Below are 113,200 nucleotides of genomic sequence, written 5' to 3'. Positions count from 1 at the left end.
GCCCCGCACGACGTCGCCCCGCACGACGTCGCCCCGCACGACGTCACCCCGCACGACGTCGACCCGGTCGAAGCCCTCGGCCGCGGTGGGCGGGACGAACCGCGCGCGGGCGGCGTGCACGCCGACCAGCGGCACCGGCGACTCGCGGGCCGCGTTGCGGGCCAGGCACTCCTCGAGCGGGGTGTCCACCCACACCGCGCGCACCGGCACGCCGGCCGCGCGGGCCGCGGCGACCAGCGGTGCGCGCTCCTCCGGCGAGGGGCTGGTGTTGTCCACGACGACGCTGCGCCCGGCCGCCAGCAGCCCGGCGACGAGCCGCTGCTGCCGGGCCTCCCGCCGCCGGGCGCGGGGCCAGTGGTCCTTGCTCACCACCTCGTGCGTCGCGGCGAGGGTCCGCTGCACCCAGGTCGACTTGCCCGCGCCCTGCAGGCCGACCATCACCACCAGCTCGGGTGGGGTGCCGGAACGGCCTCCCTGCAGGGTCCCACCGCGAGCCTGCGAGTGGCGGGGGGCAGGGGGTCCTTCGAGGGGGGCAGGGAGGTCCTCCCTCACGCGCTGCGGCGCAGCGGGGTCACCGGCTCGTCGTCGTCCTCGAACACCGGGCGGGCCGCCGGGTGCTCGACCAGCGCGAGCACCCTCCCGGACATGAAGCGTGCGGTGCGCACGGGCGTGCCGCCGCGGGTGGTCTCGGTGACCTCCACGACGCCGCGGCCGTGGGACACGTCCACCCGGCGCCCGGCGCGGGTGGCCTCGATCTCGTAGGTTCGGGTGTCGCCACCGGCGTCGATGACGACCTCGACACGATCGCCCTTCACGGGTCCTCCTCGGGGTCTCGCCGGGACCGTTCCCCGGCTTGTGGACAACGTCCTCCCGACCCCTGACATTCCCCGAACGCCCTGGTCAGTCCCCGGATCCACGCCGCGAGGGCCAGTGCGGGTGCAGCGCCCGGACCGAGGCCAGCGCCGCCCGCCGGGCCTGCGCGCGCTGCCGTGCGCGGCTGGTCCGCGGGGCTCTCGGCTCCTCCCGCAGCAGCGCGTCCAGCCAGTGCCCGCGCGGGTCGACGTCGACCAGCAGCGCCTTCACCAGCAGCGTGAGCGGGATGGCCAGCAGCGCGCCCAGCGCGCCCAGCACCCAGCCCCAGAACAGCAGCGCGAGGAAGGTGACCGTCATCGACAGGCCCACCGAGTCGCCGACGAAGCGCGGCTGGACGAGCGTCTGCACGACGAAGTTGAGCAGCGAGTAGACGACGATGACCACCCAGAACTCGGTCCAGCCGCCGGCGAGCAGCCCGAGCAGCGCCGGCGGGATGACGCCGAGCACGAACCCGATGTTGGGCACGTAGTTGGTGATGAACGACAGCAGGCCCCACAGCACCGGCAGCGGGACCTCGAGGATCGCCAGCGCGACGGTGTCGCCCACCGCCACGATCGCGCCGAACACCGTGCTCACCAGCAGGTAGCTGCGGGTGCCGCGGGCGAACAGGCCGAGCGCGATGGGCAGGTGCGGCCGGTCTACGGCGACCAGCGCCAGCCGGCGGCCGAACCCGCCGGACTCGATGGCGAGGAAGACCATCGCCGACAGCAGCAGCACCAGCGTGCTGGCGGTGTCGGTGACCCGGGCGAGCAGGTCGGTGGCCAGGCCCACGAGCTGGCCGTAGTCGAACCGGTCGACCAGGTCCTGGATCTGCGTCGAGGACAGCCCGGCCTCGTCGAGCCGCTGCACCGTGTCGTCCAGCAGCACCGCGAACTGCGGGGCGTAGTCGGGCAGCAGGACGGCGAACTGGGCGATGGCGACGACCAGCAGCGACCCGAGGCCGAGCAGCACGCCCCACACGAGCAGCAGCAGGACGCCGGCCGCCGCCCAGCGCGGCACGTGGTGGCGCAGCAGCCAGCGCTGCACCGGCATGAGCGCCACGACGACGACCAGCGCCAGGAGCACCGGCGCGACCAGCCAGGCGATCTCGCGCACCCCGGCGACGGCGATCGTCGCGGCCGCGGCGCCGACCAGCAGCACCAGCCAGCGGGGCAGCCCGCCCGGGCCGGTGAGCGGCGCGGCCGGTCCCGGCGCCGGGCCGCCGTCGACGGGTGCGAGCGGGACGTCGGCGGCCAGGGGCAGCCCGTCGGCGAGGTCCCCCGGCAGCTCGGTGGGCTCCGGGGGGACCACCCGGGAGGCCCCGGAGCGCGCCCGCTCCGCACCCGGCTCGGGCAGGTGCGACTGCGCGACCATGGACGTCCTCCCCCCGTGACGGCGCCGTGACGCCCCAGGGTGTCACGGCGGTGCGGCTCCCGCGGGGAGCCTCAGCCGGTGCGGCCCTCGAGCAGCGCAGCCATCTCCGGCAGGTCGAAGAACGCCGCGGTCTCGCGCGCGCTCGGCCCGCCGGCGTCGGGGTCCGCGCCGGCGGCCAGCAGCGTCCGCACGCCGGCCTCCGAGCGGCGGAACACCGCCGCGGCCAGCGCCGTCTGGCCCCGGTCGTTGGCCCGGCCCGGGTCGGCGCCGCGCTCGAGCAGCGCGGCCACCGTCCCCGGGTGGTCGTGGTAGGCGGCGAGGATCAGCAGCGTGTCGCCCTTGTCGTTGGTGAGGTCCACCGGGACGCCGGCGTCGACGTAGGCGACCAGCTCCTCGGTGTGGCCGAAGCGGGCGAGGTCGAAGACCCGCGCGGCGAGCTCGATGACACCGGGGTCGATCGGCTCGCTCACGACCGCACCTCCGCCCCGAGGCCGTCGACGAGGACCAGGATCCGCCGCCAGGCGTCCTGGCAGGCCTCCCCCCACTCGGGCGCGGCGCGGTCGAAGAAGGAGTGCGGGGCGCCGTCGTAGACCGCGGTCTCGACGTCAGCGCCCGCGGCGCGCATCGTCTCCGCGAGGGCGAGCTGGTCCTCGACGGGGGTGGCGGCGTCGGCGCCGGCGATCACCATCAGCGTCGGGCGCGAGGCCCGCGCGGCGGCGTCGCCGACCATGGCCGGCCGGCCGTAGAAGCCCACGCAGGCGGCGACGTCGAGGTCGCCGCCGGACTGCCGCCAGGAGTGGCTGCCGCCGAAGCAGAAGCCGACGGTGACCACCGGCAGGTCGGGCCCCGTGCGCCGGCGCAGCTCGGCGACGGCCGCGGTGAGGTCGGCGTCGACCCCCTCGGGCGTGGTCTGCGGGACGTGCGTCTGCCAGTCGAAGCCGGCGTCGCGCGTGCCGCTCACGGCCGTGCCGGCGGTGCGGCCGAAGTAGTCGAGGGCGACGGCGGGCACGCCGGCCTCGGCGAAGCGCTCGGTCAGCGCGACGTAGTACGGGTGCAGCCCGCGGATGTCCGGGAGGACCACCACGCCGGCGGGCGCGGCCGCGACGTCGGCGGGCAGCGCCCAGGCGGCGGAGACCTCCGTGCCGTCGGCCGCGGTGAGCACGCTGAGGCCGCGGTCGCCGACCTCCCCCGTGCGCGGCGGGGCGGGCGGGCGGCTGGCGGGGTCGTGGCACATGACCCTGTGCTACCAGGCGGCGCGGAGCACCGCGCGAGGGACCCGGGTCAGACGCCGCCGGTGCGCTCGGCGGCCCCCGCGCGGCCGCCAAAGACGGCGGCGGCCACCTCGCGGCGGGCGTCGGTGAGCCACGAGTACTGCCGGTGCGCCTGGTCGATGAGCCGGTCGAGCTCAGCCCGGTCCAGGCGGTCGTCGGCCTCGGCGACGATCCGCAGCGTCTCGAAGCCGCTGCGCTTGGCGCGCACCCCGGAGGCGAGGAACTCGAACTCGACGAGGTCCGACAGCGGCGAGCGGGACAGCAGCCGGCCGTTGAGCTTGGCGCGGGTGATCTTCTCCGCCAGCCAGACGCCGAGCTGCTTGTACTGCCGCACCGGGATGCCGAGCGCCCGGGCCGTGGCCAGCAGCGAGGACTTCTCCTCGCGCAGCTCGCCGAGCAGCTGGGTCAGCGGCGCCTCCCAGCGCGAGCCGCGGTGCACGCCCAGCATCCGGCAGACCAGCTCGATGCCGCCGGTGGCCGAGGCGAGGTGGTCGTTGACGTAGACGCCGAGGAGCTCGGCGTTGCGCGGCGGCTGCACGGGTTCGGACACGGGACCTCCTGCGGGGTGGGACGACCCCATCCTCCGCGACCGGTGATCACCGCGCGCGGCGGCGTCCCTCAACCGGGCGGCCGGCCGGCGGCGCGGGCGAGCAGCCGCGCGGCGGCCGGCCGCAGCTCCAGCTCCAGCTCCCAGGACCCGGCGGCCAGGCGCTGCGCGACCGCCTGCCGGGAGACGCCCAGCTCGGCGGCCGCGGCGGCCCGCGTGGCGCCGGCCGCGACCAGGTCGACGGCGGCCCAGGCCGCGGCGCTGCGGCGGGCGAGCAGGACGGCGAGCGCGGTGAGCACCGCCTGGGCGTCGGCGGCGGCCTCGGCGTCGGACCCGCGCACGGCCAGCCGCGCCGGGCGGCGCCCGGCGGCCTCCAGGGCGCGGCGCGCGGCGAGCACCACCGGGCCGTCACCGGGACCGGCCGGCGCGGCGCCGACGCCGATCCGCCGGCCGCCCTCCCGCACCAGCGCGACGACGGTGTCGACCGCGACCGCGGCGTCGTCGAGGACGGCCGCCCAGCCCTCCCCCACCGCCCGCGCGCCGGCCCCGAGGACCGCCGGGGGCGCGCCGGCGGCGGGGCCCGCGGTCAGCGGGGCGCAGGCGACGGCCAGGGGCACGCGCGCAGCGTCGCCGCCGGCCGGCCCGGGTGCAAGCTCCTGGGCTTGCCCGGCGCGCCGGTCAGTCCTGCGCGAGCTCGGGCGGGAAGCCGCCCGTGGCCACCGGCCCCCAGCGCTCGACCGTGACGCGCAGCAGCGACTTCCCCTGCCGGACCATCGCGGCGCGGTACTCGTCCCAGTCGGGGTGCTCGCCGCTGATCGACCGGAAGTACTCGACCAGCGGCTCCAGCGCCTCCGGCAGGTCCAGCACCTCGGCCCGGCCGTCCACCTGCACCCACGCGCCGTCCCAGTCGTCGGACAGCACGCAGAGGGAGACGGCGGGGTCGCGGCGGGCGTTGCGCACCTTGGCGCGCTGCGGATAGGTGCTGACGACGACCCGCCCCTCGGCGTCGACGCCGTAGGTCACCGGGGACAGCTGCACCCCGCCCTCGCGGCGACGGGTGAGCAGCACCGCGCGGTGCCGCGGGCGGAGGAAGTCGAGCAGCTCGGCGCGCTCGACCCGGTCGGCTCTGGCGGTCCTGGGCACGTCCCCGACGCTAGCCGCGGCCTGCGCCCCTCCCACCGTCGGGCGGTGGGCCGCGGTGATCCGTGGTGCGATGTGACCATGAGGTTCCGCCTGTCCGGACGCCGGGACGACGCCCCGGCCGGTGCCGGCGCGTCCGCCGCCGGTGCTCCCCCGGCCCGGGACCGCGCGGCCGGCGCTGCGCCCGGCGACGTGCCCGGCGGCCGGCCGGTCGGCGACGAGCGCGCCACCCCCACGCTCACCGGCGAGGGCGGCCCGGGCGACCCGCGCGCCGACGACCACGACGCCACGGCGGCCCCCGCCCCGGCCTGGCAGCGCGGCGAGCGGGCGATGTCGGCCACCCGCACGCTCGCCGTCGCCTCCGCGCAACTGCTGCTCATCAGCGCGGCACTGGTGGTGATCGGCTGGGTCCTCGGCAAGCTGTGGGTCATCCTGCTGCCGGTCATCCTCGGCCTGCTGTTCGCCACCGTGCTGTGGCCGCCCACCCGGTTCCTGCGCCGGCACGGCTGGCCCCCCGCCCTGGCCGCGGCGGTCGTGCTGCTGCTGTTCCTGGGCCTCATCGGGGGGCTCATCGCGGTCATCGCGCCGCAGGTCGCCGACCAGGTCACCGAGCTCGCCGACCAGGCCGCCAGCGGCCTGGAGCAGGTCCAGCAGTGGCTGCAGGGACCGCCGCTGAACATCGACGAGGAGCAGATCGGCCAGTACGTCGACCAGGCCATCGACTCGGTGCAGTCGAACGCCTCCAACATCGCCGGCTACGCCGCCACCGGCGCCTCCGCCGTCGGCAACGGCCTGCTCAACCTGCTGCTGGCGCTGGTGCTGGCGTTCTTCTTCATCAAGGACGGGCCGCGCTGGGTGCCGTGGCTGGCCGCGCAGACCGGGCCGAAGGCCGCCCCGCACGTCGCCGCGCTGTCGCAGAAGACCTGGTCGACCCTGTCGGAGTTCATCAAGCAGCAGGCCCTCGTCGGCTTCGTCGACGCCTTCTTCATCGGCCTGGGGTTGTGGATCCTCGACGTGCCGCTGGTCGTCCCGCTGGCCGTGCTGACCTTCTTCGGCGCGTTCGTCCCCATCATCGGCGCGTTCGTCGCCGGCGCCTTCGCGGTGCTGATCGCCCTGGTCGACGAGGGCTTCACGGTGGCGCTGATCGTCTTCGGGATCGTGCTGCTGGTGCAGCAGATCGAGGGCAACGTGCTGCAGCCGATCATCCAGGGCCGCGGGTTCAACCTGCACGCCGCGGTGGTCATCCTCGCCGTCACCGCCGGCGGCAGCCTGGCCGGGATCGTCGGCGCCTTCCTCGGGGTGCCGGTGGCCGCGCTGATCGCCGTCGTCTACCGGTACACCCGCGACGCGCTCGACGGCCGCCATCCCGAGGTCGCCGACGACGGCACCCGCCACGAGGTGTCCGGCGACGACGACGGCGCCGTCCTGACCCGCTCCGCCGCGCCGCCGGCCTGACCGGACGGGAATGCCGGCCGGGCCGCCGTCGCTGTCCCCTGACGACGTCCGATCAGCAGGCGTCCGACCAGCAGGAGGTGCCCCCGTGGCGCAGCGACCGGAGGAGCTCGTCGAGCTCACTCCCGAGGCCGATCCGTTCGTCGCCGCCGAGGAGGCGGTCACCGGGGCCGCGCAGCGGCGGGGCCTGGTGCTCGTGCACGCCCTCGCGGGCGACTTCGACGCCGCCTCGTCCGCCCAGCTCGCCGCCTCGCACCTGCTGGCCTCGCTGCCGCACCGCACCGTCGCGCGCTTCGACGCGGACCTGCTGGTCGACTACCGCGCCCGCCGGCCGCGGATGACGTTCAACGGCGACCACTACGAGGACTTCGCCGCGCCGGAGATCGTGCTCTCGGCGCTGGAGGACGACGCCGGTGAGCCGTTCCTGCTGCTGCACGGCCCCGAGCCGGACTACCGGTGGGAGGGCTTCGCCGCCGCCGTCGTCGGGACGGTCGAGCGGCTCGGGGTGACCTCGGTGGTGGCGCTGCAGGCCATCCCGATGCCGGTGCCGCACACCCGGCCGGTGACGGTCACCGCGCACGCCACGCGCCGGCAGCTCATCGAGACCTACCCCGTCTACTGGGGCGAGCTGCGCGTCCCGGGCAGCGCCTCGGCGCTGCTGGAGCTGCGCCTGGGCGAGGCCGGCGTGGACGCCCTCGGGGTGGCCGCGCACGTGCCGCACTACCTGGCGCAGGCCAGCTACCCGGCCGCCACGCTCACCCTGCTCGAGGAGCTGGGCCGGCTCACCGGGCTGCTGCTCCCCACCGAGACGCTGCGCGAGGCGGCGCAGCAGCACCGCACCGAGGTCGACGAGCAGATCGCCCGCTCGGCCGACAACACCGCCGTCGTGGCGGCGCTGGAGCAGCAGTACGACCAGTTCGCCGCCGCCCGCGAGGGCGAGGACCTGCTCGGCGGGGCCGGTGAGGTGCCCAGCGGCGACGAGATCGGCGCGGAGTTCGAGCGCTTCCTCGCCGAGCAGGACCGTCGCGGTCGAAGCGACTAGCGCGCGGGGCGCCGTGTCCGGGTGACGCTCAGGGCCAGCGCGCCCAGCGCGCCGACGACGGCGAACACGTAGAAGCCCCACGGGAAGGCGATGCCCGCCGTCACCAGCGCGCCGGTGACCACCGGCCCGACGATCGCGCCGATCCGGCCGGCGCCGGCCGACCAGCCCAGCGCGGTGGCGCGCACGGCCGGCGGGTGGTTGGCGCTGGTGAACGCGTAGACGAGCACCTGCGCCGAGAAGACGAAGCAGCCGGTGAGGAAGCACATCAGGTAGAGGCCCGCGGTGGGCAGCTCGACCGACAGCAGCGCCAGGAACAGCGCGCCGGAGGCGAACCAGATCATCCCGGCGGTGCGGGCGCCGATGCGGTCGGCGACCGTGCCGGCCACCAGCAGGCCGACGATGGCGCCGACGTTGAGCACCAGCAGGAACGCCAGCGAGTCGCCGAGGTCGTAGCCGGCCTCGCGCATGATCGTCGGCAGCCAGTTGTTCAGGCCGTAGACCAGCAGCAGCCCCATGAACGAGGTCACCCCGATGGCCACGGTGTTGCGGGCGAACCCGCCGGTGAACAGCGAGCGGACGGTCGAGGCGGCGCCGGCGGTGGCGCCGGCCGGTGCCGGGCCGGGCGCGCTCTCCAGCTCCAGCCCGTAGCGGCGGGCCACCTCCTCGGCCTCCGCCCGCCGGCCGGCGGCCTGCAGGAAGGACGCCGACTCCGGCAGCCGGGCGAGCATGAGCGGGACGAGCACCAGGGCCGGGGCCGCGCCGATGACGAACATCCACCGCCAGCCCAGCGACGGGATGACCGGGATGGCCAGGGCCGCGGTGGCCACGGCGCCGACGTGGTAGCCGGTCATGATCGTCGTGGTGGCCCGGCCGCTGCGCCCGGCGCGGGTGAACTCGTTGACCATGGCGATGGCCGTCGGCAGGCAGCCGCCCAGGCCCAGGCCCGCGAGGAAGCGCAGCAGCCCGAACACGACCTCGTTGGGGGCGAACGCGCACAGCAGGGTGAACAGCGAGAACGACGCCACGGCGCCGATGAGCGCCTTGCGGCGGCCGACCCGGTCGGTGAGCGTGCCGATGGTTAGCGCGCCGATCATCATGCCGACCAGGCCGACGGTGATCACCGCGGTGGCGCCGGTGCCGGTGAGGCCGAACTCCTCCGGCTCCTGCAGCGTGGGGACGACGGTCCCGACGACGACCAGGTCGAAGCCGTCGAGCAGCACCGCGATCCAGCACAGCGGCGCCACCCACCCGGCGGCGCGGGCGGCGGCGCCGGGCGTCGCCGAGCGGACGGGGGTCGAGCTCATCGGTGTCCTCCACGGCGAGGGCGTCGGGGGTCGACCGACGGTAGGAGTGCCCCGCGCCGCGGCCCAAGCGGCTCCCGCCCAGCGGAAGCCGGTCCGCCTGGAACGACAGCGGGCCGCGCCCGGGGATCCCGGACGCGGCCCGCTGCGGTGTGCCCTGCGCTGATCAGGCCTCGACGGTGACGTGCTCGTTGGGCACGCAGTGCGTCATCTGGTGGCCGGTGACGTCGCGCGGACCGTTCTTGCCGAGGTTGGCGGCGCGCTGCAGCTCCTCCTCGGTGAGGGTCTGCGTCTGCAGCGGCTCCAGGCCGCGGACGTCGTCGGCGGTGATGCCCAGGCCGTCGCCGACCCGCTGGCCCCACTCGTCGTCGCACATGAAGAAGTGCCAGACCATCCGCTCCTGGATCTCGCGGCGGCACTGCGAGAGGGCGTCGACCAGGTTCTTCACCAGGTCGTCCTTCTCCCACTGCTCCGAGAGCTGGTAGCGCTCGCCGGCCTGCGCGTAGTCGTTCGTGCGCGGGATCCGCTTGCGGGTGAGCCGGCCGGTGATGACCGGGCCCTGCTCGTCGTGCGTCGGGTACTGCGCCTCCCGCAGGCCGCCGAGGATCGACGGCTCGTAGTTCACGTGCGGGTTGGTGCCCTCGGCCCGGTCCACGCCGTAGGCCATCTGGCCGTCGCGCTGGTTGGTGGCCACCCGGGCCTTCGGCGCGTTCACCGGCAGCTGCAGGTAGTTCGGGCCGACCCGGTAGCGCTGGGTGTCGGAGTAGGAGAACGTCCGGCCGACGAGCATCTTGTCGTCGGAGAAGTCCAGGCCGTCGACCAGCACACCGGTGCCGAACGCGATCTGCTCGTTCTCGGTGAAGTTGTCCACCGGCATCCGGTTGAGCGTCATCGTCCCGACCTTGCGGACCGGGAACAGCTCCTCGGGCCAGACCTTGGTGTCGTCGAGCGGGTCGAAGTCCAGCTCCGGGTGCTCGTCGTCGCTCATGATCTGGACGTAGAGGTCCCACGACGGGTGGTCGCCGGCGGCGATGGCGTCGTGCAGGTCCTTGGTGTGCGTGCCCAGGCTCTTGGCCTGCGCGGCCGAGGCGTCCGCGGCGGTCCAGGACTTCACGCCCTGCTTCGGGTACCAGTGGTACTTGACCAGGACGGTCTCACCCTGGGCGTTGACCCACTTGTAGGTGTTCACGCCGAAGCCCTGCATGTGCCGGTAGCTGGCCGGCGTGCCCCGCGGGCTGAAGACCAGCGAGATCATGTGCATGGCCTCGGGGGTCTGGCTGAAGAAGTCGAACGCCCGCTCGGCGACGCTCGCCTCGAAGGTGACCGGGTCCGGCTTCTGGGAGTGGATGAAGTCGGGGAACTTGATGGCGTCGCGGATGAAGAAGACGCCGAGGTTGTTGCCGACGAGGTCCCAGTTGCCCTCCTCGGTGTAGAACTTCACGGCGAACCCGCGCGGGTCACGCGCGGACTCCGAGGAGTCGCGGCCACCGGCCACGGTGGAGAACCGCAGCGCGACGTCGGTGCGCTTGCCCTTCTCCTGGAACAGCTTGGCGCGCGTGTACCGGCTGATCGGCTCGTCGCCGACGGTGCCGTCGGCCTCGAAGTAGCCGAACGCGGTGATGCCGCGCGCGTGCACGACGCGCTCGGGGATCCGCTCCCGGTCGAAGTGGCTGATCTTCTCGAGGAACTGGTAGTTCTCCAGCGTCGCCGGGCCGCGCGCGCCCACCGTCCGCTGGTTCTGGTTGTCGTAGACCGGGTGGCCCTGACGGTTGGTCAGGACCGGGCGGTCCGCCTCGCTCGGGGCCGGGCCCTGCGATGCGACGTCGGTCATGCTCCTGCCTCTCCTCGGGTGTGGTGCTGTCCGGCCGTGGAACGGCCGCGGACGGACGGGCCGGGGACGCCGGCCGGGTGGCCGGCGCCCCGGCAGTCGGGACACAGGCCCCAGAACACGACCTCGGCCTCGTCGACGACGAAGCCGGCCGTGTCCGACGGGACCAGGCACGGTGCCGCGCCCACGGTGCAGTCGACGTCGGCGACCGCACCGCACGAGCGGCAGACCAGGTGGTGGTGGTTGTCCCCCACGCGGACCTCGTACAGCGCCGGCGCGCCCGCGGGCTCGACCCGGCGGGCCAGCCCGACGGCGACCAGCGCCTTGAGGACGCCGTACACCGCCTGCGGCGAGAGCGTGGGGTGCGCCCGGCGGGCCACCGTGACCAGCGTGTCCGCATCGGCGTGCGGATGGGCGGCGAGGGCGTCGAGGACCGCGAGCCGGGGCCGGGTGACCCGCAGCCCGGCGTCGCGCAGCCGCGGCGCCCACGTCGTCTCCATCGGGTCCCACCCAACCCGCTTTTCTTTAGTCAGTCAAATCAAGGGCGCGTGTCGGGTGGGGCTCCCCGCCGGTCCACCGGTACCCGGGTGGGGAGGAACACACGCCTCAGGCGAAGACGATGGTGCGGTCGCCCTCGACGACGACGCGCTCCTCCACGTGCCAGGTCACCGCCTGGGCGAGCACCTGGCGCTCCACGTACCGGCCGATGCGGCGCATGTCCTCGACGGTGGCGCGGTGGTCGACCCGGGCCACCTCCTGCTCGATGATCGGGCCGGCGTCGAGCTCCGGGGTGACGTAGTGCGCCGTCGCGCCGATCAGCTTCACGCCGCGGTCGTGCGCCGCCTGGTACGGGTTCGCCCCGACGAAGGCCGGCAGGAAGCTGTGGTGGATGTTGATCAGCCGCTCGGGGAAGCGGCTGCAGAAGTCCGCCGAGACGATCTGCATGTAGCGGGCGAGCACCACCAGGTCGACGTCGCCGACCAGCTCCAGCGCCCGCGCCTCGGCCTCGGCCTTGGTCGCCGGCGTGACCGGCACGTGGTGGAAGGGCACCCCGGCCGCCGCGGCCACCGGCTCGAGGTCGGGGTGGTTGGAGACGACGGCGGTGATGTCGGCGCGCAGGTCCCCGGCGCGGACCCGGTAGAGCAGCTCCTGCAGCACGTGGTCGGTCCTCGACACGAACACCGCCAGCCGCGGCCGGCGCGCGGCCTCGGACAGCCGCCAGGTCAGCTGCCACTGCGCGGCGAGCAGCTCCAGCGCGCCCTCCAGCTGGCGGCGGCGGCTGGCCAGCCCGGGCAGCACGAACTCCAGCCGCAGGGTGAACACCCCGCCGGTCGGGTCCGAGGAGTGCTGCTGCGACTCGGTGATGTTCGCGCCGACGTCGGCCAGCAGCCGGGACAGCACCGCGACGATCCCCGGCCGGTCCGGGCAGCGGACGACCAGCCGCCCGACGTCGGCGGTGGCGGGGTCGTGCGCGATCGGGGCAGCGGACACGGTCGGCATGGTGGCAGGGACGCCGGCCTCCGCCGCCCGGCGGGGGTCAGACGGCGGGCAGGCGGGCGCGGGTGCGGGCGGCGACGTCGAACAGGTCGCCGTACTCCTCCACCCGGGCGAGCACCTCCTCGGTGCGGAAGCGCAGCTCGGCGGGGTCGGCGCCGTCGCGGACGGCGTCCACCTCGTCCCACCCGATCGGCGTGGACACCGGGGCGTCGGGGCGGGCGCGCATCGAGTACGGGGCGACCGTCGTCTTGGCGGGGTTGTTCTGGCTCCAGTCGACGAGCACCTTGCCCGGCCGCAGCACCTTCTCCATCCGCCAGACGACGCGGTCGGGCGTCTCGGCCGACAGCTCCTGGGCCAGCGCCTTGGCGTAGCGGGACGGGTGCTCGCGGTCGGTCACCCGGATCGGCGCGTAGACCTGCACCCCCTTCGACCCCGACGTCTTGACCACCGGGTCCAGCCCGTCGTCGACCAGCCGCACCCGCAGCCGCTCGGCGACGTCGCAGCACTCGCGGATGCCGGCGTCCGTGCCGGGGTCGAGGTCCAGCACGAGCAGGTCCGGCAGCGTCGGCTGCAGCTTGCTGCCCACCTGCCACTGCGGCACGTGCAGCTCCAGCGCGGCCAGATTCGCCGCCCAGGCGAGGTCGGCGACGGTCTCCAGGACCACCATCTCCAGCACCTCGCGGTCCCGCGAGCTGCCGGGGCTCGGCACGGTCACCTTCCGCACCCAGTCCGGCGCGTGCCGGGCGCTGTTCTTCTCGTAGAACGCCTGCCCCTCGACGCCGTCGGGCCAGCGGGTGAACGTGACCGGCCGGCCGGACAGGTGCGGCAGCAGCACCGGCGCGATCCGCACGTAGTAGTCGATCACCGCGGCCTTGGTGAACGAGACCTCGGGGAAGAGCACCTTGTCGAGGTTGGACACCGACAGCTGCCGGCCCTCCACCCGCACCCGCTGGCGGTCCATCAGGCTCCCCTCAGGGGGACCACTCCACGACGACGTCGTCGACGTCGAGGTCCTCGCGCAGCCCCCGCCACGCAGGGTGGCGCATCCGGCCGTCCGCGGTCCACGCGGCGAAGGCCACCTCGCCGACCAGCTCCGGCTCCGCCCACCGCGCGTCGCGGGCCACGTCGCGCGGGACCGCGCCGGCGAAGGGCGGGGTCCGGCGCGGGGTGAGCAGCCCGCCGAGCTCGCGCAGCACCGCGTCGGTGAACCCGGTGCCGACGTGCCCGGCGTAGACCAGCCGGCCGTCGTCGTCGTGGACGCCGACCAGCAGCGACCCCACTCCCCCGGCCCGCCGTCCCCTGCCCGGCCGCCACCCGCCGACGACGACGCTCTGCGTGCGGACGTGCTTGACCTTGCGCCACTCCGGCGAGCGCGCGCCCGGCCGGTACGGCGAGTCCAGCCGCTTGGCGACCACGCCCTCCAGCCCGTTGTCCCGGCTGGCCGCGTGCACGTCGGCGCCGCCGCCGCGGAACCACGGGGTCGCCGCCCAGCGGTGCCCCTGCGGGGCGAGCGCGTCCAGGCGCTCCCGCCGCCGCGCGTAGGGCAGCCCGAGCAGGCTGCGGCCGCGCTCGGCCAGCAGGTCGAAGACCAGGTAGGTGACCGGCGCCGCGGCCGCGAGCCGGGCGACCTCCGGGCCGCCGGTGCGGTGCATGCGGTTCTGCAGCAGCCCGAAGTCCGGGCGGCCCAGCCGGTCGAGGGCCACCACCTCGCCGTCCAGGACGGCGTCGACACCGGCGAGGGCGTCCGGCAGTCGGCTGAGTTCGGGATAACGGTCGGTCAGGAGGGTGCCGCTGCGCGCCCACAGGTCCACCCGGCCGTCGCGGACCGCCGCGAGCGCCCGGACGCCGTCCCACTTGAACTCGTAGCCCCACGCGGCGTCGTCGGCCGGCAGCTCGCCGGCGACGGCGAGCATCGGCGCCGGCACCGGCGGCTCGGGTAGGGCGGGACGGACCATCCGCGCGGCTCAGGCGCTGCGGCGGGACGTGCGCTTGGCCGGCTCCTTCTTGGCGGCCGTGACCTTGCGCGCGCGGGTCGTGCGGGCCGGGGCCTCCTCGGCCGCCTCCTCCGCCGGCGCCTTCCTCGCCGCCACCTCCTTCGCCGCCACCTTCTTCGCCGCGGTCCTCTTCGCGGGCTTGCGCGCCGGTGGCGCCTCCGCGGGCGCCTCGTCGTCGGCGGCGCCGCCGCGGGCGCGTTCGACGCTGCGCCGCAGCGCGCTCATCAGGTCGACGACGGCCGCGCCGGGGTCGGCGGTCTCGGGCACCGGCTGCACGTCGCCGCCGGTCTGCTTGGCCTCCAGCAGGGCGGTCATCGCCTCGCGGTAGTCGTCGGTGAACTCGGCGGGGTCGAAGTCGCCGGTCATCGAGGTGATCAGCGCCTCGGCCATCTGCAGCTCCTGCGGCCGGACCGAGACGTCCTCGTCGAGGAAGCCGAAGTCGGGACGGCGGATCTCGTCGGGCCAGCGCATGGTGTGCAGCACCAGGACGCCGTCGCGGACCCGCATGGCCGCCAGCGACTCCCGCTGCCGCAGCGCGATCTTGGTGATCGCGACCCGGCCGGTGTTCTCCAGCGCGTCGCGCAGCAGCACGTAGGGGCGGGTGGCCGGGCCGTCGGGCTCGAGGTAGTAGGTCTTCTCGAACTGGATCGGGTCGATCTCCGCCTGGTCGACGAACTGCAGGACCTCGATCTCCCGCCGGGTGGCCAGCGGCAGCTCGGCGAGGTCGTCGTCGGTCAGGACCACCAGCTGGCCGTCGGGCAGCTCGTAGCCCTTGGCGATGTCGCCGTACTCGACCTCCTCGCCGTCGATCGAGCAGATCCGCTTGTACTTGACCCGCCCGCCGTCGACGGCGTGCACCTGGTGGAAGCGGACGTCCCTGTCCTCGGTCGCGGTGTAGAGCTTCACCCCGATGCTGACCAGGCCGAACGAGACCGCGCCGCGCCAGATCGAGCGCATGTCACTCCCCTTCCCCGGGCTCCGCGACCGCGGGGCGGCGCGGCCCGCAGGATAGGTGCGGGCCGGCGCCCCCAGCAGCGCGATCGCTGGTGATCTCCTCCGCCCGGGGGAAGCGGGCGTCCTCCTCGGCTCTACTCGGCGTGCCGGCCTGTGGGATCGGCGTCGGTGTCAGCATCCACGCCCGCCGCCTCCCGTGGCGACGGCTCGAGCGCGCCGTTCTGGATGGCGTCGTAGACGAACTGCAGGACGTCGCTGCCCGCCACCAGCGTCATGGTGAACGCGGCCAGCCGGGTCGCCCGCGGCGCTGCCGCGTAGCCGAACACCAGCCCCGTGGCCACCCACTGGGCCAGGCAGAACGGGCAGGTCAGCAGCTCGCCGACGGCGTGCTTGACCCCACCGTGCTCACGGACCTCCTCCGCCACCTCCGCGTGCCCGGACGGTCCCTGGAACGCCGTGAAGGGTGCGCGCAGCGGGGCGGTGACGGGGTCCTTGGCGATCCGGCGGGCCAGCCGGAATGTCGCCACCGCGAGGAGCACGGCGTCCCCCGGCGGGATCCGGTCGGGCAGTTCCCTCCCGGACGCCCGCACCGCCGCCGCGCCGGCCGAGACCAGCCCCAGGTACACGCCCATCGCCCCGAGGTCGCCGGCGAGCGGGCGGGGCTCGCCCTGCGTGTACTCGCGCCCCTGGGTCCGCGCCCAGCGGCGGATCGGCGCTCCGATCCGCTGCACCTCGTCTGCGATCGCCATGCCGCCCCGCTACCCGTGCGGCCGGTGCGCCATGCCGCGGTGCGCCTCCCGTCACGGTCCGCGCCCGCCCGCATGGCTTCCGGGGAGGCGGGTAGGCGGCAGGGCAGTCCGCCGCCGGGAGCACCGTCCGGCGGCCCGAGAGAGAGGAACCCTCGATGACCGAGCCGGACGACCGCGGGGCGGTCCACTCCGCGCAGAACGACGCCGAGTTCCCCGACGACGAGCGGGGTCTGACCGGTGTGCGCGAGGGCGGCGCGCCGGGCTCCCAGGGGCAGACCGCCCGCGACGTCTTCCCCGAGGACAACGGCGTGCCGGACGTCTCGCAGGACGACTTCCCCACCGTGCAGCTCTCCGAGGACCCGCAGTTCGCCCCCGAGCCGGGCGACCGGGAGGACGAGCCGGTCGGTTTCGGGACGACGGCGCGCGAGCAGCAGGAGGGCGAGTCGCTGACCGCGCGCCTGGAGGAGGAGATCCCCGACGACGACCCCGGCGTGCGCCCCGCCGAGGACCCGGGCCGCGGCATCGGGCAGCTCGACCAGGACTACGACACCACCCCGGACAGCGACTCCGGGACCAACCGCACCGCCGACGACGTCGAGGCCGCGCTCGATCCGGTGGTCGGCGGCGAGGGGCCCGAGGAGGCGGCGGTCCACGTCGTCGAGAACACCTGACGCCACTCTCCAGCACCGTTGCGTCACCGGCCCGGGTGAGCACCACCACGCGCTCGCCCGGGCTGGTTGGCGGACGGCCACCGGGTTGTCTACGTTGTAAATGCGGTTGAGCAGGCAGCCGCGCGCGCCGGCGGCGGACCGCCTCCGGCGTGTCCACTGCAACGCCGGCCTGCCCGGGGGTGACGACACCCCTGAGGCGCCCGGCGGTAGATTGACCGGTGGCCGCACCGCTCGGCGTGGCCACTGAGAGGAGCTGCGTCCGTGACCGCATCCGACCTGCCCGCCGGGGGGCAGCACGACGTGTCGACCGAGGGCACGGAGGCACCCTTCGACGACGTGATCACGCTCTCGACCTCCACCAGCGAGGACGGCGCGGTCACGGTGACGGTCGTCGGCGAGGTCGACACCTTCACCGCCCCGGTGCTGCGCTCCTCGCTGGACACCCAGCTCGAGCAGCAGCCCCGCGAACTGGTCATCGACCTGTCGGGGGTCCAGTTCCTGGGCTCCGCCGGCCTGGCCGTGCTCGTCGAGACCCAGAAGTCGGCGAAGTCCCGGGACGTCGAGCTGCGCCTGGTCGCCACCACCCGGGCGGTCACCCGCCCGCTGGAGGTCACCGGCCTGATCGACCTGTTCACCATCGTGGACAGCAGCGCCCGCTGACCCCTCCGCACCACCTGCCACGAGGCCCCGCTCCGGCGGGGCCTCGTCGGCTTTCCCGGGCCGACTACGCCGACAGCAGGCGGCACACCGCCTGCTCGAGCACCTTCTGCGCCTCGCGGTCGTCGTCGGCGCCGGCCAGGTCGGCCAGCGCGTCGGCCACCGTCTCCCCGTTCTCGTACCGGTCCACCACCCGCGGGTCCACGTAGCTGGCCTTGCACACCGCCGGGGTGTTGCCGAGGTGCTCGGAGACCCGCACGTAGGCCTCGCGGATCGTCCGGTTCCGCGCCGTCCTGTTCTTCGGCGGCGGCTGCTCGGCCAGCGCGGCGGCCATCATCACCGTGGCGTTCCACGTCCGGAAGTCCTTGGCGGTGATCTCCGCACCGCTGACCTCCTTGAGGTAGGCGTTGATGTCGGCGCTGGTCACGTCGTGCCAGGTGCCGTCGTCGAGCCGGTAGGCCAGCAGCTCCTCGCCGGCGTCGTCGGGCCGCTCGAGCAGCGACCGGACGACGGTCGCCGTCGGCCGGTCGGTGATCTCCACCTCCCGCTCGATGCCCCCCTTCGCGGTGTACCGGAAGAACGTCCGCTCCCCGCGCACGGTCACGTGCTCGCGGCGCAGCGTGGCCAGGCCGTAGGTGCCGTTCTCCTCGGCGTACTCCTCGCTGCCGATGCGGAAGGTCCCGAGGTCCAGCAGCCGCAGCGCGCAGGCGAGCACCCGCTCCCGGCTGGGCCCGCGGGTGCGCAGCGCGTCGGCCACCCGGTCACGGACCTCGGGCAGCTCGGAGGCGATGGCCAGCACCCGCTCGTGCTTCTCCGCGTCCCGCCGCGCCCGCCAGGCGTCGTGGTAGCGGTACTGGCGGCGGCCGGCCGCGTCGAGCCCGGTGGCCTGGATGTGCCCGTTGGGCCACGGGCAGATCCACACGTCCTTCCAGGCCGGCGGGATCGCGATCGACCGGATCCGGTCCAGGCGCTCCGCGTCCTTGATCAGCTGCCCGTTCTCGTCACGGTAGGAGAAGCCGCGACCGGCCCGGCGGCGGGTCCAGCCGCGCCCGTGCACGTCGCTGCGCCGGAGTCTCACGCGCAGTGGATGCGCACCAGGCCGGTCCCGTAAACGGACCGTGCCCCGGCCGGGGTCAGCGCAGCTCGACCAGCCGCTGCAGTCCGCTCACCTCGAGGATGTGCCGGGTGACGCCGCCGTCGGGCGCGTGCACCACCAGCCGCCACCCCTCGGCCTCGGCGATCGCCGCGACGGCGAGCACCACCCGCACCGCCGCGCTGCTGAACAGCGTGACGGCGGTGAGGTCCAGCTCCACCCGGACGGTACCGCCGTGGCTGGCCTCGAGCAGCCGGATGCGCAGCTGCTCGGCGCTGACCAGGTCGACGTCGCCGGCGGCGCGCACGACCGGGTCGGCGCCCTCCCGGTCGACGACGACGGTCGCGCCGCTGCCGCCCACCGGGTGCTCGGGCTCCTGGTCGGGCGTCTGCCGCAGCCGCGTGCGCAGCGTGACCGTCGTGCCGTGCTCGCCGCGCACGACCATCCCGTCGACCAGCTGGCGCATGATCAGCAGCCCGCGGCCGCGGTCGCCGGGGTCGCGGTCCGGCGGGCGCCAGGTGCCCTCGTCGTGCACGGTCACGGTGAGCACGCCGTCGACGTCGACCGCGGCGGTGACCTGCATCGGCCCGGGCTCGGCGTCGCGGTAGGCGTGTTCGGCCGCGTTGGCGCAGGCCTCCCCCACCGCGACCACGACGCCCACCCGGTCCTGCTCGCCCATGCCCAGCGCGGTCAGCCACGCGCTCAGCCGCCGCCGCACGGCGGGCAGCGCCGCGGGCACCGCCAGCAGGTCCAGCCGCAGCGCCTCGACCGACCGCGCGCGGCGGTGCGCCACGAGCACGGCGACGTCGTCGGGGCGGCCGCCTCCGGTGAGCATCCCGGCGGCGATGGTGGCGGCCAGCCCGGCCGCGGCCTCGCCGTCGAGGGTCTCGGGATCGGCCAGCGCCGCCCGGGCGACCGCGGTGAGCCGGTCCAGCCCCGCGGTGGGCGGTGGGCCGGCGGCGGCGACCGCGCCGTCGGAGTAGAGGACCAGGGTGGCGCCCCGCTCGAGCCGGGCCGAGGCGACCGGCGTCGCCGCGCCGCGCACCGTGCCCAGCGGCGGCCGCGCCTCGACCGGCAGCCGGGTCGCGCGCCCGTCGGCCTCCACCAGCAGCGGCGGCGGGTGCCCGGCGGCGGCGTAGGTCAGCGCGCCGGTGGCCGCGTCGAGGACGGCGTAGAACACCGAGGCGCCCTGGACGTCGTCCATCTGGGCGGCGAAGTCGTCGAGGGCGGCGAGCACCGCGGCGGGGGCGGGGTCGCGCAGCGCGCTGGAGCGCATCGCCCCGCGCAGCCGGCTCATCGCGGACGCGGCCGGCACCCCCGAGCCGACGGCGTCGCCGATGACCAGCGCCAGCCGGCCGTGGCCCAGCGACACGGCGTCGTACCAGTCGCCGCCGGCGACGCGCCCGGAGCTGGCCGGGTGGTAGCTGCCCGACAGCCGCACGTCGGGCAGCAGCGGCAGGGACGGCGGCAGCAGCGAGTGCTGCACCTCCTCCACGACGTCCCCGGACGGCCCGCCCCGGGGACTGCCGGGCTCCTCGTCCTCGGCGGTGCTCTCGAGGACCAGGACCGCGGCCGGGTCGGCGCCGGCGGCCAGCGGCCGCACGGCCACGGTGACCTCCGGTCCGTCACCGGCCAGGACACCGGAGAGGGTGACCGGCCGGCCGGTGCGCAGGACGTCGGCGACGACGTCGGCCACCGGGCGGTCCCCCACGACGGGCAGGTCGTGCGGGGTGGGCCCGAGCGTGCGGGCGCGGGCGTTGGCCCAGAGGGTCCGCGGGCCGGGGCCGGCGACGAACCACAGCGCCGAGGGCGCGTCCTCCAGCGCGGCCACCAGCGCGGCCGGGCCCACGTCCTCGGCGGGACGGGGCCCCGGCGGGAGACTGCCCTGGCTGGTGCTCATCCGGGGACCAACAGACCACAGGGCCGGTGCACCGGCAACCGCGCGCGACGCCGTGGGCACACGTTGTTTGCCGACGCGCCGGGGACGGGTAGACGGTCCTGCTGGGACACGGCCCAGTCGCCCCCCGCCCCCGCCCCGCGCGCACCGCGGACCCGCGGCGGGGCAGGATGGGACCGGGCGCCGCGGCCCCGGACACCTGCCGAGCAGACCGGCCGCGGCCGGACGTACTGATGAGGAGCGGACGACGGATGGTGGACTCGAGGGGTGCCCTCGCCCAGGACAGGCGGCGCGCGGAACGGCTGGAGCTGCGCGTGCCGACCACGCCGGGCCAGCTGCCCGCGGTGCGGGCGATGGCCGGTGACCTGGCCATCCGCATGGACTACGACCTGGACTCGGTCGAGGACCTGCGGCTGGCGGTGGACGAGGCGTGCGCGACGCTCGCGGCGATCGCGCTCGGCGACGCGCCCCTGACGGTCGTCTTCGAGACCACCCGGGCCGGGCTGCACATCGACGCGTGGGTGCCCACCGCCGAGGGGACCGACGTCCCCCGCGACGGCTTCGGCTGGGCGGTGCTGCAGACGCTGGCCGACAACGTCGAGGGCCGGCCCGCCTCCCAGCGGGAGGTGCCGGCCGGCGACGGCGGTGAGGGCCCGGTGGCGGTCATCTCCATGGACAAGTACCTCCCCGGGCAGCGGCCGGCGCAGCTGGTCGGCTCCGCGGGCAGCGACGACTCGGTGGCCCCGTGACGCCGGCGACCGCCGGTCCCCGGGCCCCCGTCGAGGAGGACGCCCTGCACGACGATCCGTCGGTGACCGCCCCGGACCCGGCCGAGGACGCCGAGGCCGAGGGCACCGGCACCGGCACCGACAGCGACAGCGAGGACACCGCCGGCGAGGACACCGAGGACGACGCCGGGCCCGTCACCGGCCGGACCGCCGGCGCCCGCGAGGGCGACGGCGCGCCCGTCTCGGACAACCGGCGCCGCGCCGAGCGCACCGCGCCGCTGTTCGCCGAGCTGGCCACCCTGGAGAAGGACGACCCGCGGCGGGAACGGCTGCGCGAGGTCCTGGTCGAGGAGCACCTGCCCCTCGTCCGGCACTTCGCCCGCCGGTTCAGCAACCGCGGCGAGCCGTTCGACGACCTGCTGCAGGTCGGCACGCTGGGCCTGATCGCGGCGATCGACCGGTTCGACCCGACCCGCGGGGTGGAGTTCCTCTCCTTCGCCGTCCCCACCATCACCGGGGAGATCAAGCGGCACTTCCGCGACCAGGGCTGGTCGGTGCGGGTGCCGCGGCGGCTGCAGGAACTCCACCTGTCGCTGAACTCCGCCGTCGGCGAGCTGGCGCAGAAGAACGGCCGCGCGCCGACGCCGTCGGAGCTGGCCGAGCACCTGGGCATCCCGCGCGAGGAGGTCCTCGAGGGCCTCGCGGTGGCCAACGCCTACCGCAGCAGCTCGCTCGACGAGCGGCTCTCCGGCGAGGACGACTCCCCCACGCTCGCGGCCACCCTCGGCGAGGAGGACGCGGCGCTGGAGGGCGTGGAGTACCGCGAGTCGCTGCAGCCGCTGCTGGCCACCATCCCGGCCCGCGAGCGCCGCATCCTCATCCTGCGGTTCTTCGGGAACATGACCCAGTCGCAGATCGCCGCCGACATCGGCATCTCCCAGATGCACGTGTCCCGGCTGCTGAGCCAGACCCTGGCCAAGCTCCGCGAGGGCCTGCTCAAGGACTAGGGACGGCCTCCCCGCAGGGAGGCCGTCCCCGTCGCCGGGTCAGCCCTGCGGCCGCCCGCCGTCGGGGGTCCCGCCGTGGGCGACGTCCTCCTCGGCCGCCCGCGCGAGCGACGTCGTGGGCGGCAGCTCCGGGGCCGCCAGGGCCGGTCCGGCGTCGGCGATGCTGTGGAGCTCGATCCTGGCCTCGGGCTGCTCGGCGGCCGGCGGCAGCTTCGACTCGAACCAGCCGGTGGTGTCGATGCCGCCCCCGTCGCCGGTGGCGCCGCCGGCGGGAGCTCCGTCGGCCGGCGGCGGGACGTCCAGGAACGACCGGCCGTCGCCGTCGGCGCCGCCGAGCTTCGCCAGGCCCTCCAGCGCGCGGCTGAACTCGCTGGGGACGATCCACATCTTGTTCGCGTCGCCCTGCGCGATCCGCGGCAGCGTCTGCAGGTACTGGTAGGCCAGCACCCCCTGGTCGGGCCGGCCCTCGTGGATCGCCCGGAACACCGTCTCGATCGACTTGGCCTGCCCCTGCGCCTGCAGGTACAGCGCCGCCCGGTCGCCCTCGGCCCGCAGGATGCGGCTCTGCCGCTCCGCCTCCGCCTCGAGGATCGCGGCCTGCTTCCTCCCCTCGGCCGACAGGATCGCGGCGGCCTTCTGCCCCTCGGCGGTGGTGATCGCCGACTGCCGGGCGCCCTCGGCCTGCAGGATGATCGCCCGCTTGTCGCGGTCGGCGCGCAGCTGCTTCTCCATGGAGTCGCGGATCGACGGCGGCGGGTCGATCGCCTTGATCTCCACCCGCGCCACCCGCAGCCCCCACGGGCCGGTGGTGCCGTCGAGGACCTCGCGCAGCTGGCTGTTGATGCCGTCGCGGCCGGTCAGGGACTGCTCGAGGTTCAGCCCGCCGACGACGTTGCGCAGCGTCGTCGTGGTGAGCTGCTCCATGCCGGTGATGTAGTTGGCGATGCCGTACACCGCCAGCCGCGGGTCGGTGACCTGGAAGTAGACGACGGTGTCGATGCCGACCTGCAGGTTGTCGGCGGTGATCACCGGCTGCGGCGGGAACGAGACGACCTGCTCGCGCAGGTCGACCGTCGCGCGCACCCGGTCGACGAAGGGCACGAGCAGCGACAGGCCCGGGGAGAGCGTGCGGCTGTAACGACCGAGCCGCTCCACCACCTTGGCCTGGGCCTGCGGGACGATCGTCACGCTCCTCGCGACGACGAACACCACCAGCAGGGCGACGACGAGCAGTGCGATCAGGGCAGGGGTCACGGCGGCGCTCCTCGGGTCGGGTCCCGCTGTGATCATCCTCCCGGGTGGCACCCGGGGTCACCGTCCCGGCGCGCGGGGCTCAGAGCTCGAGCGCCTCGCCGACCACGGCGGTCGCGCCGTCGACCTGGAGGATCCGCACGGTGGCGCCGACGGGGAAGCTCTCCTCGCCGAAGTCGGTGCGGGCGGTCCACTCGTCGGCGCCCACCCGGATGCGGCCACTGGAACGACCGACCTCCCGGGTCACCGTGGCGGTGCGGCCGACGAGGGCCTGCACGCCGTCGACGTGCCTCGGCGTCCGGTTCTCCAGGTGCGCCTTCGCCGCGGGCCGCACGCTCGCCAGCAGGAACACCGAGACGGCGATGAACGCCACGATCTGGAAGGCGAGCGACCCGCCCGCCAGCGCCACCACGGCCCCGCCCAGCGCGCCGCCGGCGAACATCAGCAGGACCAGGTCGAGGCTGGCCACCTCACCCGCGACGAACAGGCCCGAGGCGACCAGCCAGAGCACCCACGCAGCCACGTCCCCAGTCTCCCAGACCACCCGCCGTCCCCGGGCCCCCGGGACGCGGCCGACGTAGCCTCGCTGGGTGCTCCACGACCTCCCCGCCGGGCGGTTCGCCGTCTGGGCGACCGCGTGGCTGTCCGGCCGCGCCTCCTACGACGACGCGCTGGACGCGCTGACCGACGACCGCGCGCACCGCGTCACCGGCCTGCCCGGCACCTCCGGCGCCGTCCCCCTCGGCTGGGCGCTGACCGCGCTGCGCGGCCTGGGCGAGCGGCGGCTGCGGCTGGTGCTGCCGGTGCCCGGCGACGTCCGCGGCGTGCCGTCCGCGCCGGGCCTGGCCGCGCCGGCGCTGGAGGCGGGGCAGGTGGCGGTCGGCGACGCCGTCGCGCTGGTGCCGGAGGACCTCGGCCCGGAGGTCACCGCGTGGACGGCGGTCGACCTGACCGGCGTCCCGCCCGCGCCGCCGCCGGTCGAGGGCTCGCTGCGCGCGGTCTCGGGGGCGCTGGACCTCGCCGTGGGCGACGCCGCCCGCACCCTCGCCGCGCTGGACCTCGCCCGCTGGAACCCCGAGGTGCCGGCGCTGCTGGCCGGCCTGGGCAGCGCCCGCGCCCCGGAGCTGCCGCCGGACACCGACCCGCTGGCCTCCTCGGTGCTCGCCCGCGCGCAGCGGCTGGCGCGGGTGCTGGACCTCGCGCTCACCGACGCCCCCGGCGGCGCGGTCACCCACGGCCAGGCCGCCGCCCGCGACGAGGCGCTGCGCCCGCTGGCCACCGCCGTCCGCGAGGCGACCGTCGCCGCGTACAACGCGGTCCCGCGCCCGTAGCCGTCCTCCCGGCGGGCCCGCCGCCACGGCCGGGGGACGGACCCGTCCGACGCTAGGGCCGGCGGGCCGTCACCAACCAGGCGGCCGAGCCGAGCTCGACGCCGCCGGGACCGGCGTGGGCCTCGAGCCGGCGCCGCAGGTCGGCCACCGCGCGGTCCCGGGTGGCCGGGTCGAGCCCGTCGAGCATCCAGCCGGCGAGGCCGAGCACGAAGGTCAGCGCCTCGTCGGCGTCGGCGCCCCACCACTCCGGCTCGGCCAGACCCTCGACCTCCACCTGACGGTGACCCGCGGCGGTGAGCACCTCGTGGATCCGCGCGGGGTCGGCGAGGGAGAACGGGCCCGGCGCGCCCGGGGGCGGTGCCGGCAGCGGGCGGCCGGCGGCCAGGGCCCCGGTGATCTCGGTGATCCACTCGTTGGCCTCGGCCGCCTGCCACACGAGCAGGACCAGCCGGCCGCCGGGGACGAGCGCCCGGCCGACGTTGGCCAGCGCGGCCACCGGGTCGGCGAAGAACATCGCGCCGGTGCGGCTGATCGCCACGTCGAAGGCGGCCGGCGGGAAGGCGGCCACCTGGGCGTCGGCCTGCTCGAACCGGGCGCCGGTCAGCCCCTCGTCGGCGGCGCGGCGCCGGGCGACCTCGAGCATCGCCGAGGACAGGTCGACGCCGAGCGCGGACCCGGTGCGGCGTGCGGCCTCCCGCGTCGTCCGGCCGGTGCCGCAGCCGACGTCGAGGACCCGGTCCCCCGGCCGCAGGTCGGCCGCGGCGAGGAACGCGGCGTCGTAGCGGGCGACCGACCGGTCGAAGCGGTCGGCCTGCGCGGCCCAGTACGCGCCCTGCGCGCCGTCCCACGCGTCCAGCTGCGCGGCGTTGGCGGGAGCGACCTCGACCACGGCACACCGTCCTCGTCCGGCCCCCCGGTGGACCGACGGTCTACTCGCGGACGGGCGCCCCGTCAACGGCCGGGCGGTGCACCGGTCGCGGAGGCCGGAGGCTCCCCGGCCGGGGCTCGACTCACGCCGGGGACGGCTCCTGGTCGCGGGGTCGCCCGGCAGGGCGACGGACGAAGCAGCACGCCGCGGGGCAGTTCGTGCCCAGCCGCGGCTCGCCGCCCGCGCGCCGCTCCTGCAGCAGCTCGCGGACCATCGCGACGAACGCCGGGTGGGTGCCCGCCGTCGCGGCCCGGACGAACGCCAGCCCGAGCTCCCCGGCGGTCTCCTCGGCCTCGTTGTCGAGGTCCCAGATCACCTCGAGGTGGTCGCTGACGAACCCGATCGGGAACAGCACGACCGCCGTCTCGCCGATCTCGTGCAGCGCGCGCAGGTGGTCGTTGACGTCGGGCTCCAGCCACGGCACCGACGGCGGGCCGCTGCGGGACTGCCAGACCAGGTCGACGTCGCGGCCCGGCTCGACGGCGTCGACGACGGCGCGCGCGGCGGCCAGCAGCTCGGCCTCGTAGGCGTGCCCGTCGGGGCCGGCGACGTCGGCCATCGCGTCGGGGATGGAGTGCGCCGTCGCCACCAGGCGGGCGGTGGCCCGGTGCTGCTCGGGCAGCTGCGCGAGCGCGGCGGCGAGGGCGTCGGCGTTGGCGCGCACGAAGCCGGGGGTGTCGAAGTAGTGCGGCAGCTTCTCCGCCGTCGGGCCGCCGCCGGTGGCGATCCGGGCCCGGGCGACGTCCTCGTGGTACTGCCGGCACCCGGAGTAGGAGGCGTAGGCCGACGTCGCCAGCACGTAGACGTGCTCGATCCCGTCGTCGGTCATCTGCTGCCAGACGTCCTCGACATAGGGGTCCCAGTTGCGGTTGCCCCAGTACACGGGCATGTCGACGCCGTGGGCGGCGAGGTCCTCGCGGACCGCGGCGACCAGCGCCTCGTTCTGCTCGTTGATCGGGCTCACGCCGCCGAAGTGGTGGTAGTGCTCGGCGACGTCGAGCAGCCGCTCGCGCGGGACGCCGCGGCCGCGGGTGACGTTCTCCAGGAACGGCATGACGTCGTCGTGGCCGCGGGGGCCGCCGAAGGACAGGACCAGCAGCGCCTCGCGGCGGCCGGCCGGGGCGGGCGCCGCCGCGGGCGGCGTCCCCCCGTTGTTGCGGACGGCCAGCGAGGGGTCCTCGTCGGGACGCTGGCCGGGGTTGATGTCGACGGTGGCGCGGGGCACGGACGTCCTTCGGTGCTACGGGGCGGATCGGATGCGGTCAGACGCCCACGGCGTGGCTCTGTGACCGTTCACACGCCCACGGCGTGGAACCCGCCGTCGACGTGCACGATCTCGCCGGTGGTGGCGGGGAACCAGTCCGACAGCAGGGCGACGACGGCCTTGCCGGCGGGCTCGGTGTCGGTGACCGACCAGCCCAGCGGGGCGCGGCCCTCCCAGGCCTCCTCGAACTGGGCGCTGCCGGGGATGGACTTCATGGCCATGCTGCGCAGCGGGCCGGCGGCGACGATGTTGGACCGCACGCCCTCGGGCCCGAGCTCGCGGGCGAGGTAGCGGCTGACCGACTCCAGCGCCGCCTTGGCCGCGCCCATCCAGCCGTAGACCGGCCAGGCGACGGAGGCGTCGAAGGTGAGCCCGACGACCGAGGACGGGTCGGCCAGCAGCGGCCGGCAGGCCTGGGTGAGCGAGGCGTAGGACCACGACGACACCTGGAACGCCGTCGCGGCGTGCTCCCAGGCGACCTCGGGGAAGCCCTCCCCCATCGCCTCCTGCGGCGCGAAGCCGATGGAGTGCACGACGCCGTCGAGGGTGTCGAAGCCGGCCTCGCGCAGCCGGTCGGCGAGCGAGGCCAGGTGCTCGGTGTCCGTCACGTCGAGCTCGACGACCGGAGCCTCCTGCGGCAGCCGCTTGGCGATCCGCTGGCACAGCGACAGCGCGCGCCCGAAGTTGGACAGCACGACCGTGGCGCCCTGCTCCTGCGCGATCCGCGCGGTGGCGAAGGCGATCGACGCCTCGGTCAGCACGCCGGTGACGAGGACCTTCTTGCCCTCGAGAATGCCGCTCATCAGTGCCCCATCCCCAGTCCGCCGTCGACCGGGACGACCGCCCCGGTGACGTATCCGGCCGCGTCGCTCGCCAGGAAGCGGACGACGGCGGCGATCTCGTCTGCCTCGGCGTACCGGCCCAGCGGCACCTGCGCGAGGATCTCCTGCTGCCGCTTCTCCGGCAGCTCCGCGGTCATGTCGGTGCGCACGAACCCGGGCGCGACGACGTTCGCGGTCACGTTGCGGCTGCCGAGCTCGCGGGCGATCGAGCGGGCCAGGCCCACCAGGCCCGCCTTGCTCGCCGCGTAGTTGGTCTGGCCGGCCGAGCCGAGCAGCCCGACGACGGAGCTGACGAACACCATGCGGCCGAACCGGGCGCGCACCATCCTCGCCGAGGCGCGCTTGGCCACCCGGTAGGCGGCGGTGAGGTTGGCGTCGAGGACGTCGGCGAAGTCGTCCTCCTTCATCCGCATGAGCAGCCCGTCGCGGGTGATGCCGGCGTTGCTCACCAGCACCTCGACCGGCCCCTGCTGCTCCTCGACCTCGCTGAACGCCCGGTCGACGGCCGCGGCGTCGGTGACGTCGCACTGCACGCCGAACAGCCCGTCGGGGGCGCCGCTGCCGCGGTGGGTGACCGCCACCGAGTCGCCCTGCTCGGCGAAGGAGCGGGCGATCGCCAGCCCGATCCCCCGGTTGCCGCCGGTCACCAGCACCGACCTGCCCACGCTCGACCCCCTGGCCACCGGCGACGTTGTCAGGTGCCGAACCTAGTCGCTGGGCGCAGGTCACACCGGGTCGCGGTCGGACGCCTCCCGCAGCACCGCGGCCACCGCGGGCGTCGCGGCGTGCGCGCCGGCCTGGAAGAACGACTGCTGGAGCACCTCGTGGACGCGCTCGCCGGACATGAGGTCCGCGCCCATGACCTCCTGCTCGGCCGCGCCGGGGGTGAACACGACGGTCCGGATCCCGGCCGCGCGCAGGGCCCGCACCTCCCGGTCGAGCTGCCGCTGGGAGTACCGGCGCATGGCGGCGGTGAAGTCCTGGCGCCAGCCCGGCGAGCCGCTCATCGGCGCCAGCACGACGACGACGTCCACCCCGGCGCGGCGCAGCACGGCGGCGTTGGTCGCGGAGTGCACCCCGCCGTCGACGTAGGCGTGCCGGCCGATCTGCACGGGGGCGAAGTAGCCGGGCACCGCGCAGGACGCGGCGACCGCCAGGTGCACCGGCGCCGGCGGCGCCCCGGGCCGGCCGAAGACGACGCGGCGCCCGTCCCGCCGGCGCACGGCGGTGATCCACAGGTCGCGCTCGGGCCAGGTCGGCCCCTCGACCTCGCGCAGCGCCCCCAGCTGGGACACGATGTCGTGCCGGCCCGCGGCGAGCAGCGTCATGCCGGCGGTCAGCGGGCGGAACCGCCACGGGCGGGCCAGCGCCCGCGCGACCAGGTGCGGGCCGGGCACGCGCATCGGCCGGCGGAGCACGTCGAGCGGGCGGAACGGCGCGAGCTCGGGGACGGCGGTCTCGGCCATGGTGCGCAGCACGTCGTCGTCGCCGGACAGCGGCGCCCTGACCGTCCACGCGGCGAGGTCCTCCGGCGAGACGCCGGCGCGCAGCAGGGTGCCGGTGATCGACCCGGCGGAGGTGCCGACGACGACGTCGGCGGTGCGGGCGTCGAAGCCGACGTCGTGCTGCAGCACCGCCAGCACGCCCGCGTGGTAGGCCTGCCCCACCACGCCGCCGCCACCCAGCACCAGACCGACCCGGACCATCCCTCCACGGTCCCACGGCCGGGTCGGCGCGGCTCCCGCACGCCGAGTCCCACCTACGCTGGCCGGGTGTTCCTCCTCTTCGGGTTCGGCACGCGGCAGCAGGACCTCGGCCCGGGGGAGGTGCGCACCTGCCCGCGGTGCGGCAACACCACCCGGTGGGCGCGGGTGCGGCAGTTCCGCCAGCTGAGCGTGTTCTTCGTGCCGGTCGCCCGCTGGCGGCGCCGGCGACTCGAGGTCTGCGGCGTCTGCGGCACCGCCGTCGAGGTCTGAGCCGCGACGGCGGCGCCGCGGGCCGGGGCGGGTCCTCAGCCGACGCGGAGCGGCAGGGAGCGGGGCCGCGGATCTGGCCGGTGGACCAGCGCACCGCCGCCGGGTCGGCCAGCGAGGACTCGGGCACCCGGTCGAGCCAGACGTCCAGTGCCACCCGCATCTCCATCCGCGCCAGGTGCGAGCCGACGCAGCGGTGGATGTCCAGGCCGAAGGCGGCGTGCCGGTCGACCTGCCGGTCGACGACCACCTCGTCGGCCCGCTCGAACTGCGCGGGGTCGCGGTCGGCCGCCGAGAAGGACGGCAGCACCCAGTCCTCGGCCCTCATCTCCACGCCGCGCCCGGTCACGTCCTCCTCGACCAGGCGCGCCACGGTGACCGGGGCGTAGGCGCGGAGGAACTCCTCGACGGCGGTGCGCCGCAGCCCCGGCTCGGCGACCAGCCGGCGCCGGTCGTCGGGGTGGCCGGCGAGGTGCCACAGCGAGGCGCCGATCGCGCTCCAGGTGGCGTCGATGCCGGCGACGAGCAGCAGCGCCATCGTCCCGGCGACGTGCGCGGGCTCGAGGCGGCGGCCGTACAGCTCGGCCTCGAGCAGGTGGGTGGTGAGGTCCTCGCGCGCGCTCTTGGTGAACGGCGGCAGCAGCAGCCTGCGCGCGTCGTGGTGGAACGGCGGGTCCGAGGAGATCGGCGGGGTGCCGCCGACCGGCGCGAGCGACCGCGGGGGCCGGACGTTGCCCGCGATGACCGCGCGGGAGGAGAAGTGCTCGGTGTCGTGGGCGACGGCGGCGACGTCCTCGTAGCAGGTGGGCAGCCACGCCCCGCCGAACCGCGCGGTGTGCGCGATCGGGCAGCGCTGCCGCAGGTCGTCCCAGATGCCGATCGCGCCCTGCGCCCACTCCTCCTCGGTGTGCGAGAAGTCGGTGGCCCGGTCCTCGACCGGGCCGCTGCGCACCTCGCTGGACGTGCCGAGGGCCGGGTCCGAGCGCAGGGTGCCGGCGTCGGCGGAGGACCGGTCGTCGACGGTCACCGCGCCGGCTCCTGCTCGAGCACGAGGACGGCGGCCTCGGGGCGGTTGTCGGCGGCGAGCCGCGCGTCGTCCTCCAGCCCGGCCGGCACCTCACCGCCGGGGACGAGGAGGGTCGAGCAGCCCTCGTCGTCGGCCCGAACAGGTCCGGCGCGAGGTCGTAGCAGCGGCCGTGCCCCTGGCACAGCGACGGGTCGATCGAGATCCTCACGGGCGGCTCTCCGTTCCCCGGGCGGGCGGTTCCTGCGGTGCGCGTCCGGCGGCGAGGCGGGCGGGGACGTCGGCGGCCGCACGCGGCGGCACCTCGCGCGTGCCCGCCGCGGTGGCGCCCGGACCGCGGTCCACGTTCCGGATCGGACAGCGGTTCGATCCGCGCCGTCGAGGGCCACGGGTCGCGCGGGAGGGGACGGCGCGTCGCCCGCCCGGCCCCCGCCGACCGGCGCGCGGTGTGACCTTGACAACACCCCGGGCCTGCCCGAGGGTCCTCCTCGCGTTCCGGCACGGAGCACTCCCGGGGCGTCCCGCCGCGGCCCGCGGCGGGCACCGACCGGCCTGAGGCGCGCCGGCGACGTCGCGCCGGAGGAGGCGCCGTGCCCCGCTCCCCCGTCCGCCGGCCCGACACGTCCCCGACCGGGCGGAGCCCCGCGGCGGCGTCCCCGGCCGGCCCGGTCCGCCCGCCCGGGGCCGCGCCCGTGACCGGGCCCGGGCGCTGAGGGTCGGCGTCGTGCCGTCCTGGTGGGAGCGGGCGTGGGCGCGCTGGCTGGTGCACCGGCTGGAGGTGGCGAACCGGCGGTCCGCGTGCCCGCACGACGGGCTCTCCCTGCTCTGCCCGACCTGCCTGGCCGTCGCCGCGGCGGGCCTCCTGCTGCCGGCCGCTCCTCCCGTGCCGCGCGACCGCGGCTGACCGGTCAGTCCCCGTCGTCGGCGAGGACCCGCTCGGCCACGTGCTCGCCGATCGCCAGCGAGGAGGTGGCCGCCGGCGAGGGCGCGTTGCGGACGGTGACGACCGGGCCGAGCCGGTGGACGCGGAAGTCGTCGACCAGGCTGCCGTCCCGGTCGACGGCCTGGGCGCGGACGCCGGCGGGGGCGCGCACCACGTCGTCGTCGGTCAGCGCGGGCACGAACTCCCGGGCCGCGGCGAGGAACACCCGGCGGGACAGCGATCCGCGGAACTCGGCCACGCCCGTGCGCCAGTGCTGCCGGGCCAGCGGGCGCATGCCGGGCCAGGTGAGCGTCCGCAGCAGCTCGGCCGGCCGGACGTCGCGGCGCCGGTAGCCCTCGCGGGCGAACGCGAGGACGGCGTTGGGCCCGACGTCGACCCCGCCGCCGACCCGGCGGGTGAAGTGCACGCCGAGGAAGGGGTACCGGGGGTCGGGCACCGGGTAGATCAGCCCGCGGACCAGGTGCTCGCGCTCGGGCACCAGCCGGAAGTACTCGCCGCGGAACGGCACGATCGCCGGCCCCGCGTCGTCCCCGGCCAGCCGGGACACCGTGTCGCTCTGCAGCCCGGCGCAGACCACCAGCCGGTCGACCGCGAAGGCCTCGCGGCCGGAGGACACCACCACTCCCCCGCCGACCTGCGGCAGCACCGCGGTGACCTCGAAGCCGAGCCGGACGTCGTGGCCCTTGTCCCGCAGGTCGCCGGCCATGGCCCGGGCGACGGCGCGGAAGTCGACGATCGCGGTGTGCGGCGAGTGCAGCGCCGCGACGCCGGCCGCCTCCGGCTCGACCTCGCGCAGCCCCTCGGCGGACAGCCGGCGCAGGCCGGGCACCCCGTTCGCGGTGGCCCGCCGCTCGATCTCGTCCAGGGCGGGCAGCTCGTCGTCGCGGCGGGCGACGACGAGCTTGCCGCACTCGTCGTAGGCCAGGCCGTGCTCGGCGCAGAAGTCGCGCAGCAGGCCGCGGCCGCGGGTGCACAGCCGCGCCTTGAGCGAGCCGGGCGCGTAGTACAGCCCGGCGTGCACCACGCCGCTGTTGTGGCCGGTCTGGTGGACGGCGACGTCGTCCTCCTTGTCCACGACCGTGACGTGCAGGTCGGGCCGGAGCTCGGCCAGCCGGCGGGCGACCGCCAGGCCCACGATCCCGGCGCCGACGACGCCGATCCGGTCGACGGTCCCTGCGGTCACCGGCCACCTCCGTCCCCCGGGCAGGACCGCGAGCCCCGCCGTGGGCAGGGATGGTGCCCGCCCGGGGCAGGGACGGCCAGGCCCCTCGGCGCGCGCCCGGTCAGGCGGCGCCGCGGCGGGACCGGACGGCGGCGGCCAGCTCGGCCAGCAGGGCCTCCGTCGTCGCCGGGTCGACGCAGGCGTCGGTGACGCTCACGCCGTACTCCAGCCGCTCGGGGTGCTCGCGGTCGAGGTCCTGCCGGCCCTCGGCGAGGTTGGACTCGATCATCACGCCGCGGATCGCCCGCTCCCCGCCGGCGACCTGCCCGGCCAGGTCGCCCACGACCGCGGGCTGGCGGCGGTGGTCCTTCTGGCTGTTGCCGTGGGAGGCGTCGACGACGACCACCTCCGGCAGCCCGCGCGCGGCGAGCTTCCGCTTCACCTCGGCGACGTGCGCCGCCGAGTAGTTGGGGCCGTCCTTGGTGCCGCGCAGGATGACGTGGCCGGTGTCGTTGCCGGTGGTCGACAGCTGCGCCGAGACCCCGTGGTGGTCGACGCCGAGGAACTCGTGCGGGGCGCGCGCGGTGACGACGGCCTGGATGGCGGAGTCGACGCTCCCCTCGGGCGAGTTCTTGAAGCCCACCACGGACGAGAAGCCCGACACCCGCTCGCGGGCGGTCTGGTCGGTGACGTTGCGCGCGCCGACGCCGTTGTAGGTGACCAGCCCGTTGACGTACTGCGGCGTGAGCGCGTTGAGCGGCTCGGCGGCGACGGGGACGCCCATGCCGGTGATGCGGCACATGAGCATCCGGGTGGCGACCAGGCCGACGCTGATCCGGTTGGACCCGTCGAGGAACGGGTCGTAGGCGAAGCCCTTCCAGTCGACCTCGGTCCGCGGCTTCTCCGTGTAGGTCCGCATGAGGATCTCGAGGTCGTCGCCGTGCCGCGCCCGCATGCGGCCGAGGAAGGCGGCGTACTCCAGCGCGGCGGCGGGGTCGTGCACCGAGCAGGGGCCGGCGATGACGGCGAGGCGGTCGTCGGCGCCGGTGAGGACGTCGGTGACCGCGGCCCGCGCGGCGCGGGTCGTCGCGGCGGACTCCGGCGACAGCGGGACGACGGTGGCCACCGCCGCGGGGGTGACGACGACGCTCAGGCCGGTGATCCGCGCGTTCACCAGGCCGGACAGGTCGGCGCCGTCCGCCGCCGAGACGCCCACCTGCCGCTGGACGCCGGGCAGCAGGTCGGCGAGCGTGGCGTCGATCTGCGCGTTCACCGTCGTCTGGACGTCGAGCAGCAGGTCGGCGATCCGCGTCGCCGCCTCCAGGATCCGGTCAGCGGGGATGGGGGCCTCCTCGGTCGTTCCCGACCGTCGAGCCAACCACAGCGGCGCAACCGCCCGGCGCCCGGTGGCGCACACCCCGCCCGCGAACTCCGGCGTGACGGGTGTGGCGGCCGGGGCGGGTGGGGCGCGGCGGCGCCGCCCGCGGAGACGGCGCGCGCACCATGGGCGCGTGCCCGCCCGACCGGACGCCGTCGCCGTGCTGCCGGCCGCTCCGGGCGTGTACCGCTTCCGGGACGGCGCCGGGCGCGTCCTCTACGTCGGCCGCGCCACGCACCTGCGCTCCCGCGTCGGCTCCTACTGGGGCGACCTGCGCGACCGCCGCCACCTGCGGCGGATGGTGGGCCGGGTCGCGCGGATCGAGGCGCTGGTCTGCGACTCCGTGCACGAGGCCGCGTGGGCCGAGCGCAACCTGCTCGAGCGGTCGCTGCCCCCGTGGAACCGGATCCCCGGGGGCCTGGAGGTCCCCGTGCGGATCCGGCTGGACCCCTCGGCGGACGCGCCGCGCCTCGACGTCGTCTCCGACGCCCGCCCCGCGCCGGGAGTGCGCCACTTCGGCCCCTACCTCGGCCGCCGCAGGGTGCGGTCGGCCGTCTCCGGGCTGTCCCGCGTGTACCCGCTCGCCCACGCCGGCCCCGGCCGGAGCGCCGGCGAGCGGGAGCTGGCGCGGCTGCGGGGCGCGCAGGACGCCTCCCTCCCGGAGCTCGCCGCCGCGCTGACGGCCGTGCTCGACCGCGAGCCGGGACCGGTCGCCGCCGCGCTGGCGGCGCTCGGCGCCCGGCGGGACGCCGCGGCCGCGGCGCAGGCCTACGAGGCCGCGGCCCGGCTGCAGGAGGAGATCGAGGCCGTGCAGTGGGTGGTCGCGCCGCAGCGGGTCACCGCGCCCGGGGAGCAGGCCGACGGCGACGTCACCGGCTGGACGGGCGAGGTGCTCGTGCGGCTGCGCATCCGGGGTGGCCGGGTGCGCGGCTGGGACCAGGAGCCCTGCGCCCACGCCTCGTCGGGGACGCGCGCGCCGGCCGGGTGGACGCCGTTCCTCCGCCGCAACGCCGAGCTGGCCGCCCGTCTGGTCGCGCTGCCCGTCACCTGAACCCGCGCACCGGTCGACCCGCCGGGCGCCACCCGGGCGCGCGGGGGTTGCGCTCGTGCGGGCGGGCCCACGACCCTGTGGCGGCCGGAGGACCTGACCCCGGGGCCCGTGGCAGCGGGGCGACGCCGCGGCCCCGTCGACCACCGAGTTCACCGAACCGCCCCACTGCGGCCGCACGCCGACCACCGACTCCGGCTGGGATGAGGTCGCGCCCGAGCGATTCCCCACCTGCGGACCACCACCCCCGCGAGACCGACGGAGGCACGACATGGGCACGATCACGACCGACGACGGCACCGAGATCTTCTACAAGGACTGGGGCTCCGGTCAGCCGATCGTCTTCAGCCACGGCTGGCCGCTGTCGGCCGACGACTGGGACGCGCAGATGATGTTCTTCCTGGCCCAGGGCTACCGGGTCATCGCGCACGACCGGCGCGGGCACGGCCGCTCGACCCAGACCGGCGACGGCCACGACATGGACCACTACGCCGACGACCTGGCCGCGCTGACGGTGCACCTCGACCTGCACGACGCCGTGCACGTCGGCCACTCGACCGGCGGCGGCGAGGTCGCGCGCTACCTCGGCCGGCACGGTGAGGAGCGCGTCGCCAAGGCCGTGCTGATCAGCGCGGTGCCGCCGCTCATGGTGCGGACCGACGCCAACCCCGGCGGCCTGCCGAAGAGCGTGTTCGACGACATCCAGACCCAGGTCGCCACCAACCGGTCCCGGTTCTACCGCGACCTGCCGTCGGGGCCGTTCTACGGGTTCAACCGGCCGGGCGCCGAACCGTCGGAGGCGATCATCGCCAACTGGTGGCGCCAGGGGATGATGGGCGGCGCGAAGGCCCACCACGACGGCGTCGTCGCCTTCTCCCAGACCGACTTCACCGACGACCTGCGCAAGATCACGGTGCCGGTCCTCGTGATGCACGGCGACGACGACCAGGTCGTGCCGTACGAGAACTCGGGGCCGCGGTCCGCGGAGCTCCTCCAGAACGCGACGCTGAAGACCTACGCCGGCTTCCCGCACGGCATGCCGACGACGCAGGCCGAGACCATCAACGCCGACCTGCTCGAGTTCATCCGCTCCTGACCCCGTCGCCGTTCCGGGCTGGTCTCCCCACCCGCTCCCGGCCACGGGAGCGGGTGGGAAGACCAGCCCCGGTCGCGGTGTTCAGCCTCTCGCCCGACACAGAGGGAGGCACACGTGACCACCGAGACCGCGATCCTCGCCGGCGGCTGCTTCTGGGGTGCGCAGGACCTGCTGCGCAAGCGCCCGGGGGTGCTCTCGAGCCGCGTCGGGTACTCCGGCGGCGACACCCCGAACGCCACGTACCGCGACCACGGCGACCACGCCGAGGCGGTCGAGATCGTCTTCGACCCCGACGTCATCTCGTTCCGGGAGCTCCTGGAGTTCTTCTTCCAGATCCACGACCCGACGACGGTGGACCGGCAGGGCAACGACGTGGGCCGGAGCTACCGCTCGGCGATCTTCTACACGAGCGAGGAGCAGCGCCAGGTCGCCCTCGACACGATCGCCGACGTCGACGCCTCGGGCCTGTGGCCCGGGAAGGTCGTGACGGAGGTGTCGCCGGCCGGCCCGTTCTGGGAGGCCGAGGAGGAGCACCAGGACTACCTGCAGAAGTACCCGTGGGGCTACACCTGCCACTACGTGCGGCCCGACTGGGTGCTCCCGCGCCGGGAGGCGCAGACCGCTCGATGACGTGAGGTCCCGGCCGGCCCGCCTCACCCGGTGCACCGCCCGCGCACCGGGTCAGCGACGCGACCGGCGAGAGGGGTGGACGTCCCGCCGGGGCGTCCACCCCTGCCGGACCGGGCTCCCGATGGTCTGGCGCTCACGAGTCGACGCAGCCGGGTGCCGCTCCTGTGCCGCAGGTCGTCCCGCTCGAGTCATGCGGCAGGTGACGGCGGCTCGGGTAGGTCCCAGACCCCTCCGAACTCATCAGCGATCAACCGCCAGACCAGTCGACGACCGTCCTCGAGCGACTCGAGCCCGTCGGCCTGAGGCCGGAAGACGACGAACTCGTGAGGGATGACCCTGCCGACCCGGTCTCGCCGACCATCAGGATCCGGGAAACGCAGCGCCACCATCTCGGGCTGCGCCGACGTCTCGGCGACGCGGCGCCAGGCCTCTGGTTTGTCCTCGACACCTGAGAAGGCTGCGTCGTAGACCGGAAGGGGATCGACGTACCCCCCACGACGGAGGAATCGAAAACCCCACGTCCGCCCACGAGTGGCCCAGATGAGCCTCATCTACGGCTCCTGAGGAGGATCTGCTCCTCTTCGCCCTTCTCCAGATCCATCCGGAAACCGGTCAGGGTGGCTCTCAGGTAGTCCCGTTCGGCCAGGGCTTCGGCGTTCGCCTCTCGGAGCTTCTCCCCGACCAGTCTGACCAGGTCGTCCACGCCCGGACCGACGATCCTCACCAGATGCCCCAGCGGGCCGGGCAGTTTGCTCATGCGTCCGGTCAGCACGCGCGCCAGCGGCCCGACGCCGCGCAGCAGCGTCTCGACCACCCTGGCGGGGAGCCGCTTGGCCTGGGCCCACCGGACATGTCGCTCGAACGGGAGCATGGCCGCCAGAGGAAGCACCAACTCCAGACCAACCCGCTCGGTCACCTTGATCTCGCCTGCGTCGAACTTCGCCGACGACAGCAGGATGAAGTCCTCCCCCACCGACAACGCGTCACTGGCTTCCACCAGTCCTGCGATCACCTTGCGCAGTTCGTCGATGTCGTCGGACGCCTTCTCGATGAGGAGGTCCCTGAACCCGAACACATCGAGATCCGGCAGCAGATCGGACTTCGACAGCGCCATGATCCAGATGCGCGGGAACTCGACGAGGGGCTTCTCGTCCTCCAGCAGGTCGTCCTTGAGTGACAGGAGTCCGTTGCGGAAGTTGGCCAGCAACGACTTCAGGTACCGCTCCTCCTCGCCGGAGTTGTCCACCAACCGCTGCGCGTCCACCAGCAACAGGGCGACGTCGGAGACCAGCAGCGACCTGAACGTGTCGACCCTGCGCTGGGCCTCCTCCGACCCGCTGACGTCCTGCTCGAACCAGTCCCCCGGGTAGTCGTGCCACACGAGGCGCAGCGCGTCGAAGGGCCTGGCCTTCGACGCCTTGACGTCGGACCCCTCCTTCAGCCTCACCGAGAAGGAGTAGGACGTGGCCGTGAAGCGGGTGGCGAGGGGCAGCCGCGCCGAATCCCTCATGCCGAGGTAGTTCCGATGCAGCCGAGCTCCCTGACCGATGTCGTCCGCCACGACGTGGAAGAGACCGTTCTTCAGGTACTGAGGCTCCTGCGTGGCTCCGTAGAACGAGGAGAGCAGGACGGTCTTGCCACTGCCGCTCTCGCCGAAGACTGCAATGTGTTGCTCCAGCGCTGCGCTCAGTCGCATGCGAGGAGCCTAGGCGTCGCCCGGATGGATCATGTCGCACGGCACCGATCCGACGGTCGGCGTGCGCAGTCGCGGTGGCGGTGGTGAACGCCTCGTCGACCGGAGCCTGCGGCCGATCCCACGGCCGGACACGTCCGCCGCCGCGCGGGCCATAACCTCACCTGCATGCGTGCCGTGCAGATCACCCGCTTCGGCGGCCCCGAGGTCCTCGACGTCGTCGACCTCCCCGACCCCGTCCCCGGCGACGGCCAGCAGCTCTACGAGGTGAGCGCGGCCGGCGTGAACTACGCCGACACCCACCAGACCGAGGACAGCTACCTCGCCCCGCAGACGCTGCCGCTCATCCCGGGCGCGGAGTTCGTCGGCCGGCCGGTCGGCGGCGGCGAGCGCGTCGTCGGCCTGCTCGACGGCGGCGGCTACGCGGAGAAGGTCGTCGCCGACCCGCGGCTCACCTGGCCGGTGCCCGACGCCGTCACCGACGAGCAGGCCCTCGCCCTCGTGCTGCAGGGCACCACCGCCTGGCACCTGCTGCGCACCAGTGCGCACCTTGCCGCGGGCGAGTCGGTCGTCGTCATCGCCGGCGCCGGCGGGGTCGGCTCGCTGGCCGTCCAGCTGGCCAAGCGGTGGGGCGCCGGGCGGGTCGTCGCGACCGCCTCCAGCCCGGAGAAGCGGGCGCTGGCCGAGGAGCTCGGCGCCGACGCCACCGTCGACCCGGCGCTGGCCGACGACGACCCGAAGACGTTCACCGCCGCGCTGCGGGAGGCCAACGGCGGCAAGCGGGTCGACGTCGTCCTGGAGATGACCGGCGGCAACGTCTTCGACGGCTCGTTCTCCGCGCTGGCGCCGTTCGGCCGGCTCGTGGCCTACGGCATGGCCGGCCGCCGCCCGCCGAAGCCGGTGCAGGCGCCGTCGCTCATGGGCACCAGCCGCGCGGTCGTCGGCTTCTGGCTGGCGCACTGCTTCAGCCGCCCGGCCATGCTCGACGACGCCATGACCGAGCTGCTCCAGCTCACCGCCGACGGGGCGCTCAAGCCGGTCGGCGGCGGCCGCTACCCGCTGACCGCCGTCCGCGAGGCGCACCAGGACATCCTGTCCCGCCGCACCGCCGGCAAGCTCGTCCTCGACCCGACCGAGTAGGGCCCCGGGCCGGGGAGGGTGCCCTCCCCGGCCCGGTCCGTCAGAAGAGGCGCTGCAGGCGCCAGGCCGCGAGACCCAGCCCGCAGGCCAGCAGCAGCGTGGCGACGCGGACGAACCAGTACGAGACGTCCCGCGGCTCGGTGGTGTAGCCGATCTGGCTGCCGAGGTCGTCGTAGACCGCCTCGAGCTCGGCGCGGCTGCGCGCCTCGTTGTACTGCCCGCCGGTCTCGTCGGCGATCTGCCGCAGCGCGTCGCGGTCGATCGGCACCGGCGTCACCTCGCCGCCGATCTCGATCGAGCCGTAGTCGGTGCCGAACGCGATCGTCGACACCGGCACCTCGGCCGCCTGCGCCGCCGCGATGGCCTGCGTGTTCTCCCGGCCCACGGTGTTGTAGCCGTCGGACAGCAGCAGGATCCGCGACGGCGGCAGCTGCTCGGGGTCCTCGACGTCGAGCGTCGACTGGAACGTGGTGATCGTGGTCAGCGAGGTGAAGATCGCCTCGCCGATCGCCGTCGCCTCCGACAGCTCCAGGTTCTGGATCGCGCCGCGCACCTGCTCGCGGTCGGTGGTCGGTGCCACCAGCGTCGAGGCGGTGCCGGAGAACGACACCAGCCCCAGGTTGATCCGCTCCGGGAGGATGTCGACGAAGTCGCTGGCGGCGTCCTTCATCGCCTCGAACCTGCTGGGCTCGATGTCCTCGGCCTGCATCGACAGCGAGACGTCCAGCGCGAGGACGACGGTCGCGGTCTCCCGCGGCACCCGGACCTCGGTGCTCGGCTGCGCCAGCGACAGCACCAGCCCCAGCAGCGCGGTCAGCGTCAGGCCGAACGCGACGTGCCGCACCCAGCCGGCCCGCTTCGGCAGCAGGCTCTGCGCCAGCCCGGTCTGGGAGAACCGCGCCGCGTACACCCGGCGGCGCAGCTGGCGGACGACGTAGAGGACCGCCAGCGCGACGACGGGGACGAGCGCGATCAGCCACAGCGGTGACTGGAAACTCACGGGCGGGCCTCTCTCGTGGTGCGGGGGGAGCTCACCGGGACGCCCCGCCGCTGCCGGCGCGCCGCCGGTCGGCGACGAACCGGACGACGTCCATCACCCAGTCGCGGTCGGTGCGCAGCTGCAGGTGCCCGGCCCCGGCGCGGCGCAGCGAGGCGGCGATCGCCCGCCGCTGCTCGGCCGCGGCCTCGGCGAAGCGGGCGCGGAAGCGCGGGTCGCCGGTGGGCACCTCGAGCGTCTGCCCGGTCTCCGGGTCGACGACGGTCAGCGGGCCGACGTCGGGCAGCTCCAGCTCGCGCGGGTCGACCACCTCGATGGCCAGCAGCTCGTGCCGGGCGCCCAGACCCCGCAGCGGGCGCTCCCAGTCCAGGTCGCCGAGGAAGTCGGAGACGACGACCACCAGCCCGCGGCGGCGCGGCGGGCGGCGCAGCGTCTCCAGCGCGGCGGCCAGGTCGCCGCGGCGGCCGGTCGTGGCCCGCGGGGTGGCGACGACGGCGCGCAGCAGCCGGTCGGCGGCCAGCCGCCCCGCCTGCGCCGGGTACCGGTCGACCCGCTCGCCGGTGGTGACGACGGCGCCGAGCCGGTTGCCGCCGCGCACCGTGAGGTGGCTGACCGCGGCGAGCCCGGCGATCGCGAGGTCCCGCTTGTCGCAGTTGCCGGTGCCGAAGTCGAGGCTGGCCGAGAGGTCGACCACCGCCCACGTCTCCAGCTCGCGGTCGGCGACCGTCTCGCGGACGTGCGGCACCTGCGTGCGGGCGGTCACCGGCCAGTCCATGCGCCGGACGTCGTCGCCGGGGTGGTAGGTCCGGGAGTCGCCGGCCTCGCTGCCGGAGCCGGGCACCAGACCGAGGTGGTCGCCCTGCAGCAGCCCGTCCAGGCGCCGGCGGACGGTGAGCTCCAGCCGCTGCAGCAGCACGTCGGCCGGGCCCTCGCCGAAGTGCGGCAGGTCGCCGTCGGGGTCGGCCGTCGCGACGGCAGGGGCGCCGGCGTCGGGCTCGTCGGCGGGCGCGGCCGGGTCCTCCCCGGTCCGCGCCCGGCCGCGCCGCAGTCTCACGCCTGCGGGGTCCCCGGGACGTGCCCGTTGCCGCCGGGAGCCTGGGGCGCCTGGCCGTTGCCGGTCCGGGCCTGCGGGGGCTGGCCGTTGGGGACCGGGCCGCCGGGCTGGGGCTGCGGGGCGGGCGGGAAGCCGGGCCCGTAGGGGCCCTGCGGACCGGCCGGTGGCGGGCCGTACTGCGGCGCCCCCGGCGGCGGCACCTGCGGCCCGCCCGGCGCGGCCGGGCCGAAGCCGCCGGCCCGCTGCCGCGGGGTGACCTGGGGCAGCGGCACCGTCTGCAGGATCCGCTTGACCACGTGGTCGGCGGGCACGCCGTCGGCCAGCGCGTCGTAGGACAGCACCAGCCGGTGGCGCAGCACGTCGGTGGTGACGTCGAGGACGTCCTGCGGCAGCACGTAGTCGCGGCCGCGGACCAGGGCCAGCGCCCGGCTGGCGGCGATCAGGCCGAGCGAGGCGCGCGGGCTCGCGCCGTAGGAGACCCACGAGGCGACGTCGTCCATGCCGTGCTCGCGCGGCTGCCGGGTGGCGACGACGAGCCGGACGACGTAGTCGACCAGCGCGTGGTGCACGAACACCTGCGAGGCGGTGCGCTGCATCCGGCGCAGGTCCTCGGGGCCGAGGACGGTCTCGGGCACCGGCGGGTTCGCGCCCATCCGGTAGATGATCTCGCGCTCCTCCTCCGGCGTCGGGTAGTCGACGAGCACCTTCATGAGGAAGCGGTCGCGCTGGGCCTCGGGCAGCGGGTAGACGCCCTCGGACTCGATCGGGTTCTGCGTGGCCAGCACGAGGAACGGGTCGGGCAGCGGGTGGGTGACGCCGCCGATGGAGACCTGCCGCTCGGCCATGACCTCCAGCAGCGCCGACTGCACCTTCGCCGGCGCGCGGTTGATCTCGTCGGTCAGGACGAAGTTGGCGAACACCGGGCCGAGCTCGGTGTCGAAGGCGTCCTGCCCGGCCTTGTAGATGCGGGTGCCGAGGATGTCGGCCGGCACCAGGTCGGGGGTGAACTGCAGGCGGGCGAACTTCCCGCCGACGACGGTGGCCAGCGTCTCGACGGCGAGGGTCTTCGCGACGCCGGGCACGCCCTCGAGCAGCACGTGGCCGCGGGCGAGCAGGGCCACCAGCATCCGCTCGACCAGCCGGTCCTGGCCGACGATGACCCGCTTGATCTCGAACAGCGCGCGCTCCAGCAGCGCGGCGTCCACCGAGGGCGGGACCGGTGCGCCGGCGGGCTTCTCGAGCGGGGTGCTGGCGGCGGTGGTCACAGGGCTCCCTGTCGTGCCGGTCCGCGGCCTCCGGACGCGTCACGGGAGCGACACGGGGGCCGGTGACGGGGCCTCTCGCCCGTCCCACGAGCCAGTGTCCTACACGCGGCCGGGAGTCCGACCGCCGTGCGCGCTGGCACGCCGGGCGCCCGTCCCGGGGTGCTCCGCGCGACGCGCCGGGCGACGCGCCGATCGGATGACGAAGGCCGCGGCGCGCCGGGTCTTCCCCCTGCCCCGCCGGGGCCCCTGCTGCTAGCGTGGCCCCTGCGTCGGGCAGCTCCCCCCGTGGCTGCCCGACGCCCCGAACTCTCGCCCCGCCCGCTCCCCGTGGCCTCCCCGCAGGGTCCCTCCGCGAGCCTGCGAGCGGCGGGGGCAGCGAGGTCCTCCCTCAGGCGGTCGGCCGCACGGCTCCGAAGTAGTCGCTGCCGTACCACATCGACGACACCCGGACGACGTCCCCGCTCTGCGGCGCCTGCACCACCTTGCCGTCGCCGATGTAGAGCGCCACGTGGTAGATGTCCAGGTACGAGCTGCCGTTGGCCCAGAAGACCAGGTCACCGGCGCGCAGGTCCGCCCGGGCGACGGTCTTGCCGCGGTTGAGCCACCACTGGTCGCGGCTGGTGCCGCCGATCCGGATGCCGGCCTGGGCGTAGGCGTACTCGGTCAGCCCCGAGCAGTCGAAGCCGTAGACCCGGGTGTCCGGCGGGATGCCGTAGGACGGGCCGTTGGCGCCGCCACCGCCCCAGCTGTAGGGCAGGCCGCGCTGCGACAGCGCCGCGTCGACGGCCGTCTGCACCGCCGAGCCGGAGGGCGCGCCGGCCGTCGTGGTGGCCGGTGGCGTCGGGTTGCTGCTCGACGACCCGCCCGACGACCCGCCCGACGACGACCCGCCCGACGGCGGGCGGCCCGAGGACGAGCCCGACGACGACGAGGACGACGACGACGAGGAGGAGGACGAGGAGGAGGACGAGCTGCCGGCCGGGCCGCGCGACGGCGCGGCCTGGCTCGCCGAGGCGGCCGCCGCCTGGCGGGCGGCCTGGGCGGACGCGGCCGCGGCGGCGGCCTCGGCGGCGTCCTGCTCCGCCTGCATGCCGGCGACCTGCTGCCCGGCGGCCTCGGCCTGCGCGGCGACGGCGTCGCGCTGCTCGGCGAGCGCGGCGCTCTGCTCGCGGGAGGCGGTCTCCTGGGCCTGCGCGCCGGCCAGCGCCCGGGCGGCCTGCTCCTGCAGGGTCTCGGCCTGCACGGACGCCGTCTGCGCCTGCTGCTGGGCCTGGGTGGCCTGCTCCTGCAGCACGGTCAGCTCGCCGACGACGTCGACGCGGTGGGTGCCGGCCGCCTCGAGTAGCGCGGCGCGCTCGACCAGCTGGGCGGGGCCGGCGGCGGAGAGCAGCGCGGTGGCGCCGGGCGCGGTGCTGCCCTGCATGTAGACCGTGCGGGCGTGGCGGGCGACCTGCGTGCGGCCCTCGGCGAGGTCGGCGTCGGCCTGCGCGGCGGCGGCCGTGGCGGCGTCGGCGGCCGTGCGGGCGGCCTCGTAGGCGGCCTGCGTCTCCTCGTAGTCCTGCAGCGCGATCTGCGCGGCCTGGTGCGCCTCCGCGGCGGCGGCCTCGGCCTGGGCCAGCTGGGCGCTGAGCACGCCGACCTGCGCGGCGGCCGCGTCGCGGGCGGCCTCGGCGGCGGCGATCTCGGCGTCGCTCGGCGCGGCCGACGCGGTGCCCGGCGTCAGCCCGAGGACGACCAGCCCGGCGACCGCCGTGCCCGCCGCCCGGACCGCCCAGCGGTGATGTCGCGTGCGCGTACCCGTACCCACGTGCCGACCCCTCCCGGTGCGCCGGCGTCGCAGGCCGGGCGCTGGTCTCCGGGCGCCCGTGCGGGCGCCACCCGGACCGGTTGTCGACCGGTCCGGGTGACCTCCGGAGGGGCAGGCGGGCGGATCTCCCCCCTAGGGGGGAGCGCGCTAGTTCACCTGGCGGCCGCCGGTCCCCGACCAGAACGGCTCGCGCAGCTTGAACTTCTGGATCTTGCCGGTGGCGGTGCGGGCCAGCTCGTCGCGGAACTCGACCCGCTTGGGCGCCTTGTAGCCGGCCAGCCGGGACCGGCAGTGGGCGATGATCTCCGCCTCGGTCGCCGTCTCGCCCTCGGCGAGCACCACCAGCGCGGTCACCAGCTCGCCCCACTTGTCGTCCGGGATGCCGATGACGGCGACCTCGGCGACGGCGGGGTGGCTGAAGACGGCGTCCTCGACCTCGATCGAGGAGACGTTCTCACCGCCGGTGATGATCACGTCCTTCTTGCGGTCGGAGATCGTCAGGTAGCCGCCGTCGTCGAGGCTGCCGCCGTCGCCGGTGTGGAACCAGCCGCCCTCCAGTGCCTCGGCGGAGGCGTCGGGGTTCTCCCAGTAGCCGGCGAGCACGGTGTTGCCCTGCGCCAGCACCTCCCCGGACTCGCTCACCGCGATGCGGGTGCCGATCGCCGGCACGCCGGCGCGCGACAGCCGCCTGGCGCGCTCCTCGGGGTCGAGCTCGTCGTACTCGGCGCGCGGCCGGTTGATCGTGAGCAGCGGCGCGGTCTCGGTGAGGCCGTAGATCTGGTTGAACTCCCAGCCGAGCTCGGCCTCGACCCGGGCGATCGTCCGCGACGGCGGCGGCGCCCCGGCGACGACGATGCGCACCCGGTCGCGGCCGGGGACCTCGCCGTCCCACTCGGCGGCGGCGTCGAGGACGGCGTTCCACACCGCCGGCGCGCCGGACATCATCGTGACGCCGTGCCGCTCGACCCGGCGCAGGATCTCCGCGCCGTCCACCTTGCGCAGCACCACCTGGCGGGCGCCGACGCCGGCCATCGTGTACGGCAGGCCCCAGCCGTTGCAGTGGAACATCGGCAGCGTGTGCATGTAGACGTCGCGGTCGCCGACCTGCATGTGCATGCCGAAGGTGACCGCGTTGACCCAGATGTTCCGGTGGGTCATCTGCACGCCCTTGGGCCGCGCCGTCGTCCCGCTCGTGTAGTTGATCGTGGCGGTGGCGTCCTCGTCGGGCTCGCTCCACGGCCGCGGCTCGGCGTCGGAGGCCAGCAGCTGCTCGTACTCCTCGCCGGTGGTGAACCGGTGCTCGGCCTCGACGCCCTTGAGGCTCGCCTCCAGCTCGGGGTCGACCAGCAGCACGCGCGCGCCGCAGTGCCCGACGATGTAGGAGACCTCCTCGGGGTTGAGCCGGAAGTTGACCGGCACCGCCACGCGCCCCGACGACGGGACGGCGAGCAGCACCTCGAGCAGCCGGGCGGCGTTGTGGCTGACGACCGCGATCCGCTCGCCCTCCCCCACGCCGAGCGCGTCGAGGCCGGCCTGCAGCGCGCGGCCGCGGCGGGCCACCTCGCGCCAGCTCACCTCGCCCACCGACGGGGCGGGCTGGTCCGGTTCGTCCACGACGCCGACGCGGTCGCCGTAGACCAGCTCGGCGCGGTCGAGGAAGTCGCGGGTGGTGAGGGGCACGCGCATGCCGGGCTCCCGGTGGCCAGGGCTGCCGGCGCGCCGGTCAGCCGCTCGACGTGGTCGGGGTCACGCTAGCCGCTGACGAGCAGCAGCCACCCGGCCGCGACCGTGCCGAGGGTGGCGGCCACCGCGCGGACGGTGTCCGCCCGCAGCAGCCGGCCGAACGCGCCGGCGTCGAACCCCTCGCCCAGCCGCCGGTGCAGCGGCACGGCGAGCAGCGCGGTGACGCCGAGGACGACGGCCAGGCAGGCGCCGCCCGCGAGCACCGGCAGGAGCGGGACGCCGTCGGGCCGGGCGGCCAGCAGCCACAGCGTGGTGACGCCCTGCCCGGCGAACAGCGGGCCCACGACCCGGGACACCCGCCGCTGGTGCGCCTGCTCGTAGGCCGGGAACGCCGCGGCCGGGACCTGCGCGAACTGCGGGTAGACCAGTGCCCGCACGGTCCACTGGAAGCCGGCGTAGGCCGCCGTCAGCGCCAGGTGGACGACGAGCAGGGTCACCGCGTCCGCAGGACGCGCGCCCGCCGCGGCAGCTCGTCGAGCGCCGGCGCCCGGTGGCGCGCCCGCGGTCGGGCCCGGGTCACGCCGTCCCCAGCAGCCGCGGCAGCGCCGTCGAGATGGGCTCGCGGACGACGAGGTCGGCCAGCCCGTCGTAGGGCGTGGGCTCGGCGTTGACGATGACCACCCGCGCGCCGTGCGCGGCGGCGATCTCGACCAGCCCGGCCACCGGGTACACGACCAGCGAGGTGCCGACGGCGAGGAAGACGTCGCAGTCCGCGGCGGCGGCGGCGGCGGCGTCGAGGACCCGCTCGTCCAGGGCCTGCCCGAAGCTCACCGTCGCGGACTTGAGGATGCCGCCGCAGACGGTGCAGGCCGGGTCGGGGTCGCCGGCGTCGATGCGGGCCAGCGCCTCGTCCATCGACGTCCGGTCCCCGCACGACAGGCACTCGACCGCGTGCACCGTGCCGTGCAGCTCGAGCACCGCCCGCGGCGAGGACCCGGCGGCCTGGTGCAGCCCGTCGACGTTCTGGGTGAGCAGCGCCCGCAGCCGGCCCTGCCGCTCCAGGTCGGCCAGCGCCCGGTGCCCGGCGTTCGGGGCGATGGTGGCCGCCCGCACGTCCGCGCGCATGCGCCACGCCTTGCGCCGGATCTCCGGGTCGGCGACGTAGTAGGACAGCGTCACGAGCTTCTCGGCGTCCGGGTCGCGGGTCCACACGCCGTTGGGGCCGCGGTAGTCGGGGATGCCGCTGTCGGTGGAGATCCCGGCGCCGGTCAGGACGGTCACCCGCCGGGCCTGCGCCAGCCAGGCGGGCATCGGGTCGGGGACGGCGCCGGTCACGCGCCCCACGGTAGGTCGCCGGGGGAGCGACGTCACCGGGGAAGGGAAGGGTCGCCTCACCAGTGCGTCTCCGCAGGCGGCTGGGATGATGGGGGGTGGCATTCAAGCCCGATGGACTCTCGAGGGTGAGGCGCAAGCAGTGGCAGCCAGCAAGGACAGCTTCGGAGCCCGGTCGACGCTCAGCGTCGACGGCACCGACTACGACATCTACCGGCTCGACGCGGTCGAGGGCGCAGACCGGCTCCCCTTCAGCCTGAAGGTCCTCCTCGAGAACCTGCTGCGCACCGAGGACGGCGCGGACATCACCGCCGACCACATCCGGGCGCTGGCGAACTGGGACCCCTCGGCCGAGCCCGACCAGGAGATCCAGTTCACCCCGGCCCGCGTGGTCATGCAGGACTTCACCGGCGTCCCCTGCATCGTCGACCTCGCCACCATGCGCGAGGCCATGGCGGAGCTCGGCGGCGACCCGAACAAGATCAACCCGCTCGCCCCGGCCGAGCTGGTCATCGACCACTCGGTCATCGCCGACGTCTTCGGCACCCCGGACTCGTTCGAGCGCAACGTCGAGATCGAGTACCAGCGCAACGGCGAGCGCTACCAGTTCCTGCGCTGGGGCCAGGGCGCCTTCGACGACTTCAAGGTCGTCCCCCCGGGCATGGGCATCGTCCACCAGGTCAACATCGAGCACCTGGCCCGCGTGGTGTTCCCGCGGCAGGAGGGCGACCGCGTCGTCGCCTACCCCGACACCTGCGTGGGCACCGACTCGCACACCACGATGGTCAACGGCCTGGGCGTGCTGGGCTGGGGCGTCGGCGGCATCGAGGCCGAGGCCGCGATGCTCGGCCAGCCGGTCTCGATGCTCATCCCGCGCGTGGTCGGCTTCAAGCTGACCGGCGAGCTGCCCGAGGGCTCCACCGCCACCGACCTGGTCCTGACGATCACCGAGATGCTGCGCCGGCACGGCGTCGTCGGGAAGTTCGTCGAGTTCTACGGCGAGGGCGTCTCCGCGGTGCCGCTGGCCAACCGCGCCACGATCGGCAACATGAGCCCGGAGTTCGGCTCGACCGCGGCGATGTTCCCCATCGACGAGGAGACCATCGCCTACCTGCGGCTCACCGGCCGCTCGGCCGAGCAGGTCGCCCTGGTCGAGGCCTACGCCAAGGAGCAGGGCCTCTGGCACGACCCGTCGCGCGAGCCGGCCTTCTCCGAGTACCTCGAGCTGGACCTGTCCACGGTCGTCCCCTCGATCGCCGGCCCGAAGCGGCCGCAGGACCGCGTCGCGCTGTCGGACGCCAAGGCCTCCTTCCGCGCCGCGCTGCCGGACTACGTCGCCGACGACCAGACCGGCGGCGACGACCGCAAGCCCGGCGTCCCGCAGAACGAGCAGCCCTACGGCGTGGTGTCCGCGGCCGACGAGGCCTCGGCCGAGTCGTTCCCGGCGTCGGACCCGGTGAGCCCCTTCGCCCACGGCAACGGCGAGGACGGCAAGCCGCACCCGTACCTGCCCGGCGAGTCGCTGCCCGACCGGCCGAACAAGCCGACCAGGGTGGTGCTCGAGGACGGCACCGAGACCTTCGTCGACCACGGCCACGTCGTGATCGCCGCGATCACCTCCTGCACCAACACCTCCAACCCGCAGGTGATGCTCGGGGCGGCGCTGCTGGCGAGGAAGGCCGTCGAGGCGGGCCTGCAGACCAAGCCGTGGGTCAAGACGACGCTGGCGCCCGGCTCGAAGGTCGTCACCGACTACTACGAGAAGTCCGGCCTCACCCCGTACCTGGAGAAGCTCGGCTTCTTCCTGGTCGGCTACGGCTGCACCACCTGCATCGGCAACTCCGGCCCGCTGCCGGAGCCGGTGTCGGCCGCGGTCAACGAGGCCGACCTCGCCGTCGTCTCGGTGCTGTCGGGCAACCGGAACTTCGAGGGCCGGATCAACCCCGACGTCAAGATGAACTACCTGGCCAGCCCGCCGCTGGTCATCGCCTACGCGCTGGCCGGCTCGATGGACGTCGACATCACGTCCGAGCCGCTGGGCAAGGGCAAGGACGGCCAGGACGTGTACCTGCGCGACATCTGGCCCTCGCCGGCCGAGGTGCAGCGGGTCATCGACGAGGCGGTCTCGGCCGAGCAGTTCGGCCGCAGCTACGAGGACGTCTTCGCCGGCACCGAGCAGTGGCAGAACCTGCCCACGCCCACCGGTGACACGTTCTCGTGGGACGCCGGGAGCACCTACGTCCGCAAGCCCCCGTACTTCGAGGGCATGCAGGACCGGCCGGCCCCGGTCCAGGACATCACCGGCGCCCGGACGCTGGCGGTGCTCGGCGACTCGGTGACCACCGACCACATCTCGCCCGCGGGGTCGATCAAGGCCGACAGCCCGGCCGGGAAGTACCTGCGCGAGCACGGCGTGGAGCGGCGCGACTTCAACTCCTACGGCTCCCGCCGCGGGAACCACGAGGTCATGATCCGCGGCACCTTCGCCAACATCCGGCTGCGCAACCAGCTGGTGCCCGGCACCGAGGGCGGCGTGACCAAGAACCACCTGACCGGCGAGACGACGACGATCTACGACGCCTCCGTCGCCTACCAGGAGGCCGGCATCCCGCTGGTCGTGCTGGCCGGCAAGGAGTACGGCTCCGGCTCGTCGCGCGACTGGGCGGCCAAGGGGACGGCGCTGCTCGGCGTCAAGGCGGTCATCGCGGAGAGCTACGAGCGGATCCACCGCTCCAACCTCATCGGCATGGGTGTGCTGCCGCTGCAGTTCCCCGAGGGCGAGGACCGCGAGTCGCTCGGCCTGACCGGCGACGAGGAGTTCACGATCACCGGGATCACCGAGCTGAACGAGGGCCGCACGCCCCGCACCGTGAAGGTGAGGGCGGGCGACGTGGAGTTCGACGCCCGCGTCCGCATCGACACCCCCGGCGAGGCGAACTACTACCGCAACGGCGGGATCATGCAGTACGTCCTCCGCTCGCTGCGCAACGCCTGATCGGAGGCTGATCCCCCGATGGACCTGGGCCTGGGCGGTCGCGGGTACCTGCTCACCGGCGCGAGCCGGGGGCTGGGCCTGGCGACCGCCCGGGCCCTCGTCGCCGACGGGGCCCGGGTCCTCGTCAGCTCCCGCTCCCCCGAGTCGGTCTCCGCGGCCGTGGCGGAGCTGGGCGACGGCGCGTCCGGGGTGGCCGCCGACCTCGCCGACCCGGGCGCCGCCGACCTGCTCGTCGGCCGCGCGCTCGAGGTGCTCGGCCGGGTCGACGGCGTGCTGGTCTCCGTCGGCGGCCCGGCGCCGGGCACGGTGCTGACGACGGCGGAGGACGACTGGCGGGCCGCCGTCGACAGCGTGCTGCTCGGCCCGCTGCGGCTGGTCCGGGCGCTGGAGCCGCACCTGTCCGCCGGGGCGGCGATCGGGTTCGTGCTGTCGACGTCGGTGCGCCAGCCGATCGGGCACCTGGCGATCTCCAACGCGCTGCGCCCGGGCCTGGCCATGACCGCGAAGGCGCTGGCCGACGAGCTCGGCCCGCGCGGGATCCGGGTGGTCGGGCTGATGCCCGGCACGATCGCCACCGACCGGATCACCGACATCGAGGCCGCCTCGGGCGACCCGGCGGCGATGCGGGCGCGCACCGAGGCCGGCATCCCGCTGCGCCGCGTCGGCGAGCCCGACGAGTTCGGCCGGGTGGCGGCCTTCCTGCTCTCCCCCGCCGCCGGCTACGTCACCGGCACGATGGTGGCGGTCGACGGCGGCGTCCTGCGCACCCCGTGAGCGACGCTCCGGTCCTCGTCGCGTGCGCGCACGGCACGCGCAACCCGACCGGGCGCCGGCTGGTCGCCGAGCTGGCCCTGGCCGCGCGCCGGCTGCGCCCGGGGCTGGTGACGACGGCCGCCTTCGTCGACGTGCAGCCGCCCACGGTGGTCGACGTCGTCGCGGGCCTCGCCGCGGAGGGGCGGCCGGCCGTCGTCGTGCCGCTGCTGCTGTCCGGCGGGTACCACGTGCACGTCGACATCGCGGGCGCCGTGGCCGCGCACGAGTCCGCCGTCGCCGCCCGCCCGCTGGGCCCCGACCCGCGGCTGGCCGACGTCCTCTCCGACCGGCTGGTGCAGGCCGGCGCCGACCCGCGCGACCCCCTCACCGCCGTGGTCCTCGCCGCCGCGGGCTCCAGTGACCCGCGGTCGGTGGCCGACGTCGAGGACACCGCCGACCTGCTGCAGCGCGCCTGGGCCGGCCCCGTCACCACCGGCTACGGCTCGGCCGCGCAGCCCCCGGTCGCCGACGCGGTCGCCGCCGCGCGGAAGGCCGGCGCCGAGCGGGTCGTCGTCGCCGCCTACCTGCTCGCGCCCGGCCACTTCCACGGCAGGCTGGCCGAGGCCGGCGCCGACGTCGTCACCGCTCCCCTGCTGCCCGACGAGCGCATCGCCGCCGTCCTGCTCGACCGCTACGACGCCGCGGTCGGGAGCCGTCAGGGCTAGGAGGGTGCCTCAGGGGCCGGTGGCGACCGGGCGGGACGGGTCGGCCGACCACTGGGACCAGGAGCCCGGCCACAGCGCCGCCTCGACGCCCGCCTCGGCGAGCGCCGCCACCTCGTGCGCGGCGGTCACGCCCGAGCCGCAGTAGACGCCGACCGCCGTCCCCGGCCGGACGCCGAGCGCGGCGAACCGCTCGGCCAGGTCGGTCCGGAACCGGCCGTCCGCCCGCAGGTTCTCCCCCGTCGGCGCGCTCACCGCGCCCGGCACGTGCCCGGCCCGCGGGTCCACCGGCTCGCGCTCGCCGCGGTAGCGCTCGCCGGCCCGCGCGTCGAGCAGCACCCCGCCGCGCGCGGGCAGCGCCGCGGCCTCGTCGGCGGTGAGGGTCGGCATGCGGCCGCCGGTCAGCACGACGTCGCCGGGTTCGGGGACGACGTCGCCGGTCTCCAGCTCCCCGCCGGCCGCGACCCAGGCGTCCAGGCCGCCGTCGAGCAGCCGGACGTCGGTCAGCCCGCCCCAGCGCAGCAGCCACCACGCCCGCGCGGCGGCCTGTCCGCCGGTGGCGTCGTAGGCGACGACGGCGTCGCCGGACCGGATGCCCCACCGCCGGGCCGCGGCCTGCAGGGCCGCAGGCGACGGCAGGGGGTGCCGGCCCCCGGCGGCCGACGGCGGTGCGGCGAGCTCGGTCTCCAGGTCGACGAACACCGCGCCCGGGAGGTGGCCGGCCAGGTACCGCTCCCGGCCGTGCGGGTCGCCCAGCGCCCAGCGGACGTCGAGCAGCACCGGCCGCCGCCCCGCCGGGAGGTCCGGCCCCGCCGGGAGGTCCGGCCCCGCCGGGAGGTCACGTCCCGCCAGGAGGTCCGCGGCCGCCACCAGCACGCTCACCGGGCGGTGGCGAGCAGCCCGCGCAGCTCCTGGGTCAGCGCGTCCCGGGCGTCGCGGCGGCCCAGCCACGCGGCCGGCGTCGCCTGGAACAGCGTGGTCTTCCAGCGTCCGCCGCCCTCGTCGACGGCGACCAGCGTGTGGATGCTGTGCAGCCCCGGGTCCACGTCGTCCTCCCCCGGCGGGATCATCCCGGCGTGCGCGTGCAGGACGGCCACGCCGTCAGTGACCGCGCGCACCGAGCGGACCACGGCCACGTAGGTCGCCGTCGGGTGGCTGCCGAACACCCGCCGCAGGTCCGAGGCGATCGACAGCCGGCCGCTCACCGACGTCCCGTCGTAGCCGATCATGTCGCCGTCGTCGGCGAAGACCGCGGCCACCGCCGCGCCGCTGCGCCGGTTCCAGCCGTCGACGAAGTCGGCGTAGAGGGCGCGGATCTGGGCGTCGTACGGGTGCGCGGACGTCACGGAGCTCCTCCTGGTGCAGCTGGGGCAGGAGGAACGCTAGTTGCTACGCCGCGCCGACCGTCCGACGCTCGCCGTCGGCGAACTGGGTCCGGTAGAGGTCGGCGTAGCGGCCCCCGAGCGCCAGCAACTCCTCGTGAGTGCCCGACTCCACGATGCGACCGTCGTCGACCACGAGGATCTGGTCGGCGCTGCGGATCGTGGACAGCCGGTGCGCGATCACCAGCGACGTCCGGCCCGTCAGCGCGGTGTCCAGCGCGTGCTGCACCGCCACCTCGGACTCGCTGTCCAGGTGCGCGGTCGCCTCGTCGAGGATGACGATCCCCGGCGCCTTGAGCAGCACCCGCGCGATGGCCAGCCGCTGCTTCTCCCCGCCCGAGAGCCGGTAGCCGCGGTCGCCGACGACGGTGTCCAGGCCGTCGGGCAGCGCCGCCACGAGCGCGGCGATCCGGGCACCGGTCAGCGCCGCCCACAGCTGCTCCTCGGTGGCGTCCGGGCGGGCGTAGAGCAGGTTGGCGCGGATGGTGTCGTGGAACAGGTGCGCGTCCTGGCTGACGACCCCGATCGCGTCGCGCAGCGACGCCAGCGTCGCCTCCCGGACGTCGAGCCCGCCGACCCGCACCGCGCCCCCGGTCACGTCGTACAGCCGCGGCACCAGGTTGACGATCGTCGACTTGCCGGCACCCGAGTGCCCGACCAGCGCCACCATCTGCCCGGGCTCGACCCGGAACGACACGTCGTGCAGCACCGCCGTCGGGCCGCCGTGCTCGGGCAGCGACACGTCCTCCAGCGAGGCCAGCGACACATCGGTGGCGGCCGGGTAGCTGAAGGAGACGGCGTCGAACTCGATCGACCGGTCGCCGGCCGGCACCGGGACGGCGCCGGGCGCCTCGGCGATCATCGGCGCGAGGTCGAGCACCTCGAAGACCCGGTCGAAGCTGACCATCGCGCTCATGACGTCGACCCGGACGTTCGACAGCGCGGTCAGCGGCCCGTACAGCCGGGACAGCAGCAGCGCCAGCGCGACGACGTCGCCCGGCGACAGCGACCCGTCGAAGGCCAGCCAGCCGCCCAGGCCGTAGACCAGCGCGGTGGCCAGCGCCGCCACCAGGGTCAGCGCGGTGAAGAAGGTGCGGCCGTACATGGCCGACAGGACGCCGATGTCGCGCACCCGCGCCGCGCGGCCGCGGAAGCTCTCGGCCTCGGTGTCGGGCCGGCCGAACAGCTTGACCAGCAGCGCCCCGGCGACGTTGAACCGCTCGGTCATCGTCGCGTTCATCGACGCGTTGAGCCCGTAGGACTCCCGGGTGATCTCCTGCAGCCGCCGGCCGATCCGCCGCGCGGGCAGCACGAACAGCGGCACCATCACCAGCGAGAGCAGGGTGATCTGCCAGGACAGCGTGAACATGACACCGGCGGTGAGCACCAGGCCGATCACGTTGGACACGACGCCGGACAGCGTCGAGGTGAACGCCTGCTGCGCGCCGACGACGTCGTTGTTGAGCCGGCTGACCAGCGCACCGGTCTGGGTGCGGGTGAAGAACGCGACCGGCATCCGCTGCACGTGCTCGAACACCCGGCTGCGCAGGTCGTAGATGACGCCCTCGCCGATCCGGGCGGAGTACCAGCGGGTGGCCACCGAGATGGCGGCGTCGACCACCGCCAGGCCGGCGATGAACAGCGCGATGCGGACGATGCCGCCGGCGGTGCCGTCGAGGCGGGCGATCCGGTTGACGATGTCGCCGGCCAGCAGCGGGGTGAGCACGCCGATGACCGAGGAGCCGACCACCAGCAGCAGGAAGAACGTGAGCTCGCGGCGGTAGGGCCGGGCGACGCCGAGGATGCGGCGCACGGTGCCCTTCGGCAGCGGCCGCGAGGTGACCGACGGGTCCCGGCGGAACGAGCGCATCGCCGCCATGGAGGTCATGGGACCGCTCACGACACGACCTCCTCACGGCCGGACGGGGACCGGCCGCCGGTCCAACAGCGGCCGGTCCCCTCCTGTTCCGGATCCCTCAGCGGCGCGCGAGCCCCGCCAGTTCGGCCAGCCGCCGGGACTGCGCGGCCCGCTCGGCCGCGTCCTGCGCCTCCGGGGGGTTGCGGACGGCCGAGCGCACCAGCGCCGCGGTCTCCCGGACCGCTCCCGCCGGCGGCGCGGTGAGCGCGGCGACCAGCGTCGCCACCGCCCCGTCGAGCTCCGCGGCCGGGACGACGGCGTTCGCGATGCCCCACGCCAGCGCCTCCGCCGCCGGCACCGGCCGGCCGGTCACGCAGACCTCCATCGCCCGCGCGTAGCCCACCAGCTCCGCCAGCGTGCTCGTGCCGGTGAGGTCGGGGACGAGGCCGAGCGTCGCCTCGGGGAGCCGCAGCGACGCGTCGTCGGTCATCACCCGCAGGTCGCAGGCGAGCGCCAGCTGCGCGCCGGCGCCGATCGCGTGCCCCTGCACCGCGGCCACCGAGACGATCCCCGGCGAGCGCAGCCACCGGAAGCCGCCCTGGTACCCGCGGATCCGCTCCTGGGCGAGCTCGGCCGGCATCGTGCCCAGCTCCCCGAGCCCGCCGGGGGTCGACGGGTCGGCGCCGAACAGGCTGCGGTCCAGGCCGGCGGAGAAGGAGCGGCCGCTGCCCCGCACGACGACCACGCGCACGTCGTCGTCGAGCCTGGCGCCCACGGCCGCCAGCGCCGCCCAGGTGGCCGGCGTCTGGGCGTTGAGCTGGTCGGGTCGGTCGAGCGTGACGGTGAGGACGGCGCCGTCCCGGCTGGTGCGGACCCAGCCGTCGGCGTCGGCCGCCGTCACGCGGTCTTCTTGCTGTTCCGGTTCGCCCCGCCACGGCTGCGCAGCGTGGCACCGGACTCCGACAGGAGCCGGTGCACGAACCCGTAGGACCGGTTCGTCGAGGTGGCCAGGGAGCGGATGCTCTCCCCGCCGTCGTACCGCTTCTTCAGCTCGTCCGCCAGGGTGGTGCGGTCCCCACCGGTGATGCGCTTGCCCTTGCCGAGGTCCGTGCTCGAGTCGGCCATGACTCCCCTCCGTCGCAGCCGCCGGGACCGGCGAGGGGTGCCGGCCCGGTCGGGTGCTGGCTCGCGTGGTGCCGCCGTCCCCGTGACGCCGGCCTCCCGCACCGATGATCACCCAGCCCGCCCGGCTCGGCCACGCGAATGACAACTTCCCGGCGAGCCGTCCCGCGGCGGGCGCGGAGGGCCGGCCCGGACGGTCACCCGCCGGGCAGGTGCCCGCGCAGCCGGCGCGGGGCGCGGCTCGGCCACGCCCCGGTGAGCGCCTCCTCGAGGTCCTCGACCGACGCCGCCTCGACGTCCGCGGGCACCACCGGGTGGGTGCCGTGGCCGGCGACGGTGGAGGACGCCCGCGGCTGCGCCGCGACGAGGGCGTCCACCACGCCGGCACCGGGCAGGTCCAGCGCTGCGCCGCACGTCGTCCCGGCCGCCAGAGGCGCTACGCGAGCTCCACGAGGTCGGCGAGGTCCTCGCTCCAGGCGTCCTCGGTGCCGTCGGGCAGCAGGATGACCTTGTCCGGGTCGAGCGCGCGGACCGCGCCCTCGTCGTGCGTGACCAGCACGATGGCGCCGGTGTAGGTGCGCAGCGCGTCGAGCACCTGCTCGCGGCTGGCCGGGTCGAGGTTGTTGGTGGGCTCGTCGAGCAGCAGCACGTTGGCGCCGGAGACGACGAGCGTGGCCATCGCCAGCCGGGTCTTCTCCCCGCCGGACAGCGTGCCGGCGCGCTGGTCGGCGGCGTCGCCGGAGAAGAGGAAGGCGCCGAGGATGCGCCGCAGCTCGGTGTCGGTGCTCTGCGGTGCGGCCGCGCGCATGTTCTCCAGCAGCGAGCGGTCGTGGTCGAGCGTCTCGTGCTCCTGCGCGTAGTAGCCGATCCGCAGCCCGTGGCCCGGCAGCACCTCGCCGGTGTCGGGGACCTCGGTGCCGGCCAGCATCCGCAGCAGCGTCGTCTTCCCCGCCCCGTTCAGCCCGAGGACGACGACCCGCGCGCCCCGGTCGACGGCGAGGTCGACGTCGGTGAACACCTCGAGCGAGCCGTAGCTCTTGGACAGCCCCTCCGCGGTGAGCGGGGTCCGCCCGCACGGCGCCGGCGTCGGGAACCGCAGCTTGGCCACCCGGTCCTGGACGCGGACCTCCTCCAGCCCGGCGGCCAGCCGCGCGGCGCGCTTGTCCATGCTCTGCGCGGCCCTGGCCTTGGTGGCCTTGGCGCGCATCTTGTCCGCCTGCGCGGTCAGCGCGTCGATCTTGCGCTCGGTGTTGGCCCGCTCCTGCTTCCGGCGCCGCTCGTCGGTCTCCCGCTGGGCGAGGTAGGGCTTCCAGCCGAGGTTGTAGACGTCGACGGTGGCCCGGTTGGCGTCCAGGTGCCACACCTTGTTGACGACGGCGTCGAGCAGCTCGACGTCGTGGCTGATGACGATCAGCCCGCCCTTGTGCGCGGCGAGGAACGTCTTGAGCCAGGCGATGGAGTCGGCGTCGAGGTGGTTGGTGGGCTCGTCGAGCAGCAGCGTCTCGGCGTCCGAGAACAGGATGCGGGCGAGCTCCACCCGCCGCCGCTGGCCGCCCGAGAGGGTGCGCAGCGGCTGGCCCATGACCCGGTCGGGCAGGCCGAGGGCGGTGCAGATGCGCGCGGCGTCGCTCTCGGCGGCGTACCCGCCCAGCGCGGCGAACTGGTCCTCGAGCCGCCCGTACCGGCGGACGGCGCGGTCGCGCTCGGCGTCGTCGGCGGGCTCGGCCATGGCGACCTGCGCCTTGACCAGCTGGGCCTTGAGGACGTCGAGACCGCGGCCGGACAGCACGCGGTCGCTGGCGGTGATGTCGAGGTCGCCGCTGCGCGGGTCCTGCGGGAGGTAGCCGATCTCGCCGGTCACCTCGACCTTGCCGGCGTGCGGCAGGCGCTCACCGGCGAGCGTGGTGAGCGTGGTGGTCTTGCCGGCGCCGTTGCGCCCGACCAGACCGATGCGGTCGCCCGGCTGCACGCGCAGGCTGACGTCGCTGAGGAGGATGCGGGCGCCGGCGCGCAGTTCGAGGCCGGTCGTCGTGATCACTGATCCCAGGGTAGGCCCTGTCGTCCCGGAACCGGAGCGGATTGGCGGGTGACGTCCACGGCACCCCCGTCCGTCCACGGTCCGGGCGGGATCGCTACCGCCGGCGCCCGCGGCGCGTCACCATCCGCCCGTGACCGATCCCTCCTGGTCCGGGCCCTCCTGGGGTCCGCCCTGTCCCGTCTGCGGCACGCCGGCCGCGCCCGCCCCGGCGCCCTGCGGGACGTGCGGCCTGCCCGCCGTCGCGCAGGCGGCCACGGTGGTGGCCCGGCTCGGCGCGACCATCGACGAGTTCGCCCGCGAGCGGGACGCCCTGGTGGCCACCCTGCGCGCCGCGTCCCCGGGCCCGGCCCCCGCCCCTGCGCCCGCTCCGGCCCCCACCTGGGCGCCTGCGCCCGCGCCCGCTCCGGCCCCCGCCTGGGCGCCGCCGCCCGCGCCCGTGGCACCGCCCGTCCCGCCACCGCTCCCGCAGCCGCCGTCCCCGCGGCGGCGGCTGAGCCCCCAGCAGGTGCTGCTGGGCCTCGGCGCGCTGCTCGTGGTCGCCGCGGCGATCGCGTTCGTGGCGGTGGCCTGGACCCGGCTGGGCGTGACCTTCCAGGCCGCGGTCATGGCCACGGTCACCGCCGCCGCCTGCGCGGCCTCGGCGTGGAGCGCCCGCCGCGGCCTGCGGGCCACCGAGGAGGCGCTGGCCGGCGCCGGGGCCGCGCTGCTGGCGGTCGACCTCGCCGCCGCGCACGCGCTCGGCCTCTGGGGTGCCGACGCCGTGCCGCCCCGGCTGTGGGGCGGGCTGTCCTGCGTCGCGGTCGCGGCCGTGGCCCTGACCCTCGGCCGCGGCACGCGCAGCACGGTCACCTGGCCGCTGGTCGCCCTGCTCGCCGCCCAGCCGGCCGGCTGGCTGCTGCTGCCCCTCGGGGTGGCCGACGGCGGCGCGGGGGTCGCGGTCCTGCTCGCCACCGCGCTGGTCGACGTCCTGGCGCTGCTCCTGCTGCGCCCGGCCCTGCAGCGGGTCGCGCTCGGCCTGGGCGCCCTGACCGGAGGCGCCGGGGTGCTCCTCGGCGTCCCGCTGGCCTGGGACGGCGGTGCGGTCGACGGGTGGGTCGCCACCGGCGTCCTCGTGGTGGCCGCGGCCGTCGCCGGCGCCCTGCTGCGGGAGCCGCGGCTGGCGCCGTTCCTGCCGGAGCCGCGCGCCGCCGCGGCCGGCGCGGCGGGGGTCGCGGCCCTGGCCCTGGCCGGGTCGCTGAGCGGGCTCGGTGTGGCGGGGACCGTCGCGGCGGGCGGGCTGGGCCTGGTCCTGCTCACCGCCGCCGCGCCGCCGTCGGTCGCCGGGTCCACGCCGGCGGCGCTGCTCGCCGGCGGGGGCGCGCTCACCGCCGCCGGCGCCGGCGTCCTCGCCGACGGCGACCACGCCGCGCCGCTGGCCCTGCTGGTGCTGGCCGCCGCCGTCCCGGCCGTCCTCGCCGCGGTGCTGCGCCCCGGGGTCCGCGCCGCGGCGAGCGGGGCCGCGCTGGCCGCACCCGGCGGTGCCGTCCTGATCGCCTCGGGGGGTGGCCTGCTCTCCCCCGGGGTCGCGGGCCTCCTGCTCGGTCTCGTCGCCGCCGCCGCGTTCGCCGTCGCCACGGCCCGCGCCGCGCGGCCCGAGGAGGTCGCCGCCGCGGGCACCGGCGCGGTCCTCGCCGTGGCCGCCGGGGTCACCGCCGGCAGCGCCGGGGCGTGGGGGCAGGTCGCGGTCGACCTCGCCGTGGCCGGGGCGGCCGCCGGCTGCTACGCCGTCGTCGCCCGGCGCCGCCTCGCCGCCGTGCTCGCGGTGGCCGACCTCGTGCTCGCCGGATGGATCGCCGCGGCGGGTGCGGAGATCCGCACGCCGGAGGTCTACACGCTGCCGGCCGCGGCGGGGCTGCTGCTGCTCGCGCTCCCGGCGCTGCGCACGGGAGCAGCCTCCTGGGCCGCCGAGGGCGCCGCGGTGGCCGTCGCGCTGCTGCCGTCGGCGGTCGTCGCCGTGGCCGACCCGGCGCCGCTGCGGCTGGTCGGGGTGGTCGCCGCGGCGGCCGGGCTGACCGTCGCGGGGGCGCTCACCCACCGGCAGGCGCCGTTCGTCGTCGGGGCCGGTGCCCTGCTGGTGGTGACGCTCGGCCGGCTGGCGCCCTACGCGCCGCTCGTGCCGCGCTGGGTCACGCTGGCCACCGCGGGCCTGCTCCTGCTGGTCGTCGGGGCCACCTACGAGCGGCGCCGGCAGCAGGCACGGGAGGCGGTGGCCTGGGTCGCGCAGATGCGCTGACCGCCCCTAGCGTGAGGCCCGACGGCCGGGCGCGAGGGGGACGGCGATGACGGGCGCGCCGCTGCCGCCCCTGCCCTACGCGGGCCCGCCGGGAGCGGCCCGCGTCGATCCCGGCCCGCCCCTGCCCTCGCTGCCCGCCCGGCTGCGGCCGCCGCAGGTGATCCTCGGCGTCGGCGTGGTCCTGCTGGTGGCCGTGGCGCTGGCCGGGCCGTCGCTGGCCGGCGGGGTCGCCCGGATCGGCGTCCTGCTGCTGGCGCTGGTCGCCGCGTGCGCCGCGGCGTGGGCCGCCCGGGCCCGGCTGCGCAGCACCGAGGAGGCGTGCGCCGCGGCCGCGGTCGCGCTCGCGCTGACCGGAGCCGCCGACGCGGAGCGCACCACCGACGGCGGGCCGCTGCCGGCGCTGGGCCTGGCCGTCCTGCTGCTCGGCCTGCGGGTGCTGCTCCCCCGGCCGCTGAGCTGGCCGCTCGGCGCCTGGCTGGCGCTGCAGGTGGCGGCCCTGCGGTCGCTCGCCCTGGTGCCCGCGGGCCTGCCGCGCACCGCGCTGCTGCTCGGCGTCGCGCTGGCCGGGCTCGCGGTCACCCTGACGGCGCGGCGCCCGCTGGCCCGCGTCGCCCTGGTGACCACCGCGCCCTGGTTCGTCGCCGGGGCAGCGGGCGGGCTGGCCGGCGCCGCCACCGGTGCCGGCGCCGCCCGCTGGGTCGCGGCCGGCCTGACCGTCGCCGCGGCGGCCGGGCTGCTGCTCGTGCGGCTGGAGCGCGCGGTCGAGCCGCTGCTCGGGCCGCCGCGGCTGGTCCCCGGGGTCGCGGGCCTGGCCGCCGGCGGGGCGGTGGGTGCGGCGCTGTCCACCGACGGGCCGCTCCCGCTCCCGCTCGCGGGCTGGCTCGGCGTGCTGCTCGCGAGCGTGGCCGCGGCCACGCTGACCGGCTGGCGCCGGGGGCTGCTGCTGCCCGCCGCGACCGCCGCGGGGCTCGTCCTGGTGGTGCCGGCGGTGGCCCAGCTGGTCGCGGCCGCGCGCTGGCCGGCCCTGGTCGCGCTGCTGGTGCTGATCGCGCTGCCCGCGGCCGGTGTCGCGGCGGCCCGCCGGGACGAGCGGGCCCGGGCGCTGCCCGCGGCCGTCGGCTGCCTCGCGGCCGCGGCGCTGCTCGCGGTGCCGGCGGGGCTGCTCTCCCCCGGCGCGGCCGCCGCGGCGCTCACCGGGCTGTTCGCCGGAACGCTGGCCGCCCGGCCCGCGCTGGCCGCCGACGTCCGCGGTCCGACCGGCACGGTCGGCGCCGTCTGCGCGGGCGCGGCGCTGGTGGCCCTGGCCGTCTCCGCCGCGTGGGGTCCGCTCGCGGCCCACCTGGCCGTGCAGGGCGTGCTGGTCTGCGCCTGGGCGGCGCCGGCGGCCCGAGGGAGCGAGGCCGGGGCGGCCTGGCGCACCGGCGCGCTGGAGCTGGGCGCTGCGGGGTGGACGCTGGCCGCGCTGACCGGCACGGCCGTGGTCGAGGCCTGGAGCCTGCCGGCCGCCGCGGCGCTGCTGGTGGCGGCCGGGCCGCGCCTGTTCGACGGCCCGTCCTGGCCGGTGTGGGGTCCGGGTCTGGTGGCCGCGGCGGCGCCGTCGACGGCGGCCGCCGTGGTGCAGCCCGGCGCGCTGCGCCCGCTGCTGGTGCTCCTCGCCGCCGCCGCGGTCATGGCGCTCGGTGCGCGCGCCGCGGTGCGGGCGCCGCTGGTCGTCGGCGCGGCCACGGCGGTCGCGCTCGGCGTGGGGCTGGCGGTGGAGGCCCTGCCGCTGCCGCTGGCCGGGGTCCTCGTCGCCGGCGCGGGCCTGCTGGCCCTCGGCGCCCGCCGCGAGCTGCGCCCGGTCGCGGGCTTCGGCGCGCGGCTGTCGGACATGCGCTGACCCGCGGCCGGTGGTCAGCCGGGACCGTGGCCCGGCACCCGGGCGACGTCGGCTCCCCCACCGGCGCCGGGGTACCGGCCGGCCGCGGCCAGGTCCGCCAGCTGCAGGGTCCGCGTGACGTCGCTCGGGGACACGACGCCGACCACGCGGCCGCCGTCGAGCACCACGGCCCGCCCGTCGCCGCAGCCCTCCATGCGCCCCAGCAGGTCCAGCAGGGGCTCCTCCGGGCGGGCGGTCGGGACCTCCGACGGCGGGCAGGCGACGTTCCGCAGCCGCGTCGTCGCCCGGGCGGATGCCGGTACCGACCGCAGCCGGTTGAGGGTCACGAGACCGACCAGCGCCCCACCGGGGCCGACCAGCGGGTAGGTGCTGAACCGGTGCGCCAGGGCCACCTCGTCCAGGAATCGGTCGACCGGCTGGTCGGGGTCGGCGGTCAGCACCGGGCCGCTCATCACCCGGCCCACCGGCAGCCCGCCCAGCCGTGCGGACGCGCGGGCCTGCTGCTCCTCGGCGGTCGCGGCGTTGACGAGGAACAGGCCGATCAGACCCAGCCACAGCCCGCCCAGGCCGCGGCCGGTGACCAGCTGCAGGGCGCCGAGGGCGACGAGCGCGAACCCGAAGAAACGCCCCGCCCGGGACGCCGTCACCGCCGAGGACCACGGGTCCCCGCGCCGCCACCACAGCAGCGCCCGCAGCAGCCGCCCGCCGTCGAGCGGGGCCGCCGGGACGAGGTTGAACAGGGCCAGCGAGACGTTGATGACCGCGAGGTAGTCCAGGACGGCCACGGGCAGCCCGCCGGCGCCGGCGGCCCGCGCCAGGACGGCGGCCACCATGGCCAGCCCGCCGAGGACGAGGCTGGTCAGCGGGCCGACGCCGGCGATGCGGAACTCCGCCCCGGGGGTCCGCGCCCCGCCGCGCAGCCGGGCCACCCCGCCGAGCAGCCACAGCGTGATGCCCTCGACCTCCACGCCGTTGCGCCGGGCGACCACCGCGTGGGCCAGCTCGTGCGCGAGGAGCGAGACGAGGAAGGCGGCCGCGGCCACCAGGGCGGCGGCCGCGTACGCGAGGCCGCTGCGGCCCGGCAGCACCAGCGGGAAGCGCCCCAGGGCCAGGCCGGCGGCGATGATCGCCACGATCACCAGGACGCTGGCGTTGACGCCGACCCGGACGCCGGCGATGCGGCCCAGCCGGAAGGTCTCGTTCATGCCGTCCTCCTCGGGCGGAGTGCGCAGCCCGCTGGCGCCCTACCCGATGGCGCGTCACGGACACCCGCGCCTTGCTCAGGAGCCGGACGGCGACTCCGCGCACACCGCCCGGTGGCCCGCGCTCGGGAACGCGCGCAGCGGCGAGAGGAGCGGGCGCCCAGCGGCAGGGCCGGCCGGTCAGCGGCCACCGGCGGGCGACCCGGTCCGGGTCCACGTCGGCGGCGACGACGTGCCGGACGGTCCCCCTGACGACGACTGCCCGCGCCCCGAGGGGCGCGGGCAGTGTCACGACGCTCGCATGGGCCGCCGGGTCGTCCCCGGGGGCCCATCGAGGAGTCCGGTGGGGGGATCGCAGACCCTCGGTCGAGCTGGTCCGGCGCGGCCGCGGGGTCCCGCGGCGCGCGGAGGGTGCCGTGGGGGGCAGACGGGTCCTCGATCAGACCCGGAAGCCGAGGGCGCGCAGCTGCTCGCGCCCGTCGTCGGTGATCTTGTCCGGACCCCACGGCGGCATCCAGACCCAGTTGATCCGCACGTCGTCGACCAGGCCGGGGCCGGGGCCGCCGGTCAGCGCGGCGCGCGCCTGGTCCTCGATGACGTCGGTCAGCGGGCAGGCCGCCGAGGTGAGCGTCATGTCCAGGACGGCGACCTGCGAGTTGCCGTCCTCGGCGACGTCGATGCCGTAGACCAGGCCCAGGTCGACCACGTTGACCCCCAGCTCGGGGTCGACGACGTCGCGCATGGCCTCCTCGACGTCCTCGAGCAGCGCCGACTTGTAGGCCGGGAGCTCGGGGGCGGTGTTCTCGGTGGTCTCGCTCATGCCTGTCCTCCAGTGGGGGTGGCGGCCAGCGCGCGGGCGGAGGCGTCCTTGAGGGCCATCCAGCTCATCAGCGCGCACTTGATGCGGGCGGGGTACTTCGACACCCCGGCGAAGGCGACGGCGTCCTCGAGCTCGTCCTCGAGCTGCGCGGCCACCGCGGAGTCGCCCTTGGACTGCATGAGCGTCATGAACGAGTCGCCGGTGGCCAGCGCGTCGGTGACCGGGCGGCCGACGACGAGGTCGTACATCGCCGAGACCGAGGCCTGGCTGATCGAGCAGCCCATGCCCTCGTAGGACACGTCGGCGATCGTCTCGCCGTCCAGGTGCACCCGCAGGGTCACCTCGTCCCCGCAGGTCGGGTTGACGTGGTGCACCTCGGCGTCGAACGGGTCGCGCAGTCCGCGGCCGTGGGGGTTGCGGTAGTGGTCCAGGATGATGTCCTGGTACATCGACTCGAGCTGCATCAGGCGGTTGCCTCCTCCGGCGTCACACCGAAGAAACGCTGCGCGGCCCGCACGCCTTCCACGAGCGCGTCGACGTCGTCGTACCCGGTGTGCACGTAGAAGGTGGCCCGGGTGGTGGCCGGGACGCCGTAGCGCCGGACCACCGGCCACGCGCAGTGGTGCCCCACCCGGACGGCGATGCCGAGGTCGTCGAGGACCTGGCCGACGTCGTGCGGGTGGATGCCCTCGACGGTGAAGGACACCGCGCCGCCGCGGGCGACGGTGTCCGGCGGGCCGATCACGGTGACGCCGGGGACCGCCTGCAGCTGCTCGAGCGCGTAGGCGGTCAGCGCCTCCTCGTGCGCCTGCACGTTCGCCATGCCGAGCGCCTGCAGGTAGTCGACGGCGGCGCCGAGGCCGATGGCCTGGGCGGTCATCGGCACGCCGGCCTCGAACCGCTGCGGCGGCGGCATGAAGGTGCTGCCCTCCATCCGCACGACCTCGATCATCGACCCGCCGGTGAGGAACGGCGGCAGCGCGTCGAGGACGTCGTAGCGGCCCCACAGCACGCCGATGCCGGTGGGCCCGAGCATCTTGTGGCCGGAGAACACCAGGAAGTCCGCGCCGAGCGCCGCGACGTCGACCGGCTGGTGCGGCACCGACTGCGCGCCGTCGACCAGCACCAGCGCGCCGACCTCCCGCGCCCGCGCCGTGATCGGCCCGAGCGGGTTGATCGTGCCCAGGATGTTCGACTGCTGGGTGACCGCGACGAGCTTGGTCCGCTCGTTGACCACGGTGTCCAGGTCGGACAGGTCCAGCCGGCCGTCGTCGGTGAGCCCGAGCCAGCGCAGGGTCGCCCCGGTGCGCTCGCACAGCTGCTGCCAGGGCACCAGGTTGGCGTGGTGCTCCATCTCGGTCACGACGATCTCGTCGCCCTGGCCGACGGCGTACCGGCGGTGCGCCGGGTCCTTGGCGGTCACCGCGTTGGACAGCGAGTACGCCACGAGGTTGATCGCCTCGGTGGAGTTGCGGGTGAAGACGACCTCCTCGGCGGAGGCGCCGATGAAGGCCGCGATCCGCGCCCGCGCCGACTCGTACGCGCCGGTGGCCTCCTCGGCCAGCTGGTGCGCGCCGCGGTGCGGGGCGGCGTTGATCCGCTCGTAGAAGTCGCGCTCGGCGTCGAGGACGCTGCGGGGCTTCTGCGCGGTGGCGCCGGAGTCGAGGTAGACCAGCCGCTTCCCGTCGCGCACGGTGCGCGACAGGATCGGGAAGTCCGCCCGGATCGCCTCGACGTCCAGGGGCAGCGGGACACGCGTCCCCGTGGGACGCGAGGCGGTCGAGGTCATGCCTTCGCGGTCTCCTTCGAGCCCTTGACGTAGGCGGCGTAGCCCTCTGCCTCGAGCTTGTCGGCGAGCTCCTTGCCGCCCTCGTCGACGACCTTGCCGCCCACGAACACGTGCACGAAGTCGGGTGTGATGTAGCGGAGGATCCGCGTGTAGTGGGTGATCAGCAGGACGCCGACGTCACCCTCCTCGCGGGTGCGGTTGACGCCCTCGGAGACGACCCGCAGCGCGTCGACGTCGAGGCCGGAGTCGGTCTCGTCGAGGATCGCGATCTTCGGCTTGAGCAGCCGCATCTGCAGGATCTCGTGGCGCTTCTTCTCACCGCCGGAGAAGCCCTCGTTGACGTTGCGCTCGGCGAACGCCGGGTCCATCTCCAGCGCCGACATCTCGTCGCGGACGTCCTTGACCCAGGTGCGCAGCTTCGGGGCCTCGCCCTTGACCGCGGTGGCGGCGGTGCGCAGGAAGTTCGACACCGAGACGCCGGGGACCTCGACCGGGTACTGCATGGCGAGGAACAGGCCGGCGCGGGCGCGCTCGTCGACGCTCATCGCGAGCACGTCCTCGCCGTCGAGGGTCACCGTGCCGCCGGTGATCGTGTACTTCGGGTGCCCGGCGATCGAGTACGCCAGGGTCGACTTGCCCGAGCCGTTGGGGCCCATGATCGCGTGCGTCTCGCCCGACCGGACGGTCAGGTCGACGCCGCGGAGGATCTCCTTGGTCTCGTCGCCCTCACCGACCGTGACGTGCAGGTCGCGGATCTCCAGAACCGACACTTCTTCTCTCGCTCCTCAGTTGCCGGCCGCGAGCGGGAGGCGCCCGTCGGACTCGGTGTCGACGTAGACGTCATCCCCCTCCACGCGGACCGGGTAGACGTCGACCGGCTCGGTGGCCGGCAGGTTGGTGGGCTCGCCGGTGCGCAGGTCGAAGCACGACCCGTGCAGCCAGCACTCGATGGTGGGTGCGCCGTCGAACTCCTCGACGTCGCCCTCCGACAGCGGGACCTCGGCGTGCGAGCACACGTCCTGCACCGCGTAGACGTCGCCGTCGTACCGGACGACGGCGACGTCGACGTCGGCGAGCTCCACCCGCAGCGCCCCGTTCTCGGGGACGTCGGAGAGCCCGCAGACCCGCTCGAAGGCCATGGGTCAGGCCACCTCGACCGGCTGCTCGTCGAGGCCGGGCAGGGCGCCCAGGCGCGTCTCGATGGAGCGCATCAGGCGGTCCTGCAGCTCGTCGACCCCGATGTGCTGGACGACGTCGGCGAAGAAGCCGCGCACGACCAGGCGGCGGGCGGTCTCCGCGTCGATGCCGCGCGAGCAGAGGTAGAACAGCTGCTCGTCGTCGAACCGGCCGGTGGCGCTGGCGTGACCGGCGCCGACGATCTCGCCGGTCTCGATCTCCAGGTTGGGCACCGAGTCGGCGCGGGCGCCGTCGGTGAGCACCAGGTTGCGGTTGAGCTCGTAGGTGTCGGTGCCGGTGGCCGCGGGGCGGATGCGGACGTCGCCGATCCACACCGTGCGCGCGCCCTCGCCCTGCAGCGCACCCTTGTAGAGCACGTTGCTGGTGCAGTTGGGCACCGCGTGGTCCACCCAGAGCCGGTGCTCCTGGTGCTGGGTCTCGTCGGAGAAGTAGACGCCGAACAGCTCCGCGGTGCCGCCGGGGCCGGCGTACTGCACGTTGCTGACCAGCCGGACGAGGTCACCGCCGAGGGTGACCACGACCTGCTTGAAGCTGGCGTCCCGGCCGACGACGGCGTCGTACTGCCCGCCGTGCACCGCGCCGGGCGCCCACTCCTGCACCGAGACGACGGTGACCTGCGCGCCGTCACCGACGAGCACGGCCACGCCGCCGGAGTACCGGGCGAGGCCCGCGTGGTCGAGGACGACGGTCACCTCCGCGAACGCGCCGACCTCGACGACGAGCTGGCCCCACACGACGTCGTCCGAGCCGGTGCCCGACAGCCGCAGCGTGACCGGGCGGTCGGGCCGGGCCTCCGCCGGCACGCGGACGACGGCCGCGCCGCCGCTGCGCTGCCGGGTGAGCGCCGCCAGCCGGTCGACCGGCTCGGGCAGGCCCTTGATCAGCGGGTCGTCGGCCTCCACGCGGGTCAGCTCGACGCCCTGGGGCAGGTCGGTGTCCCACTCCAGGTGCGCGTCCGAGGGGGCGCCGTCGAGCAGCGGGCGGATCCGGCGCATCGGGGTGAAGCGCCAGTCCTCCTCGCGGCCGGTGACCGCGCCGAAGGCCTCGGGGTCGGTCGAGGTGAACCGCTCGGCCGGCGAGCCGGTCGGGGTGGTGCCGCCGTGCGAGTGGGCGCCGGGCGCGGCCTGGCCGGCCGTGCCGGTGCCCGCCGCCGGGACGGCCGGCGGGCCCGCCTGGGTGCCCACGCCCTCGCCGAACAGCTCGCCGGCGAGGGTGGCGGACTCCGTGGTGAGGCCGGTGGTGCTGGGGGTGTTCTGGTCCGGCATCAGCCGACGGCACCTTCCATCTGCAGCTCGATGAGCCGGTTGAGCTCGAGGGCGTACTCCATGGGCAGCTCGCGGGCGATCGGCTCGACGAACCCGCGGACCACCATCGCCATGGCCTCGTCCTCGGACAGGCCGCGGCTCATCAGGTAGAAGAGCTGGTCCTCGCTGACCCGGGAGACGGTCGCCTCGTGGCCCATGGCGACGTCGTCCTCGCGGACGTCGACGTAGGGGTAGGTGTCCGACCGGCTGATCGTGTCGACCAGCAGGGCGTCGCACTTGACCGTCGACTTCGAGCCGGACGCGCCCTCGTCGATCTGCACCAGGCCGCGGTAGGAGGTGCGGCCACCGCCGCGGGCCACCGACTTCGACACGATGGTCGAGGAGGTGTTCGGGGCGGCGTGCACCATCTTGGCGCCGGCGTCCTGGTGCTGGCCCTCGCCCGCGAAGGCGATGGACAGGACCTCGCCCTTGGCGTGCTCGCCGGTCATCCAGACCGCCGGGTACTTCATGGTGACCTTGGAGCCGAGGTTGCCGTCGATCCACTCCATGGTCGCGCCCTCGTGGGCGATCGCCCGCTTGGTGACCAGGTTGTAGACGTTGTTCGACCAGTTCTGGATGGTCGTGTACCGGCAGCGCGCGTTCTTCTTGACGATGATCTCGACGACCGCGGAGTGCAGCGAGTCCGACTTGTAGATCGGCGCGGTGCAGCCCTCGACGTAGTGCACGTAGGCGCCCTCGTCGACGATGATCAGCGTCCGCTCGAACTGGCCCATGTTCTCGGTGTTGATCCGGAAGTAGGCCTGCAGCGGGATCTCGACGTGCACGCCCTTCGGCACGTAGATGAACGAGCCGCCCGACCACACCGCGGTGTTCAGCGCGGCGAACTTGTTGTCGCCGGACGGGATCACCGAGCCGAAGTACTCGCGGAACAGGTCCGGGTGCTCCTTGAGGGCGGTGTCGGTGTCGAGGAAGACGACGCCCTGCTCCTCGAGGTCCTCGCGGATCTTGTGGTAGACGACCTCGGACTCGTACTGGGCCGCGACGCCGGCGATCAGCCGCTGCTTCTCCGCCTCGGGGATGCCCAGCTTGTCGTAGGTGTTCTTGATGTCCTCGGGCAGCTCGTCCCACGAGGCGGCCTGGGCCTCGGTCGAGCGCACGAAGTACTTGATGTTCTGGAAGTCGATGCCGGAGAGGTCCGACCCCCAGTCGGGCATCGGCTTGCGCTCGAAGAGCTTGAGCGCCTTGAGGCGGCGCTCGAGCATCCACTCGGGCTCGTCCTTGCGCGCCGAGATGTCCCGGACGACGTCCTCGTCGAGACCGCGTCGGGCGGAGGCCCCGGCGACGTCGGCGTCGGCCCAGCCGTACTGGTAGCGGCCGAGCTGCTCGATCTGCTCGTCCTGCGTCAGCGGCGTGCCGGTCACCGGCTGCTGGGTGCTGGTCATGCGGGCGTCCTCTCCCGGTCGTTCGTGGGGGTGCTGGTGGACGGTGCGGGGCCGGGTCGTGGGGGGACGACCCGCGCTGCTCGCTCACCGGGTACAGGGCGTGCGGGGGTCGTTGTGTTCCCCGCACCGGTGTGAGCCCGGGCGCCTCCGCTGCCGTGAGGCGGCCCGGGGATGTGGGTGGTGCAGACGCCGTCGCCGTGGGCGATCGTGGCCAGCCGCTGGACGTGGGTCCCCACCAGCCGGCCGATGACCGCCGTCTCGACCTCGCACAGCTGCGGGAACTCCGCCGCCACGTGCGCGACCGGGCAGTGGTGCTGGCACAGCTGCCCGCCGCTGGAGATCGCCGAGGCCGTGGCAGCGTAGCCCTCGGCCGTCAGCGCCTCGGCCAGCGCCCGGGCCCGCTCGACCGGCGCACCGGCCGCGCGGGCGACGGCGTCGGAGGCCCGCTGCTCGAGACCGGCCAGCTGCGCCTCGGCGACGGCGCGGACGGCGTCGGGACCACCGGAGGCCGCGACGTACCGCAGCGCGGTCAGCGCCAGGTCGTCGTAGGCGTGGGCGAACCCGGACCGGCCGGCGTCGGTGAGGTGGAAGTGCCGGGCGGGCCGGCCCCTCCCCCGGTGCGCGCCCGCGGCCGCGCGCTCCTCGACCCGGCCCTGGGCGGCCAGGGCGTCGAGGTGGCGCCGGACGGCGGCGGGGCTGACGCCCAGCCGGCCGGCCAGCTCGCTGGCGGTCTGCGGACCGTGCTCGAGCAGCAGCGCGAGCACGCGGTCACGGGTGCGGACGTCGTCGGCCCGCACCGTCCCCACCTGCGTCGCGCTGCTTTCCACAACACGATTGTGTCCTATTTCGGGAGGCCTGCAAGCAAGGTCCCCCTAAGTCGCCCGGCCCCCGACCGTGCAGGTCAGGGGCCGGGTGGCGCAGGTCACGACGGGCTCAGGCCCGGGCGGCCGCCGCCGGCTCGCGGTCCTCGACGCGCAGGTCGAGGGCACCGTCCCGGACGTCGGCGACGACGTGCCGGCCGGCCCCGACGCGGCCGTCGAGCAGCAGCCGGGCCAGCGGGTTGTCGACCTCCCGCCGGATCGCCCGGCGCAGCGGGCGCGCCCCGAACGAGGGCTCGAAGCCCCGCTCGGCGATCCAGGCGACCGCCTCGTCGGTGAAGGTCACCTCGATGCCCTGCGCCGACAGCCGCCGGCGGGTCTCGTCGAGCAGGAGCCGGGTGATCTGCTGCAGCTGCTCGCTCTCCAGCTGCTGGAACACCACGATCTCGTCGATCCGGTTGAGGAACTCCGGCCGGAACGACTCCCGCAGCCGCCGCACGAGCCGGTCCCGCAGGCCGGCGTCGGCCGCGGCGCCGTCACCGGTGCCGAAGCCGAGCGGGGTGTTGCGCCCCTGGATCAGCTCCGACCCCAGGTTGCTGGTCATGATCAGCACGGTGTTGGTGAAGTCGACCGTGCGGCCCTGCGAGTCGGTGAGCCGGCCGTCGTCGAGCACCTGCAGCAGCGTGTTGAAGACGTCGGGGTGCGCCTTCTCGATCTCGTCGAGCAGCACCACCGAGTAGGGCCGGCGGCGGACCGCCTCGGTCAGCTGACCGGCGTCCTCGTAACCGACGTAGCCGGGCGGGGACCCGACCAGGCGGCTGACGGTGTGCCGCTCCTGGAACTCGCTCATGTCCAGCCGGATCATCCGGTCGGAGTCGCCGAACATCGCCTCGGCCAGGGCCCGGGCCAGCTCGGTCTTGCCGACGCCGGTCGGGCCGAGGAACAGGAAGCTGCCGATCGGCCGGTCCGGGTCGCCCAGGCCCACGCGGGACCGGCGGATGGCCTCGGAGACCACGCGGACGGCGTCGTCCTGGCCGACCACCCGCTCGTGCAGGCGCTCCTCGAGCTGCAGCAGCCGCGCCATCTCCTCCTGGGTCAGCTGGGCCACCGGGATGCCGGTCTGCCGCGAGACCACCTCGGCGACGTCCTCGACGCCGACCTCGGGCACGCCCGGCTGGCCGCCGCCGGTGCGGGCCTCCTCCAGGCGGCGCTGCGCCGTGGCGAGCTCGTCGCGCAGCTCGGAGGCGCGCTCGTACTGCTCGGCGGCGACCGCCTGGTCCTTCTCCCGCTGCAGCCGCTCGACCTCCTGCTCGAGGCCGCGCAGGTCCGTCGGCGGGGTCTTCACCCGGCGGCGGACGCGGGCGCCGGCCTGGTCGATGAGGTCGATGGCCTTGTCCGGCAGGTGCCGGTCGGTCACGTAGCGGTCGGAGAGCTCGACGGCGGCGCGGACGGCGTCGTCGGTGAAGCGCACCTGGTGGTGGGCCTCGTAGCGGTCGCGCAGGCCACAGAGGATCTGCACGGTGTCCTCGCCGCTGGGCTCCGACACCAGGATCGGCTGGAACCGGCGCTCGAGAGCGGCGTCCTTCTCGATGTTCCGGCGGTACTCGTCGAGCGTCGTCGCGCCGATGACGTGCAGCTCGCCGCGGGCCAGGGCGGGCTTGAGCATGTTGCCCGCGCCGCCGGACCCCTCGGACGCGCCCGCGCCGACGACGGTGTGCAGCTCGTCGATGAAGACGACCACCTCGTCGGAGTGCTCGCGGATCTCGTCCACGATCTTCTTGAGCCGCTCCTCGAAGTCCCCGCGGTAGCGGGTGCCGGCCACCAGGCCGGTGAGGTCGAGCTCGACCAGGCGCTTGCCGCGCAGCGTCTCCGGGACGTCGCCCTCGACGATCTGGGCGGCGATGCCCTCGACGATCGCGGTCTTGCCGACGCCGGCCTCGCCGATGAGCACCGGGTTGTTCTTGCGGCGCCGCGAGAGGACCTCGACGGTCTGCTCGATCTCGGCCTCGCGGCCGATCACCGGGTCGATCCGGCCGTCGCGGGCCATCTCGGTGAGGTCGCGGCCGAACTCGTCGAGCGTCGGGGTGCTCGAGGCCGGCGGCCCGGGACGGCCGCCGCCGGGCGTGCCGCCGCCGGTGGCCGCCTGCTGCAGCGCCTCGGGGGTGACCCCGTGCTCGCGCAGCACCCGCCCGCCCGGGGACTCGGCGTCGACGGCCAGGGCGAACAGCAGGTGCTCGGGGCCGATGTAGGTGGAGCCCAGGGCCCGCGACACCTGGTGGGCGTCGAGCAGGACCCGCTTGGCGGCCGGGGTGAGGGCCGCCCGCTCGGCCTGCGGCGTCCCCTGCGGCATCCGCTCCTCGAGCTCGGTGCGCAGCCGGTCGGGGTCGGTGCCCGTGCGGGACAGGAAGGCGCGCGCGGTCTCGTCGCCGGTCATCGCCCACAGCAGGTGCTCGGTGTCCAGGTCGACGCTGCCGGTGGCCAGGGCCTGCGCGGCCCCGGCGTTCACCAGCTCGCGGGCCTGCTGGCTGAGGAACTGCACGGGGCTCACCCGCTGGCGCGGCGTGCGCTGCTCGCCGCCCAGGTAGCGGGCGAAGAAGTCGTCGAACGGGCTCCCGTAGGGGCCCGGGAAGAAGGGGTCGGTCATACCTCACGTCCAAGGGGAAGTCGGGGCGTCGGCGGGGCTCGCTCGGAGGGCGCCCGGATGGGGCACCCGTACCCGGGAGGGCGCACCGACACCAGGTCGGCGCGTCGGCCGCCTGTGCCTCCTACAGCGCGGTCGGGCGCCCCGTCCTTCCCCGTCCGTGATCGCCCTGGGCGAACCGGGGAGGTGGCCGGCCGCGACTAGCATCGGGCCGTGCCGGTCCTGCCCACCGCCTTCTCCCCCGCCGTCATCACGCGCCTGGCGCTGGCCAACGTGGTCGCCAACGGCGCCATCGTGGTCACCGGCGGCGTGGTCCGGCTGACCGGCTCGGGCCTGGGCTGCCCCACCTGGCCGCGGTGCACCGCCGACAGCTTCGTGACGACGCCGGAGATGGCCGGGCACGGCCTCATCGAGTTCGGCAACCGGCTGCTCACCTTCGTGCTCACCGCGGTGGCGGTCGCGGTGCTGGTGGCGGTCTGGCGCTCCCCGCGCCGGGACCTGCGGCCGCTGGCGGTGCTGACGTTCCTCGGCATCCCGGTCCAGGCGGCGATCGGCGGCGTCACGGTGCTCACCGGCCTGAACCCGTGGACCGTCGCCGTCCACTTCCTCGTCTCCACGCTGCTGGTCGCCGTCTCGACCGTGCTGTGGCTGCGGTCCCGCGAGCCCGGCGTCGGCCGGCCGGTGGTCCGCCGCCCGATCGCGCTGCTGGCCGGCGGGATCGCCGCGGTCACCGCGGTGGTGCTCGCGCTGGGGACGGTCGTCACCGGCAGCGGCCCGCACAGCGGCGACCTCGACGACGCCGGCGTCCCCACCGGCGACCGCATGGGCTTCGACCCCGAGACGGTGAGCCGGCTGCACGCCGACGCGGTGTTCCTGCTCGTCGGCCTGACGATCGCGCTGCTCGTGGCGCTGTACGCCACCGACGCCCCCGACCGCGTCCGCCGGGCCGCGCGCGACGTGCTCGTCGTCCAGCTCCTCCAGGGCGTCGTCGGCTTCGTCCAGTACTTCACGCACCTGCCGGTCGTGCTGGTGCTGCTGCACATGCTCGGCGCGGTGCTGGTGACCGCGTACACCGCGCGGCTGGTGTGGTCGGTCCGCGGCCCGGCGACCGGGCAGCCCCTCGACGCCGCCACGGCCCGGGTCCCCGCCGCCCGCTGAGGCCGCCGCGGGCGGGTCCCCGAGGCCCCCGCCACCGTCGAGTGGTCGCTCCGCGGGCTCCCCGCGCGTCGACGACCCCCACGGCTGCCCACCCGGCGCCCGTCGTCGCGCGCGGGCACACGCTCCGCGGACGCCACGAGCCCGGGCCCGGGCGGGTCCGGGCTCGCGGCGGAGCGGGGTGGGTCAGACGAGGACGTCGATGGCGATGGCGATCGACAGCAGCGTCATGTGGGTGATCGACACCGAGAACAGCTTCATCGGCCGGTCGGGGACGGCGGCGCGGATGCGGTCCAGCCACTGGTGGGTCTCGGCGACGTACCAGGCGCCGAGCAGGCCCCCGCCGATGGCGAAGGCCCAGTTCAGCACCGGGGTGATCGACCCCATGAGCAGCGTGGCGCCCAGGGTCGCCCACGCCCACGCGACCGACTGGCGGCCGACGCTCTCCGGGCCGGCGACGACGGTCAGCATGGGGACGTTCGCGCGGGCGTAGTCGTCGCGGTAGCGGCTGGCCAGCGCCCAGAAGTGCGGCATCTGCCAGCAGAAGACGACGGCGAAGAAGGCGAGCGCCGGCCAGTCGAGCGAGCCGGTCACCGCCGCCCACCCGATGAGCACCGGCGCCGCGCCGGGGAAGGCCCCGAAGACCGTGTTGTGCCGGGTCCGGCGCTTGAGCACCATCGTGTAGACGACGGAGTAGGCCAGGATCGCGACCGCGGCCAGCGCGGTGGCCAGCGGCGTGGTCTCGAACCACAGGATCGCCAGCGACGCCGTGGCGAGGGCCGCCCCGAAGACCAGGGCCGCCCGCGGCGACACCACCCCGGAGGGGATCGGCCGGTTGCGCGTGCGGGACATCAGCCGGTCGATGTCGCGGTCGTACCAGCAGTTGAACACGTTGGCCGCGCCGGCGGCGAACATCCCGCCGACCATCGTCGCGGCCACCAGCCGCCAGGACGGCCACCCGTCGGCCGCCATCATCATCGCCGGCAGCGTCGTCACCAGCAGCAGCTCGACGAGCTTGGGCTTGGTCAGCGCGACGTAGGCCCCGACCACGCCCGACAGCCGGCGGGCCGGGACGGCCGGCCGCTGGGTGAGCGCCGTCACCGGGCGGCCTCTGCCGCGCGCACGCACGGACGGCAGGGAGCCACCGGGCACGAAGACAGCACGATGGTCCCTTCGAACCGGGGTATGGAACGGGCCCACTGTAGCCCTCGGCCACCCCGCCCACCGGTGCGGATGACTAGGGTCTGATCACGTTGACGCCGCGGGAACTGCGGGTAGGGCCGTCGCCGACGACGGAGGGTCACGGGTCGAGGGAGACCAGGGACACGGCCGATCCGCTGCCCCGCACCCGACGTCGTCCGCCCGGGAGCACGGACCACCGCTCCCCGGACGGCCCCACGCACGGCCGACCTCGAGGAGCTCCGCCCGACATGACCCAGGCTGACGACACGAAGAGCACGGAGTCCGAGGCCCCCGCCGAGGCCGCGACCGACTCCCCCACCGGATCGCCCCGGCAGCCGCACCCCACGCTGCCGGAGGACTTCGGCGACCTCGACCGCCGGGCCATCGACACCGCCCGCGTGCTGGCGATGGACGCCGTCCAGAAGGTCGGCAACGGCCACCCCGGCACCGCGATGAGCATGGCGCCCACGGCCTACCTGCTGTTCCACAAGTGGCTGCGGCACGACCCCACGGACCCGAACTGGGTGGCCCGCGACCGCTTCGTCCTGTCGATGGGCCACTCGAGCCTGACGCTGTACGTCCAGCTCTACCTGTCCGGCTACGGCCTGGAGCTCGAGGACCTGCAGGCCCTGCGCACCTGGGGCTCGAAGACCCCCGGCCACCCCGAGGTCAACCACACGCCCGGCGTGGAGACGACGACCGGCCCGCTCGGCCAGGGCGTCGGCAACGCCGTCGGCATGGCCATGGCCGCCCGCCGGGAGCGCGGCCTGCTCGACCCCGACGCCCCCGAGGGCGAGAGCCTCTTCGACCACACCGTCTGGGTCTTCGCCTCCGACGGCGACCTGGAGGAGGGCGTCAGCGGCGAGGCGTCGTCGCTGGCCGGCACCCAGCAGCTGGGCAACCTGGTCCTGGTCTACGACGACAACCGGATCTCCATCGAGGACGACACGAACGTCGCCTTCACCGAGGACGTCGGCAAGCGCTACGAGGCCTACGGCTGGCACGTGCAGCACGTCGACGACGGCGAGGACCTGGCCGCGGTCGACGCCGCGTTCGCCGCCGCCAAGGCCGAGACCCGCCGCCCGTCGATCGTCGTGCTGCGGACGATCATCGCCTGGCCCGCGCCGAACAAGCAGAACACCGGCGCCGCGCACGGCTCGGCGCTCGGCGACGACGAGGTCCGCGCCACCAAGGAGGTCCTGGGCTTCGACCCGGGGAAGACCTTCGAGGTCGACGACGAGGTGCTCGCGCACGCCCGCTCGGTGGTCGACGCCGGCGAGAAGGCGCACGCCGAGTGGCAGGAGCGCTTCGACGCCTGGGCGCAGGAGAACCCCGAGCGCGCCGCCCTGCTGGAGCGGATGCGCGAGCGCCGGCTGCCCGAGGGCTTCGCCGACGGCCTGCCGACCTTCGACGCCGACCCCAAGGGCGTGGCCACCCGCAAGGCCTCGGGCAAGGTCCTCGCCGCCCTCTACCCGGCGCTGCCCGAGCTGTGGGGCGGGTCGGCCGACCTCGCGGAGAGCAACAACACCGCCGTCGAGGGGGAACCGTCCTTCCTGCCGGCCGACCGCCAGACGAAGATGTGGAGCGGTGGTCCCTACGGCCGCACGCTGCACTTCGGCGTCCGCGAGCACGGCATGGGCGCGGTCATGAACGGCATCGCGCTGCACGGCGGCACCCGCGTCTACGGCGGGACGTTCCTCACGTTCTCCGACTACATGCGCGGGGCGGTCCGCCTGGCCGCGCTCATGCAGCTGCCGGTGACCTACGTGTGGACGCACGACTCGATCGGCCTGGGCGAGGACGGCCCCACGCACCAGCCGATCGAGCACTTCGCCGCGCTGCGGGCCATCCCCGGCCTCGACGTCGTCCGCCCGGCCGACGCCAACGAGGTCACCGTCGCCTGGCGCACGATCCTCGAGAACAACGACCGCCCGGCCGGCCTGCTGCTGTCCCGGCAGAACCTGCCGGTGTTCGACCGCTCGGAGTTCGGCTCCGCCGAGGGCGTCGCGCGCGGCGCCTACGTGCTGGCCGACGCCTCGAACGGGCAGCCCGAGGTGATCCTGCTGGGCACCGGCTCGGAGGTGCAGATCGCCGTCGCCGCCCGCGAGCGGCTGGAGGCCGACGGCGTCCCGACCCGCGTGGTGTCGGTGCCCTGCGTCGAGTGGTTCGCCGACCAGGACCAGGCCTACAAGGACGAGGTGCTGCCGCCCTCGGTCCGCGCGCGGGTGAGCGTCGAGGCCGGCGTGCCCATGGGCTGGCGCGAGTTCGTCGGCGACGCCGGCCGGATCGTGGGGCTCACCCACTACGGCGCGAGCGCCGCCTACTCGGTGCTCTACGAGGAGTTCGGGCTGACCGACGAAGCCGTCGTCGCCGCCGCCCGCGAGTCGATCGAGGCCGCCGCCGCGGGGAACGCCGTCCCGGCCGGCCCGGTTGCAGCCACCGGGGGCCTCCCCCACCCCACCGGCGACCGCTGAACCCACGCGGCCTCACCACGAAGGGCAGAGACATGGCACAGAACGAGAAGCTGGCCGAGCTGTCGCAGGCGGGCGTCGCCGTCTGGCTCGACGACCTGTCGCGGGACCGCATCCGCAGCGGCAACCTGCAGTCGCTGGTCGACGAGCGCTCCGTCGTCGGCGTCACCACCAACCCGACGATCTTCGCCGCCGCGATCAGCGGGTCGGAGTCCTACGACGACCAGCTGCACGCCCTCGCGGTGCGCCAGGTGAGCGTCGAGGAGGCGCTGCGCACCATCACCGCCTCCGACGTGCGCGACGCCTGCGACCTGCTGGCCCCCGTGGCCGAGCGGCAGCCCGGCGACGGCCGGGTGTCGCTGGAGGTCGCGCCGGGCCTGGCGCACGACACCGACGCCACCGCCGCCGAGGCCGCGCACCTGTGGTGGCTGGTGGACCGGCCGAACCTCTACATCAAGATCCCGGCCACCGTGGAGGGCCTGCCGGCCATCACGACGTCGATCGCCCGCGGGATCAGCGTCAACGTCACCCTGATCTTCAGCCTCGAGCGGTACCGCGCCGTCATGGACGCCTACCTGTCCGGGCTGGAGCAGCGCCTCGAGCAGGACCCCGACGCCGACCTCAGCGGGATCGCCTCCGTCGCCTCGTTCTTCGTGTCCCGCGTGGACAGCGAGATCGACAAGCGGCTGGAGAAGGCCGGCGCCGACCAGCTCAAGGGCAAGGCCGCGCTGGCCAACGCGCAGCTGGCCTACCAGGCCTACGAGGAGGTCTTCTCCTCCGACCGCTGGAAGGCGCTGGAGGCCAAGGGCGCGAGGCCGCAGCGGCCGCTGTGGGCCTCGACCGGGGTGAAGAACCCGGAGTACTCCGACACCCTCTACGTCAGCGAGCTCATCGCCCCCGGCACCGTGAACACGATGCCGGAGAAGACGCTGCAGGCCTACGCCGACCACGGCGCGGCGGGCACCCCGGTGCAGAAGACCTACGACGACGCCGCGGCGACGATGAAGGCCATCGCCGACGCCGGCGTCGACCTCGACGACGTGTTCCGCGTCCTCGAGGAGGAGGGCGTGCGGAAGTTCGCCGACTCGTGGGACGAGCTCACCGAGTCCGTGCGCGGCCAGCTCGAGGACAAGGCATGACGCTGGAGTTCTCCTGCTCCGGCCTCGACGTCCCGGAGGTCGTCCGCACCCAGCTCGCCGACGACGGCGTCGCCGCGCGCCTGGTGGCCAAGGACGCCACCCTCTGGGGTCCGGAGGCCGAGAGCGAGGCCTCGATCCGGCTCGGCTGGCTGGACCTGCCCGCGTCCTCGCGCGAGCTGGTGTCCCGGCTGGCCGAGCTGCGGGCCGAGCTCGCCGGCGAGGGGATCGACCGCGTCGTCCTGTGCGGCATGGGCGGTTCCTCGCTGGCGCCGGAGGTCATCTGCCGCACCGCGGGCGCGCCGCTGGTCGTCCTCGACACCACCGACCCCGGGCAGGTCGCCGCGGCGATGACCGACCTCGACCGCACCGTGGTCGTGGTCAGCTCCAAGTCCGGCGGCACGATCGAGACCGACAGCCACCGGCGGGCGTTCGTCGCCGCGTTCGCCGAGGCGGGGCTGGACGAGAAGGAGGTCGGCCGGCGGTTCGTCGTCGTCACCGACCCCGGCTCCCCGCTGGCCGACACCGCCGCCGCCATGGGCGCCCGCGCGGTGTTCCTCGCCGACCCGAACGTCGGCGGCCGCTACAGCGCCCTGTCGGCGTTCGGGCTGGTGCCCGCGGCGCTGGCCGGGGTGGACGTCGGCACGCTGCTGGACGAGGCCGCCGACCTCGCCGAGCACCTCGCCGAGCCGGACAACCCGGCGCTGGAGCTCGGCGTCGCCATGGGCGCGGGCTTCCGCACCGGCCGGGACAAGGTCGCCCTCGCCGAGGGCACCGGCGGCAGCGGCCCGCGCATCGAGGGTTTCGGCGACTGGGCCGAGCAGCTCATCGCCGAGTCCACCGGCAAGGAGGGCCGGGGGCTGCTGCCCGTGGTCCTGGAGTCGGTGGACGCGCCCGGGTCGCAGGCGCCGGACGCGCTGCTGGCCGTCGTCGACGGGGATCCGGTCGACGGCCGGCCCTCGGTCGGCGTCACCGGCCCGCTGGGCGCGCAGTTCCTCGGCTGGGAGTACGCGACGGCGGTGGCCGGGCGGGTGCTGGGGATCAACCCCTTCGACCAGCCCAACGTCACCGAGTCCAAGCAGAACACCTCGCGGATCCTCGAGTCCGGCCTGCCCGAGGAGCGGCCGGCCGCCACGATCGGCGCGGTGGAGCTGTACGCCTCCGGCGGCGTGCTCGACGGCGTCGACCTGACCCAGGCCGACGGGCTGCGGCTGGCGCTGGACGCGCTGCTGGGCGCCGTCCCGCCGCGTGGCTACCTCGCCGTCATGGCGTACCTGGACCGCGAGGCCGACGCCCGGGCCGGCGAGCTGCGCGCGGCGCTGGCCCGCCGCACGGAGCACGCGGTCACCTTCGGGTGGGGTCCGCGCTTCCTGCACTCGACCGGCCAGTACCACAAGGGCGGTCCGCAGGTCGGCGCGTTCCTGCAGCTCACCGGCGCGGTGACGCAGGACCTCCCGGTGCCCGACCGGCCGTACTCCTTCGGCACGCTGCAGGCCGCCCAGGCCGCCGGCGACCGGCAGGCGCTGGCCGACCGGCAGCGCCCGCTGCTGCACCTGCACCTGACCGACCGGTCCGCCGGCATCGACCAGGTCCTCGCTGCCCTCGACTGACCCTGCACCCCCTCGAGGAGGGCACGTGATCCCCAACCCGCTGCGCGACCCGCGGGACCGGCGGCTGCCGCGGGTCCCCGAGCCCTGCGCCCTGGTCGTCTTCGGCATCACCGGCGACCTGGCCCGCAAGAAGCTGCTCCCGGCCGTGTACGACCTGGCCAACCGCGGGCTGCTGCCGACGAACTTCGCGCTGCTGGGCTTCGCCCGGCGGGACTGGGGTGACCAGGACTTCGCCGAGCTGGCCCGGGACGCGGCCCGCAACGCGGCCCGCACGCCGTGGCGGGAGGAGGTGTGGGAGCGGCTGGCCAACAGCGTCCGGTTCGTCCAGGGCTCCTTCGACGACGACAACGCCTTCGACGAGCTCGCCCACGCCCTCGCCGACCTGGAGAGCAGCCACGGCATCGGCGGCAACGCGGCGTTCTACCTGTCGATCCCGCCGGCGATGTTCCCCGTCGTGCTCAAGCAGATGCAGCGCACCGGCATGGCCGAGAGCACGCCGGACCGGTGGCGGCGGGTCGTCGTCGAGAAGCCCTTCGGCACCGACCTCGCCTCCAGCCGGGAGCTCAACGAGCTGGTCGACTCGGTGTTCAGCGCCGAGGACGTCTTCCGCATCGACCACTACCTGGGCAAGGAGACCGTCCAGAACCTCATGGCGCTGCGGTTCGCCAACGAGCTGTTCGAGCCGGTCTGGAACGGCCACCACGTCGACTCGGTGCAGATCACCATGGCCGAGGACGTCGGCATCGGCGGGCGGGCGGGCTTCTACGAGAAGACCGGCGCGGCGCGCGACGTGCTGCAGAACCACCTGCTGCAACTGCTCGCGCTCACCGCGATGGAGGAGCCGGTCGAGTTCTCCGCCGACGAGATCCGCACCGAGAAGCTCAAGGTGCTGCGCGCGATCTCGCTGCCCGAGGACCTGCACACCTTCGCCGTCCGCGGCCAGTACGAGCAGGGCTGGCTGGCCGGTCAGCGGGCCAGGGGCTACCGGCAGGAGGAGGGCGTCGACGCGCACTCGACCACCGAGACCTACGCCGCGGTCCGGCTCGGGGTGGAGACCCGCCGGTGGGCCGGCGTGCCGTTCTACCTGCGCACCGGCAAGCGGCTGCCGCGACGGGTCACCGAGATCGCGCTGGTGTTCAACCGCGCGCCGCACCTGCCCTTCGCCGACACCGACACCGAGGAGCTGGGCAACAACCAGCTGGTGGTGCGCGTGCAGCCCGACGAGGGGGTCACCCTCAAGTTCGGGTCGAAGGTGCCCGGCAGCGTCATGGAGGTCCGGGACGTGTCCATGGACTTCCTCTACGGCGAGCAGTTCACCGAGGCCAGCCCCGAGGCCTACGAGCGGCTGCTGCTGGACGTGCTGCTCGGCGACGCCACGCTGTTCCCGCGCAACGCCGAGGTCGAGGCCTCCTGGGCGGTCATCGACCCGCTCGAGGAGTTCTGGGCCGGCAGCACGCCGCACGCCTACCGGGCCGGCGAGTGGGGGCCGCGCGCGGCCGACGAGATGCTGGCCGCCGAGGGCCGCCGGTGGCGGCGTCCGTGAGGCGCCCCCGCGGAGAGGAGACGCGATGACGACGCTCTGGGACACCACCGGCTCGGCCGTGGTCAAGGAGCTCGCCGCCCAGCGGCGGACCGGCGGTGCGGTGCTGTCGGGGGTGGCGCTGACCCTGGTGGTCGTCGCCGACGAGGGCCGGGTGGCCGAGGCCGAGGAGGCCGCGACGGCGGCCGCCGAGCAGCACCCCTGCCGGATCCTCGTCGTCGTCCGCCGGCAGATCGAGGCCCCGGTGCCGCGGCTGGACGCCGAGGTGTCCATCGGCGGGCGGCTGGGCCCCGGCGAGGCGGTCGTCATGCGCATGTACGGGCGCCTGGCGCTGCACGCGGAGTCGGTCGTGCTGCCGCTGCTGGCCGCCGATGCGCCCGTGGTCACCTGGTGGCACACCGAGCCGCCGCGGCAGCTGAGCACCGACGCGCTGGCGGTCATCGCCGACCGGCGGATCACCGACAGCACGTCGGCGTCGGACCAGCTGGCCTCGCTGCGGACCCGGGCGCACGACTACTCCCCCGGCGACACCGACCTGGCCTGGACCCGCGCCACCGGCTGGCGGGCGACGCTCACCTCCGCGCTGGACTCGGTGTCCGGCCGCCGCGGGGACGCGGTGAAGGTGCTCGGCGCCCGCGTCGAGGGCGACCCCGGGGCGGCCACCGCCCAGCTGCTGCGCGGCTGGCTCGCGTCCCGCACCGGCAGCGCGGTCGAGGTCGTGCAGGCCACCCGGCACCCCGGGCCCAGCGGCATCGACTCGGTGTTCCTGACGCTGGACCAGGACGAGGAGGTGCGCGTGCACGCCGACCGCCGCGGCGGCGCGGTGATCAGCCAGCCCTACCGGCCCGACGCCACGATGGCGCTGCCCGACCGGTCGCTGGGCGACCTGCTCGGCGAGGAGCTGCGCCGGCTGGACCCCGACGAGCCGTACGCCGAGGCGCTGGAGGCCACCACCGGGGTGACCGGCCTGGCCGGCCGGGCGCCGGTGCGCGCGCACGTGTGGGTGGACCCGGCCGAGCACGCGGGCGCGCCGTTCGCGAGGGACGACGTCGGCACCAACAGCCCGCACGGGGAGGCGCCGACGGTGCCGCCGGACTCCGAGGGCACCGACGAGGTGGCCGAGCACGGCGAGCACGACACCCCGGACCCGACGGCGCCCGAGACCCCGTCCGAGGCCGGCTCCGGAGCGGCGCGGTGACGCTGCCTCCCGGGGACCGGATCGCCGAGGCGCTCGCGGAGCGGATCGAGGGCCCCACACCCGGGATCGTCGTCGAGCCCGACGCCGAGCTGCTGGCGCGGGCGGTGGCCTCCGCCCTGGTCGCGCGGCTGGCCGCGGCCCAGGCGGTGCACGGGACGGCGGCGGTGGTGCTCACCGGCGGCGGGATCGGGACGGCGGTGCTGCGGCACGCCGCGGAGCTGGCCGAGGAGCCGGCGCCCGGTCAGGCGGTCGACTGGACCGCCGTCGACGTCTGGTGGGGCGACGAGCGGTTCGTCCCGGCCGACGACGACGAGCGCAACGAGAAGGGCGCCCGCGAGGCGCTGCTGGACCGGGTCGGGGCGCCGCCGGAGCGGGTGCACCCGATCCCGGCGTCCGACGCCGGCTTCGACACCCCGGAGGAGGCCGCGGACTGGTACGCCGGGGCGCTGGCCGACGCCGCCCGCGACGCCGGGACCGACGGCCCGCTCCCCCGGTTCGACGTCCTGCTGCTCGGGATGGGCCCCGAGGGCCACGTGGCGTCGATCTTCCCGGACTCCCCCGCGGTCTCCGACGGACGGACCGTGGTGCCGGTGCGGGACTGCCCGAAGCCGCCGCCGACGCGGGTGAGCCTCGGCTTCGCCGCGATCACCGCCGCCGAGGAGGTCTGGCTGCTGGTGTCCGGGGAGGGCAAGGCCGAGGCCGTGGCACGGGCGCTGGGTGGCGCCGACCGGGCCGAGGTCCCGGCCGCCGGGGCCCGCGGCCGCCGGGCGACCCGCTGGCTGCTCGACGCCGCCGCCGCGAGCCGCCTGCCCGGGGCGGGGTGACCGCCGTCGACGGCTGCCTGCCGTGCGCCGTCGACGGAGGCCGACGCGTCCTGCTCCCGCACGCGGGTGCGGGAGGACGACCCGTGGCGGCTGTCGCTCGTGCTCCGCGGGGTGCTGCCCCGTCGACCCGGCGCCGCACCGCGCGGGCGGCCGCTGGTCGGCGGCCGCGGGCTGCCGGCGCCCGGCACGCCTGATCGCCCCGGCGGCGGCCCACGGGGCCGCTGCGGGGCGATCAGGCGGGAGCTCTAGGCGCCGCGGCGGGCCCGCAGCTTGGCGAGGGCCTCCTCGAGGAGAGCGTCACCGTCGGCGTCGCTGCGCCGCTCACGCACGTAGGCGAGGTGCGTCTTGTACGGCTCGGTCCGTGGCGCCGGCGGCGGCGCCTGCGGGTCCTGACCGGCCGGGAGACCGCAGCGCGGGCAGTCCCAGGTCTCGGGGACCTCCGCGTCGGTGGCGAAGGCCACCCGCGTCTCGTGACCCGAGCTGCACCAGTAGCCGACCCGGTGCCGCGGGGCCGCCTCTCCGCGCTCGGCCTCACCCATCGGACCCGCGCCGACCCGGGTCCCCCGGATCGCGTTGCCACCAGCCACGAGCGCCCCCTCGTCCTGACCTGCCTGCTGGATCGTCACGGCGCGTGATCACGCCGCCCGGGCAGTCTAGGGCCTGAGGGTGTCTCCCCGGTCACGATTTCGCCGCGACCAGGGGCGGGGGGGGGCTACACCTTGAGCAGGATGCCCAGCGCCACGATGCACACGGTCCAGATCAGGCCGGTGAACACGGTGAGCCGGTTGAGGTTCTTCTCGACGACCGAGGAGCCGGACAGCTGGGAGGAGACCGCGCCGCCGAACATCGAGGACAGGCCACCGCCCTTGCCCCGGTGCAGCAGGATCAGCACCACGAGCAGCACGCTGGTGAGGACCAGCAGCACGTTGAGGACGAGCTCGACCATGGCCCCAGCGTAACCGGTGCCCGCGGGCGTCCCGGTCAGCGCACGCCCGCGGTGGCCAGGTCGTGCCCCGCGTAGGGCTCCATGACCAGCCCGTTGTGCAGCCGCTGCCCGGCCAGGAGCTGCACGCGCGTCTCCACCAGCGGCACGTAGGCGCCGGTCCCGCCGGCCGCCGTCGCGACCTCCCGCCAGGCGCCCCGGGCCGCCTCCGGGTCGGCGGCGGCGCGGGCGGCGTCGACCAGCCCCGAGATCGCCGGGTCGGTGAGCCGGGCGTAGTTGGTGTTGCCGACCAGGCTCACCGAGCGGCCGTCGACCAGCGGCACGAGGAACGAGCCCGGCGTCGGGAAGTCGGCGGTCCAGGTGGCCAGCACGATGCCGAAGCCGTTGCGCGCCACGTTGTCGGGGCTGCCGACGTCGGTGGCGTAGAAGCTGGTCGCCGACAGCGGGCGCAGCTCCGCGGTGATCCCCACCTCCGCGAGCTGCGCGACGACCTCCTCGGCCACCGCGACGCTGGCCTGGGCGTCCGGCACGGCGAGGACCGTGCGGAACCCGTCGGGCTGCCCGCAGGCGGCCAGCGCCTCCCGGGCGGCGTCGGGGTCGGGGCCCCGGTCGGGGTCCTCCGGCCCGCCGCCCAGGGACCGCGGCCACAGCCGCGAGGTGCGGACGGCGTTGTCCGCGCCGCCGGCGACCTCCTGGACGGCGCCGCGGTCGACCGCGGCGGCCACCGCGGCCCGGCAGTTCGGGTCGTTCATCGGCGCGACGTCGGTGGGCAGCGCGAGCAGCCGCACCGCGCCGGTGGTCAGGTCGTCGACCCGGTCGGTCAGCGGTACGTCGCCGCCCGCCCCCTCGGCGAGCCGGGCGGCGGTGGCCGCGTGCAGGCCGGCGCCGGAGACGTCCACGTCGGCCGAGCCGGCGAGCAGCTCCTGGTCCCGCTCCAGGGTGGACAGCCCGGTGCGGACGACGACGCGGTCGGGCAGCGCCGTCCGGACCTCGTCGGTGGCCGGGTCCCACTGCGGGTTGCGGTCGAGGACGATGCCGGTCGCGGCGTCGACGGTGGTGACCGCGTAGGGGCCGGAGGAGACCGGGTCGCTGCCGTAGGCGGCCCCGGTGTCGTTCTCGATCGGCACCGGGCTGCTCGAGGGCAGCGCCAGCACGTAGGGGAAGTCGGGCTGGGCCGAGCGCAGCCGGAAGGTGATCGTCGCGTCGTCGGGCGTCTCGATCGCGGCCAGCCCGAGCCTGCCCGGGGTCTCGTCCTGGTACGGCCCGGCGTAGGGGTTCGCGGGGTCGTCGAGCAGGTCCACGACGTAGGTGGGCCCGCCGACGACGACGTCGGAGGCGAAGGACCGCTCGATGCCGTACTTGACGTCGCGCGAGGTGATCGCCCGGCCGTTCTCGAACCGGGCGCCCTGCTTGAGGGTGAACGTCCAGGTCAGGCCGCCGTCGGGGGTGGTGCCGAGGTCGGTGGCGAGGTCGGGCGCCAGCTCGCCGGTGCGGCCGGGCTCGCTGGCGTAGGTCACCAGGGTGCGGGTGTAGAGCCGCATGAGGTTCCACACGCCGGGCCGGTAGGACCGCTGCGGGTCGAGGCTGTCGACCTCGCTGGTGACCACGCGCAGCGTGCCGCCGGTCGCGTCCGAGGGCGCGCGGACGCCGTCGACGCCGGCGTCGGGCCCGTCACCGAGCACCGGGACGCCGCTGTCGCCGTCCCCGCCGCTGCTGCAGCTCACGGCCACCGCGACGACGAGCAGGACGACGAGGGCGAGCCCGAGGACGCGCCCGGGCGTGCCGCGCAGCCACTCGGGCAGGCGGCGACCCCGGGAGCGGGCGGGTCCCTGCAGTGTGCTGTCCACCCACCCGCTCCCGTGCGGCCGCGGGCTAGCTGCCGCCTGCGGCGATCCGACAGATCTGCGCGAACTCGTCGGCGTCCAGGCTCGCGCCACCGACCAGTGCACCGTCGACGTCCGGCCCGGCCAGGATCCCGGCCGTGTTCGCGGCCTTCACCGACCCGCCGTAGAGGATACGGACCGCCGCGGCCGTCTCCGGGCCGAAACGCCCGTCGAGGCGGGACCGGAGTGCGCCGCACACCTCCTGGGCGTCCTCGGGGGTGGCCACCTCGCCGGTGCCGATCGCCCACACCGGCTCGTAGGCCAGGACGACCCCGCGCACCTGGTCGGCCGACAGGCCCTCGAGGGCGGCGTCGAGCTGGTCGGTGCAGTGCGGGACGTGCTGTCCCGAGCGGCGGACGTCGAGGCCCTCGCCCACGCACAGGATCGGCGTGAGCCCGTGCCGCAGCGCGGCCTGCACCTTGGCGGCCACCGTCGCGTCGTCCTCGCCGTGCAGCGCGCGCCGCTCGGAGTGGCCGACGACGACGAAGCCGCAGGCGAGCGCGGCGAGCATCGCGCCGCTGACCTCGCCGGTGTAGGCGCCGGAGTCGTGCGCCGACAGGTCCTGCGCGCCGTAGCCGACCGGGAGCTTGTCGCCGGTGACCAGCGTCTGCACGCTGCGCAGCGCGGTGAACGGCGGGAGCACGACGACCTCGGCGTCGTCGAGCTCCCTCTCCTTGAGGCTGAAGACGAGCTTCTGCACCAGGCCGATGGCCTCCAGGTGCGTCATGTGCATCTTCCAGTTGCCCGCGATCAGCGGGCGGCGGCCCTCGCGCGGGGCGCGCGGCGCGGTGCGTGCCATCTCCGGCCCCCTCAGTCCGCGAGCACCGCGAGGCCCGGCAGCTCGCGGCCCTCGAGGTACTCCAGCGACGCGCCGCCGCCGGTGCTGATGTGCCCGTAGGCCGCCTCGTCGAGGCCGAGCTGCCGGACCGCGGCCGCGGAGTCGCCGCCGCCGACCACCGACAGCCCGTCGACGGCGGCCACGGCCTCGGCCACGCCGCGGGTGCCGGCCTGGAAGGGCGCCAGCTCGAACACGCCCATCGGGCCGTTCCAGAAGACCGTGCGGGCGCCGGCCAGCTCGCGGCCGAACGCCTCGACGGTGCGCGGGCCGACGTCGAGGCCCATCTGCCCGTCGGGGATCTGCTCGGCCGCGACGACGGCGGTCTCCACGTCGGCGCTGAACTCCGGCGCGACGACGACGTCGACCGGCAGCACGATCCGCTCCCCCGCCTCGGCCAGCAGCCGGCGGCAGGTGTCGACCTGGTCGGCCTCCAGCAGGGACGTGCCGACGCCGTGGCCCTGCGCGGCGAGGAAGGTGAAGCACATCCCGCCGCCGACGAGCAGCCGGTCCACCTTGGGCAGCAGCGCCTCGATGACGGCGAGCTTGTCGCTGACCTTCGAGCCGCCGAGCACCACGACGTAGGGCCGGTCGGGGTCGGTGGTCAGCCGCTGCAGCACGTCGAGCTCGGTGGCCACGAGCCGGCCGGCCACGTGCGGCAGCCGCTGCGCGACATCGAACACCGACGCGTGCCTGCGGTGCACGGCGCCGAACGCGTCGTCGACGTAGACGTCGGCCAGCGCGGCGAGCCGGTCGGCGAGCTCGCCGCGCTCGGCGTCGTCCTTGCTGGTCTCGGCGGCCTCGAAGCGGACGTTCTCCAGCAGCAGGACGTCGCCGTCGCCGAGCGCGTCCGCCCGGGCGCGGGCGTCGTCGCCGGCGACGTCGGCGGCCAGCGGGACCTCCGCGCCGAGCAGCTCCCCCAGCCGCGCGGCGACCGGGGCCAGCGAGTACTGCGGGTCGGGCGCGCCCTTGGGCCGGCCCAGGTGCGCCGCGACGACGACGCGGGCGCCGGCGTCGCGCAGCGCCACGATCGTCGGCAGGCTCGCCCGGATCCGGCCGTCGTCGGTGATGGCCCGGGTCTGCTTGTCGAGGGGGACGTTCAGGTCGGCGCGCAGCAGCACGCGCCGACCCGACACCCCCTCGGCGAGCAGGTCGTCGAGGGACCGCATCAGAGCGAGTCGCCGACGAGCTCGACCGAGTCGACCAGCCGGTTGGAGTAGCCCCACTCGTTGTCGTACCAGCCGAGCACCTTGGCCATCGGCCCGAAGACCTTGGTCAGCTTCGCGTCGTAGATGCACGAGGCCGGGTCGGTGACGATGTCGGAGGAGACGATCGGCGCCGAGGTGTACTTGAGGATCCCGGCCAGCGGGCCGGACTCGGCGGCCTCGCGGTAGGCGGCGTCGATGTCGTCGGCCGAGGCCTCGCGGGTCAGCTGGACGGTGAGGTCGGTGGCCGAGCCGGTGGGCACCGGGACGCGGACGGCGTAGCCGTCGAGCTTGCCCTGCAGCTCCGGCAGCACCAGGCCGATCGCCTTCGCGGCGCCGGTCGAGGTGGGGACCATGTTGAGCGCGGCGGCGCGGGCGCGGCGCAGGTCCTTGTGCGGGCCGTCCTGCAGGTTCTGGTCGGCGGTGTAGGCGTGGATCGTCGTCATCAGGCCGCGCTCGATGCCGAAGGCGTCGTTGAGCACCTTGGCCAGCGGGGCCAGGCAGTTCGTGGTGCAGGACGCGTTGCTGATGATCGTCTGGGTGCCGTCGTACTTGTCGTGGTTGACGCCCATGACGATGGTCAGGTCGTCGCCGGTGGCCGGCGCCGAGATGACGACCTTCTTCGCGCCGCCCTTGTCCACGTGCTTGCGGGCGTCGTCGGCCTTGGTGAAGAAGCCGGTGGACTCGACGACCACGTCGACGCCGAGGTCGCCCCACGGCAGCGCCGCCGGGTCGCGCTCGGACAGGACCCTCATGGTCTTGCCGGCGATGTCGATGCCGCCGTCGGAGGCGGCGACGTCCTCGCCCAGCACCCCCAGGATGCTGTCGTACTTGAGCAGGTGGGCCAGGACCTCGGGGCTGGTCAGGTCGTTGACCGCCACGATCTCGATGTCCTTGCCGCTGGCCGCGGCGGCACGCCAGAAGTTGCGCCCGATCCGGCCGAACCCGTTGATGCCCACGCGTACGGTCACGACTGACCTCCATGTGTCCCGGCGACGCCCGTCGCCCCGGTCGGCCGCACGGCGCGCGGCCTCGATCGGCGACGACCCTATCGGCCGGGGCGGGGTCCGTCCGGGTGAGGTCAGGCCCCGGCCACGAGCTCCGGGAGGTCGCCGGGCGGGGCCGGCACGGGCAGCGCCGGACCGGCGGCCGGCGCGGCGGCCGGCGCGGCGGCGACGACGCGGTCGCGGCCGGTCGCCTTGGCGGTGTAGAGCGCGCGGTCGGCCGCCTCGAGCAGGGCGGCCGCCGAGGTGCCGTCGGCCGGGCAGACGGCGACGCCGACGCTCACGGTGACGGCGACGTCCTCGCCGTCGAGCAGGTGGCGGACGGCGGCGACCTCGCGGCGGACCCGCTCGGCGCGGGCCAGCGCCTGCTCCCGCCCGGCGCCGGGCAGGACCACGACGAACTCCTCGCCGCCCAGCCGCGCGGCCGTGTCGCCCTCGCGGACGGCGGCGGCGAGCGTGCCGGCGACACCGAGGAGCACCCGGTCGCCGGAGGCGTGGCCGAAGCGGTCGTTGACGGCCTTGAAGTGGTCGACGTCGACGACGAGCAGCGACAGCTGCCCGGTGCGCGGCCGGCGGGCGAGGTCGGCCTCCAGCACCCGGTCGAGGTGCCGGCGGTTGTGCAGGCCGGTCAGCGGGTCGCGGACGGCCTCCTCGGCGACGACCGCGCGCAGCCGCTCGATGACCTCGACCTGCTCGGCCAGCTGCCGGTTGAGCCGCTCGACGGCGAGCTGCCGCTCCTGCTGCTCGCTCACGTCGCGGACGACGAGGATGCGGCCCAGCGCGCGGCCGCGGGGGTCGGCGACGGCGGAGTCGCGCACGTCGAGCCACACGCCGGGCCGGACCTGCGCGACGCGGTGGCCGTCGCGGCGCTCGGTGCTGAGCAGCACCCCGACCGCCCGGGGCCCGGCGACGTCGTGCAGGGCACGGCCGACGAGGTCGCCGTCGAGGTCGGGGCGCAGCTGCCGCAGCATCCGGGTGGCGGCGGGGTTGCAGTCGATGAGCACGCCGTCGGGGTCGACGACCAGCACGGCGTCGGGGACGGTCTCGACGACCTGCTCGCGGGCGACCGGGACCAGCCGCAGCAGGCCGCCGCGGAAGATGGCCCAGCAGTCGAGGAGCCCGGTGACCAGGAAGAACAGCGGGGTGACGTCGGTGCCGTGCCCGTCGAGCTGGGAGCCGACCGCGACCACGTTGCCGACCGTGGACAGGCACGCCGAGCCGAGCAGGATGCCGATCTGGCGGCGGAAGACGCCGGCGACGCGCAGCCAGCGGCGCGCGAGGACGGCGTAGGCCACGCCGATCAGCGCGTAGGAGTAGGCGGTGTGGGCCAGGAACAGGGGCCCGAACGTCACCCGGGACTCGGCGCCGGCGGTGCCGGTGACCATGTCGGTCATCACCAGGTCGCGGGTCGCGGGCAGCGCCCCGGTCAGGACGAGCAGGACCGGCTCGACCGCCAGCAGCGCCGCGGCGCGCGGCGCGAGCCGCCACGAGGGGTCGGCGACGGTGCGGGCCAGCACCCAGGTGCCCACGACCACCAGACCGACGGCGGCCATGAGCAGGGGGACGTAGACGCGCTGGACCGGCTCGCTGCCGGCCAGGTAGACGACGCCGTCGGCGGCCGACCAGGTGGCGACGCCGGCCATGGTGACCGCGAGCGCGGTGGCCGCGGGGGTGCGTCGCCGCCGGCGCCAGGCCAGGACGCCGGTGCCGACGGCGACCAGCGCGGCACAGCCGAAGACGACGGCCCAGTTCCCCGCGGTCATGCCGCCTCCGCTCCGCACCGGGGCGGGCCCGGACGGCCGCCTCCACCCCGCCCATCGGCGGCAGCGGGTGCGTCCTGCAGCGGCCCGGCCGCGCGCTCACCCGCGGGGGTGACGACGGCGGGGCGCCCCCCGCGTGAGCGGAGGGCGCCCCTCGTGACGTGCTGGAACGGCCGCCCTCCACGGTCCCGCGCCGAGCTCGCGAGGCGTGGGGGGAGGGGTGGTCCTCCTGCTACTGGGCGAGCATGTCCTCGGTGACCACCGACTCGGTGTCGGGGATGCCGAGGTCCTTGGCCCGCTTGTCGGCCATCGCCAGCAGACGCCTTATCCGGCCGGCGACGGCGTCCTTGGTCATCGGCGGGTCGGCGCGCTGGCCGAGCTCCTCCAGCGAGGCCTGGCCGTGCTCCAGGCGCAGCCGGCCGGCGACGAGCAGGTGCTCGGGGGCGTCGCCCGCGAGGATCTCCAGCGCCCGCTCGACGCGCGCGCTGGCCGCGACCGCGGCGCGGGCCGAGCGGCGCAGGTTGGCGTCGTCGAAGTTGGCCAGCCGGTTGGCGGTGGCCCGGACCTCGCGGCGCATCCGCCGCTCCTCCCAGGCCAGGACCGCGTCGTGGGCGCCCATGCGGGTGAGTAGCGCGCTGATCGCGTCGCCGTCGCGGACGACGACCCGGTCGGCGCCGCGGACCTCGCGGGCCTTGGCGGCGATGCCCAGCCGGCGGGCCGCGCCGACCAGGGCCATGGCCGCCTCCGGCCCCGGGCAGGTCACCTCGAGCGACGAGGAGCGGCCGGGCTCGGTGAGCGAGCCGTGCGCGAGGAAGGCGCCCCGCCAGGCGGCCTCGGCGTCGTTGATGCTGCCGGAGACCACCGACGGCGGCAGGCCGCGCACCGGGCGCCCGCGCTGGTCGACCAGCCCGGTCTGGCGGGCCAGGCCCTCGCCGTGCTTGGCGATCCGGACGAGGTACCGCACGCCGCGGCGGATGTTGCCGCCGGCGAGCACGCTGACCCCGCTCGTGTAGCCGTAGACCTCGCTGATGTCCCGGCGCAGCCGGCGTGCGACCGAGCCGGTGTCCAGCTCGGCCTCGATGACCACCCGGCCGCCCACGATGTGCAGGCCGCCGGAGAAGCGCAGCAGCGCCGTCACCTCGGCCTTGCGCTCGGAGGTGCGCGTGCACTCCACCCGCGACAGCTCGTCCTTGACCATGGCCGTCATCGCCACGACGACCACCCCCTGCTCTGCTGCGGCGCCATCCTCGGCGTCACCTCTCCCCCTCGTACCGTCTGGGCACCCCCGCTCCCGGTGCTCCGGCCGGGACCGTTCCCGCTCACCGTGCCCCGACCACCGAGCTCAGCGCGGCCCCCAGGCGCGCGGGGTCGTGGCGCGGTGATCCGTCGGGCGCGGCGACCGGAGCCAGGACCAGCTCGGCGCCACACTCGCGCACCGCTGACAGGAGACCACAGCGGTCAACCACCGATTCCGCATCCGCGACCACGGTGTGCAGCGCCACACCGCCCAGGTGCGCCTGCAGCACCCGCAGGTGCTCCTCCGGCGAGAAGCCGTCGGTCTCCCCCGGCTGCGGCTCCAGGTTGAGGACGACGACCACCCGGGCGCGGGTGGCGGCCAGCGCGGCGCGCAGCCGCGGCACCAGCAGGTGCGGCAGCACCGACGTGTACCAGGAGCCGGGGCCCAGCGACACGACGTCGGCCCTGGCGATCGCCTCGAGCACGTCGGGGTGCACCGGCGGGTCCGGCGGCGACACGAGGATGTCGCGCACCCGCCCCGGGGTGGACGCGATGGCGACCTGCCCGCGGATGGTGCGGGTGCGCGCGGGGTCGTCGGGGTCGACGGTCTCCACGCGGGCGACGAGGTCCAGCGGCACGTCGGCCATCGGCAGCACCCGGCCGCACGCGCCGACCAGCTCGCAGACCGCGTCGAGGGCGCGGACGGTGTCGCCGCCGTGCAGCTCGACCAGCCCGGTGAGCAGCAGGTTGCCCACCGGGTGCCCGGCCAGCACGCCGGTGCCGCCGAGGCGGTGCTGCAGCAGCCGGGCCATCTCCTGCCGGCCGTCGTCCTCGCCGGCCAGCGCGGCCAGCGCCATCCGCAGGTCACCGGGCGGCAGCACCGGCATCTCCCGGCGGATGCGGCCGGACGAGCCGCCGTCGTCGGCGACCGTGACGACGGCGGTGAGGTCGGGCGTGATCCGCCGCCAGGCGCCCAGCGCCGCTGCCAGCCCGTGGCCGCCGCCGAGGGCGACGACCCGGGGGCCGCCGGACCCGGGCGCCGTGTCGTCGCCGCCCACTACTCGCGGCCCAGGTCGCGGTGGCGCGCGACCGCGTCGGTGCCCTCGGCGCGCAGCCGGCGGGCGAACTCCTCGGCGATGGCGACGCTGCGGTGCTTGCCGCCGGTGCAGCCGACCGCGAGCGTCAGGTAGCGCTTGCCCTCCCGCCGGTAGCCGGGGATGAGCAGCCGCAGGACCTCGGTGTAGCGGTCGAGGAACGGCCCGGCGTCGGCCTGGCCGAGCACGTAGTCGCGGACGTCGGCGTCCTGCCCGGTGTGCGGGCGCAGCTCGGGCAGCCAGTGCGGGTTGGGCAGGAACCGGGCGTCGACGACGAGGTCGGCGTCCAGCGGCAGCCCGTACTTGAAGCCGAAGCTGAGCACGGTCGCCGTCAGCGGCGGCGTGCGGCCCTCGCGGGCGAAGGCGTTCTCCAGCGTGGCGCGCAGCTGGTGCACGTTGAGGTCGCTGGTGTCCACCCACAGGTCGGCCTCGCCGGCGATGCCGGTGAGCAGCGTGCGCTCGGCGGTGATGCCGTCGAGGGGGCGCCCGGAGCCCTGCAGCGGGTGCTCGCGCCGGTTGGACTCGTAGCGGCGCACCAGCACCTCGTCGCGGGCGTGCACGAACACCACCCGGGGACGGTGGCCGGCCTCGGCGAGCACCCGGATGGCCTCCTGCAGGTCGCTGGAGAAGGCCCGGCTGCGGACGTCGACGACGGCGGCGAAGCGGCGCACGTCGCCGCGGGCGCCGAGCTCCACCATCGGCAGCAGCAGCGCCGGCGGCAGGTTCTCGACGACGTACCAGCCGAGGTCCTCGAGCACCCGTCCGGCGGTGTTCTTGCCCGCGCCGGACAGCCCGGTGACGACGACGACCTCGACCGGCGGGGTCTCGGTGCCGGCCGGGTCCAGCCCGGCGGGGACGTCGGCGTGCGGCCCGTGCTGGCCTTCCGGGGTCGGCCCCGGTGCCGTCCCCGCGTCCTGCCCGGCGCTCACGAGGCGACCCGGCCGACCTCGGCGGTCTCCCCGGCCCCGGGGCGGGGGGTGCCCCGCTCCGCCGGCCCGCTGGGTGCCGTGGTGCTCTCCACGACGGTCTCCGCACCGGTCTCCGCGCCTGTCTCCGCGCCGGTCGCCGCCGCGTCCTCCTCGGCGGGACGGCCCGCGTCGTCCCCGGCGGCGGGCTCGGCGACGGCGGCCATGACCGCCTCCGCCGTCCGGCGGCCGATGCCGGGGACGGCCGTGAGCTCCTCCACCGTGGCCGCGCGCAGCCGCTTGAGGGACCCGAACTGCTTCATCAGCGCCTTCCGCCGCGTCTCCCCGAGACCGGGGACGTCGTCCAACAGGGAGACCAGCATGCTGACCGAACGCTTCTGCCGGTGGTAGGTGATCGCGAACCGGTGGGCCTCGTCCCGCACCCGCTGCAGCAGGTACAGCGCCTCGGAGGTGCGCGGCAGGATCACCGGGTCGCTCTCCCCGGGCAGCCACACCTCCTCCATGCGCTTGGCCAGCCCGCAGACGGCGACGTCGACGATGCCCAGCTCGTCCAGCGACCGCGCCGCCGCGGCCACCTGCGGCGCGCCGCCGTCGACGACCAGCAGGTTCGGCGGGTAGGCGAACCGGCGCGGCCGGCCCTCCTCCGCGGCGACGCCCTGCTCGTCGCGCCGGTCGGCCTCCTCCTTGAGGTGCCGGGCGAAGCGGCGGCGGACCACCTCGGCCATCGCCGCGGTGTCGTCGGTGCCCTCGTGCACGGCGAAGCGCCGGTAGTCGGACTTCTTCGCCAGCCCGTCCTCGAACACCACCATCGAGGCGACGACGTTCGTCTGCTGCACGTGGCTGATGTCGATGCACTCGATGCGCAGCGGCGCCTCGGGCAGCTCGAGCGCCTCCTGCAGCTCCGCCAGGGCCAGCGAGCGGGCGGTCAGGTCGCTGGAGCGCTTGACCCGGTGCCGGGCGAAGGCCTCCTTCGCGTTGCGCTCGACGGTCTCCAGCAGGCTGCGCTTGTCGCCGCGCTGCGGCACGCGCAGCGACACCTTCGACCCGCGCAGCTCGCTGAGCAGCTCCTCGTAGACGTCGGCGTCGTCGGGGAGCTCGGGGACGAGCACCTCCTTGGGCACCGACTCGCCCGCCTCGAAGGAGCCGGTCTGCTCGTCGACGCCGCCGTAGACCTGCAGGAGGAACTGCTCCACCAGCTCGCCGGTGGTGACCTCCTCGACCTTGTCGATGATCCAGCCGCGCTGGCCGCGCACCCGGCCGCCGCGGACGTGGAAGACCTGGACGGCGGCCTCGAGCTCGTCCTGCGCGAACGCGACGACGTCGGCGTCGGTGCCGTCCCCGAGGACGACGGCCTGCTTCTCCATCGCCCGCCGCAGCGCGCCGAGGTCGTCGCGCAGCCGGGCGGCCTTCTCGTACTCCATCGCCTCGGCGGCCTCGGCCATCTCCCGCTCGAGGCGCTTGACCATGAGGTCGGTGCGGCCCGCCATGAAGTCGCAGAAGTCGTCGACGATCGCCCGGTGCTCCTCGGCGCTGACCCGGCCCACGCAGGGGGCGGCGCACTTGCCGATGTAGCCGAGCAGACAGGGCCGGCCGATCTGCCCGGCGCGCTTGAAGACGCCGTTGGAGCAGGTGCGGGCCGGGAAGACGCGGGTGAGCGTGTCGAGGGTCTCGCGGATGGCCCAGGCGTGCGCGTAGGGGCCGAAGTAGCGGACGCCCTTCTTCTTCGGCCCGCGCATCACCTGCAGCCGCGGGTACTCCTCGTTGAGGGTCACGGCCAGCGACGGGTAGCTCTTGTCGTCGCGGTACCGGACGTTGAACCGCGGGTCGAACTCCTTGATCCAGTTGTACTCGAGCTGGAGGGCCTCGACCTCGGTGCCGACGACGGTCCACTCGACGCTCGCCGCCGTCGTGACCATCTGCCGGGTGCGCGGGTGCAGGCCCGCGACGTCGGCGAAGTAGCTGTTGAGCCGCTGGCGCAGGCTCTTGGCCTTGCCGACGTAGACGACGCGGCCCGTGGGGTCGCGGAACCTGTAGACCCCTGGCGACTCGGGGATGGAGCCGACCGCCGGGCGGTACGTGGACGGGTCGGGCACGCATCCACAGTAGGTGGCGCGGCCGACGGTCTGCTCACCCTCGGTCGCGGGGAAGCACATCCGTGTGGTTCAGCCCACCCGCGACTCCAGCCAGGCGAGCAGGTCGGCGGTCACCTCGTCCCGGTTGGTCTCGTTGAACACCTCGTGGCGGGCGTCGGGGTAGACGTGCTGCTCCACCGGCAGGCCACGCTCGCGCAGCAGGCCGGCGAGCGCGGTCACCTGGGCGGCGTCCTCGCCGCCGACCGGGTCGCGCCGCCCGGACAGCAGCAGCACCGGCAGGCCGTCCGGCAGCCCGGCGACGGCCTCGGGGGCCGCGGCGCGGGCGGCGAGGGTGAACATGCCGGCGCCGTACCGGTGGGTGGGCGGGACGCCGTCGCCGCACAGCGGGTCGGCGAGGTAGGCGTCGACCTCGGCGGGGTCGCGGGTCAGCCAGTCGTAGGGCGTGCGCGCCGGCTCGAACGGCGCGTTGAAGGCGGCGAGGGCCTCCATCGGCTCGTCGCCCGCCCCGCCGGCCACCGCGGCCTCGAGCTGCTCCGCCGTCGCGGCGAGGTGCGGTGCCACGCCGATCGGCCCGGACAGCACCAGCCCGGCCAGCCCGTCGCCGTCCCGCTCGGCCGAGGCCAGCGCGACCGCCGAGCCGAGCGAGTGGCCGAGCAGCACGGAGGGGACGCCGGGGTGGTCGGCGGCCAGCCGGCGGCCCAGCTCGCGGACGTCGTCGAGGACGGCGTCGCTGCCCGCGGCGTGACCGGCGGCGGGGTCGCCGAACCGGCCGGGGCCGGTCGACCGCGCGGTGAGCCCGTGGCCGCGCTGGTCCTGCGCGGCCACGGCGAACCCGCGGGCGGTGAGCGCGGCGGCCAGGCGGCCGTAGCGGCCGGCGTGCTCGGACAGCCCGTGCACCACCTGCACGACCGCGCGCACCTCGCCGTCGGGGGTCCAGCGGCGCTCGGCGAGCCGCGTGCCGTCGGCGGCGGGGACGAGGGTAGGATCGGCGGGCAGGGTCACGGGGCTGGCCTCCTCGGACGTCGTCGTCGGAGGTCAGCCTGCCGGTCCGCCCGTCCCGCCGCAGGGCGGGCGGGGGTCAGCCGGCCGGGCGGGAGCGGTGCAGCGCCGGCAGGTGCACCGCCGCGACGGCGCGCCGGCCCAGGCGGACCGCGCGGCTCCCCAGCAGGAGCGCCGCGACCAGCCCGACCCCGCCGGCGAGGAAGGCCGTCACGCCGGAGACGGTCCCGGTGCCCACGGCGGACGCCACCACGGCCACGAGCCCCACGAGGACCAGCGTGGAGCGGATCCCGTCACTGGGCCGGGGCTGACCGCAGTGCGCCAGGTCGGGATCGCAGTCGGGCGTGAGCGCGCTCATGGGCGACTCCATCCATCGAGGACCCCGCCACGCCGGTCCGGCGGCGTGACGTCCGTCACACAGAAGATAAGCGCAGTGACGCCCGGCGTTCAAGCCGTCGCCGCGGGAGGGCCCTTCACGGCGAGGATCGGGCAGTCGACGGTGAGCAGGATCCGCTGGGCCGCGCTGCCCATGAGCAGCTTGCCGACGACGCTGCGCCGGCGCAGGCCGATGACCAGCAGCTCCGCGCCGGTCTCGGAGACCGCGTCGGCGAGCTCCTCGGCGACGTCGCGGCCGATCGGCTGGCGCAGCTCGACGGGCAGGCCGGAGACGGTGAGCTCGTCCTGCAGCCGGCGCAGCGGGGCGCCCTGCAGGTACTCCTCGTCGACCAGCGCGTCGCCGCGGCTGCTGTTGACCACGACGAGCCGGGCGCCGCGGCGGTGCGCCTCGGCCAGGGCGTGCTCGAGCGCCGCCTGCCCGCGCGGGGTGGGCACGTGCCCGACGACGACCACCGGCTGCCGGCTCACCGCTCCTCCTCCCCGTCGGCGCGCGCACCGACGCGCTCGTCCTGCCCGTGCTCGTGGTGCCGCAGCCCCTCCCCCGCCTGCAGCTCCTCCGGGGTGGAGCGGCGGCCGCGCACGGCCCGCAGCACCACCGGCAGCACCAGGGCGAGCAGCGCCAGGAACAGCACGACCCGGCTGAACCAGGTCTCGACCAGCACGCCGAGGTCGCCGCTGCTGATCGCCAGCGCGCGCCGGAGGTTGGTCTCCGCGACCGGGCCGAGGATCAGCCCGATGACCGCGGGGGCCACCGGCCAGCCGTAGCGGCGCATCGCGAACCCCAGCATGCCGAGGACCAGCAGCAGGACCAGGTCCAGCGGGTCGGCGTTGACCGCGTAGCAGCCCAGCGAGGCGAACAGCAGGATCCCGGCGTAGAGGTAGGGCCGCGGGACGCGCAGCAGCTGCACCCACACCCGGGCCAGCGGCAGGTTGAGCACCAGCAGCATGACGTTGCCGACGAGGAGCGCGGCGATCAGCGTCCAGACCAGCGAGGACTCGGTGGACAGCAGCGTCGGGCCGGGCTGGATGCCGTAGCCCTGGAAGGCGGCCAGGATGATCGCCGCGGTGGCCGAGGTGGGCAGGCCGAGGGTGAGCAGCGGGACGAGGACGCCCGCGGCCGCGGCGTTGTTGGCCGCCTCCGGTCCGGCGACGCCCTCGATCGCCCCGCGGCCGAACTCCTCCGGGTGCTTCGTGAGCTTCCGTTCCGCGGCGTAGGACAGGAACGTCGGGATCTCCGCGCCGCCGGCCGGCAGCGCGCCGAGCGGGAAGCCCAGCGCCGTCCCGCGCAGCCACGGGCCGACCGAGCGGCGCAGGTCGCGGCGCGTGAGCCAGGGCCCGGAGGCGGCCATCACCTGCACCGGCCCGCGGCGCAGCCGGGAGGCGACGTACAGCGCCTCCCCCACCGCGAACAGCGCCACCGCCACCACGACGACGTCGATGCCGTCGGCCAGCTGCGGGACGCCGAGGGTGAACCGCTCCTGCCCGGTGAGCACGTCGGTGCCGACCAGCCCGAGGTAGAGGCCGACGCCGAGGGAGGCCAGCCCGCGCAGCGGCGAGGCGCCCAGGACGGTGGCGACCGCGACGAAGGCCAGCACGGCGAGGGCGAAGTAGTCGGCCGGGGTGATGCCGATGGCCAGGTCGACGACGGTCGGGGCGACCAGCGCCAGCAGCAGCGTGGCGATGGTGCCGGCGACGAACGACCCGATCGCCGCGGTGGCCAGCGCGGCGGCGCCGCGGCCGGCCTTGGCCATCCGGTTGCCCTCGAGCGCGGTCATGATCGAGCTGGACTCACCGGGGGTGTTGAGCAGGATCGACGTCGTCGAGCCGCCGTACATGCCGCCGTAGTAGATGCCGGCGAACATGATGAACGCCGTCGTCGGCTCCAGCGCGTAGGTGACCGGCAGCAGCAGCGCGACGGTCATCGCCGGGCCGATGCCCGGGAGCACGCCGACGGCGGTGCCCAGCAGCACGCCGAGCAGCGCGAACAGCAGGTTGACCGGGGTGAGCGCGTCGACGAAGCCGCCGGCCAGGTCCGCGAGGGCGCCCATCAGAACCAGCTCGTCGCCAGCTCGAGGAGGGTGCCGCCGGGCAGCGCGACGCCGAGGCCCTTGACGAACACGATCCAGACGACGACCGAGAGCACCCCGCCGGCCAGCAGCGGCCGCACGATGCCGCGCGCGCCGAGGGCCCAGGCGACGAGCGCGAACATCAGCGTGACCGCCAGCGGCCAGCCGATGACGTTGATGAGCAGCGCGTGGCCGAGGAACGCGACGGCGATGACCCCGACCGCCGCCCACGACGTCGGGGCGTCGGGGTCGACGTCCTCGCTCTCGTCGGAGGGCCCGCGGTCCCCCTTGAGCACGCGGAAGCCCAGCCCGAGCGCGGTGGCCAGGACCACCCCGCCGACCAGGTACGGGAAGAAGCGCGGGCCGATGGCGTTCGCCGAGCCGGGGACGGCGATGTTCGCGGCGTCGAGGACGAGGTAGAGCCCCAGCGCGCCGAGCAGGACCACCATCGCCAGCTCGCCGCGGCTGACCCCGGCCGGCGGCGGGGCGGGGTGCCGCGACTCCGCGGCGTCGTGCGTGCCGGTCGCGTCGGCGGTGGACACGTCCGGGTCCGGCGACGCGCCGCTCACTGCACGAGCCCGATCTGCTCCAGGATCGCGCGCACCCGCGCCTCCTCGTCGGCCAGGAAGTCGCCGTACTCGTCGCCGGTGAGCAGCAGGTCGTCCCAGCCGTTGGTCTCGACGGCCTCGGCCCACTCGGGGGTGTCGTGGACGTCCACGACGAGCTGCGTGAGGTCCTCGCGCGCCTCCCGCGACATCCCCGGCCGGGCCATGAGGCCGCGCCAGTTGGAGACCTCGACGTCGAAGCCGGACTCGACCAGGGTCGGGACGTCGGGCACCTGGTCGGACCGCTCGGCCGTGGAGACCGCGAGGCCGATCAGGTCGCCGGTGCGGACCTGCTCGCCGTAGTCGGTGGGGCCGGAGATCCCGGCGGCGACCTGGTTGCCGAGCAGCGCGGCGAGCGACTCACCGCCGCCGGAGTAGGCGATGTAGTTGACCTGCCCGGGGTCGATGCCGGCGGCCTCGGCCAGCAGCCCGGCGAGGATCTGGTCGGTCCCGCCGGCCGAGCCGCCGGCGATGGGGGTGCCGGCCGGGTCGGCGGCCCACGCCTCCACGAAGCCCCCGATGTCGGTGTAGGGCGCCTCGGCCGGGGCGACGATGAGCTCGGTCTCGCCGATCAGCCGGGCGATCGGGGTGACGTCGGAGAGCCGGGTGGCGGAGTCGTTGGTGTCGACGGCGCCGACCATGACCAGGCCCATCATCATGAGCAGCGCGTCGTCGGTCTCCCGGGCGAGCTGGCCGAGGCCGATCGTGCCGCCGGCGCCCTCGACGTTGAACACCTGCACGTTGCGGGCCAGGCCGCTGGTCTGGACGACCCGCTGGAAGACGCGCGCCGTGGTGTCCCACCCGCCGCCGGGGCTGGCCGGCGCCATCAGCCGCAGCCGGGAGAGGTCGCCGGGCTGGACGACGGTGCCGGCACACCCGCCGAGCGCCCCGGCCGCGGCCGCCAGCGCCGGGGCGGCCACCGTCCCGGCGAGGAACGACCTCCGGCTGAGCGTCACGGACGGCCTCCCCTCGGTGGTGACGGCGGTCACACCGGACGCTAGACCCGGCGGGAGGCGCGGGCCAAGGCGCGGTCGAGCCGGCGGACCCGGACGTGCGGGTTCCGCGGCCGGCCCCTGCCGGCTCCGTGACGGCCGGGCCCGGGGACCGCGACGCGGTCCCGGCGGGCCCGGCCGGCGGGTCACGCCGAGGGCGGCGGGGTCATCTGGGCGATGCGGACGGAGTTGCCGAACGGGTCGCGGAAGCCGAAGTCGATGCCGTAGGGCTGCACCACCGGCTCCTCGGGCAGGTCGACGCCCTTCTCCTTGAGCGCGGCGTGGGTCTTGTGCGCGTCGTCGGTGGTGAGGAACAGGTGGCCGCCGCCGGCGCCCTTGGTGACCAGGTCGCGCACCGTGTCGGCGATCTCCGGGCTCACCGACGGCGGGGCGGGCCGCTCCAGCAGCACCGCGTGGCCGGGGTCGCTGGGCAGGACGACGGTGAGGAAGCGCATCGGCCCGAACTGCTGGTCGGTCTGGACCTCGAAGCCCAGCTTGCCGACGTAGAAGTCCAGCGCCTGGTCCTGGTCGAGGACGTAGAGGGAGGTGATCGAGATGGAGGTCAACATGCCGACGACGCTAGGGGCGGGCGTCGGTGGCGGGCTTCTCCGGAACTGCTGTCTTCTCGCTGGGCCGCAGCCAGCGCATGCCGAAGCAGGAGGGCACCGGCGCCAACGGCCCGCGCCGCCGGTAGACGCTCGGGGGCTCCCCCACGACCTCGGCGAAGACCCGGCTGAACGTGCCGAGGCTGGAGAAGCCGACGGCCATGCAGATGTCGGTGACCGTGCGGTCGGTGCTGCGCAGCAGGAACATCGCCCGCTCCACCCGCCGGCGCTGCAGGTACCGGTGCGGCGTCTCGCCGAAGGTCTCCTTGAAGGTGCGGATGAAGTGCGCCTCGGAGACGTGCGCGATGCGGGCGAGCGCCGGGACGTCCAGCGGTTCCCCGTAGGAGCGGTCCATCTCGTCCCGCGCCCGCAGCATGCGCCGGTTGGAGTCCTCGCTGGCCCGGCTCACCCGGGCAGCATCCCAGGGACTCGACGGGATCCTGACCCACGACGGCGGCACGTCACTCCGCGGAGGGCCGTCCGCGGGCGCCGGGGGCTCGGGCTACCCGTTCACCCCGCGAGCCGGCGGCACCGCGGGCACGGGTCGTCCGCCGCGCGCCAGGGGGCCTCCAGCACCTGCACGATCGCGCCGCAGAGCGCGACCTCGTTCTCCCCCGTCAACTCCTCCGCGCTGCGGTGCACCTCGACGGCGTGCACGAGCCCCGTCTCCCCGCCCGGACTCATCCGCGGCGGCCAGCAGGACCGCGGCCGGCCGCACAGGAGGCTCGCGCCGGCCGCACTGACTGTTCGGTCAGTAATCACGGTCCCAGCGTGCCCCGGATCACATCCGGCCGCGCCTCGGACGATGCCGTCTTGTTACCGTGGTGCCGTTCTCCCCGGTCAGCGGCTCGTGCGCCTCGTTCTTCGAACCTATGAGCGCTCAGGTGGTCGACGTGGTGACCGCCCCGGTGCCGTGGCGCCGGCGGTCGGACCGTCGTCCGGGCCGCTGGGTGCCGCGCAGGCCGCCGACCGGGAGATCGCCCGGTCGACCGCCCGACCGCCGCGCCCGACCTGGCCGGCTGCTGCGCCGGCCACCACCGCGGCGAGCACCGGGCCCCCGGCTGGCGGCACCGCCCGGCCGCCGACGGGACCCTCACCGTCACCACCCCCACCGGCCTCACCGCGACGACCACCCCACCGCCCTGCCGAGGCGGGACCCGGGTCGAGGCGCGTGTGCGACCCGGAGCGTTGACCGGTCCCGGACGCCGCGGAGACGATGACGGGCGCACGCCCTGCATGGCCGACCTGCATGGCCGACCTGCATGGCCGACCTGCATGGCCGACCTGCCGCGCGCCGGCCCGAGCGACGGGAGCGACCATGGCGGACACGGGAACGATCACGGTGCCCCACCTCGGCACGTCGGCCATCGGCCACCGGTTCGGCCGGCCCTACGACCCCTCGCTCCCGACGCTGGTCCTGGTCAACTCCTTCAGCACGTCCGCCGACCTCTACCGGCCCCGGTTCGCCGACGAGGACCTCGCCGCCACCGCCAACCTGCTCGCGCTCGAGCCCTACGGCCACGGCCGCACCCGTGCCTCGTACGAGCAGTTCACCTACTGGGACTCGGCCGTCGCCGACCTGCAGGTCCTCGACGCGCTCGGCATCCCCGAGGCCTTCGTCCTGGGCACGTCACAGGGCGGGTGGGTGGCGGCCCGGATGGCGATGCTGGCGCCACGCGTCGTGACGGGCATCGTCCCCCTGGGCACCTCGATGGACCACGAGAGCCCGCGCAGCCGCGACCTGGGCTGCTGGGACGGCGTCGCCTTCTGCACCCCGGCCATCCACGCGCTCGCCGAGGAGGTCGGCGACGACTGGGCCGTCCCGGTGGAACTGGTCGACGCCGTCCTCGCCGAGGGGCTCGGCGAGGACGTGTCACCGGCCGAGCGCTCGTCCTGGCACGAGACGCACCAGCAGAACTACAGCGGAGACGGCGGCCGCCGCCGTCTCCGGCTGTCCAGCATCAACCTGCGCGACCGCGACGGCCTGCACGGGCGCCTGGACGACGTGCGGTGCCCGGTCCTGTGGATGCACGGCACCGAGGACATGGTGTACTCCGTCGCGAACGCCGAGCAGGAGATCGGGCTCTTCACGAGCAGTGCCGACGCCGAGCTGCGGGTCGTCGCCGGCGGCCGGCACTTCCCGAGCGCCTCGCACCCCACCGAGGTCGATCGGGCGACGATCGACCTCATCCGGCGCTGGACGTAGCGGCGCCGCCCTTCCCGAGGCCCTCGTGCCGACCGTCCGCGGACCCACGATCCCACCGCGCCTGCTCCTCACGGCGCTGCTGGCCCTCGGGCTGGCGCTCGCGGCGCCCGGCACCGCGTCGGCGCACCCGCTGCTGCTCGCCACCGAGCCGGTCGCCGACAGCACCGTGATGACGACCCCGCGGGCGGTCACCCTGACCTTCGCGGCCCGGCCGGCGGGCGGCGAGGTCACGGTCACGGGGCCGGACGGCGCGTCCGCCGGTGCCGGCCCGGTCGTGCTCGACGGCGCCGTCCTGGTCGCGCCCGTCGCCCTCACCACGGCGGGCCGGCACACCGTCACCTGGTCGGCGGTCTCCGACGACGGCCACCGCCAGCGCGGCGTCTTCGTCTTCTACCACGCACCCGCGGCACCGCCGTCCCCGCTCGCGCCGGCCCCGGGCACCCCGACGCCCCCCACCGGGGAGCCCGCCCGCACCGGCACGGCGTCCGGCCCCGACGACGGCGGCGCACCGGCCCGGGCGGTACCCGTCCTGGTGGCCGTCGGGCTCGCGACGGCCCTGGCCGCCGCGTTCCTCGTGCGGCGCGGACGCCGCTGAGGCGCGACGCGACCGGCCTCAGTCCGCCTGCTCCCAGCGCCCACCCGAGCGGGTCACGCGGCCACGCGCCAGCTGCGGGAAGTGGGCGCCCACGCCGGACGTCCCCTCCTCCCCCAGCTCCCGCCACAGCCGCCGCCGGGTGCGGTGGGCCAGCGCGGCGTCGACGTCGCCCATCGACCGCCAACCCGGCTCGGCCAGCTGCACCGGGCAGGTGACGGCGTCGCCGAGCAGCACCAGGCGCTCCCCGCCGGAGGTCACCGACACGGCCAGGTGCCCCGGCGTGTGCCCGGGCGTCAGCCGGGCGTCGACCCCGGGCGTCACGGTGGCGTCCTCCGCGAGCGGGCGCAGCCGCGCCGTCCCGGCCCAGCGGCGGAAGCCGGTGCGGACGTGGCCGGCCATCTCCCCCGGCCCGTCGACGAAGTGGGCGCCGTCGGCGGCACCGAACCAGATCGTCGCCCCGGGGAACCCCGGCTCGCCGTCGGGCCCGAACAGCCAGCCGACGTGGTCGGCGTGCAGGTGCGTGCACACCACGTCGGTGACGTCGTCCGGGCGCACGCCCAGCGCCCGCAGGCCGGTCGGCAGCTGCCCGCCGACGAGCAGCATCCGGTCCGGCAGGGACTGCGCCTCCGGCCCCATGCCGGCGTCGACCAGGACGACCCGGTCGCCGGTGCGGACGACGAAGCAGCCGATCGGCAGCCACGCGGCGTCGTCCCGGGCGAACAGCTCCGGGTGCGCGCCGGGCGGGACGTCGGCGCCGAAGTAGCTCGGGCGGGCGACGAACGTCCCGTCCGCGACGGCGTCGACCCGCACCTCGCCGATGCGCATCCCCGAGGCTCCGGTCAGCTGGCGCGCTTGCGCGTGGCCCGCTTCTTCGGCCCGGCCGCCGCGGCCTCGATCGCCGCCGGGTCGAGCATCGGCACCAGGTAGCGCCCGGTGTGCGACTCGGGGATCGACGCCACGAACTCCGGCGGCCCCTCGGCCACCACCGTGCCGCCGCGGAACCCGCCCTCGGGACCCATGTCGACGAGCCAGTCGGCGCTCTTGATGACGTCGAGGTTGTGCTCGATGACGATCACCGAGTTGCCCTTGTCGACCAGGCCCTGCAGCACCATGAGCAGCTTGCGGATGTCCTCGAAGTGCAGGCCGGTGGTCGGCTCGTCGAGGACGTACACGCTGCGGCCGTTGGACCGCTTCTGCAGCTCGCTGGCCAGCTTCACGCGCTGCGCCTCGCCGCCGGACAGGGTGGTGGCCGGCTGGCCGAGCCGCACGTAGCCCAGGCCGACGTCGGTCAGCGTGCGCAGGTACCGCGCGATCGACGGGATCGCCGCGAAGAAGTCGGCGGCCTCCTCGATCGGCATGTCGAGCACCTCGGCGACCGTCTTGCCCTTGTAGTGCACCTCGAGCGTCTCCCGGTTGAACCGGGCGCCCTTGCACACCTCGCACGGGACGTAGACGTCCGGCAGGAAGTTCATCTCGATCTTGAGCGTGCCGTCGCCGGAACACGCCTCGCAGCGCCCGCCCTTGACGTTGAAGGAGAAGCGCCCGGGCTGGTAGCCGCGGATCTTCGCCTCCGACGTCTGCGCGAACAGCTTGCGGATCTGGTCCCACACGCCGGTGTAGGTAGCCGGGTTCGACCGCGGGGTGCGGCCGATCGGCGACTGGTCGACGTGCACGACCTTGTCCAGGTGCTCGAGCCCGGTGACCGTCCGGTGCCGGCCCGGCACCATCCGCGCCCGGTTCAGCTCGTTGGCCAGCACCGTGTAGAGGATGTCGTTGACCAGGCTGGACTTGCCCGAGCCCGACACCCCGGTGACGGCGACGAGCATGCCCAGCGGGAACGTCACGTCGACGCCCTTGAGGTTGTGCTCGCGGGCGCCCTTCACGACCAGCTCGCGGCCGGGCTGCGGCTGCCGGCGCACCTTCGGGACCGTGATCTCCATCCGGCCCGACAGGTACTGCCCGGTCAGCGACCGCTCGCTGGCCAGCAGCTCGTCGACCGTGCCGCTGACGATCACCTCACCGCCGTGCTCCCCGGCACCGGGGCCGATGTCGACCACCCAGTCGGCGGTCTTGATCGTGTCCTCGTCGTGCTCGACGACGATCAGCGTGTTGCCCATGTCGCGCAGCCGCACGAGCGTCTCGATCAACCGCGTGTTGTCGCGCTGGTGCAGCCCGATCGACGGCTCGTCGAGGACGTAGAGCACGCCCACCAGGCCCGACCCGATCTGCGTGGCCAGCCGGATCCGCTGCGCCTCGCCACCGGCCAGCGTGGCCGCCGGCCGGTCGAGGGACAGGTAGTCCAGGCCGACGTCGACGAGGAACGACAGCCGCGCCTGGATCTCCTTGAGCACGCGGTCGGCGATCGCCCGCTCGCGCTCGCCCAGCTCCAGGGCACCGAGCCAGTCGGCCGCCTCGCCGATCGACAGGCCGGTCACCTCGGCGATCGAGCGGCCGTTGAGCTTCACCGCGAGGATCTCCGGCTTGAGCCGGGTGCCGTGGCACACGGGACAGGGCACGTCGCGCATGTAGCCCTCGTACTTGTCCCGCATGTAGTCGCTGTCGGTGTCCTCGTGCCGGCGCTCGAGGAACGGCAGCACGCCCTCGAACGCGGCGTAGTAGCTGCGCTCGCGGCCGTAGCGGTTCTTGTAGCGGACGTGCACCTGGTCCGGGGAGCCGTGCAGGACGGCCTTCTGCACCCTCGCCGGGAGCTCCTCCCACGGGGTGTCCATGGAGAAGCCCAGCTGGTCGGCCAGCCCGGACAGCAGCCGCTGGAAGTACTCGTTGCTCATCGACCCCGCCCACGGGGCGATCGCGCCCTGCGCCAGGCTCTTCTCCGGGTCGGGGACGACGAGGTCGGGGTCGACCTCCTTGCGCGTCCCGATGCCGGTGCACTCCGGGCAGGCGCCGAACGGCGAGTTGAACGAGAACGAGCGCGGCTCGAGGGCCTCGAACGACAGGCCGTCGTCGACGCAGGCCAGGTGCTCCGAGAAGGTCCGCTCGCGCTCCGGGTCGTCCTCGGGGAGGTCGACGAAGTCCAGGACGACGAGGCCACCGGCGAGGCCGAGCGCGGTCTCGACCGAGTCGGTGAGGCGGCGCTTGGCGCTCTCCTTCACCGTCAGCCGGTCCACGATCACCTCGATCGTGTGCTTCTCCTGCTTCTTGAGCTTCGGCGGCTCCGTCAGCGGGTGCACCACGCCGTCGACCCGGACGCGGGAGAAGCCCTGCGTCTGCAACGAGCTGAACAGGTCGACGTACTCGCCCTTGCGCGCCCGCACGACCGGGGCCAGCACCTGGAACCGGGTGCCCTCCTCCATCGACAGCACCTGGTCGACGATCTGCTGCGGCGTCTGGCGGGCGATCGGCTTGCCGCAGTTGGGGCAGTGCGGCTGGCCGGCGCGGGCGTAGAGCAGCCGGAGGTAGTCGTAGACCTCGGTGATGGTGCCGACGGTCGACCGCGGGTTGCGGTTGGTCGACTTCTGGTCGATCGACACCGCGGGCGACAGGCCCTCGATGAAGTCGACGTCGGGCTTGTCCATCTGGCCGAGGAACTGGCGGGCGTAGGCCGAGAGCGACTCGACGTAGCGCCGCTGGCCCTCGGCGAAGATCGTGTCGAAGGCCAGGCTCGACTTGCCCGACCCGGACAGCCCGGTGAAGACGATCAGGGCGTCGCGGGGCAGGTCGATGTGGACGTCCTTGAGGTTGTGCTCACGGGCGCCGCGGACGACGAGACGGTCCAAAGTGATCCCTGTCGGTCAGCCGGGCCGGCCGGTCTCGCCGGGCCGCGGTCAGTGTGTCGAGATGTCGATACGGACAACGCCGTCACTGTCCGCGCGCAATCCGTGACGACGGCGACGTTGCCGCCGGGTGGGGGTGCTCAGACGGAGGCCGGGGACGGCGCTCCGGCGGGGTCGAACACCGGGGCGTGACGGCGCCAGGGCGCGCGTCGCTCCAGCTCTCCGGCCAGCCAGAGTAGTCGCGTCTCGCTGCTCGGGGGGCCGACCAGCTGGACCGCCAGCGGCACGCCCTCCTCGCGCGTCCCGGCGGGCAGCACGACCGCCGGGACCCCCGCCAGGTTCCACGGCGAGGCCCACGGCGCCCACCGCGCGTTGGCGGTGACGTTGGCGAGGAGGCCGCGCTCGTGCCACGGCCGCGCCGGCAGCGGCGGGCCGTTGGTGATCGGGGTCAGCAGCACGTCGAGGTCGTCCTCGGCGAAGAACGCCGCCGTCCGCTCCCGGAACCGCTCGGCGGTCGCCGGGCGGACCAGGCCGGCCCGCCGGGCCAGCCGGCCGAGCCGGGCGTGGGTGCGGCTGCGCGGCTGCAGCGCCGCCCGGTCCAGCCCGAGCGCGGCGGCGTCGTCCTCCGCGCCGGCCAGCCAGCGGGCGATCGCGCCGACGGCGGCGCCGGTCGGGACCACCGGGTCGCGTTCGACGACGACGTGTCCCGCGCCGCGCAGCAGCCGCGCCGTCCGCTCGACCGCCGCCCGCGCCGGCCCGTCGGGCCGCGAGCCGGCCACGGGCGAGCGCCGGCCGACGGCGATGCGCAGCGGCCGGCCCGGGTCGGCCGCCGACCAGTCCAGGCCGGCGTCCTCCCCCGCCAGGACCGCGGTGCCCAGCGCGACGTCCTCGACCGTCGTGGCCAGCACGCCGTTGACCGCCATGCCCGACCAGTCGTCGGCGCCGATGCCGCCGGGCAGCACGCCGCGGCCGGGCTTGAGGGTGACCAGGCCGCACGCGGCGGCCGGCAGCCGCAGCGAGCCCATCCCGTCGTTGCCGTGCGCCAGCGGGACCGCTCCCGCGGCGACCGCGGCGGCGCTGCCGCCGGAGCTCCCGGCCGGGGACAGCGCGGTGTCCCACGGGTTGCGGGTGACCGTGCCCGGCCCGTCGGTGGCGGCGTAGAGGCACAGCTCCGGGACCCGGGTGATCCCGACGACGACGGCGCCGGCGGCGCGCAGCCGGGTGACGACCTCGTGGTCTGCGTCCGCGGTGGCGGCGTGGGCGGCGCAGCCGTCGGTCACCGTCTCCCCGGCGATGCCGACGTTGTCCTTCACCGCCACCGGGACGCCGGCCAGCGGCAGCGTGGCCCGGCGCGGGTCGGCGTCGACGGCTGCCGCCTCGGCCAGCGCCTCCCCGGCGCGGACCACGCGGAAGGCGCCGATCCGGGGCTCGACGTCAGAGAGGTGGGCCAGGTGCGCCCGCACCACCTCGACCGCGGACACCTCGCCCGCGCGCACGCGCGCGGCGAGGACGGAGGCGGGCAGGCCGACGAGCCGGGCGCCGCCCGGAGCTCCGCTAGCGTCCATGCGGGCGACCGTAACCGCGCTCGCCGACAGTTCTCGAACGGAGGCCCGATGACCTACACCGGCGACGTCGAGGTGGGTGGCCCGGCCGACGTGCGGGAGCTGCCCGGGCTCACGATCAGCAAGGTCGCCGTCAGCGAGACGGCCAACAACGCCTACCTGCTGCGGGACACCGCCACGGGCCAGGCGCTGCTCGTCGACGCGGCGGCCGAGCCCGACACGCTGCGCGCCCTGATCGGCGACGCCGACCTGCGCACCGTCGTCACCACGCACGGGCACTGGGACCACCACCGCGCCCTGCCCGACGTCGTCGCGGCCACCGGGGCGCGGACGGTGGCGCACGCCGCCGACGCCGGCGACCTGCCCGTGCCGGTCGACCGGACGGTCGCGCACGGGGACACCGTCGCCGTCGGCGAGCAGGTGCTGGAGGTGGTGCACCTGCGCGGGCACACGCCCGGCAGCATCGCGCTGGTCTGGCGGGGCCCGGAGGGCGCCGGCACGCACGCCTTCACCGGCGACAGCCTCTTCCCCGGCGGCGTCGGCAACACCTGGGAGGACCCCGAGCGGTTCGCCAGCCTGATCGACGACGTCGAGCAGCGGCTGTTCGCCGTCCTCCCGGACGACACGTGGGTCTACCCCGGCCACGGGAGGGACACGACGCTGGGCGCCGAGCGGCCGTCGCTGCCGGAGTGGCGCGCCCGCGGCTGGTGACCTGCTGCGGAGGCCCTCCCGGTGCGACGATCCGTGCAGGCCAGGACGGCCGGCGACGGGTCACGAGGAGGCCTCCGATGCACTCCCAGGCGAAGCAAGAGGCACAGGACGCCCTGTTCACCGCGATCAGGGACCAGGCCGAGAAGAACATGCGGTCCGCGATGCGGCCCGCGGAGAAGGCCGCGCTCCTGCGCCGGCTGGCGGAGGCCTACCGGCTCACCGCCGGGGGCCCGATGCCCGACACCCCCACGCGCCGATCGGTCCCCGCACCGCGCAAGGCCGCGGACGACGGGGCGCCCGCGCGGACACGCACCGCCTGACCGGCGCCCGTCCCCGGCGTCGGCGCGCGACCTCGTCGAGGACGGCGGTCGGCGCCCGCCGCCGGGCGGCGACGGGGACGGTGACCGGCGCGGTCACCGCCGCCGTGCGCGGCTCCACCGGAGCGCGCCGCGGCCCCCGGGGGGGCCGCCCGTCCCCCCGCCGGCGTCGAGGCCCCCCGGCGCGGGGGGTCGGGGGGGGGCGGGGGGGGCGATGGGGGGGGGGG

The 113,200-nt window shown here is 75.5% G+C and carries 107 protein-coding genes and 1 pseudogene (1 of these 108 cut by a window edge); 30 read left to right on the top strand and 78 right to left on the bottom strand.

What is annotated here, in order from left to right:
- From ACI8AB_RS07670 to ACI8AB_RS07635, 8 genes are all read right to left on the bottom strand, one after another.
- A protein-coding gene (locus ACI8AB_RS07670; RefSeq protein WP_456949618.1) for an AAA family ATPase crosses the window boundary here: on the bottom strand, positions 1 to 438 show its 5' portion. Its footprint begins 24 nt before the window's first position; the window shows 438 of its 462 coding nt (coding positions 1-438); it begins with the start codon at positions 436 to 438; its stop codon lies off the left edge, out of view.
- 110 nt (positions 439 to 548) lie between these two features.
- A complete protein-coding gene (locus tag ACI8AB_RS07665; RefSeq protein WP_456927976.1) occupies positions 549 to 815 on the bottom strand; it encodes a hypothetical protein in 267 nt (88 codons plus the stop codon).
- An 85-nt stretch (positions 816 to 900) separates the two neighbouring features.
- Positions 901 to 2,226: an AI-2E family transporter gene (locus ACI8AB_RS07660; RefSeq protein ID WP_456949617.1), complete on the bottom strand. Its 1,326-nt coding sequence runs from the start codon at positions 2,224 to 2,226 to the stop codon at positions 901 to 903.
- 71 nt (positions 2,227 to 2,297) lie between these two features.
- On the bottom strand, positions 2,298 to 2,696 hold the full coding sequence (locus ACI8AB_RS07655; RefSeq protein WP_456949616.1) for an ankyrin repeat domain-containing protein: 399 nt from the start codon (positions 2,694 to 2,696) through the stop codon (positions 2,298 to 2,300).
- A complete protein-coding gene (locus ACI8AB_RS07650; protein WP_456949615.1) occupies positions 2,693 to 3,460 on the bottom strand; it encodes a dienelactone hydrolase family protein in 768 nt (255 codons plus the stop codon). The genes ACI8AB_RS07655 and ACI8AB_RS07650 overlap by 4 nt, the downstream gene beginning before the upstream one ends.
- Positions 3,461 to 3,507: 47 nt before the next feature.
- Complete coding sequence (locus tag ACI8AB_RS07645) at positions 3,508 to 4,047, bottom strand: hypothetical protein (protein ID WP_456949614.1); 540 nt, start codon at positions 4,045 to 4,047, stop codon at positions 3,508 to 3,510.
- Positions 4,048 to 4,115: 68 nt separating this feature from the next.
- Entirely contained in the window at positions 4,116 to 4,661 is a 546-nt protein-coding gene (locus tag ACI8AB_RS07640; RefSeq protein WP_456949613.1) for a hypothetical protein, read from the bottom strand.
- Positions 4,662 to 4,722: 61 nt separating this feature from the next.
- The gene (locus ACI8AB_RS07635; RefSeq protein WP_456949612.1) at positions 4,723 to 5,187 is read right to left on the bottom strand and encodes a PPOX class F420-dependent oxidoreductase; all 465 of its coding nucleotides are present in this window, start codon (positions 5,185 to 5,187) and stop codon (positions 4,723 to 4,725) included.
- Between the two features lie 78 nt (positions 5,188 to 5,265).
- Here ACI8AB_RS07635 and ACI8AB_RS07630 point away from each other — a divergent pair, with 78 nt between their 5' ends.
- On the top strand, positions 5,266 to 6,639 hold the full coding sequence (locus tag ACI8AB_RS07630; RefSeq protein ID WP_456949611.1) for an AI-2E family transporter: 1,374 nt from the start codon (positions 5,266 to 5,268) through the stop codon (positions 6,637 to 6,639).
- 85 nt (positions 6,640 to 6,724) lie between these two features.
- Entirely contained in the window at positions 6,725 to 7,678 is a 954-nt protein-coding gene (locus tag ACI8AB_RS07625) for a proteasome assembly chaperone family protein (RefSeq protein WP_387989814.1), read from the top strand.
- On the opposite strand, the gene ACI8AB_RS07620 is transcribed toward ACI8AB_RS07625, so the two are convergent.
- The 8 genes from ACI8AB_RS07620 to ACI8AB_RS07585 all read right to left on the bottom strand — a co-directional run bounded on the left by ACI8AB_RS07620 (position 7,675) and on the right by ACI8AB_RS07585 (position 16,001).
- Positions 7,675 to 8,982, bottom strand: a complete 1,308-nt coding sequence (locus ACI8AB_RS07620; protein ID WP_456949610.1) for an MFS transporter — start codon at positions 8,980 to 8,982, stop codon at positions 7,675 to 7,677. The two genes, ACI8AB_RS07625 and ACI8AB_RS07620, sit on opposite strands and share 4 nt — an antisense overlap.
- Before the next feature lie 163 nt (positions 8,983 to 9,145).
- Positions 9,146 to 10,810: a catalase gene (locus ACI8AB_RS07615; RefSeq protein WP_387989809.1), complete on the bottom strand. Its 1,665-nt coding sequence runs from the start codon at positions 10,808 to 10,810 to the stop codon at positions 9,146 to 9,148.
- A complete protein-coding gene (locus tag ACI8AB_RS07610; protein ID WP_456949609.1) occupies positions 10,807 to 11,307 on the bottom strand; it encodes a Fur family transcriptional regulator in 501 nt (166 codons plus the stop codon). The genes ACI8AB_RS07615 and ACI8AB_RS07610 overlap by 4 nt, the downstream gene beginning before the upstream one ends.
- 106 nt (positions 11,308 to 11,413) lie before the next feature.
- Positions 11,414 to 12,298, bottom strand: a complete 885-nt coding sequence (gene purU / locus ACI8AB_RS07605; RefSeq protein ID WP_456949608.1) for a formyltetrahydrofolate deformylase — start codon at positions 12,296 to 12,298, stop codon at positions 11,414 to 11,416.
- Positions 12,299 to 12,344: 46 nt separating this feature from the next.
- Entirely contained in the window at positions 12,345 to 13,265 is a 921-nt protein-coding gene (gene ligD / locus ACI8AB_RS07600) for a non-homologous end-joining DNA ligase (protein ID WP_456949607.1), read from the bottom strand.
- 10 nt (positions 13,266 to 13,275) lie between these two features.
- The gene (gene ligD, locus ACI8AB_RS07595; RefSeq protein ID WP_456949606.1) at positions 13,276 to 14,259 is read right to left on the bottom strand and encodes a non-homologous end-joining DNA ligase; all 984 of its coding nucleotides are present in this window, start codon (positions 14,257 to 14,259) and stop codon (positions 13,276 to 13,278) included.
- A gap of 9 nt (positions 14,260 to 14,268) precedes the next feature.
- The gene (gene ku, locus ACI8AB_RS07590; protein ID WP_456949605.1) at positions 14,269 to 15,255 is read right to left on the bottom strand and encodes a non-homologous end joining protein Ku; all 987 of its coding nucleotides are present in this window, start codon (positions 15,253 to 15,255) and stop codon (positions 14,269 to 14,271) included.
- Between the two features lie 131 nt (positions 15,256 to 15,386).
- Positions 15,387 to 16,001, bottom strand: a complete 615-nt coding sequence (locus ACI8AB_RS07585) for a DUF1360 domain-containing protein (protein ID WP_387989791.1) — start codon at positions 15,999 to 16,001, stop codon at positions 15,387 to 15,389.
- A gap of 155 nt (positions 16,002 to 16,156) precedes the next feature.
- Between ACI8AB_RS07585 and ACI8AB_RS07580 the strand changes: the two genes are divergently transcribed.
- Both ACI8AB_RS07580 and ACI8AB_RS07575 read left to right on the top strand, forming a co-directional pair.
- Positions 16,157 to 16,672: a hypothetical protein gene (locus ACI8AB_RS07580; protein ID WP_456949604.1), complete on the top strand. Its 516-nt coding sequence runs from the start codon at positions 16,157 to 16,159 to the stop codon at positions 16,670 to 16,672.
- A 261-nt stretch (positions 16,673 to 16,933) separates the two neighbouring features.
- Positions 16,934 to 17,332, top strand: coding sequence for an STAS domain-containing protein (locus ACI8AB_RS07575; protein WP_387989785.1), 399 nt, complete (start codon positions 16,934 to 16,936; stop codon positions 17,330 to 17,332).
- A gap of 64 nt (positions 17,333 to 17,396) precedes the next feature.
- Here ACI8AB_RS07575 and ACI8AB_RS07570 read toward each other — a convergent pair whose 3' ends face one another.
- Complete coding sequence (locus tag ACI8AB_RS07570; RefSeq protein ID WP_456949603.1) at positions 17,397 to 18,407, bottom strand: DNA topoisomerase IB; 1,011 nt, start codon at positions 18,405 to 18,407, stop codon at positions 17,397 to 17,399.
- 55 nt (positions 18,408 to 18,462) lie between these two features.
- Positions 18,463 to 20,322, bottom strand: coding sequence for a SpoIIE family protein phosphatase (locus tag ACI8AB_RS07565; RefSeq protein WP_456949602.1), 1,860 nt, complete (start codon positions 20,320 to 20,322; stop codon positions 18,463 to 18,465).
- Positions 20,323 to 20,570: 248 nt separating this feature from the next.
- Here ACI8AB_RS07565 and ACI8AB_RS07560 point away from each other — a divergent pair, with 248 nt between their 5' ends.
- Positions 20,571 to 21,068 carry an ATP-binding protein gene (locus ACI8AB_RS07560; RefSeq protein WP_456949601.1) on the top strand — a complete coding sequence of 166 codons (498 nt, stop codon included), beginning with the start codon at positions 20,571 to 20,573 and terminating at the stop codon, positions 21,066 to 21,068.
- 62 nt (positions 21,069 to 21,130) lie between these two features.
- Entirely contained in the window at positions 21,131 to 22,054 is a 924-nt protein-coding gene (locus ACI8AB_RS07555) for an RNA polymerase sigma factor SigF (protein ID WP_456949600.1), read from the top strand.
- Positions 22,055 to 22,093: 39 nt separating this feature from the next.
- Here the strand turns inward: ACI8AB_RS07555 and ACI8AB_RS07550 are convergent, their stop codons facing one another.
- Both ACI8AB_RS07550 and ACI8AB_RS07545 read right to left on the bottom strand, forming a co-directional pair.
- Entirely contained in the window at positions 22,094 to 23,308 is a 1,215-nt protein-coding gene (locus tag ACI8AB_RS07550; RefSeq protein WP_456949599.1) for an SPFH domain-containing protein, read from the bottom strand.
- A gap of 79 nt (positions 23,309 to 23,387) precedes the next feature.
- Positions 23,388 to 23,828, bottom strand: coding sequence for an NfeD family protein (locus ACI8AB_RS07545; protein WP_456949598.1), 441 nt, complete (start codon positions 23,826 to 23,828; stop codon positions 23,388 to 23,390).
- 67 nt (positions 23,829 to 23,895) lie between these two features.
- On the opposite strand from ACI8AB_RS07545, the gene ACI8AB_RS07540 reads away from it, so the two are divergent.
- Positions 23,896 to 24,636: a hypothetical protein gene (locus ACI8AB_RS07540; RefSeq protein WP_456949597.1), complete on the top strand. Its 741-nt coding sequence runs from the start codon at positions 23,896 to 23,898 to the stop codon at positions 24,634 to 24,636.
- A 52-nt stretch (positions 24,637 to 24,688) separates the two neighbouring features.
- Here ACI8AB_RS07540 and ACI8AB_RS07535 read toward each other — a convergent pair whose 3' ends face one another.
- The 5 genes from ACI8AB_RS07535 to ACI8AB_RS07515 all read right to left on the bottom strand — a co-directional run bounded on the left by ACI8AB_RS07535 (position 24,689) and on the right by ACI8AB_RS07515 (position 29,376).
- Positions 24,689 to 25,525: a class I SAM-dependent methyltransferase gene (locus ACI8AB_RS07535; protein ID WP_456949596.1), complete on the bottom strand. Its 837-nt coding sequence runs from the start codon at positions 25,523 to 25,525 to the stop codon at positions 24,689 to 24,691.
- Between the two features lie 121 nt (positions 25,526 to 25,646).
- Positions 25,647 to 26,789, bottom strand: coding sequence for a ferrochelatase (locus tag ACI8AB_RS07530; protein ID WP_456949595.1), 1,143 nt, complete (start codon positions 26,787 to 26,789; stop codon positions 25,647 to 25,649).
- A gap of 68 nt (positions 26,790 to 26,857) precedes the next feature.
- A complete protein-coding gene (gene fabI / locus ACI8AB_RS07525; RefSeq protein WP_387989756.1) occupies positions 26,858 to 27,631 on the bottom strand; it encodes an enoyl-ACP reductase FabI in 774 nt (257 codons plus the stop codon).
- Positions 27,631 to 28,335 (bottom strand): 3-oxoacyl-ACP reductase FabG, encoded by a 705-nt coding sequence (gene fabG, locus ACI8AB_RS07520; RefSeq protein WP_456949594.1) that lies wholly within the window; start codon positions 28,333 to 28,335, stop codon positions 27,631 to 27,633. Before fabG ends, fabI begins: the two co-directional genes overlap by 1 nt.
- A 60-nt stretch (positions 28,336 to 28,395) precedes the next feature.
- Positions 28,396 to 29,376 (bottom strand): patatin-like phospholipase family protein, encoded by a 981-nt coding sequence (locus ACI8AB_RS07515; RefSeq protein WP_456949593.1) that lies wholly within the window; start codon positions 29,374 to 29,376, stop codon positions 28,396 to 28,398.
- A gap of 66 nt (positions 29,377 to 29,442) precedes the next feature.
- On the opposite strand from ACI8AB_RS07515, the gene ACI8AB_RS07510 reads away from it, so the two are divergent.
- Complete coding sequence (locus ACI8AB_RS07510; protein ID WP_387989747.1) at positions 29,443 to 29,646, top strand: zinc-ribbon domain-containing protein; 204 nt, start codon at positions 29,443 to 29,445, stop codon at positions 29,644 to 29,646.
- Between the two features lie 202 nt (positions 29,647 to 29,848).
- Here the strand turns inward: ACI8AB_RS07510 and ACI8AB_RS07505 are convergent.
- Positions 29,849 to 30,223 (bottom strand): annotated as a pseudogene (locus tag ACI8AB_RS07505) (cytochrome P450); the annotation flags it as partial.
- Positions 30,224 to 30,245: 22 nt separating this feature from the next.
- On the opposite strand from ACI8AB_RS07505, the gene ACI8AB_RS07500 reads away from it, so the two are divergent.
- Positions 30,246 to 30,443: a hypothetical protein gene (locus ACI8AB_RS07500; RefSeq protein ID WP_456949592.1), complete on the top strand. Its 198-nt coding sequence runs from the start codon at positions 30,246 to 30,248 to the stop codon at positions 30,441 to 30,443.
- 948 nt (positions 30,444 to 31,391) lie between these two features.
- Positions 31,392 to 31,571, top strand: coding sequence for a hypothetical protein (locus tag ACI8AB_RS07495; protein WP_456949591.1), 180 nt, complete (start codon positions 31,392 to 31,394; stop codon positions 31,569 to 31,571).
- Positions 31,572 to 31,575: 4 nt separating this feature from the next.
- Here the strand turns inward: ACI8AB_RS07495 and lhgO are convergent, their stop codons facing one another.
- Together lhgO and ACI8AB_RS07485 are read right to left on the bottom strand one after the other, a co-directional pair.
- Complete coding sequence (gene lhgO, locus ACI8AB_RS07490) at positions 31,576 to 32,793, bottom strand: L-2-hydroxyglutarate oxidase (RefSeq protein WP_387989741.1); 1,218 nt, start codon at positions 32,791 to 32,793, stop codon at positions 31,576 to 31,578.
- Between the two features lie 100 nt (positions 32,794 to 32,893).
- The gene (locus tag ACI8AB_RS07485; protein ID WP_456949590.1) at positions 32,894 to 34,150 is read right to left on the bottom strand and encodes a 3-deoxy-7-phosphoheptulonate synthase; all 1,257 of its coding nucleotides are present in this window, start codon (positions 34,148 to 34,150) and stop codon (positions 32,894 to 32,896) included.
- A gap of 133 nt (positions 34,151 to 34,283) precedes the next feature.
- Here ACI8AB_RS07485 and ACI8AB_RS07480 point away from each other — a divergent pair, with 133 nt between their 5' ends.
- The 3 genes from ACI8AB_RS07480 (at position 34,284) to msrA (ending at position 36,924) form a co-directional block, all read left to right on the top strand.
- Positions 34,284 to 35,201 (top strand): hypothetical protein, encoded by a 918-nt coding sequence (locus ACI8AB_RS07480; RefSeq protein WP_456949589.1) that lies wholly within the window; start codon positions 34,284 to 34,286, stop codon positions 35,199 to 35,201.
- A 268-nt stretch (positions 35,202 to 35,469) separates the two neighbouring features.
- Positions 35,470 to 36,294: an alpha/beta fold hydrolase gene (locus tag ACI8AB_RS07475; protein ID WP_456949588.1), complete on the top strand. Its 825-nt coding sequence runs from the start codon at positions 35,470 to 35,472 to the stop codon at positions 36,292 to 36,294.
- A gap of 114 nt (positions 36,295 to 36,408) precedes the next feature.
- Entirely contained in the window at positions 36,409 to 36,924 is a 516-nt protein-coding gene (msrA, locus tag ACI8AB_RS07470) for a peptide-methionine (S)-S-oxide reductase MsrA (RefSeq protein WP_456902974.1), read from the top strand.
- Between the two features lie 188 nt (positions 36,925 to 37,112).
- Here msrA and ACI8AB_RS07465 read toward each other — a convergent pair whose 3' ends face one another.
- Together ACI8AB_RS07465 and ACI8AB_RS07460 are read right to left on the bottom strand one after the other, a co-directional pair.
- A complete protein-coding gene (locus ACI8AB_RS07465; protein ID WP_456949587.1) occupies positions 37,113 to 37,475 on the bottom strand; it encodes a hypothetical protein in 363 nt (120 codons plus the stop codon).
- The gene (locus tag ACI8AB_RS07460) at positions 37,472 to 38,620 is read right to left on the bottom strand and encodes an ATP/GTP-binding protein (RefSeq protein ID WP_456949586.1); all 1,149 of its coding nucleotides are present in this window, start codon (positions 38,618 to 38,620) and stop codon (positions 37,472 to 37,474) included. The genes ACI8AB_RS07465 and ACI8AB_RS07460 overlap by 4 nt, the downstream gene beginning before the upstream one ends.
- A gap of 165 nt (positions 38,621 to 38,785) precedes the next feature.
- On the opposite strand from ACI8AB_RS07460, the gene ACI8AB_RS07455 reads away from it, so the two are divergent.
- Complete coding sequence (locus tag ACI8AB_RS07455; RefSeq protein ID WP_456949585.1) at positions 38,786 to 39,757, top strand: quinone oxidoreductase family protein; 972 nt, start codon at positions 38,786 to 38,788, stop codon at positions 39,755 to 39,757.
- A gap of 40 nt (positions 39,758 to 39,797) precedes the next feature.
- Here the strand turns inward: ACI8AB_RS07455 and ACI8AB_RS07450 are convergent, their stop codons facing one another.
- The 7 genes from ACI8AB_RS07450 to ACI8AB_RS07420 all read right to left on the bottom strand — a co-directional run bounded on the left by ACI8AB_RS07450 (position 39,798) and on the right by ACI8AB_RS07420 (position 47,898).
- Positions 39,798 to 40,757 (bottom strand): VWA domain-containing protein, encoded by a 960-nt coding sequence (locus tag ACI8AB_RS07450; RefSeq protein WP_456949584.1) that lies wholly within the window; start codon positions 40,755 to 40,757, stop codon positions 39,798 to 39,800.
- A gap of 31 nt (positions 40,758 to 40,788) precedes the next feature.
- Complete coding sequence (locus tag ACI8AB_RS07445) at positions 40,789 to 41,808, bottom strand: DUF58 domain-containing protein (protein ID WP_456949583.1); 1,020 nt, start codon at positions 41,806 to 41,808, stop codon at positions 40,789 to 40,791.
- Positions 41,805 to 43,073 (bottom strand): AAA family ATPase, encoded by a 1,269-nt coding sequence (locus tag ACI8AB_RS07440; RefSeq protein WP_456949582.1) that lies wholly within the window; start codon positions 43,071 to 43,073, stop codon positions 41,805 to 41,807. Before ACI8AB_RS07440 ends, ACI8AB_RS07445 begins: the two co-directional genes overlap by 4 nt.
- 388 nt (positions 43,074 to 43,461) lie before the next feature.
- Positions 43,462 to 44,880, bottom strand: a complete 1,419-nt coding sequence (locus tag ACI8AB_RS07435) for a C40 family peptidase (protein ID WP_456949581.1) — start codon at positions 44,878 to 44,880, stop codon at positions 43,462 to 43,464.
- 147 nt (positions 44,881 to 45,027) lie between these two features.
- Positions 45,028 to 46,566 (bottom strand): AMP-binding protein, encoded by a 1,539-nt coding sequence (locus ACI8AB_RS07430; RefSeq protein WP_456949580.1) that lies wholly within the window; start codon positions 46,564 to 46,566, stop codon positions 45,028 to 45,030.
- 65 nt (positions 46,567 to 46,631) lie between these two features.
- Positions 46,632 to 47,060 (bottom strand): DUF1772 domain-containing protein, encoded by a 429-nt coding sequence (locus ACI8AB_RS07425; protein WP_456949579.1) that lies wholly within the window; start codon positions 47,058 to 47,060, stop codon positions 46,632 to 46,634.
- A gap of 79 nt (positions 47,061 to 47,139) precedes the next feature.
- Positions 47,140 to 47,898, bottom strand: a complete 759-nt coding sequence (locus tag ACI8AB_RS07420; RefSeq protein ID WP_456949578.1) for an SIR2 family NAD-dependent protein deacylase — start codon at positions 47,896 to 47,898, stop codon at positions 47,140 to 47,142.
- Between the two features lie 139 nt (positions 47,899 to 48,037).
- Between ACI8AB_RS07420 and ACI8AB_RS07415 the strand changes: the two genes are divergently transcribed.
- Genes ACI8AB_RS07415 through ACI8AB_RS07405 form a run of 3 tightly spaced genes read left to right on the top strand, consistent with a single transcriptional unit; the run spans position 48,038 to position 52,368 of the window.
- Positions 48,038 to 50,890, top strand: a complete 2,853-nt coding sequence (locus ACI8AB_RS07415) for an aconitate hydratase (protein ID WP_456949577.1) — start codon at positions 48,038 to 48,040, stop codon at positions 50,888 to 50,890.
- Between the two features lie 18 nt (positions 50,891 to 50,908).
- A complete protein-coding gene (locus ACI8AB_RS07410; protein ID WP_387992886.1) occupies positions 50,909 to 51,664 on the top strand; it encodes an SDR family oxidoreductase in 756 nt (251 codons plus the stop codon).
- Positions 51,661 to 52,368 (top strand): sirohydrochlorin chelatase, encoded by a 708-nt coding sequence (locus ACI8AB_RS07405; RefSeq protein WP_456949576.1) that lies wholly within the window; start codon positions 51,661 to 51,663, stop codon positions 52,366 to 52,368. Before ACI8AB_RS07410 ends, ACI8AB_RS07405 begins: the two co-directional genes overlap by 4 nt.
- 9 nt (positions 52,369 to 52,377) lie before the next feature.
- Here ACI8AB_RS07405 and ACI8AB_RS07400 read toward each other — a convergent pair whose 3' ends face one another.
- The 7 genes from ACI8AB_RS07400 to ACI8AB_RS07370 form a co-directional block, all read right to left on the bottom strand.
- Complete coding sequence (locus tag ACI8AB_RS07400) at positions 52,378 to 53,145, bottom strand: sulfurtransferase (RefSeq protein WP_456949575.1); 768 nt, start codon at positions 53,143 to 53,145, stop codon at positions 52,378 to 52,380.
- 98 nt (positions 53,146 to 53,243) lie between these two features.
- Entirely contained in the window at positions 53,244 to 53,711 is a 468-nt protein-coding gene (locus ACI8AB_RS07395; protein WP_387992895.1) for an SgcJ/EcaC family oxidoreductase, read from the bottom strand.
- Between the two features lie 43 nt (positions 53,712 to 53,754).
- The gene (locus tag ACI8AB_RS07390; protein ID WP_456949574.1) at positions 53,755 to 55,647 is read right to left on the bottom strand and encodes an ABC transporter ATP-binding protein; all 1,893 of its coding nucleotides are present in this window, start codon (positions 55,645 to 55,647) and stop codon (positions 53,755 to 53,757) included.
- Positions 55,648 to 55,723: 76 nt separating this feature from the next.
- Complete coding sequence (locus ACI8AB_RS07385) at positions 55,724 to 56,506, bottom strand: enoyl-CoA hydratase/isomerase family protein (protein WP_456949573.1); 783 nt, start codon at positions 56,504 to 56,506, stop codon at positions 55,724 to 55,726.
- Positions 56,503 to 56,730: a helix-turn-helix domain-containing protein gene (locus ACI8AB_RS07380; RefSeq protein ID WP_387992902.1), complete on the bottom strand. Its 228-nt coding sequence runs from the start codon at positions 56,728 to 56,730 to the stop codon at positions 56,503 to 56,505. Before ACI8AB_RS07380 ends, ACI8AB_RS07385 begins: the two co-directional genes overlap by 4 nt.
- A gap of 194 nt (positions 56,731 to 56,924) precedes the next feature.
- Positions 56,925 to 57,107: a hypothetical protein gene (locus ACI8AB_RS07375; protein WP_456949572.1), complete on the bottom strand. Its 183-nt coding sequence runs from the start codon at positions 57,105 to 57,107 to the stop codon at positions 56,925 to 56,927.
- 56 nt (positions 57,108 to 57,163) lie between these two features.
- Positions 57,164 to 58,765: an ABC-F family ATP-binding cassette domain-containing protein gene (locus tag ACI8AB_RS07370; protein WP_456902961.1), complete on the bottom strand. Its 1,602-nt coding sequence runs from the start codon at positions 58,763 to 58,765 to the stop codon at positions 57,164 to 57,166.
- Between the two features lie 130 nt (positions 58,766 to 58,895).
- Between ACI8AB_RS07370 and ACI8AB_RS07365 the strand changes: the two genes are divergently transcribed.
- Positions 58,896 to 61,037 carry an SCO7613 C-terminal domain-containing membrane protein gene (locus ACI8AB_RS07365; RefSeq protein ID WP_456949571.1) on the top strand — a complete coding sequence of 714 codons (2,142 nt, stop codon included), beginning with the start codon at positions 58,896 to 58,898 and terminating at the stop codon, positions 61,035 to 61,037.
- A gap of 46 nt (positions 61,038 to 61,083) precedes the next feature.
- Positions 61,084 to 62,916 carry an SCO7613 C-terminal domain-containing membrane protein gene (locus tag ACI8AB_RS07360; RefSeq protein WP_456949570.1) on the top strand — a complete coding sequence of 611 codons (1,833 nt, stop codon included), beginning with the start codon at positions 61,084 to 61,086 and terminating at the stop codon, positions 62,914 to 62,916.
- Positions 62,917 to 62,930: 14 nt separating this feature from the next.
- Here ACI8AB_RS07360 and ACI8AB_RS07355 read toward each other — a convergent pair whose 3' ends face one another.
- From ACI8AB_RS07355 to ACI8AB_RS07310, 10 genes are all read right to left on the bottom strand, one after another.
- Positions 62,931 to 64,121, bottom strand: a complete 1,191-nt coding sequence (locus tag ACI8AB_RS07355) for a site-2 protease family protein (protein ID WP_456949569.1) — start codon at positions 64,119 to 64,121, stop codon at positions 62,931 to 62,933.
- 436 nt (positions 64,122 to 64,557) lie between these two features.
- Entirely contained in the window at positions 64,558 to 64,938 is a 381-nt protein-coding gene (locus ACI8AB_RS07350; protein ID WP_456949568.1) for a metal-sulfur cluster assembly factor, read from the bottom strand.
- Positions 64,935 to 65,402 (bottom strand): Fe-S cluster assembly sulfur transfer protein SufU, encoded by a 468-nt coding sequence (gene sufU, locus ACI8AB_RS07345; protein ID WP_456949567.1) that lies wholly within the window; start codon positions 65,400 to 65,402, stop codon positions 64,935 to 64,937. Before sufU ends, ACI8AB_RS07350 begins: the two co-directional genes overlap by 4 nt.
- Positions 65,402 to 66,727 carry a cysteine desulfurase gene (locus tag ACI8AB_RS07340; protein WP_387992924.1) on the bottom strand — a complete coding sequence of 442 codons (1,326 nt, stop codon included), beginning with the start codon at positions 66,725 to 66,727 and terminating at the stop codon, positions 65,402 to 65,404. The genes sufU and ACI8AB_RS07340 overlap by 1 nt, the downstream gene beginning before the upstream one ends.
- Complete coding sequence (gene sufC, locus ACI8AB_RS07335; RefSeq protein ID WP_456949566.1) at positions 66,724 to 67,497, bottom strand: Fe-S cluster assembly ATPase SufC; 774 nt, start codon at positions 67,495 to 67,497, stop codon at positions 66,724 to 66,726. Before sufC ends, ACI8AB_RS07340 begins: the two co-directional genes overlap by 4 nt.
- A 15-nt stretch (positions 67,498 to 67,512) precedes the next feature.
- Complete coding sequence (locus ACI8AB_RS07330) at positions 67,513 to 67,866, bottom strand: non-heme iron oxygenase ferredoxin subunit (RefSeq protein ID WP_387992930.1); 354 nt, start codon at positions 67,864 to 67,866, stop codon at positions 67,513 to 67,515.
- A 3-nt stretch (positions 67,867 to 67,869) separates the two neighbouring features.
- On the bottom strand, positions 67,870 to 69,189 hold the full coding sequence (gene sufD, locus ACI8AB_RS07325; protein WP_456949565.1) for a Fe-S cluster assembly protein SufD: 1,320 nt from the start codon (positions 69,187 to 69,189) through the stop codon (positions 67,870 to 67,872).
- Entirely contained in the window at positions 69,189 to 70,631 is a 1,443-nt protein-coding gene (gene sufB / locus ACI8AB_RS07320) for a Fe-S cluster assembly protein SufB (protein ID WP_387992934.1), read from the bottom strand. Before sufB ends, sufD begins: the two co-directional genes overlap by 1 nt.
- A complete protein-coding gene (locus ACI8AB_RS07315) occupies positions 70,628 to 71,458 on the bottom strand; it encodes a helix-turn-helix transcriptional regulator (RefSeq protein ID WP_456949564.1) in 831 nt (276 codons plus the stop codon). The genes sufB and ACI8AB_RS07315 overlap by 4 nt, the downstream gene beginning before the upstream one ends.
- A gap of 106 nt (positions 71,459 to 71,564) precedes the next feature.
- Positions 71,565 to 74,093 (bottom strand): ATP-dependent Clp protease ATP-binding subunit, encoded by a 2,529-nt coding sequence (locus tag ACI8AB_RS07310; protein WP_456949563.1) that lies wholly within the window; start codon positions 74,091 to 74,093, stop codon positions 71,565 to 71,567.
- Positions 74,094 to 74,303: 210 nt separating this feature from the next.
- Between ACI8AB_RS07310 and ACI8AB_RS07305 the strand changes: the two genes are divergently transcribed.
- Positions 74,304 to 75,248 carry a COX15/CtaA family protein gene (locus tag ACI8AB_RS07305; RefSeq protein WP_456949562.1) on the top strand — a complete coding sequence of 315 codons (945 nt, stop codon included), beginning with the start codon at positions 74,304 to 74,306 and terminating at the stop codon, positions 75,246 to 75,248.
- A 183-nt stretch (positions 75,249 to 75,431) separates the two neighbouring features.
- Here the strand turns inward: ACI8AB_RS07305 and ACI8AB_RS07300 are convergent, their stop codons facing one another.
- A complete protein-coding gene (locus ACI8AB_RS07300) occupies positions 75,432 to 76,346 on the bottom strand; it encodes a heme o synthase (RefSeq protein WP_456949561.1) in 915 nt (304 codons plus the stop codon).
- Positions 76,347 to 76,675: 329 nt separating this feature from the next.
- Between ACI8AB_RS07300 and tkt the strand changes: the two genes are divergently transcribed.
- From tkt to pgl, 6 genes are read left to right on the top strand one after another with little or no spacing between them, the layout of a single operon-like run.
- Positions 76,676 to 78,901, top strand: coding sequence for a transketolase (gene tkt, locus ACI8AB_RS07295; RefSeq protein WP_456949560.1), 2,226 nt, complete (start codon positions 76,676 to 76,678; stop codon positions 78,899 to 78,901).
- 32 nt (positions 78,902 to 78,933) lie between these two features.
- Positions 78,934 to 80,037, top strand: a complete 1,104-nt coding sequence (tal, locus tag ACI8AB_RS07290; RefSeq protein ID WP_456949559.1) for a transaldolase — start codon at positions 78,934 to 78,936, stop codon at positions 80,035 to 80,037.
- The gene (locus tag ACI8AB_RS07285) at positions 80,034 to 81,644 is read left to right on the top strand and encodes a glucose-6-phosphate isomerase (protein ID WP_456949558.1); all 1,611 of its coding nucleotides are present in this window, start codon (positions 80,034 to 80,036) and stop codon (positions 81,642 to 81,644) included. The genes tal and ACI8AB_RS07285 overlap by 4 nt, the downstream gene beginning before the upstream one ends.
- 25 nt (positions 81,645 to 81,669) lie before the next feature.
- Positions 81,670 to 83,187, top strand: coding sequence for a glucose-6-phosphate dehydrogenase (zwf, locus tag ACI8AB_RS07280; protein WP_387992959.1), 1,518 nt, complete (start codon positions 81,670 to 81,672; stop codon positions 83,185 to 83,187).
- 25 nt (positions 83,188 to 83,212) lie between these two features.
- Complete coding sequence (locus ACI8AB_RS07275; RefSeq protein WP_456949557.1) at positions 83,213 to 84,382, top strand: glucose-6-phosphate dehydrogenase assembly protein OpcA; 1,170 nt, start codon at positions 83,213 to 83,215, stop codon at positions 84,380 to 84,382.
- The gene (gene pgl / locus ACI8AB_RS07270; RefSeq protein WP_456949556.1) at positions 84,379 to 85,206 is read left to right on the top strand and encodes a 6-phosphogluconolactonase; all 828 of its coding nucleotides are present in this window, start codon (positions 84,379 to 84,381) and stop codon (positions 85,204 to 85,206) included. The genes ACI8AB_RS07275 and pgl overlap by 4 nt, the downstream gene beginning before the upstream one ends.
- A 245-nt stretch (positions 85,207 to 85,451) precedes the next feature.
- Here the strand turns inward: pgl and ACI8AB_RS07265 are convergent, their stop codons facing one another.
- The 20 genes from ACI8AB_RS07265 to ACI8AB_RS07170 form a co-directional block, all read right to left on the bottom strand.
- Positions 85,452 to 85,793, bottom strand: a complete 342-nt coding sequence (locus ACI8AB_RS07265; RefSeq protein WP_387993047.1) for an RNA polymerase-binding protein RbpA — start codon at positions 85,791 to 85,793, stop codon at positions 85,452 to 85,454.
- A 125-nt stretch (positions 85,794 to 85,918) separates the two neighbouring features.
- Entirely contained in the window at positions 85,919 to 86,152 is a 234-nt protein-coding gene (secG, locus tag ACI8AB_RS07260) for a preprotein translocase subunit SecG (RefSeq protein WP_387992967.1), read from the bottom strand.
- Between the two features lie 35 nt (positions 86,153 to 86,187).
- Positions 86,188 to 87,996, bottom strand: coding sequence for an ABC transporter substrate-binding protein (locus ACI8AB_RS07255; protein ID WP_456949555.1), 1,809 nt, complete (start codon positions 87,994 to 87,996; stop codon positions 86,188 to 86,190).
- Positions 87,997 to 88,021: 25 nt separating this feature from the next.
- A complete protein-coding gene (gene tpiA / locus ACI8AB_RS07250) occupies positions 88,022 to 88,831 on the bottom strand; it encodes a triose-phosphate isomerase (protein ID WP_456949554.1) in 810 nt (269 codons plus the stop codon).
- An 11-nt stretch (positions 88,832 to 88,842) separates the two neighbouring features.
- On the bottom strand, positions 88,843 to 90,036 hold the full coding sequence (locus ACI8AB_RS07245) for a phosphoglycerate kinase (protein WP_456949553.1): 1,194 nt from the start codon (positions 90,034 to 90,036) through the stop codon (positions 88,843 to 88,845).
- Positions 90,036 to 91,043, bottom strand: a complete 1,008-nt coding sequence (gap, locus tag ACI8AB_RS07240; RefSeq protein ID WP_456949552.1) for a type I glyceraldehyde-3-phosphate dehydrogenase — start codon at positions 91,041 to 91,043, stop codon at positions 90,036 to 90,038. The genes ACI8AB_RS07245 and gap overlap by 1 nt, the downstream gene beginning before the upstream one ends.
- A gap of 110 nt (positions 91,044 to 91,153) precedes the next feature.
- Positions 91,154 to 92,839: a histidine kinase N-terminal 7TM domain-containing diguanylate cyclase gene (locus ACI8AB_RS07235; RefSeq protein WP_456949551.1), complete on the bottom strand. Its 1,686-nt coding sequence runs from the start codon at positions 92,837 to 92,839 to the stop codon at positions 91,154 to 91,156.
- A 229-nt stretch (positions 92,840 to 93,068) separates the two neighbouring features.
- On the bottom strand, positions 93,069 to 94,043 hold the full coding sequence (gene whiA, locus ACI8AB_RS07230; protein ID WP_425454189.1) for a DNA-binding protein WhiA: 975 nt from the start codon (positions 94,041 to 94,043) through the stop codon (positions 93,069 to 93,071).
- 112 nt (positions 94,044 to 94,155) lie between these two features.
- Complete coding sequence (locus tag ACI8AB_RS07225) at positions 94,156 to 95,130, bottom strand: gluconeogenesis factor YvcK family protein (protein WP_387992984.1); 975 nt, start codon at positions 95,128 to 95,130, stop codon at positions 94,156 to 94,158.
- On the bottom strand, positions 95,130 to 96,095 hold the full coding sequence (gene rapZ, locus ACI8AB_RS07220; RefSeq protein WP_456949550.1) for an RNase adapter RapZ: 966 nt from the start codon (positions 96,093 to 96,095) through the stop codon (positions 95,130 to 95,132). Before rapZ ends, ACI8AB_RS07225 begins: the two co-directional genes overlap by 1 nt.
- Positions 96,092 to 98,185, bottom strand: coding sequence for an excinuclease ABC subunit UvrC (uvrC, locus tag ACI8AB_RS07215; RefSeq protein WP_456949549.1), 2,094 nt, complete (start codon positions 98,183 to 98,185; stop codon positions 96,092 to 96,094). The genes rapZ and uvrC overlap by 4 nt, the downstream gene beginning before the upstream one ends.
- 69 nt (positions 98,186 to 98,254) lie before the next feature.
- On the bottom strand, positions 98,255 to 99,187 hold the full coding sequence (locus ACI8AB_RS07210; protein WP_456949548.1) for an alpha/beta fold hydrolase: 933 nt from the start codon (positions 99,185 to 99,187) through the stop codon (positions 98,255 to 98,257).
- 76 nt (positions 99,188 to 99,263) lie between these two features.
- Complete coding sequence (locus ACI8AB_RS07205; RefSeq protein WP_387992996.1) at positions 99,264 to 99,542, bottom strand: hypothetical protein; 279 nt, start codon at positions 99,540 to 99,542, stop codon at positions 99,264 to 99,266.
- A gap of 89 nt (positions 99,543 to 99,631) precedes the next feature.
- The gene (locus ACI8AB_RS07200; protein ID WP_456949547.1) at positions 99,632 to 100,048 is read right to left on the bottom strand and encodes a universal stress protein; all 417 of its coding nucleotides are present in this window, start codon (positions 100,046 to 100,048) and stop codon (positions 99,632 to 99,634) included.
- Positions 100,045 to 101,628, bottom strand: a complete 1,584-nt coding sequence (locus ACI8AB_RS07195; RefSeq protein WP_456949546.1) for a tripartite tricarboxylate transporter permease — start codon at positions 101,626 to 101,628, stop codon at positions 100,045 to 100,047. The genes ACI8AB_RS07200 and ACI8AB_RS07195 overlap by 4 nt, the downstream gene beginning before the upstream one ends.
- Complete coding sequence (locus tag ACI8AB_RS07190) at positions 101,628 to 102,188, bottom strand: tripartite tricarboxylate transporter TctB family protein (RefSeq protein WP_387993003.1); 561 nt, start codon at positions 102,186 to 102,188, stop codon at positions 101,628 to 101,630. The genes ACI8AB_RS07195 and ACI8AB_RS07190 overlap by 1 nt, the downstream gene beginning before the upstream one ends.
- 23 nt (positions 102,189 to 102,211) lie before the next feature.
- Positions 102,212 to 103,207 carry a Bug family tripartite tricarboxylate transporter substrate binding protein gene (locus ACI8AB_RS07185; protein ID WP_456949545.1) on the bottom strand — a complete coding sequence of 332 codons (996 nt, stop codon included), beginning with the start codon at positions 103,205 to 103,207 and terminating at the stop codon, positions 102,212 to 102,214.
- Positions 103,208 to 103,389: 182 nt separating this feature from the next.
- A complete protein-coding gene (locus tag ACI8AB_RS07180) occupies positions 103,390 to 103,812 on the bottom strand; it encodes a VOC family protein (RefSeq protein WP_387993008.1) in 423 nt (140 codons plus the stop codon).
- 10 nt (positions 103,813 to 103,822) lie between these two features.
- Positions 103,823 to 104,257, bottom strand: coding sequence for a helix-turn-helix domain-containing protein (locus ACI8AB_RS07175; protein WP_456949544.1), 435 nt, complete (start codon positions 104,255 to 104,257; stop codon positions 103,823 to 103,825).
- Between the two features lie 101 nt (positions 104,258 to 104,358).
- Positions 104,359 to 104,505 carry a hypothetical protein gene (locus ACI8AB_RS07170; protein WP_456949543.1) on the bottom strand — a complete coding sequence of 49 codons (147 nt, stop codon included), beginning with the start codon at positions 104,503 to 104,505 and terminating at the stop codon, positions 104,359 to 104,361.
- Between the two features lie 661 nt (positions 104,506 to 105,166).
- On the opposite strand from ACI8AB_RS07170, the gene ACI8AB_RS07165 reads away from it, so the two are divergent.
- Both ACI8AB_RS07165 and ACI8AB_RS07160 read left to right on the top strand, forming a co-directional pair.
- The gene (locus ACI8AB_RS07165; RefSeq protein WP_456949542.1) at positions 105,167 to 106,054 is read left to right on the top strand and encodes an alpha/beta fold hydrolase; all 888 of its coding nucleotides are present in this window, start codon (positions 105,167 to 105,169) and stop codon (positions 106,052 to 106,054) included.
- A gap of 25 nt (positions 106,055 to 106,079) precedes the next feature.
- On the top strand, positions 106,080 to 106,649 hold the full coding sequence (locus ACI8AB_RS07160; protein ID WP_456949541.1) for a copper resistance CopC family protein: 570 nt from the start codon (positions 106,080 to 106,082) through the stop codon (positions 106,647 to 106,649).
- 18 nt (positions 106,650 to 106,667) lie between these two features.
- Here the strand turns inward: ACI8AB_RS07160 and ACI8AB_RS07155 are convergent, their stop codons facing one another.
- The 3 genes from ACI8AB_RS07155 to ACI8AB_RS07145 form a co-directional block, all read right to left on the bottom strand.
- Positions 106,668 to 107,474 carry an MBL fold metallo-hydrolase gene (locus ACI8AB_RS07155; protein WP_456949540.1) on the bottom strand — a complete coding sequence of 269 codons (807 nt, stop codon included), beginning with the start codon at positions 107,472 to 107,474 and terminating at the stop codon, positions 106,668 to 106,670.
- 14 nt (positions 107,475 to 107,488) lie between these two features.
- Complete coding sequence (gene uvrA / locus ACI8AB_RS07150; RefSeq protein ID WP_456949539.1) at positions 107,489 to 110,386, bottom strand: excinuclease ABC subunit UvrA; 2,898 nt, start codon at positions 110,384 to 110,386, stop codon at positions 107,489 to 107,491.
- Between the two features lie 137 nt (positions 110,387 to 110,523).
- Positions 110,524 to 111,948: an amidase gene (locus tag ACI8AB_RS07145; protein ID WP_456949538.1), complete on the bottom strand. Its 1,425-nt coding sequence runs from the start codon at positions 111,946 to 111,948 to the stop codon at positions 110,524 to 110,526.
- Between the two features lie 48 nt (positions 111,949 to 111,996).
- Between ACI8AB_RS07145 and ACI8AB_RS07140 the strand changes: the two genes are divergently transcribed.
- Together ACI8AB_RS07140 and ACI8AB_RS07135 are read left to right on the top strand one after the other, a co-directional pair.
- Entirely contained in the window at positions 111,997 to 112,656 is a 660-nt protein-coding gene (locus ACI8AB_RS07140) for an MBL fold metallo-hydrolase (RefSeq protein ID WP_456949537.1), read from the top strand.
- 77 nt (positions 112,657 to 112,733) lie between these two features.
- On the top strand, positions 112,734 to 112,976 hold the full coding sequence (locus ACI8AB_RS07135; protein WP_387993035.1) for a hypothetical protein: 243 nt from the start codon (positions 112,734 to 112,736) through the stop codon (positions 112,974 to 112,976).
- Positions 112,977 to 113,200 lie beyond the last annotated feature (224 nt).

This window comes from Geodermatophilus sp. SYSU D00698, from assembly GCF_054050335.1.
Note: the sequence above shows the minus strand (reverse complement) of the source record. Positions and strands in the feature narration are given on the sequence as shown.

Coding starts and splice junctions, on each gene's coding strand:
- tkt (WP_456949560.1), top strand. CDS start 76,676: ATGACCCAGGCTGACGACACGAAGAGCACGGAGTCCGAGGCCCCCGCC.
- ACI8AB_RS07165 (WP_456949542.1), top strand. CDS start 105,167: ATGGCGGACACGGGAACGATCACGGTGCCCCACCTCGGCACGTCGGCC.
- sufU (WP_456949567.1), bottom strand. CDS start 65,402: ATGCAGCTCGAGTCGATGTACCAGGACATCATCCTGGACCACTACCGC.
- ACI8AB_RS07285 (WP_456949558.1), top strand. CDS start 80,034: ATGACGCTGGAGTTCTCCTGCTCCGGCCTCGACGTCCCGGAGGTCGTC.
- whiA (WP_425454189.1), bottom strand. CDS start 94,043: ATGACGGCCATGGTCAAGGACGAGCTGTCGCGGGTGGAGTGCACGCGC.
- tpiA (WP_456949554.1), bottom strand. CDS start 88,831: ATGGCACGCACCGCGCCGCGCGCCCCGCGCGAGGGCCGCCGCCCGCTG.
- ACI8AB_RS07515 (WP_456949593.1), bottom strand. CDS start 29,376: ATGGTCCGGGTCGGTCTGGTGCTGGGTGGCGGCGGCGTGGTGGGGCAG.
- ACI8AB_RS07650 (WP_456949615.1), bottom strand. CDS start 3,460: ATGTGCCACGACCCCGCCAGCCGCCCGCCCGCCCCGCCGCGCACGGGG.
- ACI8AB_RS07585 (WP_387989791.1), bottom strand. CDS start 16,001: ATGGCGATCGCAGACGAGGTGCAGCGGATCGGAGCGCCGATCCGCCGC.
- ACI8AB_RS07580 (WP_456949604.1), top strand. CDS start 16,157: ATGACCGAGCCGGACGACCGCGGGGCGGTCCACTCCGCGCAGAACGAC.
- ACI8AB_RS07275 (WP_456949557.1), top strand. CDS start 83,213: ATGACGACGCTCTGGGACACCACCGGCTCGGCCGTGGTCAAGGAGCTC.
- ACI8AB_RS07330 (WP_387992930.1), bottom strand. CDS start 67,866: ATGGCCTTCGAGCGGGTCTGCGGGCTCTCCGACGTCCCCGAGAACGGG.
- ACI8AB_RS07430 (WP_456949580.1), bottom strand. CDS start 46,566: ATGCGCGTGCCCCTCACCACCCGCGACTTCCTCGACCGCGCCGAGCTG.
- ACI8AB_RS07360 (WP_456949570.1), top strand. CDS start 61,084: ATGACGGGCGCGCCGCTGCCGCCCCTGCCCTACGCGGGCCCGCCGGGA.
- ACI8AB_RS07155 (WP_456949540.1), bottom strand. CDS start 107,474: ATGCGCATCGGCGAGGTGCGGGTCGACGCCGTCGCGGACGGGACGTTC.
- ACI8AB_RS07195 (WP_456949546.1), bottom strand. CDS start 101,628: ATGGGCGCCCTCGCGGACCTGGCCGGCGGCTTCGTCGACGCGCTCACC.
- fabI (WP_387989756.1), bottom strand. CDS start 27,631: ATGAGCGGCATTCTCGAGGGCAAGAAGGTCCTCGTCACCGGCGTGCTG.
- ACI8AB_RS07620 (WP_456949610.1), bottom strand. CDS start 8,982: ATGAGCTCGACCCCCGTCCGCTCGGCGACGCCCGGCGCCGCCGCCCGC.
- ACI8AB_RS07610 (WP_456949609.1), bottom strand. CDS start 11,307: ATGGAGACGACGTGGGCGCCGCGGCTGCGCGACGCCGGGCTGCGGGTC.
- secG (WP_387992967.1), bottom strand. CDS start 86,152: ATGGTCGAGCTCGTCCTCAACGTGCTGCTGGTCCTCACCAGCGTGCTG.
- ACI8AB_RS07245 (WP_456949553.1), bottom strand. CDS start 90,036: ATGCGGTCCCTCGACGACCTGCTCGCCGAGGGGGTGTCGGGTCGGCGC.
- ACI8AB_RS07350 (WP_456949568.1), bottom strand. CDS start 64,938: ATGAGCGAGACCACCGAGAACACCGCCCCCGAGCTCCCGGCCTACAAG.
- ligD (WP_456949606.1), bottom strand. CDS start 14,259: ATGGTCCGTCCCGCCCTACCCGAGCCGCCGGTGCCGGCGCCGATGCTC.
- ACI8AB_RS07455 (WP_456949585.1), top strand. CDS start 38,786: ATGCGTGCCGTGCAGATCACCCGCTTCGGCGGCCCCGAGGTCCTCGAC.
- ACI8AB_RS07205 (WP_387992996.1), bottom strand. CDS start 99,542: ATGAGCGCGCTCACGCCCGACTGCGATCCCGACCTGGCGCACTGCGGT.
- ACI8AB_RS07465 (WP_456949587.1), bottom strand. CDS start 37,475: ATGAGGCTCATCTGGGCCACTCGTGGGCGGACGTGGGGTTTTCGATTC.
- ACI8AB_RS07460 (WP_456949586.1), bottom strand. CDS start 38,620: ATGCGACTGAGCGCAGCGCTGGAGCAACACATTGCAGTCTTCGGCGAG.
- ku (WP_456949605.1), bottom strand. CDS start 15,255: ATGCGCTCGATCTGGCGCGGCGCGGTCTCGTTCGGCCTGGTCAGCATC.
- ACI8AB_RS07380 (WP_387992902.1), bottom strand. CDS start 56,730: ATGGCCGACTCGAGCACGGACCTCGGCAAGGGCAAGCGCATCACCGGT.
- ACI8AB_RS07410 (WP_387992886.1), top strand. CDS start 50,909: ATGGACCTGGGCCTGGGCGGTCGCGGGTACCTGCTCACCGGCGCGAGC.
- ACI8AB_RS07135 (WP_387993035.1), top strand. CDS start 112,734: ATGCACTCCCAGGCGAAGCAAGAGGCACAGGACGCCCTGTTCACCGCG.
- sufB (WP_387992934.1), bottom strand. CDS start 70,631: ATGACCAGCACCCAGCAGCCGGTGACCGGCACGCCGCTGACGCAGGAC.
- ACI8AB_RS07340 (WP_387992924.1), bottom strand. CDS start 66,727: ATGACCTCGACCGCCTCGCGTCCCACGGGGACGCGTGTCCCGCTGCCC.
- sufD (WP_456949565.1), bottom strand. CDS start 69,189: ATGCCGGACCAGAACACCCCCAGCACCACCGGCCTCACCACGGAGTCC.
- ACI8AB_RS07310 (WP_456949563.1), bottom strand. CDS start 74,093: ATGACCGACCCCTTCTTCCCGGGCCCCTACGGGAGCCCGTTCGACGAC.
- ACI8AB_RS07475 (WP_456949588.1), top strand. CDS start 35,470: ATGGGCACGATCACGACCGACGACGGCACCGAGATCTTCTACAAGGAC.
- ACI8AB_RS07145 (WP_456949538.1), bottom strand. CDS start 111,948: ATGGACGCTAGCGGAGCTCCGGGCGGCGCCCGGCTCGTCGGCCTGCCC.
- ACI8AB_RS07235 (WP_456949551.1), bottom strand. CDS start 92,839: ATGACCGCGGGGAACTGGGCCGTCGTCTTCGGCTGTGCCGCGCTGGTC.
- ACI8AB_RS07565 (WP_456949602.1), bottom strand. CDS start 20,322: ATGAGCACCAGCCAGGGCAGTCTCCCGCCGGGGCCCCGTCCCGCCGAG.
- ACI8AB_RS07630 (WP_456949611.1), top strand. CDS start 5,266: ATGAGGTTCCGCCTGTCCGGACGCCGGGACGACGCCCCGGCCGGTGCC.
- ACI8AB_RS07140 (WP_456949537.1), top strand. CDS start 111,997: ATGACCTACACCGGCGACGTCGAGGTGGGTGGCCCGGCCGACGTGCGG.
- ACI8AB_RS07660 (WP_456949617.1), bottom strand. CDS start 2,226: ATGGTCGCGCAGTCGCACCTGCCCGAGCCGGGTGCGGAGCGGGCGCGC.
- ACI8AB_RS07355 (WP_456949569.1), bottom strand. CDS start 64,121: ATGAACGAGACCTTCCGGCTGGGCCGCATCGCCGGCGTCCGGGTCGGC.
- ACI8AB_RS07180 (WP_387993008.1), bottom strand. CDS start 103,812: ATGTTGACCTCCATCTCGATCACCTCCCTCTACGTCCTCGACCAGGAC.
- ACI8AB_RS07615 (WP_387989809.1), bottom strand. CDS start 10,810: ATGACCGACGTCGCATCGCAGGGCCCGGCCCCGAGCGAGGCGGACCGC.
- tal (WP_456949559.1), top strand. CDS start 78,934: ATGGCACAGAACGAGAAGCTGGCCGAGCTGTCGCAGGCGGGCGTCGCC.
- ligD (WP_456949607.1), bottom strand. CDS start 13,265: ATGGACCGCCAGCGGGTGCGGGTGGAGGGCCGGCAGCTGTCGGTGTCC.
- ACI8AB_RS07560 (WP_456949601.1), top strand. CDS start 20,571: ATGGTGGACTCGAGGGGTGCCCTCGCCCAGGACAGGCGGCGCGCGGAA.